Source organism: Leifsonia sp. 21MFCrub1.1, assembly GCF_900107895.1.
GTDB lineage: Bacteria > Actinomycetota > Actinomycetes > Actinomycetales > Microbacteriaceae > Leifsonia > Leifsonia soli.
The window spans coordinates 3051896-3167238 of the sequence record NZ_LT629867.1 but is presented as its reverse complement, the minus strand read 5'-3'; the positions used below and the strand labels follow the sequence as shown (position 1 = coordinate 3167238).

100 protein-coding genes and 1 pseudogene (2 of these 101 running past the window's edge) are annotated in these 115343 nt (G+C 70.6%); 59 read left to right on the top strand and 42 right to left on the bottom strand.

The features are described 5' to 3' along the window. The 3 genes in view from BLW09_RS14970 to BLW09_RS14960 are tightly spaced (at most 17 nt apart) and all read left to right on the top strand, a layout consistent with a single transcriptional unit that may run on beyond the window. Positions 1–482 carry the end of a polysaccharide lyase family 8 super-sandwich domain-containing protein gene (locus BLW09_RS14970; protein ID WP_089914417.1) on the top strand. The gene continues 4105 nt to the left of window position 1, outside the view, so 482 of the gene's 4587 nt are visible here — the last part of the coding sequence; the start codon falls outside the window, past its left edge; it ends in the stop codon at positions 480–482. 17 nt (positions 483–499) lie between these two features. Next, positions 500–1552, top strand: coding sequence for a LacI family DNA-binding transcriptional regulator (locus BLW09_RS14965; protein WP_089916953.1), 1053 nt, complete (start codon positions 500–502; stop codon positions 1550–1552). Continuing rightward, positions 1552–2295: an HAD-IIB family hydrolase gene (locus BLW09_RS14960; RefSeq protein WP_089914412.1), complete on the top strand. Its 744-nt coding sequence runs from the start codon at positions 1552–1554 to the stop codon at positions 2293–2295. Before BLW09_RS14965 ends, BLW09_RS14960 begins: the two co-directional genes overlap by 1 nt. Before the next feature lie 333 nt (positions 2296–2628). On the opposite strand, the gene BLW09_RS14950 is transcribed toward BLW09_RS14960, so the two are convergent. Continuing rightward, positions 2629–3168: a hypothetical protein gene (locus tag BLW09_RS14950; RefSeq protein WP_089914406.1), complete on the bottom strand. Its 540-nt coding sequence runs from the start codon at positions 3166–3168 to the stop codon at positions 2629–2631. Positions 3169–3581: 413 nt separating this feature from the next. Between BLW09_RS14950 and BLW09_RS14945 the strand changes: the two genes are divergently transcribed. After that, positions 3582–4013, top strand: coding sequence for a VOC family protein (locus BLW09_RS14945; RefSeq protein WP_089914401.1), 432 nt, complete (start codon positions 3582–3584; stop codon positions 4011–4013). A gap of 40 nt (positions 4014–4053) precedes the next feature. Here BLW09_RS14945 and BLW09_RS14940 read toward each other — a convergent pair whose 3' ends face one another. From BLW09_RS14940 to BLW09_RS14930, 3 genes are all read right to left on the bottom strand, one after another. After that, complete coding sequence (locus BLW09_RS14940) at positions 4054–4449, bottom strand: RidA family protein (RefSeq protein ID WP_089914398.1); 396 nt, start codon at positions 4447–4449, stop codon at positions 4054–4056. Positions 4450–4542: 93 nt separating this feature from the next. After that, entirely contained in the window at positions 4543–6432 is a 1890-nt protein-coding gene (locus tag BLW09_RS14935) for an amidase family protein (protein ID WP_231946886.1), read from the bottom strand. Continuing rightward, complete coding sequence (locus tag BLW09_RS14930; RefSeq protein WP_089914395.1) at positions 6429–7151, bottom strand: cohesin domain-containing protein; 723 nt, start codon at positions 7149–7151, stop codon at positions 6429–6431. Before BLW09_RS14930 ends, BLW09_RS14935 begins: the two co-directional genes overlap by 4 nt. A gap of 502 nt (positions 7152–7653) precedes the next feature. Between BLW09_RS14930 and secA2 the strand changes: the two genes are divergently transcribed. Then, positions 7654–9828, top strand: coding sequence for an accessory Sec system translocase SecA2 (secA2, locus tag BLW09_RS14925; RefSeq protein ID WP_197682023.1), 2175 nt, complete (start codon positions 7654–7656; stop codon positions 9826–9828). Positions 9829–10131: 303 nt separating this feature from the next. On the opposite strand, the gene BLW09_RS14920 is transcribed toward secA2, so the two are convergent. Next, complete coding sequence (locus tag BLW09_RS14920) at positions 10132–16857, bottom strand: DUF7507 domain-containing protein (RefSeq protein WP_089914392.1); 6726 nt, start codon at positions 16855–16857, stop codon at positions 10132–10134. A 167-nt stretch (positions 16858–17024) separates the two neighbouring features. On the opposite strand from BLW09_RS14920, the gene BLW09_RS14915 reads away from it, so the two are divergent. Together BLW09_RS14915 and BLW09_RS14910 are read left to right on the top strand one after the other, a co-directional pair. Continuing rightward, entirely contained in the window at positions 17025–17531 is a 507-nt protein-coding gene (locus BLW09_RS14915; protein WP_157696947.1) for a DUF6153 family protein, read from the top strand. Positions 17532–17624: 93 nt separating this feature from the next. Then, positions 17625–18218: a DUF305 domain-containing protein gene (locus BLW09_RS14910; protein ID WP_089914384.1), complete on the top strand. Its 594-nt coding sequence runs from the start codon at positions 17625–17627 to the stop codon at positions 18216–18218. A gap of 257 nt (positions 18219–18475) precedes the next feature. Here the strand turns inward: BLW09_RS14910 and BLW09_RS14905 are convergent, their stop codons facing one another. The 6 genes from BLW09_RS14905 to BLW09_RS14880 all read right to left on the bottom strand — a co-directional run bounded on the left by BLW09_RS14905 (position 18476) and on the right by BLW09_RS14880 (position 25707). Continuing rightward, positions 18476–18994 carry a hypothetical protein gene (locus tag BLW09_RS14905; protein WP_089914380.1) on the bottom strand — a complete coding sequence of 173 codons (519 nt, stop codon included), beginning with the start codon at positions 18992–18994 and terminating at the stop codon, positions 18476–18478. Between the two features lie 73 nt (positions 18995–19067). Further along, positions 19068–21182 carry an RICIN domain-containing protein gene (locus BLW09_RS14900; protein WP_231946885.1) on the bottom strand — a complete coding sequence of 705 codons (2115 nt, stop codon included), beginning with the start codon at positions 21180–21182 and terminating at the stop codon, positions 19068–19070. A 123-nt stretch (positions 21183–21305) separates the two neighbouring features. Further along, positions 21306–22565: a family 1 glycosylhydrolase gene (locus BLW09_RS14895; RefSeq protein ID WP_089914377.1), complete on the bottom strand. Its 1260-nt coding sequence runs from the start codon at positions 22563–22565 to the stop codon at positions 21306–21308. Then, the gene (locus tag BLW09_RS14890) at positions 22562–23446 is read right to left on the bottom strand and encodes a carbohydrate ABC transporter permease (protein ID WP_089914374.1); all 885 of its coding nucleotides are present in this window, start codon (positions 23444–23446) and stop codon (positions 22562–22564) included. The genes BLW09_RS14895 and BLW09_RS14890 overlap by 4 nt, the downstream gene beginning before the upstream one ends. After that, positions 23443–24393 carry a carbohydrate ABC transporter permease gene (locus tag BLW09_RS14885; RefSeq protein ID WP_231946883.1) on the bottom strand — a complete coding sequence of 317 codons (951 nt, stop codon included), beginning with the start codon at positions 24391–24393 and terminating at the stop codon, positions 23443–23445. Before BLW09_RS14885 ends, BLW09_RS14890 begins: the two co-directional genes overlap by 4 nt. A 54-nt stretch (positions 24394–24447) precedes the next feature. Next, on the bottom strand, positions 24448–25707 hold the full coding sequence (locus tag BLW09_RS14880) for an ABC transporter substrate-binding protein (RefSeq protein ID WP_089914369.1): 1260 nt from the start codon (positions 25705–25707) through the stop codon (positions 24448–24450). Between the two features lie 250 nt (positions 25708–25957). Here BLW09_RS14880 and BLW09_RS14875 point away from each other — a divergent pair, with 250 nt between their 5' ends. Then, positions 25958–27172 (top strand): ice-binding family protein, encoded by a 1215-nt coding sequence (locus BLW09_RS14875; RefSeq protein ID WP_172824218.1) that lies wholly within the window; start codon positions 25958–25960, stop codon positions 27170–27172. A 19-nt stretch (positions 27173–27191) separates the two neighbouring features. On the opposite strand, the gene BLW09_RS14870 is transcribed toward BLW09_RS14875, so the two are convergent. The 5 genes from BLW09_RS14870 to BLW09_RS14850 form a co-directional block, all read right to left on the bottom strand. Then, positions 27192–27656: an SRPBCC domain-containing protein gene (locus BLW09_RS14870; RefSeq protein WP_089914363.1), complete on the bottom strand. Its 465-nt coding sequence runs from the start codon at positions 27654–27656 to the stop codon at positions 27192–27194. Positions 27657–27665: 9 nt separating this feature from the next. Further along, complete coding sequence (locus BLW09_RS14865) at positions 27666–28310, bottom strand: dihydrofolate reductase family protein (protein ID WP_089914361.1); 645 nt, start codon at positions 28308–28310, stop codon at positions 27666–27668. 1 nt (position 28311) lies between these two features. Beyond that, positions 28312–28662: an ArsR/SmtB family transcription factor gene (locus tag BLW09_RS14860; protein WP_089914359.1), complete on the bottom strand. Its 351-nt coding sequence runs from the start codon at positions 28660–28662 to the stop codon at positions 28312–28314. A gap of 44 nt (positions 28663–28706) precedes the next feature. Then, the gene (locus tag BLW09_RS14855) at positions 28707–29453 is read right to left on the bottom strand and encodes a hypothetical protein (RefSeq protein WP_089914356.1); all 747 of its coding nucleotides are present in this window, start codon (positions 29451–29453) and stop codon (positions 28707–28709) included. Positions 29454–29640: 187 nt separating this feature from the next. Further along, positions 29641–29937, bottom strand: coding sequence for a DUF2277 domain-containing protein (locus BLW09_RS14850; RefSeq protein WP_089914354.1), 297 nt, complete (start codon positions 29935–29937; stop codon positions 29641–29643). 120 nt (positions 29938–30057) lie between these two features. On the opposite strand from BLW09_RS14850, the gene BLW09_RS14845 reads away from it, so the two are divergent. Further along, positions 30058–30846: a thioesterase family protein gene (locus tag BLW09_RS14845; protein ID WP_089914351.1), complete on the top strand. Its 789-nt coding sequence runs from the start codon at positions 30058–30060 to the stop codon at positions 30844–30846. A gap of 7 nt (positions 30847–30853) precedes the next feature. Here BLW09_RS14845 and BLW09_RS14840 read toward each other — a convergent pair whose 3' ends face one another. Genes BLW09_RS14840 through BLW09_RS14830 form a run of 3 tightly spaced genes read right to left on the bottom strand, consistent with a single transcriptional unit; the run spans position 30854 to position 33051 of the window. After that, complete coding sequence (locus tag BLW09_RS14840) at positions 30854–31258, bottom strand: RidA family protein (RefSeq protein ID WP_089914347.1); 405 nt, start codon at positions 31256–31258, stop codon at positions 30854–30856. Between the two features lie 33 nt (positions 31259–31291). Beyond that, positions 31292–32038 carry an IclR family transcriptional regulator gene (locus BLW09_RS14835; protein WP_172824217.1) on the bottom strand — a complete coding sequence of 249 codons (747 nt, stop codon included), beginning with the start codon at positions 32036–32038 and terminating at the stop codon, positions 31292–31294. After that, entirely contained in the window at positions 32035–33051 is a 1017-nt protein-coding gene (locus BLW09_RS14830) for a sugar kinase (RefSeq protein ID WP_089914341.1), read from the bottom strand. The genes BLW09_RS14835 and BLW09_RS14830 overlap by 4 nt, the downstream gene beginning before the upstream one ends. Before the next feature lie 95 nt (positions 33052–33146). Between BLW09_RS14830 and BLW09_RS14825 the strand changes: the two genes are divergently transcribed. The 6 genes from BLW09_RS14825 (at position 33147) to BLW09_RS14800 (ending at position 38539) form a co-directional block, all read left to right on the top strand. Next, positions 33147–34397, top strand: a complete 1251-nt coding sequence (locus tag BLW09_RS14825; RefSeq protein ID WP_089914338.1) for an alanine racemase — start codon at positions 33147–33149, stop codon at positions 34395–34397. Between the two features lie 8 nt (positions 34398–34405). Further along, positions 34406–35029, top strand: coding sequence for a bifunctional 4-hydroxy-2-oxoglutarate aldolase/2-dehydro-3-deoxy-phosphogluconate aldolase (locus BLW09_RS14820; protein WP_089914335.1), 624 nt, complete (start codon positions 34406–34408; stop codon positions 35027–35029). Further along, positions 35026–36627, top strand: a complete 1602-nt coding sequence (locus BLW09_RS14815) for an N-acyl-D-amino-acid deacylase family protein (protein ID WP_089914331.1) — start codon at positions 35026–35028, stop codon at positions 36625–36627. Before BLW09_RS14820 ends, BLW09_RS14815 begins: the two co-directional genes overlap by 4 nt. A gap of 89 nt (positions 36628–36716) precedes the next feature. Beyond that, positions 36717–37229 carry a hypothetical protein gene (locus tag BLW09_RS14810; protein WP_089914328.1) on the top strand — a complete coding sequence of 171 codons (513 nt, stop codon included), beginning with the start codon at positions 36717–36719 and terminating at the stop codon, positions 37227–37229. A 100-nt stretch (positions 37230–37329) separates the two neighbouring features. Next, positions 37330–38025, top strand: a complete 696-nt coding sequence (locus tag BLW09_RS14805) for a helix-turn-helix transcriptional regulator (protein WP_089914325.1) — start codon at positions 37330–37332, stop codon at positions 38023–38025. Positions 38026–38161: 136 nt separating this feature from the next. Further along, positions 38162–38539, top strand: a complete 378-nt coding sequence (locus BLW09_RS14800; RefSeq protein WP_089914322.1) for a VOC family protein — start codon at positions 38162–38164, stop codon at positions 38537–38539. Positions 38540–38564: 25 nt separating this feature from the next. Here BLW09_RS14800 and BLW09_RS14795 read toward each other — a convergent pair whose 3' ends face one another. From BLW09_RS14795 to BLW09_RS14780, 4 genes are all read right to left on the bottom strand, one after another. Continuing rightward, the gene (locus BLW09_RS14795; protein ID WP_089914319.1) at positions 38565–39494 is read right to left on the bottom strand and encodes an NADP-dependent oxidoreductase; all 930 of its coding nucleotides are present in this window, start codon (positions 39492–39494) and stop codon (positions 38565–38567) included. 74 nt (positions 39495–39568) lie between these two features. Further along, on the bottom strand, positions 39569–40144 hold the full coding sequence (locus BLW09_RS14790; protein ID WP_089914317.1) for a TetR/AcrR family transcriptional regulator: 576 nt from the start codon (positions 40142–40144) through the stop codon (positions 39569–39571). 92 nt (positions 40145–40236) lie between these two features. After that, positions 40237–42387 carry a phosphocholine-specific phospholipase C gene (locus tag BLW09_RS14785; RefSeq protein WP_089914314.1) on the bottom strand — a complete coding sequence of 717 codons (2151 nt, stop codon included), beginning with the start codon at positions 42385–42387 and terminating at the stop codon, positions 40237–40239. After that, positions 42384–44867 (bottom strand): hypothetical protein, encoded by a 2484-nt coding sequence (locus tag BLW09_RS14780; RefSeq protein ID WP_089914311.1) that lies wholly within the window; start codon positions 44865–44867, stop codon positions 42384–42386. The genes BLW09_RS14785 and BLW09_RS14780 overlap by 4 nt, the downstream gene beginning before the upstream one ends. Before the next feature lie 292 nt (positions 44868–45159). On the opposite strand from BLW09_RS14780, the gene BLW09_RS14775 reads away from it, so the two are divergent. From BLW09_RS14775 to BLW09_RS14715, 13 genes are all read left to right on the top strand, one after another. Then, positions 45160–45897, top strand: coding sequence for a GntR family transcriptional regulator (locus BLW09_RS14775; RefSeq protein WP_089914308.1), 738 nt, complete (start codon positions 45160–45162; stop codon positions 45895–45897). A gap of 179 nt (positions 45898–46076) precedes the next feature. Next, entirely contained in the window at positions 46077–46820 is a 744-nt protein-coding gene (locus BLW09_RS14770) for an alpha/beta hydrolase (protein WP_089914305.1), read from the top strand. A gap of 117 nt (positions 46821–46937) precedes the next feature. Beyond that, positions 46938–47378: an MSMEG_6728 family protein gene (locus BLW09_RS14765; protein ID WP_231946881.1), complete on the top strand. Its 441-nt coding sequence runs from the start codon at positions 46938–46940 to the stop codon at positions 47376–47378. Positions 47379–47382: 4 nt separating this feature from the next. After that, positions 47383–47610 carry a hypothetical protein gene (locus BLW09_RS14760; RefSeq protein WP_089914299.1) on the top strand — a complete coding sequence of 76 codons (228 nt, stop codon included), beginning with the start codon at positions 47383–47385 and terminating at the stop codon, positions 47608–47610. A gap of 99 nt (positions 47611–47709) precedes the next feature. Continuing rightward, positions 47710–48726, top strand: a complete 1017-nt coding sequence (locus BLW09_RS14755; protein ID WP_089914296.1) for a LacI family DNA-binding transcriptional regulator — start codon at positions 47710–47712, stop codon at positions 48724–48726. 357 nt (positions 48727–49083) lie between these two features. Further along, on the top strand, positions 49084–50091 hold the full coding sequence (locus BLW09_RS14750) for a LacI family DNA-binding transcriptional regulator (RefSeq protein ID WP_089914293.1): 1008 nt from the start codon (positions 49084–49086) through the stop codon (positions 50089–50091). Positions 50092–50161: 70 nt separating this feature from the next. Next, entirely contained in the window at positions 50162–51412 is a 1251-nt protein-coding gene (locus BLW09_RS14745) for a sugar ABC transporter substrate-binding protein (RefSeq protein ID WP_089914291.1), read from the top strand. A 37-nt stretch (positions 51413–51449) separates the two neighbouring features. Beyond that, the gene (locus tag BLW09_RS14740; protein WP_089914289.1) at positions 51450–52421 is read left to right on the top strand and encodes a carbohydrate ABC transporter permease; all 972 of its coding nucleotides are present in this window, start codon (positions 51450–51452) and stop codon (positions 52419–52421) included. Continuing rightward, positions 52418–53236, top strand: coding sequence for a carbohydrate ABC transporter permease (locus tag BLW09_RS14735; RefSeq protein ID WP_089914286.1), 819 nt, complete (start codon positions 52418–52420; stop codon positions 53234–53236). The genes BLW09_RS14740 and BLW09_RS14735 overlap by 4 nt, the downstream gene beginning before the upstream one ends. Before the next feature lie 2 nt (positions 53237–53238). Further along, on the top strand, positions 53239–54954 hold the full coding sequence (locus BLW09_RS14730; RefSeq protein ID WP_089914283.1) for an amylo-alpha-1,6-glucosidase: 1716 nt from the start codon (positions 53239–53241) through the stop codon (positions 54952–54954). Beyond that, on the top strand, positions 54951–56882 hold the full coding sequence (locus tag BLW09_RS14725; protein ID WP_089914280.1) for a glycoside hydrolase family 127 protein: 1932 nt from the start codon (positions 54951–54953) through the stop codon (positions 56880–56882). Before BLW09_RS14730 ends, BLW09_RS14725 begins: the two co-directional genes overlap by 4 nt. 197 nt (positions 56883–57079) lie before the next feature. Further along, positions 57080–57604 (top strand): beta-class carbonic anhydrase, encoded by a 525-nt coding sequence (locus tag BLW09_RS14720; RefSeq protein WP_089914277.1) that lies wholly within the window; start codon positions 57080–57082, stop codon positions 57602–57604. An 8-nt stretch (positions 57605–57612) separates the two neighbouring features. Then, positions 57613–58542, top strand: a complete 930-nt coding sequence (locus tag BLW09_RS14715; protein WP_089914275.1) for an alpha/beta hydrolase — start codon at positions 57613–57615, stop codon at positions 58540–58542. 33 nt (positions 58543–58575) lie between these two features. Here BLW09_RS14715 and BLW09_RS14710 read toward each other — a convergent pair whose 3' ends face one another. Further along, a complete protein-coding gene (locus BLW09_RS14710; protein ID WP_089914272.1) occupies positions 58576–58842 on the bottom strand; it encodes a DUF1049 domain-containing protein in 267 nt (88 codons plus the stop codon). Between the two features lie 57 nt (positions 58843–58899). Here BLW09_RS14710 and BLW09_RS14705 point away from each other — a divergent pair, with 57 nt between their 5' ends. Continuing rightward, positions 58900–59682, top strand: a complete 783-nt coding sequence (locus BLW09_RS14705) for a phosphotransferase (RefSeq protein WP_089914270.1) — start codon at positions 58900–58902, stop codon at positions 59680–59682. Here the strand turns inward: BLW09_RS14705 and BLW09_RS14700 are convergent. Beyond that, complete coding sequence (locus BLW09_RS14700) at positions 59679–60530, bottom strand: helix-turn-helix transcriptional regulator (RefSeq protein WP_089914267.1); 852 nt, start codon at positions 60528–60530, stop codon at positions 59679–59681. The two genes, BLW09_RS14705 and BLW09_RS14700, sit on opposite strands and share 4 nt — an antisense overlap. A gap of 102 nt (positions 60531–60632) precedes the next feature. On the opposite strand from BLW09_RS14700, the gene BLW09_RS14695 reads away from it, so the two are divergent. The 8 genes from BLW09_RS14695 (at position 60633) to BLW09_RS14660 (ending at position 71112) form a co-directional block, all read left to right on the top strand. After that, positions 60633–61316: an SDR family NAD(P)-dependent oxidoreductase gene (locus BLW09_RS14695; RefSeq protein WP_089914264.1), complete on the top strand. Its 684-nt coding sequence runs from the start codon at positions 60633–60635 to the stop codon at positions 61314–61316. A 41-nt stretch (positions 61317–61357) separates the two neighbouring features. Next, a complete protein-coding gene (locus BLW09_RS14690) occupies positions 61358–62356 on the top strand; it encodes a LacI family DNA-binding transcriptional regulator (protein ID WP_089914262.1) in 999 nt (332 codons plus the stop codon). A gap of 131 nt (positions 62357–62487) precedes the next feature. After that, positions 62488–64590 (top strand): beta-galactosidase, encoded by a 2103-nt coding sequence (locus BLW09_RS14685; RefSeq protein ID WP_089914259.1) that lies wholly within the window; start codon positions 62488–62490, stop codon positions 64588–64590. A 28-nt stretch (positions 64591–64618) separates the two neighbouring features. Continuing rightward, positions 64619–65977, top strand: coding sequence for an ABC transporter substrate-binding protein (locus BLW09_RS14680; protein ID WP_231946880.1), 1359 nt, complete (start codon positions 64619–64621; stop codon positions 65975–65977). Positions 65978–66048: 71 nt separating this feature from the next. Beyond that, positions 66049–67002, top strand: a complete 954-nt coding sequence (locus BLW09_RS14675) for a carbohydrate ABC transporter permease (protein WP_089914253.1) — start codon at positions 66049–66051, stop codon at positions 67000–67002. Beyond that, entirely contained in the window at positions 66995–67933 is a 939-nt protein-coding gene (locus BLW09_RS14670; RefSeq protein ID WP_089914250.1) for a carbohydrate ABC transporter permease, read from the top strand. The genes BLW09_RS14675 and BLW09_RS14670 overlap by 8 nt, the downstream gene beginning before the upstream one ends. Beyond that, complete coding sequence (locus BLW09_RS14665) at positions 67930–69927, top strand: beta-galactosidase (RefSeq protein ID WP_089914246.1); 1998 nt, start codon at positions 67930–67932, stop codon at positions 69925–69927. The genes BLW09_RS14670 and BLW09_RS14665 overlap by 4 nt, the downstream gene beginning before the upstream one ends. Positions 69928–70011: 84 nt before the next feature. Continuing rightward, positions 70012–71112: a LacI family DNA-binding transcriptional regulator gene (locus tag BLW09_RS14660; protein ID WP_231946879.1), complete on the top strand. Its 1101-nt coding sequence runs from the start codon at positions 70012–70014 to the stop codon at positions 71110–71112. A gap of 12 nt (positions 71113–71124) precedes the next feature. On the opposite strand, the gene BLW09_RS14655 is transcribed toward BLW09_RS14660, so the two are convergent. Continuing rightward, on the bottom strand, positions 71125–72111 hold the full coding sequence (locus BLW09_RS14655) for an aldo/keto reductase (RefSeq protein ID WP_089914243.1): 987 nt from the start codon (positions 72109–72111) through the stop codon (positions 71125–71127). A 57-nt stretch (positions 72112–72168) separates the two neighbouring features. Continuing rightward, positions 72169–73149: an amidohydrolase family protein gene (locus BLW09_RS14650; protein ID WP_089914240.1), complete on the bottom strand. Its 981-nt coding sequence runs from the start codon at positions 73147–73149 to the stop codon at positions 72169–72171. Positions 73150–73234: 85 nt separating this feature from the next. On the opposite strand from BLW09_RS14650, the gene BLW09_RS14645 reads away from it, so the two are divergent. Both BLW09_RS14645 and BLW09_RS19285 read left to right on the top strand, forming a co-directional pair. Beyond that, on the top strand, positions 73235–73771 hold the full coding sequence (locus BLW09_RS14645; protein WP_089914237.1) for a TetR/AcrR family transcriptional regulator: 537 nt from the start codon (positions 73235–73237) through the stop codon (positions 73769–73771). 124 nt (positions 73772–73895) lie between these two features. Then, positions 73896–74030 carry a hypothetical protein gene (locus BLW09_RS19285; protein ID WP_269457895.1) on the top strand — a complete coding sequence of 45 codons (135 nt, stop codon included), beginning with the start codon at positions 73896–73898 and terminating at the stop codon, positions 74028–74030. A gap of 12 nt (positions 74031–74042) precedes the next feature. Here the strand turns inward: BLW09_RS19285 and BLW09_RS14635 are convergent, their stop codons facing one another. After that, positions 74043–74438: a winged helix-turn-helix transcriptional regulator gene (locus BLW09_RS14635; protein ID WP_089914231.1), complete on the bottom strand. Its 396-nt coding sequence runs from the start codon at positions 74436–74438 to the stop codon at positions 74043–74045. A gap of 95 nt (positions 74439–74533) precedes the next feature. Between BLW09_RS14635 and BLW09_RS14630 the strand changes: the two genes are divergently transcribed. Both BLW09_RS14630 and BLW09_RS14625 read left to right on the top strand, forming a co-directional pair. Further along, positions 74534–75403, top strand: a complete 870-nt coding sequence (locus BLW09_RS14630; protein ID WP_089914228.1) for an SDR family oxidoreductase — start codon at positions 74534–74536, stop codon at positions 75401–75403. Between the two features lie 241 nt (positions 75404–75644). After that, complete coding sequence (locus tag BLW09_RS14625) at positions 75645–75881, top strand: hypothetical protein (protein ID WP_089914225.1); 237 nt, start codon at positions 75645–75647, stop codon at positions 75879–75881. Between the two features lie 18 nt (positions 75882–75899). Here the strand turns inward: BLW09_RS14625 and BLW09_RS14620 are convergent, their stop codons facing one another. Next, a complete protein-coding gene (locus BLW09_RS14620) occupies positions 75900–77846 on the bottom strand; it encodes a potassium transporter Kup (protein WP_089914221.1) in 1947 nt (648 codons plus the stop codon). Positions 77847–77871: 25 nt separating this feature from the next. Next, positions 77872–78906 carry a LacI family DNA-binding transcriptional regulator gene (locus BLW09_RS14615; protein WP_089914218.1) on the bottom strand — a complete coding sequence of 345 codons (1035 nt, stop codon included), beginning with the start codon at positions 78904–78906 and terminating at the stop codon, positions 77872–77874. A gap of 319 nt (positions 78907–79225) precedes the next feature. Here BLW09_RS14615 and chvE point away from each other — a divergent pair, with 319 nt between their 5' ends. From chvE to BLW09_RS14595, 4 genes are all read left to right on the top strand, one after another. Beyond that, a complete protein-coding gene (chvE, locus tag BLW09_RS14610; RefSeq protein WP_089914215.1) occupies positions 79226–80347 on the top strand; it encodes a multiple monosaccharide ABC transporter substrate-binding protein in 1122 nt (373 codons plus the stop codon). A 74-nt stretch (positions 80348–80421) separates the two neighbouring features. Continuing rightward, on the top strand, positions 80422–81966 hold the full coding sequence (gene mmsA / locus BLW09_RS14605; RefSeq protein WP_089914213.1) for a multiple monosaccharide ABC transporter ATP-binding protein: 1545 nt from the start codon (positions 80422–80424) through the stop codon (positions 81964–81966). Then, positions 81963–83138, top strand: a complete 1176-nt coding sequence (gene mmsB / locus BLW09_RS14600; RefSeq protein WP_089914211.1) for a multiple monosaccharide ABC transporter permease — start codon at positions 81963–81965, stop codon at positions 83136–83138. The genes mmsA and mmsB overlap by 4 nt, the downstream gene beginning before the upstream one ends. Before the next feature lie 223 nt (positions 83139–83361). Beyond that, complete coding sequence (locus tag BLW09_RS14595) at positions 83362–84135, top strand: isocitrate lyase/PEP mutase family protein (protein ID WP_089914209.1); 774 nt, start codon at positions 83362–83364, stop codon at positions 84133–84135. A 201-nt stretch (positions 84136–84336) separates the two neighbouring features. Here BLW09_RS14595 and BLW09_RS14590 read toward each other — a convergent pair whose 3' ends face one another. Together BLW09_RS14590 and BLW09_RS14585 are read right to left on the bottom strand one after the other, a co-directional pair. Further along, positions 84337–85260, bottom strand: coding sequence for an aldose 1-epimerase family protein (locus BLW09_RS14590; protein WP_089914207.1), 924 nt, complete (start codon positions 85258–85260; stop codon positions 84337–84339). Between the two features lie 116 nt (positions 85261–85376). Then, entirely contained in the window at positions 85377–86828 is a 1452-nt protein-coding gene (locus tag BLW09_RS14585; protein WP_089914204.1) for a PucR family transcriptional regulator, read from the bottom strand. A gap of 91 nt (positions 86829–86919) precedes the next feature. Between BLW09_RS14585 and gabT the strand changes: the two genes are divergently transcribed. Then, complete coding sequence (gabT, locus tag BLW09_RS14580) at positions 86920–88281, top strand: 4-aminobutyrate--2-oxoglutarate transaminase (RefSeq protein ID WP_089914202.1); 1362 nt, start codon at positions 86920–86922, stop codon at positions 88279–88281. After that, positions 88278–89762, top strand: coding sequence for an NAD-dependent succinate-semialdehyde dehydrogenase (locus tag BLW09_RS14575; protein ID WP_089914200.1), 1485 nt, complete (start codon positions 88278–88280; stop codon positions 89760–89762). Before gabT ends, BLW09_RS14575 begins: the two co-directional genes overlap by 4 nt. Before the next feature lie 27 nt (positions 89763–89789). Here BLW09_RS14575 and BLW09_RS14570 read toward each other — a convergent pair whose 3' ends face one another. Further along, entirely contained in the window at positions 89790–90014 is a 225-nt protein-coding gene (locus BLW09_RS14570; protein WP_089914198.1) for a three-helix bundle dimerization domain-containing protein, read from the bottom strand. Positions 90015–90072: 58 nt separating this feature from the next. Between BLW09_RS14570 and BLW09_RS14565 the strand changes: the two genes are divergently transcribed. Then, the gene (locus tag BLW09_RS14565) at positions 90073–90765 is read left to right on the top strand and encodes a PhzF family phenazine biosynthesis protein (protein ID WP_089914195.1); all 693 of its coding nucleotides are present in this window, start codon (positions 90073–90075) and stop codon (positions 90763–90765) included. Positions 90766–90860: 95 nt separating this feature from the next. On the opposite strand, the gene BLW09_RS14560 is transcribed toward BLW09_RS14565, so the two are convergent. The 5 genes from BLW09_RS14560 to BLW09_RS14540 form a co-directional block, all read right to left on the bottom strand. Then, positions 90861–92354 carry a catalase gene (locus BLW09_RS14560; protein ID WP_089914192.1) on the bottom strand — a complete coding sequence of 498 codons (1494 nt, stop codon included), beginning with the start codon at positions 92352–92354 and terminating at the stop codon, positions 90861–90863. A 40-nt stretch (positions 92355–92394) separates the two neighbouring features. Next, the gene (locus BLW09_RS14555) at positions 92395–92835 is read right to left on the bottom strand and encodes a Fur family transcriptional regulator (protein WP_089914189.1); all 441 of its coding nucleotides are present in this window, start codon (positions 92833–92835) and stop codon (positions 92395–92397) included. Between the two features lie 30 nt (positions 92836–92865). Further along, entirely contained in the window at positions 92866–93060 is a 195-nt protein-coding gene (locus BLW09_RS14550) for a hypothetical protein (RefSeq protein ID WP_089914186.1), read from the bottom strand. A 112-nt stretch (positions 93061–93172) separates the two neighbouring features. Beyond that, positions 93173–94900, bottom strand: coding sequence for a cation:proton antiporter (locus tag BLW09_RS14545; RefSeq protein ID WP_089914183.1), 1728 nt, complete (start codon positions 94898–94900; stop codon positions 93173–93175). Positions 94901–94955: 55 nt separating this feature from the next. After that, positions 94956–95522, bottom strand: coding sequence for a TetR/AcrR family transcriptional regulator (locus BLW09_RS14540; protein ID WP_089914180.1), 567 nt, complete (start codon positions 95520–95522; stop codon positions 94956–94958). A gap of 152 nt (positions 95523–95674) precedes the next feature. Here BLW09_RS14540 and BLW09_RS14535 point away from each other — a divergent pair, with 152 nt between their 5' ends. Further along, a complete protein-coding gene (locus tag BLW09_RS14535) occupies positions 95675–97255 on the top strand; it encodes an MFS transporter (RefSeq protein ID WP_089914177.1) in 1581 nt (526 codons plus the stop codon). Positions 97256–97322: 67 nt separating this feature from the next. Here BLW09_RS14535 and BLW09_RS14530 read toward each other — a convergent pair whose 3' ends face one another. Next, complete coding sequence (locus tag BLW09_RS14530; RefSeq protein ID WP_089914174.1) at positions 97323–97871, bottom strand: GIY-YIG nuclease family protein; 549 nt, start codon at positions 97869–97871, stop codon at positions 97323–97325. Between the two features lie 62 nt (positions 97872–97933). Beyond that, positions 97934–98929, bottom strand: coding sequence for a class I mannose-6-phosphate isomerase (locus BLW09_RS14525; RefSeq protein ID WP_231946877.1), 996 nt, complete (start codon positions 98927–98929; stop codon positions 97934–97936). Between the two features lie 65 nt (positions 98930–98994). On the opposite strand from BLW09_RS14525, the gene BLW09_RS14520 reads away from it, so the two are divergent. From BLW09_RS14520 to BLW09_RS19310, 4 genes and pseudogenes are all read left to right on the top strand, one after another. Continuing rightward, positions 98995–102060, top strand: a complete 3066-nt coding sequence (locus tag BLW09_RS14520) for an FtsX-like permease family protein (protein WP_089914171.1) — start codon at positions 98995–98997, stop codon at positions 102058–102060. Beyond that, the gene (locus tag BLW09_RS14515) at positions 102057–104756 is read left to right on the top strand and encodes an ABC transporter permease (RefSeq protein WP_089914168.1); all 2700 of its coding nucleotides are present in this window, start codon (positions 102057–102059) and stop codon (positions 104754–104756) included. Before BLW09_RS14520 ends, BLW09_RS14515 begins: the two co-directional genes overlap by 4 nt. Then, complete coding sequence (locus BLW09_RS14510; RefSeq protein ID WP_089914165.1) at positions 104753–105670, top strand: ABC transporter ATP-binding protein; 918 nt, start codon at positions 104753–104755, stop codon at positions 105668–105670. The genes BLW09_RS14515 and BLW09_RS14510 overlap by 4 nt, the downstream gene beginning before the upstream one ends. After that, a pseudogene (locus BLW09_RS19310) lies at positions 105667–106485 on the top strand (ABC transporter ATP-binding protein); the annotation flags it as partial. The gene BLW09_RS14510 and the pseudogene BLW09_RS19310, both read left to right, overlap by 4 nt. Here the strand turns inward: BLW09_RS19310 and BLW09_RS14500 are convergent. Continuing rightward, entirely contained in the window at positions 106390–107091 is a 702-nt protein-coding gene (locus BLW09_RS14500; RefSeq protein WP_089914162.1) for a YoaK family protein, read from the bottom strand. The pseudogene BLW09_RS19310 and the gene BLW09_RS14500 overlap by 96 nt on opposite strands. A 170-nt stretch (positions 107092–107261) precedes the next feature. Here BLW09_RS14500 and BLW09_RS14495 point away from each other — a divergent pair, with 170 nt between their 5' ends. From BLW09_RS14495 to BLW09_RS14475, 5 genes are all read left to right on the top strand, one after another. Next, entirely contained in the window at positions 107262–108299 is a 1038-nt protein-coding gene (locus BLW09_RS14495) for a LacI family DNA-binding transcriptional regulator (protein ID WP_089914160.1), read from the top strand. Between the two features lie 145 nt (positions 108300–108444). Beyond that, complete coding sequence (locus BLW09_RS14490) at positions 108445–109779, top strand: ABC transporter substrate-binding protein (RefSeq protein WP_089914157.1); 1335 nt, start codon at positions 108445–108447, stop codon at positions 109777–109779. A gap of 147 nt (positions 109780–109926) precedes the next feature. Continuing rightward, positions 109927–110784, top strand: a complete 858-nt coding sequence (locus tag BLW09_RS14485) for a carbohydrate ABC transporter permease (protein ID WP_089916937.1) — start codon at positions 109927–109929, stop codon at positions 110782–110784. Then, the gene (locus BLW09_RS14480) at positions 110781–111692 is read left to right on the top strand and encodes a carbohydrate ABC transporter permease (RefSeq protein WP_089914154.1); all 912 of its coding nucleotides are present in this window, start codon (positions 110781–110783) and stop codon (positions 111690–111692) included. Before BLW09_RS14485 ends, BLW09_RS14480 begins: the two co-directional genes overlap by 4 nt. Before the next feature lie 39 nt (positions 111693–111731). Beyond that, the gene (locus BLW09_RS14475) at positions 111732–112829 is read left to right on the top strand and encodes a glycoside hydrolase family 172 protein (RefSeq protein WP_089914151.1); all 1098 of its coding nucleotides are present in this window, start codon (positions 111732–111734) and stop codon (positions 112827–112829) included. A gap of 78 nt (positions 112830–112907) precedes the next feature. Here BLW09_RS14475 and BLW09_RS14470 read toward each other — a convergent pair whose 3' ends face one another. Next, positions 112908–113930, bottom strand: coding sequence for a LacI family DNA-binding transcriptional regulator (locus BLW09_RS14470; protein ID WP_089914148.1), 1023 nt, complete (start codon positions 113928–113930; stop codon positions 112908–112910). Between the two features lie 157 nt (positions 113931–114087). Between BLW09_RS14470 and BLW09_RS14465 the strand changes: the two genes are divergently transcribed. Next, a protein-coding gene (locus BLW09_RS14465) for an ABC transporter substrate-binding protein (RefSeq protein WP_218857118.1) crosses the window boundary here: on the top strand, positions 114088–115343 show its 5' portion. Its footprint extends 97 nt past the window's final position; only the first 1256 of its 1353 coding nucleotides appear in the window; the start codon lies at positions 114088–114090; the stop codon falls past the right edge of the window.

Here is a 115343-nt window from a genome sequence, read left to right as displayed (position 1 = left end):
TGGCCGGCGCCGACACGACGGTGACCGTTACGGTGGTGCTCCCAGCCGCCTGGAGCAAGACGACGTCCTACAAGACGGGCGACATCGTCAGCTACAAGGGTTCCGTCTACAAGGCGGGCTGGTCCACGAAGGGCGAGCAGCCCGGGCTCAGCAACACCGGAGCCTGGCAGGAACTGGCGATGACCGAGAGCGGTGCCGCCGTGTGGACCCCGTCCCGTGTCTTCGCTGCGGGCGACACCGTCGTCTCCCAGGGCAAGACCTTCCTGGCCGGCTGGTACAGCCGCGGCGATGTCCCCGGGTCGGTGACGGGACCGTGGCAGGAGATGGCCACCGCACCTGACGGCACCGCGTTGTGGACGCCGTCGCGCATCTTCACCGCGGGCGACCGGGCGAGCTACAACGGCGTCGTCTATGTCGCGAAGTGGTGGACCCGCAACCAGGCTCCGGGCGACGTCAACGGCCCGTGGGCCGTGGCGCGGTAGCGGACGGAGGCACCGAGGTGGGAACCGGTTCGGGTCCGGATCCCGCCTCCGGTGCCGCCCGGGAGCCGGGGGAGCGGCGCATCACCATCGCCGATGTCGCGGCGCGCGCCGGCGTCTCCAAGAGCGCGGTGTCCTTCGTGTTCAACGGGCGCCGGGGGCTCAGCGAGGGGACGACGGACCGCATCGTCCGGGCCGCACGAGACCTCGGCTGGCGCCCGAGCTCCCGCGCCAGGGCGCTCTCCGGGCAGCGACCGCGGACCGCGGGCCTCGTGCTCCGCCGGGACGCGGCGGCCGCGAGCTCGGATCTCGTCGGTTTCCTCCACGGGATCGGGTCCGCGCTCGCCGCGACCGGCGCTGTCCTCGTCGTGCGCGTCGTCGCGACCGATGCCGACGAGCGGGAAGCCTACTCGGCCTTCGCCCGGGAGGCGCAGGTGGACGTGGTGCTGCTCGCGGGCCTGCGGGTCGCCGACGACCGCCCGGCCGCTCTGGCGCGGCTCGGCCTGCCGTTCGTCTCCGCGGACAGCGTCGGCGCGCCCGACCAGGGCGAGCGGATGCGGCAGGCGATCCGTCACCTCGCCGGCATCGGCCATCGTCGGATCGCGCTGGTCGCGGACGGGTCGCTCGCACGGTCGGCCCGGTGGAGCACGGAGTTCGCGCGGGAGTCTCGCCTGCTGGGGCTCGATGCCCGGGTGGCATGGGTGTCCCCATCCATCCCGATTACCGTGAGGGACGCCACCGCCGGCCTGCTCGACCGTGCCGAGCCTCCCACCGGGATCGTCTACGAGAGCGATCTGCTCGCGGCGGCCGGCATGCAAGCCGCCCTTCGCCGTGGCCTGGAGGTTCCGGACGAACTCTCGGTGATCGCACTCGACGACGGCCCGGTCGCCCTCGTGACGAATCCTGCTCTCTCGGTCGTGCGGCGCGACGCCGAAGCGTGGGGCCGGGCCTGCGGTCGCCTCCTGGCGAACAGCGGCGGCGGTTCCCCGGGGGATGCGTTTCCTCCGGCCGAGCTCATCGTGCGCGGCAGCACCGCGCCGCCATCCCCCTCCAACCAGGAAAGGTCCCGCTGATGCCCCGTCTCGTCGCCTTCGATCTCGACGACACCCTCGCCCCGTCGAAGTCTCCCGTCGACGCGCGGACGGCCGAGTCGCTCGGACGTCTCCTCGAGGTGATGGAGGTCTGCGTGATCTCGGGCGGCCGGTTCGAGCAGTTCCGCGACCAGCTGCTCTCCCGTCTGCCCGCGTCGGCGCCGCTGGAACGCCTCCACCTCATGCCGACCTGCGGGACGCGCTACCTGAACTGGGACGGAGCCCGCTGGCGCCTGCGGTACGCCGAGAACCTGAGCGACGCCGAGCGGGAGGAGGCGCTCGCCGTGGTCGAGGAGGAGGCGTCACGCTTGGGGCTGTGGGAGGCGGGGACGTGGGGGCCGGTCATGGAGGACCGCGGCTCGCAGATCACGTTCTCAGCGCTGGGCCAGTTCGCCCCTGTCGCCGAGAAGTCCGCCTGGGATCCGGCCGGAACGCGGCGCAGCAGCCTGCGGACGGCGGTGCAGTCCCGGCTGCCCCGGCTGGAGGTGCGTGCGGGCGGGTCGACCAGCATCGACATCACGCGTCGTGGCGTGGACAAGGCCTACGGGATGAGGAGGCTCGCGTCGATCACGCACATCCCCTTCTCGGACATGCTCTTCGTCGGGGACCGTCTCGACCCGGACGGCAACGACTACCCGGTGATCGCGCTCGGTATCCCGACACATCCCGTGCGGGACTGGACGGAGACGGCGTCGCTCATCGACGAGCTGATCGCCGCGGCGTGATGTGCTTCGCTGGTGGTCGCGATCCTCGCAGCTGCTGTACAACGTCCTCGGCCAGCTTCCCGCCTTGGATTGCCGCGCGAAGTGGGGCACCACCACCACGATCCTCCCGAAGGCTCGTGTGCGGCTCGAGCCTCTTGCTCATCTCCGTGATTGGGTTTCCGACCAGGAGCGGATCGGGGCGACGACCTCCCCCTACCCGACAAGTCAGGTGGCGTCGTTGCGGTGCCGGACTGCGACCGTGTAGCGCATGTCGTGCTTGTGCAAAAGTGGACCGACCTTGCTCTCGGTGCATATGACACCGCGCCGGTCTACTTACATATTAGCTGTTATGGGTCATCGCCTCAGCAGCGTACCCATGATTGTGATGAGTGCACCTGCGGCAGCGGTGATCGCTGAGATCACTGGACGACGTCGCGCTAGAAGGGAAAGCAGTGCCGAGGCGAGCGATGCGGCCAACGCATATGCGCCGATGAGCGCGTTCAGCAGGGGGAACATTCCGGCGGCCTGGATGGGCTCAGACCAGGCGAACGATACGGCCGATGCAGCAATGCCTGTAATCGTGGATGCAGCGAGGATAGCAATTCCAGTGCGGGCGCCAGCTTTGCGGAAGGGAACGGTCGCGAGGCTTGCCAGCGCGGCCACAACGGCGGTGGCGGGGAAGACGATTGCGAACAGCGAGCTGAACCGGAGGGCGGTGTTTGTGGCGAGATCGGTGGAGTATTGGCCTGCTGCTTGTGCGGAGAAGAACAGCACAAACCACGCAACGACGATCGCCGATACCACCGCTGCGGCCGCGAGCAGCGCGATCGCGTGGGTGATCGAGTTTCGACGCAGTGTGGCCGGCAGGTGCATTTTGGAGATCGCTGTGGCCATGGTTTCTCTCAGATCGTCCTTAGCGGCGGAGGGATGTGTTGACGGTTTTGTATCCGCGTGCTCCGACAAGGCACTGGAAGCCCTCGTTGCTGTACTTGAACATGTTGTTCCAGTCGTAGGTGCCATCCCATCGGACCCAGCCCTCGTGGTTAGGGACGGGGTAGCGGTGTCCGACGACCTCGACGAGACCGCTGCGGTATAGGCGTACGACCACGTTATAGGCCCGCACGTCTGCTTGTCTTGCAAGAGCATGTTGTTCCCGCCGGTGCGCGTGAATGAGGACGGCCCTGCGATGACAGTCCTTGATCCCAAGGAAGTAATCCGTCTGGCTCATGGAAAAGTCGGCCTCCCGATGATGCGGTGGCAGAGGTCGCCGGCCACGCCGCCCCTCCGGCGGTCGCTATCCTCGACGCATGACCGCCCGGATTGCGAACGTGACGTTCTTCGCCGAGAATCCCACCGAGCTGGCGCGCTTCTGGAGCGCCGTGATGGGCTACCCGGAACCCACTGGCTGGGACCCGGAGGACGTCGCAGAGCTCAGAGCCTCCGGAATGACCGACGAGGAGATCGCGGATCGCGCCGAAGCCTGGGATCAGAATCCGGCGCATCAACGGTTCTACTTCAGCCGGTACCGGCACGAGCGACGGCAGCGCAACCGCGTGCACCTCGACATCACGCCGTTCGACGACCGCCGCGCCTCGCGCGAGGAGCTCGAAGCGGAGCGCGACCGCCTGATCGCCCTCGGTGCCACCGAGGAGAAGACCCTCCTGGGGTACTGGGGCCCCTACGAGGAGTTCGTGATCATGATGCGCGACCCGGAGGGCAACGAGTTCTGCCTGCAATAGCTCCGTATCGAGTGGGAGCGAACAGCAAACCTCGCTAACGTCAGGAGTCACTCCGACCTTCGCCGACATACGCGGTCATGCGGATGGAGATCAGCACGTCGGGGATCACGGCGCCGAGTTTCGCCGCATACCGAGCGGGCGGATCGCTCGGGAACCACGATCGGTACTCCTCGTTCATGCCGGCGAAGTCGGCCGGGTCGCTGAGGAGGATTCCGACTTCGACGACGTCGTCCAAGGTGGCATCCGCCGCCGCGAGAACAGCGCGACAGTTCGCGAGCGCCTGCCGCGTCTGCTCCTGGATCGTGGGACCGGCGGGTCTCCCGGTGTTGACGTCGACCCCCACCAGTCCCGAGATGTGGATGAAGCCTCCCGACTTCACGCCTTGGCTGTAGAAGGGGGAGCTCGGCGCATCCGGGGTGCTGATCACTTCGCGCATGCGCTCAATATGGCTGCTGGCGGCCGTGGTGGCCAGGGGGAGACGAGCGCCCCGGCGCGAAGCCGGGGCGCTCGTCTCGGTCGGGCGGTCGCTCTACTTGAGCGGACCGTAGAGCGGCGCGGTCGCCCGCGCGTGCGTCGCCTGCTCGAATGCGTACGCCAGGCCGATGATGCCGCTCTCGTCGTAGTCGCGCCCGAGGAACTCGAGGTTGACGTTGGCGCCGACCAGGGGGTTCGTGCCGTCGGACGCGATGGCCTGGCCCATAGGCACCGTGATGGCGGGCATCCCGGTGTTGGGGCTGAGGCGCATGTTGGTCCCGATGGTGCTGTACGGCGAACCGCTCGGGTACACCAGGGAGTCCAGAGCGTTGTCGTTCAGCAGCTGCGTCACGGTCGCGTTGCCGGTGGCGATGGCGGCGGTGTGCGTGCCCGAGGGGCCCGCCCACGCCTGGTACTGCGCGTCCGTCACGTTGTTGCGCGACGTATAGATGCTGTTGCGCGTTGTGACGTTGCGACCGCTGGCCAGGATGTCGTCGATCGAGCGAGCGGTCACGTTCGGCGCCAGGTGATTCTGGATGTAGATGTTCAGGTCGTGCTTGAACTCGTTCGTGCTGCCGCTTCCTTCGTTCAGCGTTGCCGTGAACGCGGCAGGCACGCTCGTGATCTCCACGACCGTCGCCCCCTGCGCCTCGAGCGTCGCCTTCGCAGCCGCCCACAGCCGGGTGACCGTCGCGTTGCTGCCCAGCATGGAGGTGACGATGCCGATCCTCTTGCCCTTCAGCGCGGTCGGGTCGAGCGCTGCTGTGTATGAGGCCGGGACATGGCCCTGCTGCTCCGCCGTGATCGGGTCGGCCGCATCCACACCGGTGACAGCGTCGAGCGCGACCGCGGCGTCGGTGACGCTGCGGGCGATCGGGCCGCCCGTGTCCTGGCTGAGGGCGAGCGGGATGATGCCGTCGCGGCTGGTGAGGCCGACGGTGGGGCGGATGCCGACCAACGAGTTGTACGTCGACGGCACGCGGATCGAGCCTCCGGTGTCGGTGCCGAATCCGATGCCCGCCAGGTTCGCGGCGATGGCCGCACCCGTGCCGCCGCTGGACCCGCCCGCGGTCTTGGTGGTGTTCAGCGGGCTGGCGACGAGAAGCGTCTTGCCCGGGTCCTGGAACGAGGAGAACTCGGAAGCGAAGCCGTACGCGAACTCGTCCAGGCTGGCCTTGGCGAGGATGACGGCGCCCGCTGCGCGGAGGTTCTTCACCATGGTCGCGTCGTCGCTCGTCTGGTTGCCGTCCCAGCAGCCGCAGCCGCCCGTGGTGGGCATGTCGACGGTGTCGTAGTTGTCCTTGACCGCGATCGGGACCCCGAGCAGCATGCTCGTCATCCCCTTCTGCGCACGGGTGGCGTCCGCCTGGGCAGCGATCGTCAGAGCCTGCGCGTTCGTCGAGATGATCGAGTTGAGGGCGCGTCCGCCGGCCCCGGTGTCGACGACGGAGCGGTCGAGGGCGGCGATCCGGTCGAGGTACTCCTGGGTGATCTTCACGGAGGTGGTGACGCCGGCGTTCATCGCGGCCTGCATGTCCAGGGCGGAGGCCTCCACCAGCTGGAACGGCCCGTCGTCGTAGATCATCCGCTGCGAAAGGGTGACGACATCCTTCACGGTGATGACGCCATCCGTGTCGGTGTCCGCCGCGGCGACGGTCGACCAGTCCGCCGAGGCGGTGGTGGCGCCGAGATGGTGGGTCAAGACGTCGAGGTCGGCCGTTGTCACCTGCTTGTCGCCGGTCAGGTCGAGGGCGGTGTAGTACGGCGCGAGGAACGCCTCGGAGCCGCTCGGGACCGGTGCGGCCGCGGCCGGGGCGACGATGGCGCCCGTCGCAGCGAGTGCGGCGAGAGCAGCGAGCGCGCCGGCGGTTGTCGTGACGCGGCGGGCGGCGGTTCGGGTGTGCATGGCGGTGGTGCTCCTCGTGATCGATCGGCGGGCGGTCATCGGGCTTCTCCTGCACGTCGGCGGCGGACCGCGATCAGGACGGCGGCTGCACCGAGCACGACGAGGAGCCCACCCGCGATGACGTACGGGAGGACATCCGAGCCGGTCGAGGCCAGATCGTCGGCGGTGGATGCGTTGGACGTCGTCGATGTCGCGGAGCCCGACCCGGAGCCGGTCGCCGGCGTCGTCCCCGCCGGAGGTGCGGTGACCGAGCCCGGTGCGACCGCGACGGCCGGGCTCACCGCGGCGTTCGAGAGCGGGGTCACAGCCGACGCGGGGTCGACCAGCGAGAGCGAGCGCAGGGTGAACGCTGTCGATCCCGCAGCCTTCGCCGTGAACTTCAGGGTGTACGAGATGGTGCCTGACAGAGCCGGGGAGGTGCCAAGCCGCGTGTAGACGAGGTCGACCGTGCCGGAGGCGGTGCCGACGGCGTCGTAGCCTCCGGCGGTGACGACCGCGCTGCCGTCGACGTACGCGACGATCGCCGGGTCGAAGGCCAGGACGGCCTCGTAGCCGAAGACGTCGGTCGCGCCGGTCAGTGTCACCGTCACGTCGAAGGAGTCTCCGGCGGTGACCGCCGACGGCGCGGAGACCGTGACAGCGGCCACCGCGGGAGCCGCGACGGCGGGCGCCGCAGCGCCGACCGCGAGGCCGAGACCGGCGAGAGCGGCCGCCGCGGCGGCCAGAAGGCGCGCGAAGCGCCTGGGGGTGTGATGCATCGGGTGGTGCCTTCCTGTGGAGCGGGCGAGAGGGGGTCGCCGATGCGTCCGCCGTCAGCGGCAGGAAGGGAAGACTCGCGTCGTCGAGGAGCACGATCTGCGAACGGTCCAGAGCCGGCCCCGGGGGGTGGGCCAGCGGCTGAGGAAGCGGCTCCATCGACAGGCTCGACGCTAGAGGCCCGCTGTTTCGCGCAGCGGGCGATCGTGTTTCTGAACGATTACACAGATTGGGACGCGTCCCGCCCGGTGACGAGCCCGGACGGGGAGGCGTCGAACGTGGGGTCGGTTCGGGCCGACCGGCTGCGGCGAGCTCGTTTGCGCGTCGGAGCCCGGTCGGAGACGATAGCGAGTCTGGTGTCAGGGGGTGGTTGTGGGTCTGCGTGATGGTGTCAGGCGGTACTTCGGTGTGGATGGCACGGTCCGGTTCCGTCGTCATCGTGCGCTGGTGGGCGATCTCCGTTCGCTCGTGGCGCCGTCCTCTCCGGATGAGGTGGATGCTTCCGTGAGTCGGCTGCGCTCGTGTTCCGGCGAGTGGGGGAGGGCGGAGCAGCGGGAGTTCTGCCGGGTGGCGCGGGCTGTCGCACGGGCCGCTCTGGGGATCGACCTGTTCGACAGCCAGCTGGTGGGGGCGTTGGCGCTTCTGGATGGGCACGTGGTGCAGATGGGGACCGGCGAAGGGAAGACGGTGACCGGGGCGGTCGCGGCTGCCGGTTACGCGCTGCAGGGGCGGTCGGTGCAGCTGTTCTCTGTCAATGACTATCTGGCCCGTCGGGATGCCGAGTGGATGTCGCCGTTCTACCGGGGGTTCGGGGTCGGCGTCGGTTGGATCGGGGAGGGCGAGGGGCGGGAGCAGCGCCGGGCCGCGTACGCCGCGGACGTGACGTATGTGCCGGTCACCGAGGCGGGCTTCGATGTGCTGCGGGACCGGTTTCGCACAGAACCGGAAGATGTGGAGCTGTTCGTCCCCGATGTGGTGATCGTCGATGAGGCTGACGCGGTCCTGATCGATGAGGCCTCGACGCCGTTGGTCCTCGCCGGCGGGGGGACCGCGGGTGTTTCGCAACGAGAGGCGGCGCAACTCGTACGCACCCTCGTGGCTGGAGTCGACTATGAAGTGGATGCGGATGGCCGGAATGTGGCCTTGACCGACCGGGGTGTGGATGGGGTCGAGGCTGCTCTCGGCGAGGTCAATCTGTTCGACGCCGCTGGGCATGACCACCTCACGACGATCAACGTCGCGTTGCACGCGCAGGCGCTGCTGCACCGTGATGTGGACTACATCGTCCGCGATGGGCTGATCCAGCTGGTCAATGCCTCTCGGGGGAGGATCGCCCGGTTGCAGCGGTGGCCGGACGGACTGCACGCGGCCGTTGAGGCGAAGGAAGATCTGGAGAGCTCGACTGTCAGCGAGATCCTCGACTCGATCACGATCCAGGCGCTCGTCGGCCGGTACCGGACGGTGTGCGGCATGTCCGGGACGGCGCTGCCCGTTGCCGAGCAGCTGGCTGACCGGTACGGAGTTCGCACCGGCGAGGTCGGTCCGCACCGGCCGGTGATCCGGGAGGACCTCCCGGATCGGGCGCACCCCGACGCTCCGTCGCAGCTGCGGGCGGCGCTCGAGTACATCGTCGCCGAGCATCGGTCCGGGCGTCCGCTCCTGGTCGGCACCGGCAGTGTCGCCGAGTCGGAGCAGGTCGCTGAGGAGCTGGAACGGTGCGGACTCGACGCGGTGGTGCTCAACGCGAAGAACGACGCGGACGAGGCGGCGATCATCGCCCGCGCCGGCGAACACGGGAGGATCACGATCTCCACCCAGATGGCCGGACGGGGGACCGACATCAGGCTCGGCGGAGCCGATGGAAGCGACGCGGAACGCGTCATCGCCGCCGGCGGGCTCTGCGTCATCGGGATCGGCCGCTACGACAGCCGCCGACTCGATGACCAGCTGCGGGGCCGTGCCGGTCGACAGGGCGACCCCGGAACGAGCGTCTTCTTCACCAGCCTCGACGACGACCTGGTGCGCCGCCACCTGCCGGGATTCTCACCGTCCCTGCGGAAGGCCTACGGCTCCCCGTTCACCACCGACATGGCCACGGAACTCGTCGACCATGCCCAGCGTCTCGCGGAAGGGCTCCAGCATCGATCGCACCGGAACACCCTCGCGTTCTCCGAAGTTCCCACCGAGCAACGGCACGCCGTCCTCCGGCTCCGCACCGAGGTGCTGTCCGCTGAGCGAGACGATCTCCTCCTGAACGGCGAGGCACGAACCGCCGTCGACGCCCTGCTCGGCCGGTTCGACCGCCATCGCATCCACGCTGCCGTCCGGGAGATCAGCCTGCACCACCTCGACCAGTACTGGATCGAGCACCTCGACATGCTCACCGCGGCCCGCGAGGGGATCCATCTGCGCTCCCTGGCCCGCGACAACCCGCTCGACGAGTACAACAGGATCGCCTACCGGTCATTCGAGGGTTTCGCCGGCCGCGTCACGGACGCCATCGCAGCGACCCTCGCCCACGCTGCCGCTCGGGGAACCCTCGACCCCGAACCCCTCGGCCTGCGCAGACCGTCCACCACCTGGACCTACATGGTCATCGAGGACCCGTTCGGCTCCCCGGAGCAACGCTTCGGGAACCTCCTCCTCAACGCCCTCCGCCTAGCCGGCCCCGAAAGCTGACGCCCGCAGCATGCCCGACGAGAGCGCTTCACCCACCACCGCCGGGGTGCGCTGCCGTACTCGGCGTCGACGTCGCACAGCGCCTCCAGGAGTCCATCCAGCGCTGGCCCGAACGGGACGCGTAACAGCAGCCCCGCGCCGTCTAAGCCCACCACGGCGAAACTATTCATGAGGCCCTCGACCGCCTCGAGAAGATCATCGTCGACGCCAAGCAGCTGCCTGCAGGCGAGTAGCAGCAGGCAGGGGCGGCCGCGGGTTCCCCGGTTCGCCGATACCGTGTCGGAGGGCAGCGCTCCCGCTCTGTCAGCTGGTCCGCCGGCGGCGTCGGCGCCCTCCGATGATGGCCCGGGCTCCGAGAAGGAGGAGCAGGGCGCTGCCGAGAAGCAGGCCGGTCTGGTCTCCGGCGCCGGTGTCGGGCAGCGCGTCCGGACCCGGGGCAGCCGGCGCAGCCGGGGCGGCAGGCGGGCCCGGCGGGATCACCGGCGGGATCGGCGTGGTTCCCTCGTCCGTGATCTCGCCCAGGTAGTGCGATGGGTCGGTGTCGGATACCTGCATTCCGGGGGTGGTCGCCCCGTCGGCATCCACCACCTCGGGGCCTATCGCGGTGACGGTGCCCGTGTTGACGTAGGCACCGGCGACCGCCGTGCCGGTGGCGACACAGTCGAAAGCGTCGCCGGGGTCGAGCGGCCCGGGGATGACGTTGCTTCCCGTTCCGCCGCAGTCGATGCGGGAGGCGTCGACCCGGTCGTCCGTCACGGTGACCTCGGTCACGGGAGCGTTCCCGGTGTTCGTCACCGTGTAGGTCCACCGCACCGGGGCGCCTTCGGCGATCGCGGGTCCTGGCGCGTCGTCCGCGTCGAGGCCGTTGGTCGCCTTCTCGATATCGATCGCCGGGGCGACGCCGAGGTAGTGCGACAGGTCCTCATCGGACGCGTCCGCACCAGGCACCGGGTTCCCGTCCACGTTCGTCGTCGCGGGTCCGGTTCCGGTCACGCTGCCGGTGTTCTCGTACTGGCCGAGGGTGGCCGTGCCGTTCGCGACACAGCTGAACGTCGCGTCGGGCGCGAGCGGTCCGGGGATGACGTTGCTTCCCGTGCCGTCGCAGTCGATCCCCGAAGCCGGTACCCGATCGTCGGTGACGGTCACATCGGTGAGCGGCACGGTTCCGGTGTTGGTCACGACATAGGTCCAGCGCACGGGGTCTCCTGTGGCGATGGCCGGGCCGGGGGCGGTGTCCGCATCCTGGGTGTTCGTGGCCTTCTCGATGTCGACCTGCGGCTGGATGCCGAGATAGTGGGAGAGGTCCTCGTCCGTCACCTCAGCGCCCGGGACCGGGAGCCCGTCGACGTCGGTGGTGGGCGGCGCGGTGCCGGTCACACGGCCGGTGTTCTCGTATTGCCCGAGGACGGCCGTTCCCGTGGCGACGCAGGTGAATGAATCATCGGGGGCGAGCGGTCCGGGGATGACGTTGCTCCCCGTGCCGTCGCAGTTGATGCCCGACGCGGGAACGTGGTCGTCGGTCACCGTCACGTTCGTCAAGGGTGCGTTTCCCGTATTCCTCACGACATAGGTCCAGCGGACGGCGCCGCCGGCGGCGACGGTCGGGCCCGGCGCAGCGTCGACATCCAGGGTGTTCGTGGCCTTCTCGATGTCGACCTGCGGCTCGACGCCGTCGTACTGCGACAGGTCCTCGTGGGTCACCTGCTCCATCGCCGGGTCGAGCGCGCTGACCATCCCGAGGTTGACGTATCTGCCCTCCGTCGCGGTGCCGTCCGCGACGCAGGTGAACGACGCTCCCGGCGGAAGGGGCCCTGGGACGACATTCGAACCCGTGCCGCCGCAGTCGATGGCGGCAGCGTCCATCCGGTTGTCCGTGACGGTGACGTCCGTGAGGTCCACGGCGCCGGTGTTGGTCACCACGTACGTCCACCGCACGGGGCCGCCAACCGCCACAGTCGGGCCCGGGGGATCGTCCGCATCCTGGCCGTTCGTCGACTTCTTGATTTCGATGCCGGGTGCGGGCATCAGCGCGAGGTCGATGGTGTAGTTGCTGAACTCGTCGGGGATGAGCGGGTTCGCGAGGCCGAGGACGTCATCGCCGATCGCCCCGTTGGCGCCGACGAGGAAGCCCCGGCCGTCGCGGACGTAGGAGAGCGTCACCTGAGAACTGGTCAGGCCTGTCCAGCTGGGGACCGGCGTCTCGGTGTTGTTGTTGTCGCCGCGCTCGTTGATCGCGTTGGCAGCGCTGGAACCGGCCGTGCGCACCACCACGCCGGCGAGCGGTTCCCCCGGGTCGAACATGGCGGCCGGGATGTGCACCGTGTACGTTCCCGCCGGCAGCGCCTTCGACACCCAGCGGCCCACCGCATCGGTCGTCGCGGTCGAGACGACGTCCCCGGCCTCGTCGAGCACCTGGACGGTCACGCCGGGGATGCCCTGGTCGCCGCTGTCGAAGCGCCCGTCGCCGTTGCGGTCGAGCCACACCAGGTCGCCGACCGTGAAGCCCGGCATGATGACGTACGGCTCGTTGGAGAGCAGGGGCTGGTTCGGGAAGGTGCCCGAGTAGATCTCGGCGCGGTTCACGTACACGTTGTCGAGTTGGTCGCTCGTCGAGACCATCGGGATCTGGGCGCGCACACGCGTGCCGACACCGAGGGGACCGCTTGAGACGAAACGCACCGCCGTCACCGCACCGATGTCGGAGACCTCTCCGGCGGCCAGCCACAGGCCTCCGGGTGCTGCCGGGTCGGCGTTCGCGGGATCGCGGGGGTCCTGGCTGATGGTCGAGGGGTCCGCCGTCGAGTAGTACCAGAAGCCGCCCACGTTCCCCGTGGCACCGCGGACGTACGTCGGCGCGGCCAGCAGCCCGGTCAGCCGCGAGAGTCCGACGTAGTCCGAGGCGTACTGTCCGCGCGCCGAGCCGGACGCTGGATCGCCGTCGCCGTTCCAGGGCAGGACGTCGATCAGGTCCGTGGGCAGGAAGGAGATGACCGTGGAGGTGTTCGCCCAGTCCAGCGACCAGGTGTAGGTCTCGCCGCTCGCCACGAACGACTTGTCGACGTTCTTGACCAGGCCCAGCTGCCCGGAGCCGGTGGCCGTGGTGGTCGCGGTCGCCGTCGGGGCGTTCTCGGAGTTGTCCGCCCTCGCCTGCACCGAGTTGACGTAGGAGTCGCCGGGTTGCGCGACCGTCTCGAGCGTCGCACACAGCTGCAGAGCGGTCGCGCCCGTGCGGATCCAGTAGTTGGCGGCGGTGGCGGTGACATCCCCCAGAATGAAGGTCACCTCCCGCGTCGCCGCGTTGTAGTTCACCGTGACGCCTGCGGGCAGGCGCGCGTGCGTGCAGGCCGAGTTGTAGGTGAGGCCCTGCGGGATGGTGTCGACGAGCCGGATGTTCTGCATCACCGCGCCGACTTCGGCGTCGTTGATCCCGACGCTGAGGTTCCAGATCGCGTCCTGACCGGGCAGGTAGGTCGCCTGCCCGGCGGACTTGGCGACGATCAGGCGCATCCCCTGGTAGCGCACCTCTTTCTGCATGGTGGTCCATTGGTCTCCGCGGGGGCCGGTCGACCATCCGCCGACGTTGGAGAGCCGGACGCCGGTGGGCACCGGCTGACCCGCATCCGGTCCGCCGTTGTACACGCCGCGCGCTTTGAGCATCGTGCGCAGAGTCAGGGCGAACGCGGCGTGCTGGACGTAGTCGGTGGCACGGGGACGCATCCGCACCATGTTCACGGTGTCGCGCCAGTTCGGTCCGAACTGCGCGGGGTCGGTGACCCAGGGGCCGGCGTACTCGCGGCAGGAGGTGGCGTCCGCGACGAGCGATGTGCGGTCCACCGGGTACAGCCCGCCGGTCGGTGCCCCCGCCTGCGTGTCGACGGCATTGGAGCCGACGGCGTACTCGATGACGTAGTCGCTCGGCGTGATGCCCGTCGACGTCGACCATCCCAGCCGGTCCAGCTGGAACACCGACACGTCGAAGGCGTCGCACACCGTGGGGTTGTCGACCGGGAACCCGAGGCTGTCCGGTGCGCCGGGCGCCTGGACGCCGTTGGGCGGTCCGGATACCGCCCCGAGCTGGGGGAGGTCGGCGTACAGCCCGACGATCGATTGCACCTTGGTCCCGGAGGCGACCGTCGTGTTGTCCGCCCAGGCGTTGCCGGCCTCGGTGGCGTAGGACTTGTTCCCGCTGAGCGGCAGGTTGGCCGCGAGCTGCCGCGAGACATCCCGCCAGACCTGGGCTCCGTTCGCGTCGATCGCGGGCCAGGCGCCGGTGTTGTTCAGCAGGACGCCCTGCGGGATGTCCTCACCCGCGTTCGGGCCGCCGTTGTACCGCCAGCGCGACTGGAGCGGGAGGTACAGGCCGAGCGTGAACGGGCCGACTTCGACGTGCCCGGCGGTCACCGGCCGCACTCTGACCATGTTGACTTCGTCGCGCCAGTCGGCGCCGAATGCGGCCGCTGGGTCGCTGGACCACGGTCCGGGGGCGTCCCGGCACTGCCGCGCGTCGACGACGTTCGCCGTGTTGTCGAGACCGTTGCCCGTGCCGGTCTGGGTATCGACGGAGTTCGCCCCGACCGCGTACTCGATGACGTAGTCGTTGCGGTCGAAGCCCGGATTGGCCGGGTTGGCCTGGAGGTGCGGGTTGGGGTCGGCGCCGGTCACCGGCGCGAGCGGGTTGCCCGAGACGCGCCACACGGAGACGTCGAACACGTCGCACACCATCGGGTCGGTCACCGAGACCCGGTTCGTGCTGGCCGTCGTCCAGACGTGCGAGTTCACCACGTCGCCCAGCGAGAACTGGTTCCAGGCGGTCAGACCGCCGGCGATCCCTTCGTACTGCTTGTCGCCGTTCAGGGTGCCGCAGTCGCTGACCGTGCTGCGCACGCTGAACGTTCGAGTCGCGACATTGTTGCCCGACGCGGTCGTGCCGTCCCAGCCGGGCTCGAACCCCGTGTTGTTGATCAGCCACCCGTCCGCCCTCCAGTCTCCGCTGGGGTGCGCCTCGTTGCGCACGGTGAACGTCTCGTTCACGTTCGTGCGGCACGGATCGGGGATGGTCGGGGTGGGGATGAAGAACGTTCCGGTCCAGGTGTTCGTCCTCGTGTTGTTGCCGTTCGCGTTCGCGGTGAAGCTCATGTTCCATCCGCCGACCGGCTGGGCACCGGTCTGGCAGGTGGGCGTGCCGGTGTTGAAGTTGCCCGCACTTCCGGCGCAGGAGAGGAGCACCGCATCCGGGTACTCGGGCATCACGTCTTTCAGCGCGATGTTGTCGACGTTGACGCTGATGGGGTTGCCGTTGGACTCGTTGACCTGGAAGAAGAACTGCACAGAGAATCCCGGTGTCGGAGCCGTCGCCGGATCGTTGTCGAGATCCCGCGTCTGGAAGGCCGGTGTCCCGGTGTTGCTCTTGATCAGATCCCAGCGCGGCTCGGTCGTGGCGAAGGTGCGGTCCACCACGTTGTCGCCGCTGGCCGTGGTGCCGTCCCACCCGGGCTCATAGCCGGGCCCCGCGCTGTTCGGGGGATCGTTGAGCTGCCCGCCCACCAAGTGCCAGCCGTTGGTGTCCCGGATCTGGTTCTGCCACGCCACCGTTCCGGCCGGCGGCGCGTCCCCCGGCTGCCAGCCGGGATCGACGGACCGATAGGCGTCGGCGTTCGGAACGAAGACGCCGACCAGGATGCGCGTGTTCTCCTGGCGGGAATTCACGGGCTTCGACGCCGTCATGTTCCAGCCGGTCGTTCCGGCCGCCTGGTTGACCGGGCAGGTGACGGACCAGTCGGAGACGGCCGCGTCGTTCCCGGGGATCCGGGGCGAGCAGCTGAAGAGCACGGCGTTGGGGAACTTCGTCATGCGGTCGGTGAACGAGATCGGCCACTGCAGATCGGAGCCTCCGATCGCGCCCTTCACGTTGATGAGGTCGATCCAGTAGTACTGATCGAACCCGTGGGTGACGACACCGCCGATCGTGCGCGTCGCCCGGAGCGGGCCGTTCTGGGGGAACTTCTTCGCTTCCCACTGCGCCGTGCCGGTCACCTGCACCACGGGCCCGGACACGGTGTTCGAGGGCGCCGCGTCGTCCTGCCCGGTGTACGCGGATGCCGTCACCGATGCGAAGCCCGGAATCGGCGTGTCGTCGGCGAACCGGTAGACGAGCTGCACCGTGCTGACGTTCGACGACATCGATCCCAGGTTGCAGACCACGGTGATCGACCCGTTCGCGTTCGTCGTCGCCGACGACGGCGGGTTCGCCCCGTTGGCCGCGGCGAGGCACCCGGCCGGGAGCCCGTTCGTTCCCGGGCCGGCCAGCTGGAGCGTCGCATCGGCGGCATCGGAGGGGTCGTCCGGGTTCGACACCGGGGAGATGGTCAGCTCGATCACGACGTTCGGCACGGTCACCCCGGTCGGCAGCCCCGTCAGCGACACCGAATAGTTCTGACGCACCGTGTCGCCGACGCGCACGACGCAGTTGCCCGGACCCGTGTCGAGCCCGGGGCCGTCGGTGGCGTCCCACGGGGGCGTGCCGGTGGACGCGTACGTCTCGCAAGAGTCCGGAATCTGCAACCGGTCGGTCTCGAGCGTCGCGATCGGCTGCATCCCGGCATCCAGGTTGGCGACCTGCGTCGCCCCCGCGATCGTGAACGGCGCCGTCACACCGCGCTCCGGACTGCCGGTCGCCGGAACTTCGCTGCGGCGGAAGTCGTTCTGGCCGGTGGCGACGTCGGGGAACCGGAAGGCGCCGGGAGCGATCGCCCGCGCGAAATAGCTGCCGTCCGCGGCGTTGGCGAACGAGTACGTGCCGTTCGTCGCCGATGTCGTCGTCGCGACGACGTTTCCGGTCGTCGCAGAGACCAGCTGGATGGGTACTCCCGCCTTCACGCTCTCGTCCGGTGTGCGGACGCCGTCGCGGTTGACGTCCGCCCAGACCAGGCCGCTGACGAGGCTCCCCGCGGCCGCGGTGGCCGCGACGGGGGTCACGACGCCGGCGAGCAGGACGACGACGGCCACCGTCACGCACAGACGCTTGATCATGATCCCCCCGTCCGTTCCGGCCGGATGGCCGCCTACGGATCAGATGCGGGGGTAGGTTATGCCTCCGCCTAGGGCGCCCGACAGCAAGCTGTTTCGCCGGTGGACCGTGAGGAGGGAAACGCACAATGTCTTATGGTTTGAGGGTCCACCCAGCAGCGCACGCTAGCGTGGCGTCCGAGTTCCGGAGGGGAGGCAGCACAGTGATCGGACGGCATGCAACGCCGAGCTCGGTGTGGCCTCCGCTTCTTCTGCTGCTCGCGGTCGTCGGTGTGATCGTCGGGATTCTGGGGATGCACACGCTTGTCTCGGGTCCCGCTGATTCGATGTCTCCTCACGCCGCTCTCCACTCGGCTCTGGAAAGCGATCACCCCGGGGAGGAGTCCACGAAGGGCACCGATGCCGGCCGCGGCATGGCGATGGGATCGAGCACGGATCCGGGCATGGATGCGCACGCGCACTGCGCGGCGGGTGGATGCGGTCCCGGGCATGACATGTCGGCGATGCTGTGTTTCCTGGCGTTGCTCGCTACCGTTCTGCTCCTTCTCGCGCCGATCCTCATGCGCTCGCGCTGGGCGTTCTTCGCGGCCATCGCAGCACGGGCTCGTGAGGTCCCGCGGATCATCGCGCCCGCGTCTCCTCCGTCTCTTCACGTCCTCTCGATCAGTCGCACCTGAGTGCTGCCGCAGCGCTCCGGCCCCGGCCGGTGGCGCTGCTTCCGCATGCGCGGAAGCCCAGCCATCACTCCATTGCGAACGAAAGAGAAACTCATGAACACCAAGCTCATCGCTGCCGCCTGCGGCGCATTCCTCACCGTTGCCGTCCTTGCCGGTTGCAGCACTCCCTCCGGCGGCGCCCGTCAGGTGCCCGGGGCGGATGATGGCGGCGGATCGTCGTCTGCCACGTCGAGCACCCACAACGCGGCGGATGTCGCGTTCGCCATGAACATGGTCATGCACCATCAGCAGGCGATCGAGATGTCCGACATGCTTCTGGCGAAGCAGGGCGTCGATCCGCGAGTGGCGGAGCTCGCTTCGAAGATCAAGGACGCGCAAGGTCCGGAGATCGACACGATGAACAGCTGGCTTTCCGGATGGGGCCAGTCGTCGGACATGAGCGGCATGCACCACGGCGACGGCATGATGTCGCAGGCCGACATGACCGCGCTGCAGAACGCGACCGGTGCGGAGGCGGGATCGCTGTTCCTCACGCAGATGGTCGAACACCACGAGGGGGCCATCGACATGGCGAAGGCTGAGGTGCAGAACGGCAGGAACCCGGACGCCGTGGCGCTGGCGCATCGGATCGTGACCGACCAGACCGCGGAGATCGCCACCATGCAGAGCATGCTCGCCGGCGGCTGACCTCTCCGCCACCCATCAGCGCGGACACCGCCACGACCCCTACGCCGGGCCCGTCGTGGCGGTGTCCGCCCGAACTGCGCCCACCCGACGGCGGAAAACTGATGTCTATGCTCTTCGCCCCGGGGTGAGTCAAGGTGTGCGTGTCGGGCCTCGAATCTCGCTGCGTCGCCCGATCGTGTGGCCGGGTGACAACTGTCCTTCCCCCAGAGGGCGACCGGCCACACCCCACCTCTCGACAGACCCGGGACCGACCGAGGTCAGAGGATGCCGTCGAGCACCCGCATCGCCGTCTCCCGGGGCGTGAGGCGGCTCGTGTCCACGACGGGACCCGGGATGCGTGCCGCGTCGAGCACCGCATCCAGCTCTCCGAAGCGGTGGAGATGCCAGGCCGACGCCGCCTCGTCACCCCGATGCCGGGCGCGCAGCCGGGCCTCGCCGAGCGTCGGGTCGACGGTGAGGCGGACGACGGTGAGGGGGAGGCCGCCCAGGGCGTCGCGGTAGCGCGGCACCTCCGCGGCGTCCTCGATGACGCCGGGAATCACCAGGATCCGGGCGCCCGCAGCGCGATGGTTCGCGGCGACCGGCCGAAGGTTCGCGAGCTCCAGCGCGGAGTTGAACGGGTCGCCGTCCGGAGCGGGCCAGCCGGCCCGGAGCGCATCGAGGTCGATGATCGCGTGCGGGATGACGCGCTCGATCAGGAGCGCACTGACCGCATCCGCCGTCGTGCTCTTGCCGACGCCGACGGTGCCGTTGAGGAACAGGGCGTGGTCGCGCATGCCCTCAGTCAACCGCACGTGCGACCCGGAAGGGGCGACGGCGGCCCGATCGCCGTCGCCCCGGTCGGATGGACTACTGGATGCCCTCGCGCACCAGCCGCCACTGCTGCGTCGCGCTGCCGTCGGCGGTGCGCTGCTGCGCGAAGGCGCCGTCGGCCGTGGACGATCCGGCGATCTCGAGCGGCTTGCCGCTGTTGGCGTTGGTCAGCGTCCACCAGCCGCCCGAGGTGGCGGGGGACCACACCTGCGTGGCGTTGCCGGTCGGACCCCACTGGGCCGCTCGCACGCCGTCCGCTGTCTGGGCCCCGGGGATCTCGAGCAACTTTCCGCTGTTCGCGTTGAACAGCTGGAGGCCGTTCGACACCGGGTGCACGTTCCACACCTGGCAGGCGTTGCCCGTGTCGCCCCACTGGCCGGCGCCCGCGCCGTCCGCGAGCGAGGCGCTCGCGATCTCCAGGTACTTGCCGCTGTTGCGGTTCACGATGCGGAACTGCGGGTCGAGCGCGGTGCTCGGCTGGTAGAGCTGGATGGCGTCCAGCTCGGCGAACGAGGTCCCCTTCGTGAAGGCGATCGTGTTCGCGCCCGCGTTGAGCGTGACCGTCTTCTGCACCCAGCCGTAGCGTCCCCAGTTCACCGTCGCCGGGTAGCTGAGGGCGGATGCGGTGCCGCCGTTGACGCTGACGTTGTGCGTCGACGCCGCGCCCGTTCCGTTGTCGTAGCGGACGTTCATCGTGTAGCTGCCGGCCGCGGGGACGCGCACGGTGAACGTCACCGAGCTGGTCGTGTTGTTGATGTTGCCGACCTTGCTTCCGTTGGATGCATCCGGGTCCGTGACGAGCGAGGTGTCCGACGTGCGGGCGGCCTTCTCGGCCTCGTACTGCTGGGCGTCCAGCGGGATGGAGCCCACACGGATGTCGTTGTACGTGGTCGTTAGGTTCTCGACGTTGGTCGCCTGGTACAGCGTGCGGCCGTCCACCGAGTAGTCGATGCTCTGGGCGAACCCGCTGAAGGTTCCGCCCTCGGCATCCGGGCCGTCGTAGGTGACCGCCATCGGCAGCCGCTCCCACGGCCCGTCGCCCAGGTTGTAGTTGACGTAGAAGTTCTGACCGCCGTCGATGGTGCCCGCGGCATCCAGCGACCACTTCGACGCGACGACGACCATGCCCTTCGGGCCGCCGCCCGGTACCCACTTCACGTACGGCGACGAGCCGATGCCGCGACCGTTCGCGAGGGTGATCGGCGTCCCGATGCTGGTCGTCGGCGACCAGTTCAAGCCGTCGGGCGAGGTCTTGAAGTACACCGGGGCGGTGTTGTTGCTCTGCGACGGCCGGTTGACCACCTCGAACGTGGCGAGGTACCGCCCGTCCGGGAGCTTGGTGACGGTGATCATGCCGGGCCGGTCGGACTGGTTGTTCGGGGCCGACACGTTCGACTCGGCGCCCCAGGTGGCACCGCCGTCGGTGGACCGGCGGTACGACACCGCCTGCAGGACGCCGCTCGCCTTCTGCCGCTCATCGGAGAAGTACGCGACCAGTCCGCCCTGCCCGTCGATGGCGAGCGACGGCTCCCAGACGGTCGAGGTGGTGGAGGTCGGGCTGGGGTCGTAGACGGCCGGGCCGCCCGTGTCGATGGTGCTCAGATACGACCACGACGTGCCCTGGTTCGTGCTCTTGTAGACGACAAGGCGGCTGCTCGAGCGGTCCTCCGGCATGATCATGCCGGCCAGCAGGATGGTGCCGGCGGCCAGCCCGCCCGTCGCCTGCGAGACCTCGAACAGGAAGGGCTGCGAGGTGCGGGTCAGCGTCGGGAAGGTCGCGCTCGGCACCACGTCGGTGACGTGCGTCCAGCTCGACCCGTCGTTCGTGCTGCGGTAGATCGGGTAGACCTGCACGCCGTTCACGAGCACGAGCTGGTCGTAGGTGACGAGCTGGGTGCCGTTCGACGCCCCGCTGTTCTTCAGGACGATGTTCTTCGCGTAGGTGGTGCCCGCCGCGCGTCCGCCCTCCGGGTTGAAGGACGTGCCGGCCGCCGGCGAGTAGACGAGCGAGCCGTTGCCGGTCGTCACGGCGGAGGCGGGAGCGGCCGTCAGCGTCGCCGCGACGAGGGCGCCGGCGACGGCGCCGGCCGCGACGATGGCCCGGAGCCGTCGCCGCGGCGACGAGCCCGATGTGGTGCGTGATGGAAACATGTCGGTTCCTTCTCTCACTGGAGACCCGTCCGCGGGCGCGGGCGGGCCGTCACGACGTCGGGCTCGTCGTCACGTGTCGGTCAGCTCAGCAGGTCGTCACCCCGAGTCCCTTCCTGTGCCCGATCACGGCGCCGTGACCAGGCGGGAGGCGTACGCGCGGAAGCGGTCGGCGACCGGGTTCGCAGAACGCAGCAGCCCCTCGGGGGACTCGACGAGGTCGTGGAGCCCCATCGTGAGCAGGTGGTCGGCGCGCGGCCGGTCGCTGTGGCGCCACGTCCACTCGTACATGTCGAACAGCGGCCACCAGACGTAGCCGACGACCGGGGCGCCCTCGGACCGCATGCTCTCCACCAGTGCGATGGACGCGTCCAGCCAGTGGATGCGCTCATCGACGGTTCCCGTCACGCACGTCTCGGTGACCATCACCGGTGCGCCGTACCTGGCTGCGAACCGCTCGAGCGCCTCGCGGAGGCCCTGCGTGCCGCGGTCGACGCTCGGCCGGGGGTCGGCGAAGCCGCCGCCGTGCCGGACTCCCGGCTCGAACAGCTCGGTGGAGTGCCGCGGGTAGTAGTTGACGCCCATGATGTCGGGGTGGACGGCATGGGCGGCGAACCAGTCCAGCTCGGCGTCCGTCACCGCGGGGGCCAGCCGGTCGCGCAGCGCGTGCGCGTCGTCGACCCGGCCGGTGACGAGGTCTTCGACCAGGTGCACCTGGTGGCGCAGCCGCTCGGCCTCCTCGCGGTGCTCCGGCGCGCTCTCGTCCCCGACGTAGCTGATGGCGGCATCGACGTGCACGAATGTCGCGCGGTCGCCGATGCGGGCGGCCAGCGCCTCCTGGCTGAGCACGAAGCCGCGCGCCAGGTTCGCTGCGATGGCGGCGAAGCCCTCTGCGCCGGTCCGGTAGGGCGGCCAGTAGCCGTACTCTCCCGAGAACAGCGCGTGGATGACCGGCTCGTTCACCGGCGTGTAGTCCACGACGCGGTCCCCGTAGCGCTCGCCGAAGCGATCGGCGAACTCGGCGACGTGCTGCGGGTAGTCCGCGGAGGCGAACTGCTCGGCCAGCCAGGTGGGGGTGCCGTAGTGCAGCAGATCGATGATGGGCCGCAATCCCGCGTCGAGCAGCGCATCCACCGCCCGGTCGGTCCAGTTCCAGTCCCAGCGGCCGGGTTCCGGCGCGATCCGGTACCAGGGGACGCCCCAGCGCAGCACCTCGGCGCCCACCCCCGCCGCCAGGGCGAAGTCCTCGCGGTACCGCGTGTAGTGCTCGGTGAGCTCGTACTCATCGATCGCGCGCTCGCCCGGCCGCTCCTGAGGCACGAAGGTGTCCTCGATCCCGAGCCCCAGGTGCAGGCGGCCGTCCTCGAACCAGCGCGGGGCTGTCACTTGAGCCCCGTGGTGGCGACGCTCTCGATGAAGCGTCGCTGCATGATCAGGAACATGACGGCGAGCGGCAGGACCGCGATCAGCGACCCGGCCATCATCGTGCCGTAGGGGATGATGCCGCTCGGGCCGGTGAGCAGCGTCAGCCCCGAGGTGATGGTGCCCATGTCGGGGGAGGTCGTGAAGACGAGCGGCCAGAGCAGGTCGTTCCAGTTGTTCACGAAGGTGAAGATGGCCAGCGTGAGCAGCGCGGGGACCGCATTCGGGAGCACGATGCTCCGGAAGATGCGGAACTCCCCGGCGCCGTCGATCCGCGCCGCGTTGTCCAGGTCGCGGGGGAGGGCGATGAAGAACTGCCGGAGGAAGAAGATGCCGAATGCGTCCGCCGCACGGGGGATGATCAGGCCGGCGAACGTGTTGACCCAGCCGAGCTGCGCCACCAGCTGGTAGACGGGGATGAGCGTCGCCTGGAACGGGATCATCAGGCTGGCCACGATCACGATCAGCACGATGCGGTTGCCGCGGAAGTCGATCCGGGCGAGAGCGTAGGCCGCCAGCGAGTCGAACACCAGCGCGAAGACCGTGACTCCGCCCGCGAAGACCAGGCTGTTGAGGAAGAGCCGGCCGAACGGGAGGTCGCTGAAGATCTTCGCGAAGTTGTCCAGCGTCCACGTGCCGGGGAGCAGCGTCGGCGGGTACGCGTTGATCTCCGCGGCGGGCTTGAACGCGGTGAGGACGATCACGATCACCGGGAGCAGCACGATGGCGGTCAGCACCAGGGCGGCGGCGAAGAGGAGCCAGCGCTCCGTCGTCCGTCCGACGCGCCTCCCGCGCGGGGCCGACGCGGACCGGCGGGTGGCGGCCGGACTGAGGGTGGCGGTCATGCGAGGTCCTTCTCACGGCGTCCGAAGAAGCGGAACTGGATGAGGCTGAGGAGGAGCGTCGCGGCCAGCAGCACGTAGGAGAGCGCGGTCGCGAGCCCGAGGTCGAGCTTCTTGAAGCCCTCCTGGTAGATCTCCATGACGACGGTCTGCGTCGAGCGGTAGGGACCGCCTCCGGTCATGACGTAGATCTGGTCGAAAGCCTGCAGCGCGGCGATCATCGCGAACACGACGACGAACGCGAGGGTGTTGCTGAGCTGGGGGAGGGTGATGCTGACGAACCGGCGCCAGGCTCCGGCTCCATCGATCTTCGCCGCCTCGTAGAGCGACTCCGGGATCTCCTGCAGGCCGGCGATGAAGATCACCATGTAGAAGCCGAAGCTCTTCCAGATGGCCACCAGGACGACGGTCGGCATCGCGAGCGCCGGGTCCTGCAGCACATTGCCGAGCTGGATGCCGACGCTGCGCAGCCAGAAGTTGAGCAGGCCCACCTGCGGGTCGAGCAGGTACGTCCATGCGAATGCCGCGACCGCGAGCGAGACGATGAACGGCAGGAACAGCGCGGTGCGGAAGAAGCCGCGCCCGAGCAGCCGCCGGTTGGTGAGGAGGAGGGCGAGCAGCAGGGCGGCGATCAGCGCGGTGGGGGTGAAGAGCACCGTGTAGAGGGCGATATTGCCGAGGGTGGCGAGGACGCGCGGGTCGGTGAACACCTGCACGTAGTTGTCGAAGCCGACCCACTCCTCCAGGCCGAAGCCGCTCGCGTTCGTGAACGAGAGGCGCAGGGCCGACAGCATCGGCCAGCCCACGAAGGCGATCAGGATGACGATCGCCGGGAGCATGAAGAGCAGAGCCATCGGTCCGCGGCGGCGTGCCGAGCGGGGCCGGCCGCCGAGCGGGGCCGGCGGACGGTACGGCCGGCGGCCCGTGCGGGAGCGGGTGAGAGTGGTCATGATCGCTTTCGGAAGAGGTGGTGGACCGCCGCGGAACGGCGGTCCACCGGGGGATCACTTGCCGAGGGCCTGCTGCACCTGGCTGGATGCGGACTTCAGCAGCGCGGCCGGGTCGCCGCCGGCGAGGGCCTTCTGCGTCGCCTCGTCGACCGCGGAGAGCACATCCGTGCTGTTGGCCACGCCGGGGAGCAGCGGACGCGCGTCGCCGACGAGGTCGGTGAGTGTAGCCACGACCGGGTTGGACGATACGTCGGACGACGGGATGTCGGTGCGCAGGGGCGGCCAGCCGGAGCCGAGCGACCACTTCGTCGCGACCTTCTTGGTGAAGAAGTAGGCGAAGAACTTCTCCGCCGCGGCCTTCTTGGCCGAGTCGGCCTGCGCGGTGACCGCGGCGGAGATGCCGATCGCCGACGCTGCCGCACCCTTCGGTCCGGCGGGGATGCCGGCGATGCCGTAGTCGATCTTGTTCTCGGTGGCGACACCGGCCATCCAGGGTCCGCCGATCTCCATCGCGGCCTTGCCCGAGGAGAACAGCTTGTCGGAGGCGACCCCGTCGAGGCCGGTCGGCGAGATCTTGTCGGCGGTGACGGCCTTCGCCCAGTACGACAGCGTCTCGGCGTTCTCGGAGGAGTCGAGCGCCGACTTCGAGCCGTCGACGATCTTCCCGCCGTTGCCGTAGAACAGGCTGGCCCAGACGCCGTTGCCCACGGTCGCGTGGTCCGGGAGGGCGAGGCCGTACTGCTCGGGGGTTCCGTCGCCGTTCTCGTCGACGGTGAGCTTCTTGGCGTCGGCCACCCACTCGTCCCAGGTCTTCGGGAACTCGGTGATCCCGGCCTTCTCGAACAGGGCCTTGTTGTAGATGACGGAGAGCGGGACGAAGCCGGTCGGGACGCCGTACGCGGAGCCGTCGACCTTCTCCATCTCGACAGCGGCGGGTCGCAGCGATGCGCTCTTCATCTCGCTGCTCGCGTAGAAGTCGTCGAGTTTGGCGAACGCGCCCTTCGACGCGTACACCGGGAGGGTCTCGGCCGGCATCGCGACGATGTCCGGGCCCTTCTTGGCGGAGAGGGCGGGGAGAAGGGTGTCTCCGATGACGGCCCACGTCTTCGTCGTGGTCTTGATGGTGATCTTGTCCTGCGACTTGTTGAAGTCGTCGACGATCGCGTCGAGCACCTTGCCGTCGGCCTCGGTGTAGCCGTGCCAGAAGGTGAGGGTGACAGGGCCGGAGTCGCCGGAGCCGGAGGAGGTGGAGCAGCCGGCCAGCGCGAGAGAAGCGCCGGCCGCGACGGCCAGCGCCGCAAGCAGTTTCTTCATTGAATGCCTCTCATGGGACCGACCGCTCATCGTCGATCGGATCGGGTTTACAACGATGTAATCAACGTTGTAAATGGGAGTATAGGCAGGGCGCGGATCGGGCGTCAAGCCGTGTTCGGTGACCGAACGCGCTCACCCCCTGTTCGGCCGGATCCGGCACGAGGCCCCATTCCGTGAGAGACTTCGCACAAGGGGTGTGGAAGACGAATCTCGTCGTACGCCAGGACCCCCCGATCGGGCGGGGGCCTTCGTGGCCGATTCGACATCCTCTTTCTCCTTTTCTTCTGTCATCCGGCGGATCGGCCTCGGGGCCACAGCGGCGGCGCTTCTCGCACTGCTCGGGCTGACCTTCGGCCCGGCTTCGGCGCGGGCGGACACCACCCTCGACGGGCCGGTGGACATCGGGACGGCCGCGCCCTTCGGCGTGCTCGGGTCGAGCGCCGTGACGAACACCGGACCGACGGTCGTCGACGGTGACGTGGGGGTGTCCCCCGGATCGTCGATCACCGGTTTCGGCGGCCCTCCGGAGGGCACGCTCACCGGAACCCTCCATCAGACCGACGCCGTCGCGGCGCAGGCGCAGAGCGATGTGACGACCGCCTTCAACACGGCGAGCGGGCTGACCCCGACGACCTCCGGGGTCGGCGAGCTCAACGGCCTGTCGCTGACACCCGGCGTCTACTCCGGCGGCGCGTTGTCTCTCGCGGACAACGGAGCCCTGACGCTCGCCGGGAGTGCGACGTCGGTCTGGGTCTTCCAGGCCGCAAGCACCCTCACGATCGGATCGGCGACCCACATCACGATGACCGGTGGCGCGACGGCGTGCAACGTCTTCTGGAGGGTCGGCTCGTCGGCGACGCTCGGCACTGCGGCGCAGTTCGTCGGCACCGTGCTGGCCGACCAGTCCATCACCGCGACGACCGGCGCGACCATCGCGGGCCGCCTGCTGGCGAGCAACGCGGCGGTCACCCTCGACACGAGCACCGTGACGGTGCCGACCGGATGCCCGCCACCGGGCACACCGGTCACGACGTCCAGCCCGGCCATCACGTCGGGGACGCCGACCGGCGCGGTCGTCGGGACTCCGTACTCCTTCACGGTGACGGCATCCGGCACGCCGGCGCCCACCTACGCGGTGACCGCCGGAACACTCCCCGTGGGACTCACGCTCAACCCAACCACCGGCGTGATCTCCGGGACGCCGACGACACCGGGTTCGTCGACCGTCACCATCACGGCGTCCAACGGGCAGAGCCCGGACGCTTCTGCGGTCTACACCTTCGCGACGGCGCCGGCCGCCGTGCCCGTCGGAGCCGCCGGGGGAGGAGCGATCGATTCGACCGCCCTGCTCGCGCAGAGCGGAAGCGATACGACGCTGCCGTTCGCCGCCGCACTGCTCGTGCTCGCCCTCGGTCTCGGTCTGAGCGGCTTCGCCGCGCACCGCTCCACGCGGCGACCGGGCTGATCCGCCGCCGCGCGAAGGGCTAACGCGCGAGGTAGGCACCCAGGGCGTCGAGGAGGCCCCGGGTGCCGCTCTCGCGCCCGGGACCGTCGGCCCAGAACCGGTCGAAGAAGACGCCGTGCTCGATGTGCGTGAAGCGGGTGCCCTCGTCGATCGGATCGAACTCGAGGGAGGCGACGGAGGTCGACATGTGCACGCCGTCGATCCACATGTCGTACGTGGTGACGATCCGGACGTGCTCGACGATGTCGGTGTACGTGGCCTCGTACCGCGACACCGGGCCGTCGTGGAACGTGCCCTCTGCCACATCCCGCCCGCCGACCCGGAAGTCGAAGGACCATTCGCCCGGCTCGATGGCGTCTCCAGCTCCCCACCAGCTCCGCTTCTGCTCCTCGTCGGCGAAGGCGTCCCAGACGCGTTCGGGCGGGGCGGGGTAGTCGCGGGTGAGGGTGAATCCGGCGCGGGCGAGGCGGCGTTCGATCGTCATGGCTGCGTCCTAGCGGGTCAGGGTGACGTGGATGGTGCCGCTCTCGGCGACCTCGGACGTCACGGTGTGCGTCTGGTCCATTCCGGTCAGGTCGTCGAACAGCCGGTGCCCGCGGCCCAGGAAGATCGGGGCGATCATGAGATGCAGATCGTCGACGAGGCCGGCCCGGAGGAAGGCGCGGGCGGTGCGATAGCCGCCGCCCACCCGGACATCCTGTCCGCCTGCGGCCTCGGTCGCCTCGGCGAGCACCTCCTCCACGGGAGTGTTGCGGAAGTGGAAGGTCGTGCCGCCGTTCATCTCGATCGGGGAGCGCGGCGCGGTGCTGGTGAGCACGAAGACCGGGGTGCCGAACGGCGGGGTGTCTCCCCACCATCCCTTCCACTCGGCGTCGTCGGGGAAGGAGTGCAGGCCGAACATGCCGGCGCCCATGATCTCGGCGCCGATCCCCTCGAAGAACTCGCGGCCGAACCGGTCGTCGACGCCGGTCGTGCCGGCCCCGCTCGTGTCGCCGAAGATGCGCTCGCGGAACGTCCGGGTCGATGCCCAGGCGGCCGTGAGGCGGCCCCAGTCCTCGCCCATCGGGGTGTCGGGCGACGCATCGGACGGCGTGTAGCCGTCGAGGGAGGCGAAAAGGTCCATGCGAACGCGGGTCATGTCAGGTGTCCTTCGGGGTCGGCGCCGCGGCGACGCGGGCGAGGTGGATGCCGAGGCGGTCGGCCTGGTGCTCGGCGGGAGTGCGTTGCTCCCCGAGCCAGAGGTGCAGGATGTCGAGCGCGCCCGGCCGCAGGCTCACCGTGCGGACGCGTCCGTGCTTCTCGGAGGTGATCACTCCCGCGTTCTCGAGCACGCTCAGGTGCTGCATGAACGACGGCAGCGCCATAGGAAATGGGGCCGCGAGCTCGGTCACCACCGCTGGTGATGTCGCCAGCCGCTCCACGACGGCTCGCCGCGTGGGATCCGCGAGAGCGCGGAGCACAGCGTCCAGTTCGTCGTGATACTTAGGCACATACCTAAGTGTGCCGAGCGTTGGCGCTCTTCGTCAACCCTTCGTCAGGGTTTGGCGCCGTTGCTGAACGAGCCGTGCAGGGTGGTGTCGGCGAACGCCGTGGTGCCGATGACCGCGCGGACCGCATCCAGCGTCGCCGCATCCCCGCCGTCGACGAGCACCGTCAGCGACCCGTAGTCGACGCGCATCGTGTACGGGATGGACGCCTCGATCGAGGTGACGTGCGGCGTCGCCGCCAGCCGCGCGAGGCCCTCGGCCACGTCCGTGGAGGTCTCGATCGGGATGGTCTGGTCGAAGGTCCCGCTGTAGTGGACTGTCGTCTCGATGTGCCCGGGTCCGGCCGGCACCGTGAGGGCGAGGCTCACCCCGGTCCACGCGAGGTGCTGTGCCATCGTCGTCGGGACTGCTGCCGCCTGGGCGGGTGTCGCCGCCGCCTCCATCACGACGTCGACCTGGCTCGAGAAGTGGTTGGAGACGACCCGGCAGTCCGGGCGGTCCGGATCGTCGGAGGCGGTTCGCGAGTCCGACATGCTCTCGCGCACCGTGTCGACGCCCGCGAGCTTCCGGACGGCGGCTACGGCGTCCCGGACCTCTCCGGCGACATGGGGATCGAGCGTCGGAGCCGGCGTCGGAGACGGGTCCGGCTCGGCGCCGCGCGGCAGGCAGGCCTCCGCGGGCTCAGCCGAGCCGCGGCCGGTCGCATCCCGAGCCAGCTGCTCGATCGTCGAGCACCCGGTGAGGAGGGCGGCGGCGCACAGGAGCGCGAGGACGGTCGTGGCCCGGCGAAGCATAGGGTCGAGGCTAACGCGGCGTCCGGCTGCCCGCGTCAGCCTCCGGGATGAGCTGCCGGCGACCATCGTCGCAGGCGGTGCGGCGGGCCGATCGATTCGGACCGCGGAAGTCGGGTGCCGCGGCGGGGCGGTCGATCAGGCTGGGTGTCGAAGGAGGCATCGGCTGCCGGTGGAGCGGATCTGACCGTCACGCCGACGCCGTCCGGATCCTCACCTCGCGCTCCATGCGCTTCTCGTGCCGTTGTCGGCCCTTCGCCGCCTCGAGCTCCCGGCTCTTCGGCGGGGCGCTCGTGACCAGCTGGTCCAGCATCCGTCTGGTCGCCTCGGCGATCTCGTCGATGGCCTGCTCGAACGCGGGGGTGTTTGCGCGCGAGGGATGCGTCGAGCCGCTGACCTTCCGGACGAACTGGAGCGCGGCCTCCCGCACCTCATCGTCGGTCGTGGGCGGTTCGAAGTTGTGAAGGCAACGGATGTTCCGGCACATGCCGAGACGATATACCGCCCGCCGTCGAGTCCGCATTCTTTGCACGCTCAGGGTGGGGAAAGCGGTAAGTCTGTGCGGACTCGACGGTGGCGGCGACGGCCGGGGCGAAATAATCGGGGGATGGACTCCTACTTCCAGCGCATCGACGACACCCGCTACCGCCCGACCGTGGATGCCGGAGGAGCCTGGAAGGACGGCGAGATCCACTTCAGCCCGCTCGGCGGTCTCATCGTGCACGCGATGGATCGCCATCGCGCCGAGCGCGGCGCCGGTCCGCTCTCGCTCGCGCGGGTGAGCTTCGACATCCTCGGCTTCCTCGCCGCGGAGGTGTGCGAGATCACCGTGGAGACCATCCGCCCCGGCCGGACGATCGAGCTGGTGGAGGCGACCGTCGTCATCGCCGGCCGTGCCGCCGTGCTCGCGCGTGCCTGGTACACGGTCGACGGCGACACCAGCGAGGTCACGGGCGGCGAACCGGACAGGCTCGCCCTCCCGGGCCCCGAGCGGCGCTGGCCGATGACGGAGACCTGGCCGGGCGGTTACGTCGCATCGCTCGAGATGCGGGCTGCCGAGGACCCGCGCCCCGGCCGCGCGACGGCCTGGCTGCGCACCGACCGCGTCCTCGTCGCCGGCGAGGAGTCCAGCCCGCACGCCGCCTTCATCGCGCTGGTCGACACGGCGAACGGCATCGCGGTGCGCCGGTTGCCGACCGAGTGGATGTTCCCCAACCTCGACCTGACCATCCACCTGTACGCGCAGCCGGCGGGGGAGTGGGTCGGCCTCGACACGACGGTCACCTTCGGGTCGACGGGCCGGGGCCTCACCAGCACCGCTCTCCACGACCTCTCGGGCCCGGTGGGCAGGGCGGAGCAGATCCTCACCGTCCGGCCGCTCCCCGGGCGGGCGTAGCTCCGCCTCAGTCGAGCACGGCGAGGGCGTCGATCTCCACCAGCATCTCCGCGCGGGGGAGGCCGGTGAACACCGTGGTGCGCGCCGGAAGCACGCCCGATCGGACGCGCGACGACAGGAACTCGCCGTAGGCCTCGTTCATGGCAGCGAAGTCGTCGCGGGTGGTCAGGTAGACACGGAGCATCATCACGTCGTCGAAGGTCGCCCCTCCGGCGGTGAGGATGGCCTCGACATTCTGGAGCGTCCGGAGCGTCTGCGCTTTCACGTCACCCTCGTGGACGTACGAGTTGCTCGCCGGGTCGACGGGTCCCTGTCCCGACACCTGGAGGAAGGGGCCGCGCCTCACCCCCTGCGAGAAGACGTGAGCGGGAGCGGGGGCCTCCGTGGTGAAGACGGCGGTGCGTTCGGACATGGCTTCCTTTCGGGGTGCTGCGGATGGCGGTGGTCAGACCTCTCGGGCGCCGAGCTCTGCGGAGACGCGCCCCGCCGCCGCCAGGAGCGACGGAAGGAGCTCGAGCACGCCCTCATACGGGAGGACGACGTTCGGAACGGAGATCGAGATGGCGGCGGCGACGCGGCCGTCGGGTCCGTGGACGGGGGCGCCGATGCAGTTCATGAAGGTCTCGTGCTCCTCGTGGTCCTCCGCCCACCCTCGTCGCACGCTGCGCTCGACGTCGGCGAGCAGATCGTCGGGCGTCGTGATCGTCCGGTCGGTGAAGCGTTCGAACTCGAGACCGGTGACGACCGCGCGGCGCTCTGCGTCATCCAGCCCGCCCAGCAGCACTTTGCCGACCGCGGTCGCGTGGAGGGCGGCGGGAAGGCCGATCCGCGAGTACATGCGGAGCGGTTGCCGCGACTCGACCTTGTCGACGTACGTCGCGACGCCGTCGTCGTAGGTGGCGAGGTGCACGGTCTGGCCGGTCTCGGCCGCGAGCGCACGCAGTTCCTGGGCAGCAGCGGCGCGCACATCCAGCGCATCCAGCGCGCCGGAGGCCAGGGCCAGCACGGCAGGGCCGATGCGGTACCGGTGGTTGCTGTCGCGGCCGACGAACCCGTGCTGCTCCATCGTCTGGAGCAGTCGCAGGACCGTCGTCTTGTGAACGCCGAGTTCTGCCGCGAGCGGGTCGAGAGTCGTGATGCCGCGCGCGAGGAGGCCGAGGAGATCGAGCGCCCGGCCGAGCGACTGGCTCACGACGACCTCCTCCAGGGGGATGCGCCCGGGCGGACCGCCCAGCTCGCCCACTCCTCGTCGGAGGCGCCGGCGATCCTCTCGCGGTCCATCTCGTCCGGCACGCTGAGCGGACGGTCGCCGGCGCTGGTCAGTGCCAGAGCGGCCAGCGCGTGTCCGAGGCGGAGGCAGGCCGCATCGTCGCGTCGCTCCGCGAGCCCGCAGAGGAAGCCTGCCGCGAAAGCGTCCCCGGCTCCGATCGGCTCCACGACGTCGACGCTGAGGCAGCGGACGTGGACCTCCGCGCCGCCGCGGCGGTGGACGGAGGCGCGGTGGGCGTCCTCCTTCACGACGATGGTGTCGAGCAGGGGATGCGCGTCGAAGAGCCGGCGGGCGTCGCCGTGCCCGAAACAGGCCTCGGCCTCGTCGCGGCCGAGGAAGAGCAGGTCGGCTTGGGCTACCAGACCCGTCAGTGCGGAGGTGTCGCCGTCGCCCCACAGCTGCGGACGATAGTTGAGGTCGACGCTGAGCCGGGTGTCCGGGCCCAGCACGGCCCGCAGGCCCGTGACGGCCTCGGCCGCTGTGGGAGACAGGGCCGCCGTGATGCCCGACGTGTGCACGAGCTCGGCAGAGGTCAGAAGCGCTGCGGCTGCCGGGGAGGCCAGCGTGGCGGACGACAGGGCGGAGGCTGCGGATCCGCTGCGGTGGTAGTGCATCCGGGTGCTCACATCCCCGGCCGTGCGGGTCGTCTCCTTGACGTAGAGCCCGGTCGGCCGGGAGGGGTCGAGTTCGACCGCGGACGTGTCGACACCCGACTCGCCGGCGACCCGGCGGATGCGTGCACCGAACCCGTCTGTTCCGAGCCGGGACACCCAGGACGTGGGAAGACCCAGGCGCGCGAGGCTGGTTGCGACGTTGAACTCCGCCCCGCCGACATCCGAACCGAACCTGTCCGCCTCTGCCAACGGCCGCTGGTCTTCCGGGTAGAGGACCACCATCGCCTCACCGATCGTCACCTGGAGGCCGGCGCTTCGCATGCGGTGCCCTTCCTGGATCGACTGTGGCCATGCTAGACAAGGTTGCACAGAAGGCGCAATCAGCGTTGCGTCATGTGCAACCACGAAGGAGGCTCATGGCCGAGTACAAGGCGATGCCTCTCGGCGAGCCGCCGCTCACGGTCGACGCGCCCGCCGCTGAGCCCCGAACGCTGGCCGACTTCCCGACACCGCTGGTCACCCTCAGCGAGAAGGCGCTCGCCCACAACCTCCGGACGATGTCGGCATGGTGCGCGTCGGCCGGAGTCGGGCTCGCCCCGCATGGCAAGACCACGATGAGCAGGACCCTCTGGCAACGGCAGCTGGATGCGGGCGCCTGGGGGATCACCGTCGCAACACCGTGGCAGGCGACCGTTGCCCTGGACTGGGGCGTCCCGCGGATCCTGCTGGCGAACGAGCTGGTGCAGCCGGCGGCGATCCGGGCGCTCGCCCCGCACGCGGCCCGGTTGACGGTGTGGGCCGACTCGATCCGTGCCGTGGAGCTGCTTGCCGATGGGCTGGGCGACGCCGGAGCGACGGTTCCGCTGGCGGTGCTCGTCGAGCTCGGCGGTGCCGGGGGCCGCACAGGGGCACGGGGCGTCCCGGCCGCCCTCGAGGTGGCGCGCGCCATCGCCTCCGCACCCGCCCTCCGTCTGGCCGGGGTGGGCGGATATGAGGGGGCGCTGGCACACGACGCATCGACCGCGTCCCTCGAGCGGGTCAGGGCCTACCTCGCCGAGATGGTGCGGTTGCACCGCGAACTGGATGCGCAGGGCCTCTACCCGGCGGAGGGGGAGGTGCTGCTCACCGCCGGCGGAAGCGCGTACTTCGACGACGTCGCGGCGATCCTGGCCCCGCTCCGCGACCCCGAGGGGGCACGCGGCCGCCCCGTCGATGTGCTGCTCCGCTCCGGCGCGTACATCACGCATGACGACGGCTTCTACCGCGGGATCACTCCGTTCTCGCGCGGCGGCTCCGGCGAGGGGCTCCGCGCGGCGATCCACGGCTGGGCGACCGTCCTGTCGCGGCCGGAACCGGAGCTGGTCCTGGTGGATGCGGGCAAGCGCGATCTGCCGTACGACGAGGGCCTCCCCGAGGTTCAGGCGGTCCGGTCGCTGCGCGGTGGGCCCGCAATGCCGTTCGCCGGCGCGGCGGTGACCGGCATCAACGACCAGCACGCGTTCATCCGTGTTCCCGCCGACGCCGTGATCGAGGTCGGCGACGTCGTCCGGCTGGGCCTGTCGCATCCCTGCACCGCGTTCGACAAATGGCGTGCGCTCCCGCTCGTGGACGATGCGCTGGCCGACGACCCCCGGGTCATCGGCGTGATCGAGACCTGCTTCGGGTAGGCGGCCGGATGCTCATCCCCGCACTGGAACAGGACCGCACGCTCGCCGTCGTCCGCGCGCCTCGCATCGACGACCCCATCGCCCTCTGCCGGGCGCTGGCGGCGGGCGGGATCCGGACGGTCGAGTTCACCTTCACGACACCGGGAGTCGAAGCGGTCATCGCGGAAGCGGTTCGCGGCGCGGACGGCGTGATCATCGGGGCCGGGACCGTGACGGATGCCCGCTCGGCGGAGGCGGCTCTCGCGGCGGGCGCGCAGTTCCTCGTCACGCCCGGCATCAGCGAGGGGGCCGCGGGCGTCGCGCGGGACGCCGGTGTCCCCATCCTGCTCGGCGCACTGACTCCGTCGGAGGTGATGCGCGCGGTGGCGCTCGGCGCCGCGGCGGTCAAGATCTTCCCCGCAGGCCTCGTCGGGCCGGCGTACCTCGCCGATCTGCGCGGCCCCTTCCCCGACGTTCGCGTCGTGCCGTCCGGAGGCCTCGACGCCGGCAACGCCGCCGAGTGGATGCGGGCGGGAGCCCTCGCGGTGACGGCCGGCACCAGCGTGGTCGGCGCCGCTCGGATCCAGGCGGGGGACTGGGCGGACGTGACCGAGCGTGCGCGCGAGTTCTCGGCCGCGGCCCTGAGCGCATGACGGCGGTCCTGCTCCGCGGCGGCCTGATCCTGGACGGCTCCGGGCGCCCCGGTGTCATCGGCGACGTACTGGTCGAGGACGGACGGATCGCGAGGGCGGGAGGCCGCATCGTCGCGCCGCGCACCCGGGTCGTCCCCGCGGAGGGTCTGGCCGTCGCTCCCGGGTTCATCGACATGCACGCCCACTCCGACCTGGCAGTCCTCACCGACCCGGACCATCGGGCGAAAGCGACGCAGGGAGTCACCACCGAGGTGCTCGGGCAGGACGGCCTCTCCTACGCCCCCGTCACCGACCGGACGCTGCCGGTCGTTCGCGAGCAGATCGCCGGCTGGAACGGCATCCCGGAGACCGTCGGCTTCTCGTGGCGGAGCGTCGCCGGGTATCTGGAGGAGCTGGACGCGCATCCGCTCGCCGTGAATGCCGCCTACCTGCTGCCCCACGGCACCATCCGGATGAACGTCGTCGGACTGGAGGATCGGCCGCCGACGGCCGACGAGCTCGAGCGGATGCGCGCCGAGGTGGACCGCGGGATGCGCGAGGGAGCCTTCGGCCTGTCGGCGGGGCTGTCGTACGTGCCCGGGATGTTCGCCGGCACCGACGAACTCGTCGAGCTCTGCACGGTCGTCGCCCGCCACGGCGGGTTCTTCGCCCCGCATCAGCGGTCGTACGGGGCGGGGGCGCTGGACGGGTACGCCGAGATGATCGACGTCGCCGCGCGGTCCGGCTGCGCCCTGCATCTCACCCACGCCACGATGAACTTCGACGTGAACCGGGGCCGCGCCGGCGAGTTGCTCGGCCTGGTCGATCGGGCCGTGGCCGGTGGCGTCGACGTGAGCCTCGACAGCTACCCCTACCTCCCCGGCTCGACCACCCTCTCCGCGCTCCTCCCGAGCTGGGTGCAGGCCGGTGGACCGGAGTCGACTCTGGAGCGGCTCCGCGACCGGGACGTGCGCCTCCGTGTCGCGCGCGAGCTCGCCACGACGGGAAGCGACGGAAGCCACGGCGTCGCGGTGGACTGGGCCGTCGTCCAGGTCGCCGGTGTCCGCGACGCGTCGCTCGCCGCCCTGGTCGGCCGCACCATCGCCGATCTCGCACGCAGCGAGGGGCGCCCGCCCGAGGAGCTGTACTTCGACCTGCTCGTGCGCGACCGTCTGGGAACGACGATCCTGCATCATGTCGGCGACGAGGACAACGTGCGTGCCGTCATGCGCCATCACCGCCATACCGCAGGCAGTGACGGGATCCTGGTCGGGGAGCGGCCGCATCCGCGAGCGTGGGGCACGTTCCCCCGGTACCTGGGCCGATACGTGCGGGAGGAGCAGGTTCTGACCCTCGAGGAGGCGATCGTCCACCTCTCCGCACGACCGGCCCGTCGGCTCGGACTCCGTGACAGAGGCCGCGTCGCGTCCGGCTTCGTCGCCGACCTCGTGCTGTTCGACCCGGAACGCGTCGCCGACACCGCGACCTTCGACGATCCCCGGCGTCCCGCCGAGGGGATTCCGTGGGTGTTCGTCGCCGGGGAGCCGGTGATCGAGGGCGGAGAGCGGACGCCCCTGAGCCCCGGACGCGCGCTCCGTCATGACGCCCGGCATTGCTAACGCCGCCGTGAAGGGATAACGTGAGCGGCGCTCAAATGCAATGGCCCAGCGGGCCGTTCGCAACCACCAGCTTCAGAAGGAGACCCACCGTGAGTGATTCCAACCTGCCCCCGAGTTACCCCGCCGCGTCGTCGCCGGCCCCCGCCGGAGGCGCGCCGGTCGCACCTCCGCAGCAGGTGAACATCGCGTTCTGGCTGTACATCGTCGGTGCGGCGCTCAGCCTCATCTCGCTGATCATCTCGCTGGCCACGATCGGTTCGCTCAAGGGCGACCTGCAGCGTCAGCTCGCCGCGCAGGGCCAGCAGATCTCCGACAGCGCGCTGAACGCCACGGTGACGGCGTCGGTGACGGTCGCCATCGTCTTCGGCATCCTCTACATCGCCGCCTACGTGCTGTTCGCGGTGTTCATGCGCCGTGGAGCCAACTGGGCGCGCATCGTCCTGCTGATCGTGACCGTGCTGTCGCTGTTCGGCATCCTCGGCGGGTTCGGCCTCGGCGCCGCCCGTGTCGTGGTCGGTGTCATCGCCACGATCCTGATCTTCCTGAAGCCGGCGAACGAGTACTTCAGCGCGGTCAAGGCGAGCAAGCGTCCGCGGGCCTGACGGCCGCTGCTCCACGGGGCTCAGCGGGCGGCGTCCATACGCTCCCGCTGGGCCCCGTCGTCGTTCCTCCCGTCCGGATCGCCGTCGGTAGAGTCGACGGATGAACCGCACCGACCGGCTGTACGCGATCGTGGAGGCACTCCGCGCGGTGGCGCCGCGACCGGTGAGCGCTCGACGGCTGGCCGAGCGGTTCGAGGTCAGCACGCGCACCATCGAGCGCGATCTGTCGTCCCTGCAGCAGTCCGGCGTCCCCATCTGGGCCGAGCCCGGCCGGACCGGCGGCTACTGCCTCGACCCGGCGCACACCCTCCTTCCGCTCGGGCTGACCGTCGAGGAGGCGCTCGCCGTCACGATCGGGCTCGGCATGCTCGCCTCCACCCCGTTCGGAACAGAGGCCGCGGCGGCGCTGGCCAAGGTGCTCGCGGTGATGGACGCGAGCCGGGTGGAGGAGACGCGGGCCCTGGCGGCGCGCGTGCACCTGCTCCAGGGCGGTCCGCCGGCTCCGGCTCCCGCCGGGTTCTCGGACGCCCTGCGAGCCGGGACGGTGCTCCGGCTCCGGTACCGCGATCGAGCGGGAGTCGAGACGGAGCGCGAGGTGGAGCCGCAGGGATACGTCGGCCGGGACGGGACGTGGTACCTGATCGCCTGGTGCCGCTCCCGCGACGCGATCCGGGCGTTCCGCGGCGACCGCATCGTCGCGGTCGAGCCGACCGGGGAGCGGCCGCCGGGGCGCCGGCTCACGGCGGCCGATCTCGACATCCCCTTCGGGGATCTGCGTCCGGTGCTGGAGGCGTGATCGCCGCGGCCCCGGACTGCTGAAGGCGCCGGGCGCCCGGAGCAACAGAACGCCGATAAACACCGACAGGACGGTGTCGCCGGCGTCGGCGAGTCTGGTCGTGTGCGGGCCGGACGGCCCGGCGGAGAGGCTTCCCATGGCATTCAGCTCGATCAGGATCATCACCGACGACGTCGACCGGCTCGTGCGGTTCTACGAACTCGTCACCGGGACGGTGGCGTCGCGTCCCGCCCCGGTGTTCGCCGAGTTCCGGGAGGGGGCCGTGGCCCTCGCCATCGCCGACGCGGCGACGGTCGCCATGCTCGGCGACGACGCTCCCCGGCCGTCCCGCGGCGGCCCGGCCATCATCGAGTTCGCCGTGGACGACGTCGACGGCGAGTTCGACCGTCTGCGCGACGTCCTGACCGATGTCGTGCTGGAGCCGACGACCATGCCGTGGGGCAACCGGTCCACCCTGTTCCGCGACCCCGATGGCACCCTGGTGAACCTGTTCTCGCGACCGGCCGGGTCGTAGAGTCCGTCCCGCACATCGGCCGCGCCTACGGGAGGACGACCACCTTCCCGCGCAGGGTGCCGGCGGCGGCGCGCTCGTGGATGCTGCGGAGCTCGGCGAGCGGCACCCGCTCGGCCACATCCACCCGCAGCTCGCCGCTGTCGACGAGCGAGACGAGTTCCGCGAGCTCTGCGGCGTCGCTGCGCACGAAGACGACGACGCTGCGGACGTCGCGCTCCGTGTCGTCGGGGGCGGCCATCCAGGCGGTCGTGCTGACCACGATGCCGCCGTCGCGGACGCGCGCGACCAGGGCGGCGAACTCCTCCGGCTCCAGCGGGGCCAGGTTGAGGAGCACGTCGACCGGCTCGGTGACCGCGTCGAGCACCGATCGGGCGGTGTGGTCGACGACCTCATCCGCTCCCGCCGTGGCGACCGCGTCCCTGCTGCGCGGGCTCGCGGTGGCGATGACGTACGCGCCGGCGCGCTTGGCGAGCTGGACCGCGTAGCCGCCGACCGTGCCACCCGCTCCGGTGATCAGGATGCGCTGGCCGGACGCGAGACCGGCCTCGTCGAACAGTGCCTGCCATGCGGTCAGGGCGACGGACGGCAGAGCCGCAGCGTCGGAAAGAGGGACGGATCGCGGGGCTCGGACGAGCACCTCCGCCGGCGCGATGGCGTACTCGGCTGCCGCGCCGTCCCCGGTCATCGGCAGGAATCCGATCACATCGTCACCGGGGGCGAAGCCGTCCACGCCGGCCCCCACCGCGTCGACCGTGCCCGAGACGTCGTAGCCCGGGATGTGCGGCAGCGTGATCGGGATGGGCAGGCTGCCCGCGCGGATGCCGTTGTCGGCCGGGTTGAACGCCGAGCCGGCCACGCGGAGCCGCACTTCGCCGTCGCCGGGGACGGGCAGGTCAGCATCCTCGTAGTGGAGCACCTCGGGTCCGCCGGTCTCGTGGAATCGAATCGCCTTCATGGTCGTGCCTTCCTCCTCGGGTGTCGACGCCCATCGCCGGCATCACACCCCATGAAGCGGAGGAAATCGTCCGTTTATTCCCCGGCGTCCGGAGAGATCCCGCGAAGGAAGACGACGCGCTGCTCCTCGGCCGCCCGCGGCCAGTCGGGCACGTTCGGCATGGGCTGCGCGAGCATCGCCCCGAAGCGGACGACGGTGCCGCCGTCGACATCCCGGCGGACGGTGCCGTCGGCGTGACCGCGCGCGACGATGGCGGACATCGTCCGCTGCATCCGTCCTCGCAGCTCGGCGGACTCGGTCCCTTCGGTCATCGGGCCGCCGTGCAGGGGCAGCACCAGCTGGTCGCGGTGCTCGAACGACTGGCGCAGGAAGCGCGCGATCGCATCCCGTCCGCTCTCGCCGGACGCGAGCGCGTCCTCCGCCTCGGCGAGGATCAGCCGGTAGGCGCGCACGGCCATCGCCTCCAGGAGCGCCTCCCGGTTGGGGTAGCGGCGGTACAGGGTGCCGATGCCGACCCCCGCGTCGGCGGCGATCTTCTCGAGAGGTACGAACCGGCCCTCGGCGAGGCCGGAGCGGATGGCGGCGGCGAGGAGGCGGTCGGCGTTCTCCGCCGCATCCCTCCTCAGCTTCTTCGGCTCGCTGCCCGCCATGCCCTGCCCTCGGATCCACTCGACGTCGTCGCCCCACGATAGTTGCTCGGGAGCCGTCGGGTGGCGCGGACGGCGCTCCGGCCTGCGCGGGCTCAGACCCGGCCGGCGAACCGGTAGCGGAAGCCCGTCCCGGTTCCCGCGGTCACGACCACGTCGTAGTAGCCCCACTCGTCGACCGGCCAGTCGACCGTGCGCGAACCGCGCGGCGGCACGGTCGCCTGCTCGGAGTGGTCGGTGAAGTCGTTCCCGGCCAGCCGGAAGCGCACCGCCGCGCCCCCGTCGTTCGTGAGCGTGAGCCGGAGGCTGCGCGATCCGACCGCGCCGACGGCGGCCGTCGCGTGGGGGACGCCGATGTCGCGGCGGTCTCCGCGGACGACGGTCCCGGCGAACCGGCGCAGGAAGCGGTCCGGGCCGTACACGCTGAGGTCGTACAGGCCGTCGGTGGCCGCGGCATCCCACACCCAGTCCGCCGTCGCGCCTGCCGCCAGAGTGTGGGGGTCGGCCTGGAACGGCAGCGCGACATTCGGGAACACCTGGTGGTTGACGCCGACGGTGCCCTGATTGCGCATCGTGAGGGTGACCCGGCCGGTGGTGCGGTCCACCGCCACGTCGGCGCTCTGCCGGTACGGGAGCGTCCGGTGCCGAGGCGTTCCGGCGTCCTGTCCCGGCATCGACTGCGCGCCCACCGCGGGCACGGCGACGGCCGGCTTGCTCCGGTCGGCGTCCGCGGCGGCGACCAGCTGCTGCGTCTGCGCGAGGCCAGGAACGACATCGGCGCCCGGGATGCTGACGTCGGGATGCGCGAAGTCGAAGCAGCTCAGCAGGTCGCCCGACACGGTGCGCCGCCACTGCGAGATGTTCGGCTCGGTCACGCCGGTGATCACCTCGAGGAACCGGATGACCGACGTGTGGTCCGACGTCTGCGAGTTGACCCATCCACCGCGCGACCATGGCGAGACGACCGTGAGCGGCACGCGCGCGCCGAACCCGATCGGCTGGCCGTTCACGAACTCGTCGGCCGTTCCGGCCTCGGGGAACGGCGGGAGCACGTGGTCGAAGTAGCCGTCGTTCTCGTCGTAGTTGATGAGCAGGACGGTCGACGCCCAGGTCTCCGGGTTGCTGAAGAGCGCCTGCACGACGGCGTTCGTGTAGTGCGCTCCGTAGTCGGGGCTCGCGGACGGGTGCTCGCACCAGCCGTACGGGGCGACGACGTAGGAGACGGTCGGGAGCGAGTTGGTCGCGCAGTCCCGCCCGAAGTCGGACAGCAGGAAGCTGACGTCGAGGCCGCGGCCGGAATCGGCCTTCCAGCCGTCGTTCAGCCCGCCGTTCAGGGCGAGCTGGCGCTTCGCCGGGTCGGAGGAGGCCAGCGCGTCGTGGTACTGCTGGAACAGCCAGAGGGGGTTGTCGCCGTAGTCGCCGACGTAGGGGTGGCTTCCGCTGTCGCCGACCTCGTCGTTGGCGTACGTCTTCCAGCTCACCCCGGCCGCCTGCAGCCGTTCGGCGTAGGTGCCCCAGCGGTACACCGGGTTGTAGTCGGCGGGGTTGTCGATGGCCGGTCCGCCCTGTCGGCCCGCCGGGTCGATCATCCCGGACCACTGGTACAGCCGGTTGGGCGTCGTCGGCCCGTTGAGCGAGCAGTGGTAGTCGTCGCACACGGTGAAGGCGCTGGCGAGGGCGTGCTGGTAGGGGATGTCGTCACGGGTGAAGTAGCCCATGGTCTGCTCGCCCTTCGCCGCGACCCAGCGGTTCCAGGCGCCCTTGTTCCAGGCGGTGTGGCCGCCGCCCCAGCTGTGGTCGAGACCCCCGGCGTTCTGCGAGTTGTACTTCGTCGAGTCCATCCGGAACGGCAGCATCACCTGACCGTCGGCGCGGGACGCATCCGGCTGGTGGAAGATGTCGCCGCCGCCGGGGTACTCGAGGATCTGCTTGTCGGCGAAGCCGCGCACGCCGGGAAGCGTGCCGTAGTAGTGGTCGAACGACCGGTTCTCCTGCATGAGGACGACGACGTGCTTGACGTCCGCGACGGTCCCGGTGAGCTTCGCGGCCGCGGCGGCGGGGAGGGCCGCACGTCCCGCGGTCCCGTAGGCGACCCCGGCCATGATCGCGGCGGCGCCGCCGAGCAGAAGCGTCCGGCGGCTCAGGCCGCGCGGAACCGAGCTGACGTACGCGGCGCTCTCGTCGAGCGGCGGCGCTGCGGTGAAGGTGACATCGGGCGCGTGGCGCTCCGGCTTGGATCGGCTCATCGGTTCGCTTCCTCCGGGTGTGCGGTCGGTTCTGCTTCGGGGGTGCCGGACGGGGTGGATGCGTCCCGCCGCCGGCGGATCAGGATCGTCAGGCCGCCGATCACGACGGCTGCGACGGCGATTCCGGCCAGGACCAGTCCGAGCACGTCGCCGGTGCGCGCGAGCGCCCCCGGCAGTCCGGAGTGCCCGGCGGCGGCGCCCGTCCCCGGGTCCGCGGTGCCGCCTCCTCCGCCGGACCCGCCCCCGCCGGCAGCGGGGGCCGCGAGCACGATCGTCGCCTCGACGGCGGCGCGGTCCGACACCCAGCGGTTGGCGTTCGAGGGCGACGCCTGCGGGAATCCGTCGACGACGAGGTTGGCGTCCTGGACGGTCAGCGGTCCGGCGACGTACACGTAGTCGAGACGGTCGAGAAGTGCGGGCCGCGCGGCCGCCGCATTCACCGTCCCGCCGAGGATTCCGGCTGTCGCGCCGGGGTCGGCGGCGATGTCGGTGCGGGCGGTGCGGAACGCGTCCGCCAGCCCTGCCGCCTGGAGTTCGGAGGTGACCGGCCAGGCGACGGGACCCGCGCCGCAGTTCGCCGCGGACGGCGCACCGGTCCAGTCGAGGTTCGACGGCGATCCCAGTGCTCCGAGGAGCAGCAGCCGGCCGCCCGGCGTCGCGGTCCGGGCCGCGTTCACGGCCTGGGCGACGGTGTGGGCCTGCGCGTACCGGGTGCTGCCCTTCTCGGCGGCGACGGCGGCAGCGGCCCCGTCCGTGCACACGGATGCGCGATCGGGTCCGCCGCCGTCGAGCGCGGTGTTCCACACGGGGAGGTCGGTTCCGGCGACGGCGGCCGACACCGCGAAGACGGCGGGCGCCGGCGCGGGGAGCGCGGTCAGCGGATAGGGCGCGATCACGGCCAGGCCCGCCGCATCCTCGATCGCGTTCCAGCCGAGTCGCTGAGCCACCGCCGTGGCGTTCCCGCCGGTCGCCTGCAGCGCGACCAGGTCGAAGCGGTTGACGAGGATGGAGCGCGCCAGCTTGTCGACGGCGTCGTCGACGTGGGTTCCGCCGTCCCACATCGTGAGCGTCGCGGCGTGGACGGTCGGCGGTGCGCCGGGCTCGGTCAGCGGGAGCTCGACGGTCAGCGTCCCGGTCAGTCCGCTCGCCTCGGTGGCCAGCACGGTCAGCAGCGGCGTCTGGGCCGGGATGGATGCCGGGGTCGTCCCGGTCACGGTGCCGTCGGGGGCGACCGCGAGCCAGTCCGGGCCGGCCTGCGCGGTGAACGTGGCCGCGGCGGGAGCCGCGCCGCGGACGCCCGCCCACATCCCGGCGACGGAGAACCGCACCGCCGTCGACGGACCGACGGCCGGCCGCACGATGTCGTCGGTGAGGAAGTGGTCGACCGTCGGCTCCGTCGAGCCGGTGAGCGGCGGCTCGGCCTTCAGGGTGAACGTGATCGGCGGTGCGAGGTTCACGTAGCCGTCGTCGTAGAGGAGCACCGCCGCGACGGCGTGACCACCGGTGAGCGCGCCGGAGGGGATCGTGACCGTGCCCGAGGTGGCGTTCGGGACGTACTCCCAGGTCGTCGATGCGCCGTGCGACGCCCCACCGCTCGGCGCCGTGCTGGGATCGTCGTAGACGCCGATCCAGTTCTTCGCGTTGGGGGTGGCGGTGGTGAACGAGAAGGTCAGCGGCTTCCCGGCCATCGGATCCTGGGTGAGCAGCGTCAGCGTCCCGCCGGCGGTCGGTCCGGACGCCGCCGCCGCGAGCCGGAAGACGACGGGCTGGGCGAGCCAGGTGTAGCCGTCGTCGGCGAGCAGGTAGGCGATGACGTCGTGCCCGGAGGTCAGTGCGCCAGCGGGGATGGTGACGGTGCCGGACGTGCCGGAGACGTACGACCACGCCGTCGAGCCTGACCCCGGGTAGGTCTGGTTCAGCGGGGACTTCTTCGGGTCGTCGTAGACGGCGATCCAGTCGGTGCCCGAGGCGTTCGCGTCGCCGGTGCGGTACGAGAAGGTGAGGTCGCCGCCCGCACGCGGGGTGGTCGTCGTGAGGGCCAGCGAGCCGCTGGTCGTGTAGCCCACGTGGAAGGTGACCGGCTGCGCGAGCCAGGTGTAGCCGTCGGCGTACAGGAAGTAGGCGACGAGGTCGTGCCCGGGGGTCAGCCCCGTGCTCGCGACGGTGACCGTGCCGCTGGAGGATGCCGTCGTGGAGTCGACGTACGCCCAGTCGGTGGAGGAGCCGTGGCTCTTCTGGTCGGTCGGTCCGGTGGCCGGGTCGTTGTAGACGGCGACCCAGTTCTTCGTGTTCGGCTTGTCCGTCGTGTACGAGAACGTGAGCGGATCGCCGGGCGCGGGTGTCGTGCTGGTGAGGGTCAGAGTCCCGTTCGGCGTCGGTGCCGCGGCGGCCGGCTGCGCGACGACGCCGAGCGCGGCCGTCGCGGCGACGACGGCGCCGATGAGGGCCGCGACGACGGCCGACCGGGTGATCCTGCGCACGGGTGCTCCTTCGGGTGAGGCCGCGGGGCGGTGCGGGATCCCGAACTCGCACCGCGCCCGTCGGCACAGGTCCTCACCCAACCGACCGCACTCGTCGCGCACCCTGCCTGCGCGCGACCTGCGGGTGAACGGCCGTCGAACCGGAGCGGTCCACTTGGCACCGCCTGCGCACTGACGGCGCGCAAACGATCGCGAGGATGCGCGGCGAAGCTCGGCGATCGGAGAGACTGCCGTGTACATGTCGTTGCGACCGGGCGACGTCGTGCGCGCAGGATGAGTGGAAGGACCGGACATGCCGACGCTGTATCGAGAGATCGCAGAAGACCTGGGTGCGCGCATCCTCCAGGGCGAGTTCCGAGCCGGCACCTCGATGCCGTCGGAGAACCGGATGGCGGAGACCTACGGCGTCGCCCGAGGCACCGTGCGCCGAGCGCTCGCGCTGCTCCGAGCGCGGGGCGATCTGACCTCCCGGCAGGGATCGTCGTGGGTGGTCGCGGCCGCTCGTCAGGGGCAGGAGTTCGACGAGCTGCGCTCGTTCGCCCAGTGGGCGCGGAGCAGGGGGATGACACCGGGCGGGCAGGTGGTCTCGCTCCAGACGGCGCCGGCCCGGGTCGCCGAACGCCGTCGCCTGCACCTCGACGAGGGCGACGAGGTGCTGCGGGTCGTCCGCGTCCGCACGCTCGACGGCCGGCGGGTGATGCTCGAGCGCACCACGTACGTCACCTGGATGATCCCGATCATCCAGTCGCTCTCGCCGCGCGAGGCGTCCGTCGTGCAGGTGCTCTTCGACCGGTTCGGGATCGTGACGGGCCAGGCCGACAACACGTTGGATGCGACGGCCGCGACCAGCGAGGACGCCCAGCTGCTCGGCGTTCGCCGGTCGTCGCCGCTGCTCCGGCTCCGCCGCGAGAGCTCGGACGCGGGTGGCCGGCCGATCGAGTACGGCGAGGACCGCTACGTGCCGGGAACGGTCGCCTTCCAGGTGCACACCCGGCTGACCGCCGCCGCGATGCGCAGGATGGGCGGCTGAGCCATCCGCCCCGTGCCGTGACTGCGCGGCGAAGCCGGTGCTATGCTTCCCCGGTCCGTGCAGCAGATCGAGGAGGTGATACCCATGAGCGAAACGACGTGGGTGCTCCTCTCTGAGGACACGGTCGGGCGATAGGTCGTCCGGGAGCGCCCTTCAGGCACTCCACGAAAGGCACGACCATGCACCTCGAATTCACTTCTGAACACCACCAGAGCGACGGCGTCATCGAGCGTCGCTTCACCCTCGACGGCATCCCGGGCATCCTCTGGACGCCCGCGACCGCCTCGCCCTCCGCACCCGTCCCGCTGATCCTCCTCGGGCACCCCGGGGGCATCGAGCAGATGCACCCGCGCCTCGCTGGACGGGCCGTCCGGGCCGCAGCGGACGGCTTCGCCTCGCTCACCATCGAACTGCCGGGAACGGGAGACCGCCCGCCGGTGCCGGTGACGGAGGAGGCGCGCGCCGACCTCCGCCGCACCCTCGCGGCCGGCGATCCGGTCGGTCCGGACCTCGTCGACCGGCTCGTCCTCCCGCTCGTCGGCGGGGCCGTCCCGGAATGGCGGTCGGCGGTGGATGCGGCGCTCGCGCTCCCCGAGATCGGCGGCCCCGTGGCGTACTCGGGCGGCTTCATCTCGATCGGCGTCCGGCTCGCGCTCGCCGAACCACGGGTGGTCGCCGCCGGGCTCTTCGCCGGCAGTTACATCCCGGCGGTCATCCTGGAGGAGGCGCGGCGAGTCACCATCCCGCTGCACGTCCTCCTGCAGTGGGACGACGAGGGCAACGACCGGCAGGCCGCCCTCGACCTGTTCGACGCCTTCGGCTCGGCGGAGAAGACGTTGCAGGCGAACCTCGGCGGCCACCGCGGCGTCCCCGCGTTCGCCGGCGAGGACGCCGCCCGGTTCTTCGCCCGGCACCTGCGCTGACGACGCCGGGCCGCCCGCTGGAGGGCGGGCGGCCCGGTGCGCCCCGGCGCGTTGCTCGTCGTGGCCGCCTGCGCAACGGGGGATGCGGGTGGCACGGCCGCGGGTACCGTGGCAGCCGTGCAGACCTTCCTGCCCTATCCCTCGTTCGCCCGGAGCGTCCGCGTGCTCGACCGTGCCCGGATGGGCAAGCAGCGCGTCGAGGCGCTGCAGGTGCTCCGCGCGATCACCGTGCCCGGCTACGGGTGGCGCCACCATCCCGTCGCGAAGATGTGGCGCGGCTACCTGCCCGCTCTCACCAAGTACGCGCTCGAGTCGGCCGACGCGTGGATCGAGCTCGGCCACGCCGACACGGTCCGCCCGCAGGTGCTGGCGTTCGCGCCGGAGGTCGACGCACTGGCGCAGGAGGAGCTCGAACTGCCGCCGTGGATCGGCGACCCGGCGTTCCATCTGAGCCATCAGTCCAACCTGGTCCGCAAGGATCCCGCGTTCTATCGGCCGCTCTTCCCGGACGTGCCCGACGACCTGCCCTACGTCTGGCCGGTGCCGTCGGTAGCATGACCGCATGACAGACCCGACACAGGAGCAGCTCGAGGCGTCCGACAAGGTCGAGAAGCGCACGGTGGGCGACGAGATCCGCTACTACGTGAAGAACATCCGCGAGCACTGGCCCGTCGTCGTGGAGAACGATCCGGATGCGGCCGGGCACGAGGCCTGGTGGACGGCGGACGGCAAATTCCACGCAACGCACGCGCAGCTGCGCCGGGATGCGATGGTCGGCGGGATCGTCTAGCGCTTCCGGCTCCAGCGCGCCCGATTCGCGCTCGGTGATCGAATCGGTTCGATGCCCGTAATCGTGTGAGAATTGACGAGGCGAACGGCTGGAGGGGCGATGGCGGCGACGATCCGGGATGTGGCGCGGGTCGCGGGGGTGACCCCGAGCACCGTGTCGTACGCGCTGTCGGGCAAACGGGCCATCTCCGAGGAGACGCGGGAGCGCATCCAGCGGGCAATCGCCGAGCTCGACTTCACGCCCAATGCCGGCGCCCGCGCCCTGGCGCTCTCGCAGACGAACGTGCTCGGCCTGTTCCTCCAGTTCCAGGAGGACGAGTTCGCCCCCGCCATGCTGCAATACGTGCTGCCGGTGTCGACGACGGCCCGCAATCACGGTTTCGACCTGCTGATGGTGACCGATCCGGATGTGGATGCGGCCATCCGCCGCACGACCTCCTCGGCGATGGTGGACGGCGTCGTGCTCCTCGACGTGACGTATGACGACCCGCGGCTGGAGCCGCTCCGGCAGACGCGCCAGCCGGTCGCGCTCATCGGCTACGCGAAGAACGCCGAGGGGTTCGACGCGGTCGACCTCGACTTCGGCGAGGCGGCGCGCAACGCTCTCGATCACCTGGCCGGCCTCGGCCATCGGGAGGTCGTGCTGGTCACGCCGCCGCGGCACGTCTTCGAGCGCGGCGGCTCCTACGCCTGGCGGTTCAGCGACGCGGCAGCCGAGCGGGCGGCTCGCCACGGAATGCAGCTGCACATCGTGGAGGGGGAGTCGCGGCAGCCCGCGCTCGGCCAGGCGGTGACGGCGGCGCTCGACCGCTATCCGTCCGCGACCGCGCTCGTCGTGCACAACGACGCCACGATCGCCGCGCTCCCGTCGCTCCTGCACGACCGCGGGATCTCGGTGCCGGACGACCTCTCCGTCGTCGGCATGTTCTCGGCGGAGTTCGGGACAGCCTTCTCGCTACCGTACACGTCGGTCGACACGCGCCCGGAGCTCCTGGGCGAGTGGGCCGTCTCCCGGCTCGTGGAGCGCATCGCGGATCCCGATGGCGCGGAGCCGCCCCAGGTCCGGCTGATCGAGCCCGGCTTCGTCGACCGCGGCAGCACCCGCGCCGTCGGCTGACCCCCGCGCGCGCTCCCTGCCCCTCCCCGCCACCCCTTCGCAACATTTGCGCCAAATCTGCGTTATCCCGCGCCCTTTCCCGACATTTGCGCCAAATCTGCGGGGGCCTCGTTGCCGCGATTCGTGCCGAATGTGCGTTGTGAGGAGGCTGTCGAAGCGGTTCGGGTGTGGGGCGGATCGAGCCGGGGTGAGGGGTCCGCTGGGGCGTTCGGGGACCTATTTTGCGCAAGCGGAGGCTGAATCGGGGGACAGCGAAGCGGTTCGACTTGTGCGGCGCGTACGAGCGCGCTATCTTCATCGAAGCGGTTCGACGATGGTCGAGCCGGACACTTCCCGATGGAGCGAAGGAGGGGCGCGATGGCCGTCACCATCACCGACGTGGCTCGAGCCGCCGGCGTCTCCACGAGCACCGTCTCGTACGCCCTCTCCGGCAAGCGCTCGATCTCCCCGGACACCCGCCGTCGCATCGACGAGGCGATCACGTCCCTCGGCTTCATCGTCAACGCGGGCGCCCGTGCTCTCGCCACGTCGCAGACGATGGTCATCGGCCTGCTCACCCAGTTCCACGCCGACGAGTTCGCCCCCGCCATGCTCGAGTACATCCTCCCCGTGTCCGACACGGCCCGGGAGCTCGGCTACGACATCCTGCTGGTCACCGAGCTCGACAGCGACGCCGCGCTGCGCCGCGTCACCAGCTCCGGGATGGTCGACGGCGTCGTCCTGCTCGACGTCGTCCACGAGGACCCGCGGCTCGCCACTCTCCGCGACGCCGTGCAGCCCGGAGCCCTCGTCGGGCTGCCCAAGCACACCGAGGGCCTCGACGTCTTCGACCTGGACTTCGGGGAGTCCGCCCGCCTGCTGGTCGATCACCTGTACGCGCGCGGCCACCGCGAGATCATCGTCGTGTCGCCCCCGCTGCACGTCTTCGAGCGCGGAGGCGCATACGGCTGGCGGTTCCGGGATGCCGCCCTCGAGCGTGCAGCCCGCTACGGCCTGCAGATGCACCCGTACTACGGCGAGTCGCGTCAGCCCGAGATCGGCCGCAGCATCAACGCGATTCTCGACGCCCGGCCGACCGCCACCGCGCTGATCGTCCACAATGACGCCACGATCGCCGCGCTGCCCTCGGTGCTCACCGCGCGCGGCGTCAGCACCCCGGACGACCTCTCGGTCGTCAGCCTCTATGCGAAGGACTTCGGGCGAGCGTTCTCCCTGCCGTACACGGCGGTCGAGAGCTCGCCCGACGAGCTGGGCCGCTCGGCGGTCCGGCAGCTCGTCCGGCGGATCACCTCCCCCGATCTCGCCGGCCCGGCGGTGACGAGATTCGTCGCCCCCGAAATAACCGACCGCGGGAGCACCCGATGAACCGCCAAACGCAGCATGCTCAGCGCCCCCGGCCGGACTCGACCAAGTGCACGATTCAAGGAGGAATACTGTGATCACCAAGAAGACCTCGCGCCTGCTCGGCGCAGCGGTCGTCGCCGCGGCGGTCGTCGCCGGCGTCGCCGCCTGCTCGGGCTCGGGCTCCGGCTCGAGCGGAAGCGCCGGAGGCACCTACACGTTCTGGGACCCGTACCCGCAGTTCGACGCATCGGCCGACTGGACGAAGCTCGTCGAGCAGTGCGGGACGGACGCCGGAGTGACCGTGAAGCGCACCGGCTACGACACCAGCGACCTGACCAACAAGGCGCTGCTCGCGGGCCAGCAGGGCAGCTCGCCCGATCTGCTGCTCGTCGACAACCCGGTCGTCTCGACGCTGGCCGAGGCCGGCATCCTGACCACCACGTCGGAGAACAAGCTCGACACGTCCGACATCCAGAAGAACATCCTGGCCGCGGGTCAGCTGGACGGGAAGACGTACGGCGTCCCGATCGGGGCCAACACCCTGGCGCTCTACTACAACAAGGCCGTCCTGTCGGCCGCCGGTGTCGATGCGAACTCGATCACGGACTGGTCGACGCTCACCGACGCGCTGGGCAAGGTGACCGCAGCGGGCAAGAAGGGCATCACGTTCTCGGCCATCGGCACCGAAGAGGGCAGCTTCCAGTTCCTGCCGTGGTTCTGGGGCTCCGGCGCCAACCTGACCAAGCTGGACTCGGACAAGGCCGAGAAGGCGCTGACGCTGTGGACGGACTGGCTCAAGAAGGGCTACGCCCCGAACTCGGTCATCAACAACACGCAGACCACCTCGTGGCAGGAGTTCGCCACCGGCGACTATGCGTTCGGCGAGAACGGCACCTGGCAGCTGGGCAACGTGAAGAAGGCCGGCATCGACTACGGCATCCTCAGCATCCCGGCGATGGATGGGGGAGCGGCTCCCGCTCCGACCGGCGGCGAGTTCATGACGATCCCCGTCCAGAAGGACACCGCCCGGTACGCCACCTCGAAGAAGATCGCGGAGTGCCTCACCAGCACCAAGAGCTTCGTGAAGACCGACACCACCCTCTCCTACATCGCCCCCACCCAGGCGGCGCAGAAGGAGCAGGTCGCCGCGAACCCGGAGCTGAAGCCGTGGGTCGACGCCGTGGCCGCCGCGAAGGGCCGCACCAGCGACGACCTCGGGACGAAGTACCCGAAGATCTCCAAGGAGCTGTGGACCGCCGTCCAGAACGCCCTGAGCGGATCGCAGTCGCCGGCGGACGCCTTGAAGGCGGCCCAGACGGCAGCGGCCGCCGCCACGAAGTAACCAGAGCACGACCAGCACGCAACTGAGGGAAACACCGATGACGACAACTCAGACAGCGTCGAGCGGCACGGCCAGGGACGCGGGTGGGACGGTGCAGGTCGCCGCCCCGCCCGCGCCCCGGCGCCGGCGTCGCCGTGGCGCGTGGACGGCGTGGGCGTTCCTCGCCCCCGTCGCGATCTACCTGGTCGTGTTCTACGCCTACCCGCTCTACCGCAACGTCGAGCTCAGCGTCCGCGACTACACCGTCCGGTCGTTCGTGATGGGCGATGCCCCGTTCGTCGGGCTCGACAACTACGTCAAGGTGCTGCAGGACCCGACCTTCGGGCCCGCGTTCTGGCACACCGCCGTCTTCACCCTCGTCTCGATCGCGTTCCAGTTCACGATCGGGCTGGCGCTCGCGGTGTTCTTCCACCAGAACTTCCGGCTGTCGGCGACGCTGCGCGCCCTCTTCCTGGTGCCGTGGCTGCTGCCGTTGATCGTGTCGGCGTCCACCTGGTCGTGGATGCTGAACAGCGACTCCGGCGTCGTCAACGCGGCGCTCGAGGCGTTCGGCCTCCCCGGCATCAACTGGCTGACCTCGCCGGATTGGGCGCTGACCAGCGTCATCATCGCGAACATCTGGATCGGCATCCCCTTCAATCTCGTCATCCTGTACTCGGGGCTCCAGAACATCCCGCAGGAGCTCTACGAGGCGGCGTCGATCGACGGCGCCAACGGGTGGCAGCGCTTCTGGCGGGTGACCTTCCCGCTGCTGCGGCCCGTGTCGGCGATCACCCTGCTGCTCGGCCTGATTTACACGCTCAAGGTGTTCGACATCATCTGGATCATGACGCGCGGCGGGCCCGGGACGGCGTCCACCACGTTCGCGACCTGGTCGTACCAGCTCGGGTTCGCCTCGACACTGCCGGACTTCAGCCCGGCGGCCGCGGTCGGCAACCTGCTGATCATCCTCGCGCTCGTCTTCGGCTTCGTGTACATCCGCACCCAGAGGAAGCAGGACCTCGCATGAACGGCAAGCGACCCTGGTGGAAGACCGTCGTCGGCGTCGCGCTGACGCTGGTGATGCTCTTCCCCGTCTACTGGATGATCAACGTCTCGCTGACCCCGACGAGTCTGATGCGGAAGAGCCCGCCGGACCTGTTCCCGATCCACGCGACGTTCGAGGGATACCAGGCGGTTCTCGACCAGCAGCTGCCCTACCTCGGCACCAGCCTGCTGGTCGGCCTCGGGACCGTGATCCTGACTGTCGCGATCTCGGCCCCCGCCGCGTACTCGCTGGCGAAGCTGCGCCCGCGCGGCCGGGGCGTCCTCAACTTCGTGCTCCTCATCGCGCAGATGATCCCCGGGATCATCATGGCGATGGGGTTCTACGCGATCTACCTCAACCTCGGCATCCTGAACACGCTGTGGGGGCTGATCATCGCGGACTCGACGCTGGCCGTGCCGTTCGGGGTGCTGATCTTCAGCGCGTTCATGTCCGGCATCCCGGATGAGCTGATGAACGCCGCGAAGATCGACGGTGCGAGCACCTGGCGCACGTTCCGGTCGATCGTGCTGCCGGTGAGCCGCAACTCCATCGTCACCGTCTCGCTGTTCGCGTTCCTCTGGGCATGGTCGGACTTCGTCTTCTCGTCGACGCTCAACAGCGGCGGCGCGCTGCAGACCATCACCCTGGGCATCTACAAGTACATCGGCAACAACAACCAGGAGTGGAACGCGATCATGGCGACCGCCGTCGTCGCGTCGATCCCGGCCGCCGTGCTGCTGGTGCTCGCGCAGCGGTATGTCGCCGCCGGCGTCACCGCCGGCGCTGTGAAGGACTGACCGTGACCGACCTCAGCACCGTCACCTCGACCGACATCGCCTTCGACCTCGGCGAGATCCCCTTCTCCGTCCGCGGCAGCTGGCTCGACATCTCGCCGGTGGTCGGCACGCACCAGGTGTCCGACGCCCTCCATCTCGTCAGCCATGTCACCGGGATGCACGCCGTGGTCCGGCTCACACCGGTGGTGCCCGGCGCCGCCGCGGCCCGCGTCGACGCCACCGCGTCCCGGGTCGCCTGGACGGCGGGCGACGGCCGCGTCGAGGCCGTGTTCGAGCATCCCGGCGCCGTGCGCTTCCGCGGACGCGGGCTCGGGATGCGGTTCTCCGCCTCGGACGAGCTGACGCCGTTCACGGGCGGGTACCTGTTCACCGACCCCGTCGACGGCGCGATCACCCTGACCAGCTACGAGACCGGCCGGCGCTACCGCTTCACCGTTCTCGCCGGGGCGGCGGAGGTCGTGGGCGATGGGCTGCTCGGCAGTGGCGCACGTGAGGTGGCGTTCGGCGCGGACGACCCGTGGGAGCTCCGGGTCGAGCAGACCGAGGCGGGCGTCCGTCCACTCGGCGCCACCGCCTCCTTCGACGACCTGGTGCGGCACCGGCGAGCGGAGTTCGCGGCGTACTGCTCCGGGCTTCTCGCCGGGGCCGCCGCGACGCCGACCGCCGTGAAGGCCGCGTACGTGCTCTGGTCGGCCACCGTCGAGCCCGGCGGCTTCGTCGGCCGCGAGGCGGTGCTCATGTCCAAGCACTGGATGGACAAGGTCTGGTCGTGGGACCACTGCTTCAACGCCCTCGCCCTCGCGCCGCTCGACCCGGAGGCCGCACTGGACCAGTTCCTGCTGCCCTTCGACCACCAGGATGCCGGAGGAGCGCTGCCCGACTCGGTCACGCACTCCGAGGTGCTCTACAACTTCGTGAAGCCGCCCATCCACGGCTGGGCCTTCCGGCTGCTGCGGGAGCGCGTCTCCACACCCTTCGACGACGGCGCGCTGCGCCTGGTGTACCGCAGGCTCTCCGCCTGGACACGGTTCTGGCTCGACAGCCGCCGCGCACCCGGCCATGCCCTCCCGTACTACCAGCACGGCAACGACAGCGGGTGGGACAACGCCACCCTCTTCGACCGGGACCGGGTGGTGGAGTCGCCCGACCTCGCCGCGTTCCTCATCCTGCAACTGGACGAGCTGGCCCGCCTGGCGCTCGAGCTCGGAGAGTCCGCCGCCGAGTGGGAGGACGAGCGGATCGCGCTCGAGCGGGCGCTGTTCGAGCAGCTGTGGGCCGGCGACCGCTTCGTCGCCCGGTCGGTCGCCTCGGGCCGGCCGTCCAGCTCCACGAGCCTGCTCGGTGCCCTGCCCATCGTGCTCGGCGAGCGGCTTCCCGCCGACATCGCCGCGGCGCTCGCCGCCGTGGTGGAGTCGCATCTGACCCCGTGGGGGCCGGCCACCGAGCTGCCCGGGTCGCCGGAGTACACCGCGGACGGCTACTGGCGCGGGCCGGTGTGGGCGCCGAGCACGCACCTGATCGTCGACGGTCTGCGTCGTGCAGGTCACGCCGGGACGGCCGACCGGGTCGCCAGCGCCTTTCTCGCCGCCTGCGAGCGCTCGGGCTTCGCCGAGAACTTCGACGCGCTCACCGGCGACGGCCTGCGCGACCGTGCATACACCTGGACGGCCGCCGTCTACCTGCTGCTCGCCGCCCACCGACCTTCGGGAGAACGATGACCCTCACCACCACCGCCGTGCTCGCCGGGGGGCCGGTGGTCCCGTCCCGCAGCGTCCTCCGGCCGCTCGGACCGGACGAGGTCCGCATCTCGGGAGGGTTCTGGGCCGACACGCAGGAGCTGAACGCGACCGTCATCCTCGACCACTGCGAGACGTGGATGGAGCGGATCGGCTGGATCGGCAACTTCGACCGCGCCGCAGACGGAACGGTCGCCGAGCACCACGACGGCATCGAGTTCGTCGACTCGGAGGTCTACAAGCTGCTGGAGGCGATGGCCTGGGAGCTCGGCCGTCATCCGGATGCGGCGCTCGAGGCGCGCTACTCCGCTCTCGTCGACCGGGTGGCCGCGGCTCAGGAGCCGGACGGATATCTGCACACGGCGTTCGGCCGTCCCGGTCAGCGTCCGCGGTACAGCGATCTCGAGTGGGGTCACGAACTGTACTGCTTCGGCCACCTCATCCAGGCGGCCGTCGCCCGTGCCCGGAGCGGGCATCCCGACGACGTCCTGGTCCGCGTGGCACGCCGGCTCGCCGACCACGTCGACCGCGAGTTCGGCGAGGAGGGGCGGGATGCGATCTGCGGCCACCCGGAGATCGAGCCGGCCCTGGTGGAGCTGGGGCGCGCCCTCGGCGAGCCGCGCTACGTCGAGCTGGCGCGGATCTTCGTCGAGCGGCGCGGGCGTCGCACCCTCGCGACGACCCTGTTCCAGGGCAGCGACTACTTCCTCGACGACATGCCGGTGCGGGAGGCGACGGTGCTGCGCGGCCACGCCGTCCGCGCCGCCTACTTCACGGCGGGAGCCGCCGACGTCGCCGTCGAGACCGGCGACGACGGCCTGCTGGCCGCGGTGCAACGGCAGTGGCGGCGGACCGTCGCGCACCGCACGTATCTCACCGGCGGCATCGGCTCGCACCACCAGAACGAGGAGTTCGGCGCCGACGACGAGCTGCCTCCCGATCGCGCATACGCCGAGACCTGCGCGGCCATCGGCTCCGTGATGGTGAGCTGGCGGCTGCTCCTGCAGACCGCCGACCCGTCCCACGCGGATCTCATCGAGCGGACGCTCCTCAACGCGGTGCTGGTGTCGCCGCGCGCGGACGGCCGCGCCTTCTACTACGCGAACACGCTCCACCAGCGCGAGCTGGCGTCCGAAACGCACGACGACGAGCTGAGCGAGCGGGCCGAGGCGAACCTCCGCGCCCCCTGGTTCGAGGTGTCCTGCTGCCCGACGAACGTCGCCCGCACCCTGGCCAGCGTCGGCGCGTACTTCGCGACGGCCGACGACGACGGGGTGCAGCTCCACCAGTTCGCGGATCTGGAGGTGGACACGGCACTGCCGGACGGTCGTCGCGTCGCCCTCGCCGTCCGCACTGGCTACCCCTTCGACGGCCGCGTCGTCGTCTCGGTGACGGAGGCGTCCGAGTTCACGCTGTGCCTGCGCATCCCCGCCTGGTCCCGCGGCCGGGCGCGTGCGAGCCTCAACGGCGGAGCCCTGCCGGTGGACGGCGACACGCTGCGCGTCCGTCGCGCGTTCGCCGCAGGCGACGAGCTGGTGCTCGAGCTGGACACGTCCCCGCGGTTCACCGTCGCGCCCGACGGTGTCGACGCGGTCCGCGGGACGGTGGCCGTCGAGCGCGGACCGCTCGTGCTGTGCCTAGAGTCGGTGGACCTCCCGGAGGGTGTCGCCTTCGACCGGGTTCGGATCGATACGGCGACGGCTCCCGAATCCACCGCCACAGGTGCCTCCGTGCGCCTGATCGTGGACGATGGGCGCAACGACGCCCCCGACGACTGGCCGTACCGCCGCCTCGACGCCGCCGTGACCGCCCGGTCGGGCCGGGCGGTCACGGCGGACCTCATGCCGTACGCCCACTGGGCGAACCGCGGACCGAGCCTGATGCGGGTGTGGATCCCCGCCGCAGGCTGACGACGCTCGGCTGCCGGCGAGTCATCGGGGCCGGCAGCCGAGTCCTTCTCCGCCGCCCCGGCGTGAACCCCCACCATCTCGGCGGAGCGCGGGATGTTGGCGGAAACCCCGCACGCAGGACGCCTGCGGCGACCGTATCGTGGCCATGCGCCCGGGCCTCAGGACGTCGTCCCCGGGCGACAGAAGGAGCTGCGACCATGAGCATCACGGACGACGCGCTGCGCGCCAACGCGACCCTCGCCGAGGAGTACCGACCGACCGGAGGGCCGCCCGCGCCCACGATCGCAGTCGTCACCTGCGCGGATCCCCGCCTCAGCGGAATCGTACGGCTGATGGGGCTTCCGGACGCCGACGTCGATCTCATCCGCAATGTGGGGACGGTGATCGACGACGACACCATGCGGTCCCTGATCGTCTCGACGCGGATGCTCGGCACGAGCGAGATCCTCATCATCAATCACGACGACTGCGGTCTGTCCCGGTTCGCGGGCGACGACCTGGTCGAGCGGCTGCGCGCGGAGACGGGGAGCTACCCGATCGCTCCCGCACAGTTCTTCACCTTCACGGATGCGGAGCAGAACACGCGGGAGCAGGTGCGGAAGGTGCGCTCGCATCCCTGGATCTCCTCCGATATCCCCGTCCGCGGGTTCCTCTTCGGGGTGCAGACGGGGCGGCTGACCGAGGTGCTCGTCGAGGACGCCGCCGGCACCGCCGTGAGCTGACGGCCGCCGTGCTCAGCGAGCAGATGGAGGCCGCGCTGGCGGTCATGCGCGCCCGCCGGAGCACTGCCGCCGCGTCGGAGGCGGCAGGGAGGCCGGAGCCGACGCTGGAGCAGGCGCGGGAGGAGTTCGTGCCAGGGGATGTCCTGCACCCGGTGCCGGCCGACGTCGTGATCACCGCCGTCGATGCGGGCGGAGTCCCGGCGACGTGGCTCGATGCCCCCGGGGCGATGCCGGATCGCGTGCTGATCTTCCTGCACGGCGGCGGCTTCCAGTTCGGCTCCCTCCGGAGCGACGGCGAACTGGCCGCACGCCTGGGCCGGGCCGCGGGGATGCGGGTGCTGTTCGTGGACTACCGTCTCGCGCCCGAGCATCCCTTCCCCGCTGCGCTCGACGACGTCCGAACCGCCTGGCAGTGGCTCTGGCGAGACCGTGGATGCGACCCGTCGGCTGTCGCTGTCGCCGGCGACTCGGCGGGAGGGGGTCTGGCGGTCTCCCTCCTCGCCGCAGCGCGAGACGACGGAGAGCCGCTCCCGAGCGGTGTCGTGCTGATGTCGCCGACGGTCGACCTGACCGGGTCCGGTCGCTCGATGCGCGACCGCGTCGCGGAGGACCCGGTCTCGACGCCGCAGCTGCTCGCCCGGCTGGCGGCCGACTACCTCGCCGGTGCGGATCCCCGTCTGCCGGCGGCCTCTCCGCTGTTCGCGTCCCTCGCCGGCCTGCCTCCCATCCACGTCGAGGTGGGGACCGCCGACCTGCTGCTGAGCGATTCCGAACGCCTCGCGGAGACGGCGACCGCCGCCGGCGTCGAGGTGGAGGTGGTGGTCGGCGATGGACTGCCGCACGTCTTCCCGCTCCTGCTGGGAACCCCGGAGGCGGAGGCCGCCACGGAGCGGATCGCACACTTCCTCAGGAGCCGGACGGGGTCGCCGTCGCGATGACGCCTGCTGTCGTCGCGTTGCCGCCGGCCACCGTCAGCGCCGCGCGCGCCTAGCGGCGCGGTTGCGCGCGAGCACCCAGCCGACGATTCCGCCGATCAGGAAGACGAGCACCACGAGCAGCCACGTCGGCACCCGCACCTGCGTCCACAGCACGAAGATGGTCGCGCGGTCGTCCGCGACGAGGTTCTGCACGGCGACGACGACCAGCAGCAGGATGAGGACGATCGCCAGCCACTTGCGTTTCAGGAACCGCACCAGGCGGTTGCCCTCGTCTCGTCCCGATTCTCCGGTGCCGCCCATGCGGTCAGTATGACGGCGGGGCCGCCGGGCCGCCAGTGCCACCGTTAGCCTCTCCCTGTGGAAGAGGAGCAGTCGCTCGCTGGAGGCAACGCCGGCGGCACGGTCGTGCGCATCGGCCGCACGGTCCGGAAGCCGTGGACGGCGGCGACTCCGGCCGTCGTGTCGTTCGTCGAGCATCTGCGCGCAGCCGGCGTGGATGCGCCGGCCCCGCTGGGCCGCGATGAGGCGGGGCGCCGGATCCAGGAGTACGTGCCGGGCCGTCTGGCGATGGATGCCGGCCCGCTCTCCCCGGACCAGTTGCGCCGCGTCGGAGCGATGGTGCGGCGCATCCATGACGCCGGGGGCGACTTCGTCCCGCCGCCGGGCGCCGTGTGGGTGACGGCGATCCCCGCACCCGGCGACGAGCTGATCTGTCACAACGATCTCGCTCCCTGGAACCTGATCGTCGGCGACCGCTGGGTCTTCATCGACTGGGACGCGTCTGCGCCCAGCACCCGGCTGTGGGACCTGGCCTACGCCGCCCAGGCGTTCACGCTCAACGACGCCGGTCGCGCACCCGAGGACTCGGCGCGCGATCTGGCGGCGTTCGTCGACGGCTACGGCGCCGAACCTGAGCTGCGCCGCCGCCTCCCGGCGGAGATGGGCCGGAGGACCCGGGCGATGTACGACCTGCTCCACTCGTCCAGCCGCTCCGGCCGGGAGCCGTGGGCGACGATGTTCGCGACAGGTCACGGCGAGCACTGGCGAACCGTGACGCGCTACGTCACCGTGCACCGCGAGGTGTGGGCCCGCGCGCTGGGGGCGGGCGCGAGGGATGCTGACGCGGTGGGTCCGGCCTAGGTCGCCGGGGCTGCCGCCGGGGCGAACCGCTCGACCCCGGTGACCCGGAGCAGGTCGAGCTTGGCCGCGTCCTCGCTGCCGGGAACGGCGGTGTACACGACGATACGCAGGTCGCCGTCTGGCACGGTGAGCACGTCGCAGTCCACGGTGATCGGGCCGACCACGGTGTCGGTCATCGTCTTCCTGCTCGAACGGTGGGTGGCGACGCGCGCGACGGCCCAACGGCGATCGAAATCGGGGGAGGCGGCCCGCAGGCGGGAGATCAAGCGGTCGAGGTCCCGGTCTTCCGGGTAGCGGCCGTGCGCCTGGCGGAGGTCGGCGACGAGGTCGGCCGAGAACTCCTCGGCGTGGACATCGTCGAACTCGACGCCGGATTGGCCGTGGGTGAAGTGCCGCCAGACCAGGTTGCGATCGAGGCCCGCCGCCTCAGACGGGTCCTTGAACAGGGCCGTCCAGAGCGGATTCCAGACCAGGAAGTCCCAGGCCGCCGTGAAGACGCCGAGGGGCACATCCCCGATCCGGTCGAGGATGCGCTGAACGCCCGGCGTGAGGTGCCTCGGGATGCTGCCCGCCGGGGACGGCGCGGTTCCGGCGACGCGGAACAGGTGGTCCCGCTCCTCCCCGGAGAGGCGGAGCGCGCGGGCGAGCGCGCTGAGGAGCTGAGGCGACGGATTCGTCGCGCGCCCCTGCTCCAGACGCACGATGTAGTCGACGCTCACGCCCGCGAGGGCGGCGAGCTCCTCCCGCCGCAGCCCCGGCGTGCGCCGGCCCGCGCCGGCGGGCAGGCCGACCTCGATCGGGTCGACCCGGTCGCGCCACGACCGCAGCACCGCCGCGAACTCGCTCATGGGCTCATCGTACGTCCGGCCGCGCGGGTCACCCTGGTACTGCGGGTACCCCCGAAGAGCGGTGCCTGGGCATCTTCCCGGCCGGCGCGCAGGATCGAGGACATGACGACCACACTGATCACAGGAGCCAACCGCGGCCTCGGTCTCGAGACCGCCCGCCGCCTCATCGAGGCCGGACACACCGTCTACGCCGGGATGCGCGACACCGCGACGGGAGACGAGGCGCGCGCGCTCGGCGCCATCCCGATCGCCCTCGACGTCACCGACCAGGCGAGCGTGGATGCCGCGGTCGCCTCCCTGCCCGCGCTGGATGTGCTCGTCAACAACGCGGGCGTGCTCGGTCCGTCACGGCAGGGCGTCGACGACCTCGACGCCGCATCCCTGGTGCAGACGCTCGATACGAACGTCGTCGGCGTCGTCCGCGTCACCCAGGCGTGCCTGCCGCTGCTCCGCCGGTCGGCGGCGCCCGTCATCGTGAACGTCGCCTCGGGAGTGGGCTGGCCGCGCTGGCTGTCGACGCCGGGCCACGACGAGTACCCCGTGCTCGGCATCCCGTATGCGGCATCGAAGGCGGCGGTCATCGCGCTGACGGTGCAGTACGCGAAGAGCCTCCCGGGGTTCCGCGTCAACGCGAGCGATCCCGGCTACACCGCGACGGAGTTCAACGGGTACAGCGGGCACCAGACCATCCAGGAGGGGACCGACGCCACGGTGATGCTGGCCACCATCGGTGCGGACGGCCCGACGGGCGAGTTCCACAACCGCTCGGGCCGCATCGAGTACTGACCCGGGCGGTGTCGCCGCCCGGTGTGGCTACACTTCATCACATGAAACGCGCCACCATCTACGATGTGGCACGCCACGCGGGGGTCTCGCACCAGACGGTCACCCGGTTCCTCAACGGATTCGAGGGCATCCGCCCGGCGACGCGGGCGAAAGTCCAAGCCGCGATCGACGAACTGAACTACCGGCCCAACGGCGCCGCCCGCTGGCTGCGCTCGCGGCAATCCAACCGGATCGGCATCCTCGCCCACCGGATGGAGCTCTCCGGCCCCGGCCGCATCATCGCCGGTGCGACGACGGCGGCGCGGAGCCGCGGGTACGTCCTCGACATCGCGTCCATGGACGGAGAGGATGTGGACTCCGTCGACGCGGCGCTGGACGTGGTCATGGAGCACCAGATCGCCGGGGTGTTCGCGACGGCCCAGACGGACGCGGTGCGGGAGGCCGTCGCGAACCGCGGCCTCGACGTCCCGATCTCGATCGACTCGGGGGAGGGGCTGTCCTCATCCGGCGCGAACCCCCGCGCCCACCCCGGCCGGCTCGCGGCGGCGCACCTCGCCGACCTGGGGCATCGCCGCGTGGCGTTCGTGAACGGGCCGGCCGTCTGGATCGCCGCGGGGGAGCGGCGCAGCGGCTTCCTCGCGGTCGCCGCCGAGCGGGGGCTCGACGTGGTCTGGGAGTACGAGGGCGACTGGTCGGCCGAGGCCGGGTACCGCGCGGCGCAGCAGCTTCCGGACGAGGTGACCGCTGTCGCCCTCGCCAACGACAGCATGGCGATCGGTCTGATCTTCGGGCTGGCGGAGCGCGGTCGCCGTGTGCCGGACGACGTGAGCGTGATCGGGATGGACGACGCCCCGGAGTCGCGGTTCCACCTGCCGTCGCTCTCGACCATCCGGCTCGACTTCGAGGGGGAGGGCGCCTACCTGATGAACGTGCTCATCGCGAAGATCGAGGGCGGCGACGTGGCCGATGTCCCCGGATACCGCCTGCCGGAGCTGGTCCGTCGAGCCTCGACGGCGGAGGTTCCCGCGACCGGAAGATAACCATCCGGTCTCGGTGGTTGTGCCCCGCTGCTCGGTCTGTGTAGCATCACCAGCAACAAATGTTGTCGACAACATTGAGTGGTATGCGCCACGATGTTGTCGACAACACGCAACGATGCGGAAGGTCGACGATGACGCAGAACCCCCCGTTCCCCGGTGTGCTCTTCGGAGCCGCCTACTACGCCGAGTACCAGCAGGAGGGGACGCTCGATCGCGACCTCGACCTCATGAAGGAGGCGGGATTCACCGTCATCCGGGTCGGCGAGTCGGTGTGGTCCACCTGGGAGCCGCGGAACGGCGAGTTCGACCTCGACTGGCTGCAGCCGGTGCTCGACGGAGCCCACGCGCGCGGCATCGCCGTGATCCTCGGGACGCCGACCTACGCCATCCCGCCGTGGCTGCAGACGCTCCACCCGGAGATCGCCGCGGTCGACGGCGCCGGTCACGCCATCGGCTGGGGAGCCCGCCAGGAGATGGACCAGTCCTCCACCGTCTACCGGTGGTACGCCGAGCGGATCATCCGGAAGATGGTCGCCCGCTATGCGGACCACCCGGCGGTGATCGGCTACCAGGTCGACAACGAGCCGGGCAACAACCTCCCGCACAACGAGACGACGTTCCAGGCGTTCGTCGCCTGGCTGCGGAGGCGCTACGGCACGGTTGAGCGCCTCAACGAGGAGTGGGGGCTCGTCTACTGGTCGCACCGCATCGCGGAGTGGTCGGAGCTCTGGCGGCCGGGCGGCAACCTCATGCCCCAGTACCAGCTGGAGTGGCGCCGGTTCCAGGGCGAACAGGCCACCGGCCTCATCGCCTGGCAGGCGGACATCGTGCGCGAATACGCGCGGGAGGACCAGTTCGTCACCACCTGCATCTCGTACTCGCGTCCGCAGATCTCGGACGACGAGCTGGTCGCCTCCCTCGACATCACCGCGGGCAACCCCTACTACCTGATGCAGGACGGCCTCTCGGCCGACGTCGACCTGCCGCGCCGCGCGGAGTGGTGGCACACCGGCCCCTGGGCGCTGTTCCAGTGGGGAGACCGGGCGTTCTCCTCGGCGCAGGAGCGCTTCCTCGTCACCGAGACCAACGCGCAGTCGATCGGCGGCCCCTGGCAGAACCAGCCGCCCTTCCCCGGCCAGATCATGCAGGCGGCCTATGCGCTGATCAGCCGAGGTGCCCGGATGATCGAGTACTGGCACTGGCACACCCTCCACTTCGGGGTGGAGACGTACTGGGGCGGCGTCCTCCCGCACAGCCAGGTGCCCGGCCGCATCTACCGCGAGGTGGCCGAGCTGGGCGCGAGCCTGGGGCGTCTGGGCGATGCGCTCGACGGGTTCGTGCCGGATGCCGACGTGCTCATGCTGCACTCCACCGACACCAAGTGGTCGTTCGAGACGTATCCGCCGCTCGCGACGGACGATGGAGGACCGGACAGCGCGTCGTACGGCCGCATCGTCGACGCGTTCTACCGCGGCTTCAGCGAGGCCGGCGCGCAGGTGCGGGTGCAGCACACGCGGCAGTTCGTCCAGCGGTCGGCGGCCGAGCTGGCGGCCGAGCACCCCATCCTCGTCGCCGCCGCCGAGTACGTCGCCGACGATGCGACCCTCGACGCGCTCCGCGCCTACGCCGAAGCCGGTGGCCACCTGGTGCTGGGCATCCGCACGGGTTACGGGGATGAGCTCGCCCGGGCCCGCCGGGCCGTCGCGCCCGACCGCCTGCACGACGCCGCCGGCGTCTGGTACGACGAGTACAGCAACCTCGCGGAGCCGCTGCCGGTCAGCGCTGCCGACCCGGGATTCGAGCTCGAGCCGGGCGCGCAGGCGACGGCCTGGGCCGACATCCTGAACGTGGAGACGGCCACGACCCTGGTGTCGTACCGGCGCACCGAGCTCGGAGCGGATGCGGCGATCACCACGGCGCCGTACGGCGCGGGCCGCGTCACCTACGTCGGGACGGTCCCCAACCGGGAGCTCGCCCGCAGCCTCGCCCGCTGGCTCGTCCCCGACACGGCGGCCGGGCGCTGGCAGACGGCCTCGCCCGTCACGGTCAGCACGGGCCGCGCCGGCGACCACGGCGTCGCCTTCGTGCACAACTGGTCCGCGACGGAGCACGTCGTCACCGTGCCCGCGGACAGCATCCGCCTGGACACCGGCGAGCGGTTCGCCGCCGGGTCCCGTTTCACCCTCGAACCGCGCGGCGTCGCCGTGTTCGAGGTCGCCGGTTCACAGGCGTGACCGGAACACCAAGAGAAAGAGAACGCTCATGAGGAAGAAAGCACCGAGAACAGCAGTGGCGCTGGGCACCGGCCTCCTGGCCGTCGCCCTCGCGCTGGCCGGCTGCACCGGCGGCGGAGGCGGGACGGCCGACAACACCAAGCCGGTTTCGCAGTCCGACATCGACAAGGCGATGAAGACGCCGACCACCCTGACCTTCTGGACGTGGGTGCCCGACATCAAGAACGAGGTCGCCCTCTTCGAGAAGAAGTACCCGGCGATCAAGGTCAAGGTCGAGAACGTCGGCCAGGGCGCTCCGCACTACCAGAAGCTGCGCACGGCGCTGAAGGCGGGCAAGGGCGCCCCGGACGTCGCGCAGATCGAGTTCCAGTACATCTCGTCGTTCACCGTCACCGACAGCCTCCTGAACCTCACCCCGTACGGGGCGAACGACCTCGGCGACCAGTACGTGCCCTGGGTCTGGAACCAGGTGAAGCAGAACGACGGCGTCTACGCCATCCCGCAGGACTCCGGCCCGATGGGCAACCTGTACCGCAAGGACATCCTCGACAATGCCGGCGTCACCACGCCCCCGACCACGTGGGAGCAGTACGCGGCCGATGCAGCGACGGTCAAGGAGAAGACCGGCGTCTACATGTCGAACCTCGCCTCCAGCCAGGCCGGTCAGATGCTCGGCCTCCTCTGGCAGGCGGGCGTCAAGCCGTTCGGCTACGACGGGAAGAAGGGCGTGACGGTCGACGTCAACAGCGCGGAGGCGAAGAAGGTCGCCTCGTACTGGCAGGACCTCATCCAGAAGGGATACGTCTCCACCGATCCCGACTTCACCGACAGCTGGTACCAGGGTCTCGCCAACGGCAAGTACGCCGGCTGGCTGACCGCGGCGTGGGCTCCGGTGTTCCTGCAGGGGACGGCGGCGAAGACGTCCGGGCTGTGGCGCGCCGCCGAGCTTCCGCAGACACCGGGCACCAAGCCGGCCTCGGGCAACTGGGGCGGTTCGTCCGACGCGGTCCTGAAGACGACGAAGAACCCGATCGCGGCCTACGAGCTGGCGAAGTTCATCAACAACGACCCCGAGTCGACGCTGATGTTCGCGAACAAGCAGTTCCTGTTCCCGACGCTGAACTCCACCCTGAAGGACCCGGCGTTCGTCGACCAGAAGGCGGAGTTCTACGGCGGCCAGGAGGTCAACAAGCTGTTCGCCGGCATCTCCACCACCGTCGACACCAAGTTCGACTGGCTGCCCTACATGGACTACGCCTACTCGAGCTACACCGAGACGATGGGCAAAACGCTCTCGGCCAAGGGCGATCTCTCGGCCGGGCTCGACGCCTGGCAGAAGGCGCTGGTCAGCTACGGGACCCAGCAGGGCTTCTCGGTCAACAAGTAGGGATCAGGGCCGGCGGTGGATGCGCATCCGCCGCCGGCCCCGCACCCCGCGCTCGAACAAGGGAGTTCACCATGACCCAGTCCGTCGCACCCGGCCGGGTGCGCACGCGCGAGCACACGGAGAAGCAGAGACCGCGGAGGAACGCGAACCAACGCCGGCTGAACATCGCCGCCTACCTGTTCGTTGCGCCCTTCATGATCGTCTTCATCGTCATGCTGCTGCTGCCGCTGTTCTACTCCGGCTACCTCAGCCTGTTCACGACGCAGCTGATCGGCGGCCAGACCTTCGCCGGCTTCGCCAACTACGTCCGGGCGTTCACCGACCCGGACTTCCTCGCGGGTGTCGGGCGTATGGCGCTCTTCCTCGTCATCCAGGTGCCCATCATGCTGGCGCTCTCGCTGTTCTTCGCCCTCGCCCTCGACAGCGGGCGCGTGCGGGGATCGGTCGCCCTGCGGCTCCTGATCTTCCTGCCGTTCGCCGTGCCCGGCGTCGTCGCGACGCTGATGTGGGGCTACCTGTACGGCAACGACTTCGGGCCGATCGCCCAGGCGTTCCGCGCGGTCGGACTCGGTGCGCCTGACCTCCTGAGCGACCAGAACATGCTCGGCTCGATGATGAACATCGTCACCTGGGCCTTCGTCGGCTACAACATGATCATCATGTACGCGGCGCTCCGCTCGATCCCGACGGAGCTGTTCGAGGCCGCCGAGATCGACGGCGCGAGCCAGTGGCGGGTGGCGTGGAGCATCAAGATCCCCGGCATCCGGCCGGCGATCATCCTGACGGTGATCTTCTCGATCATCGGTACGTTCCAGCTCTTCAACGAGCCGAGCCTGCTGCACGCGCTCGCGCCGAACGTCATCGACAACGGGTACACGCCCAACTACTACGCGTACAACCTCGCGTTCACGAACCAGGACGTCAACTACGCCGCTGCCATCGCCTTCCTGCTCGGCCTGGTGATCGCGGTCGTGTCGTACGTCGTCCAGCTCTCCACCCAGCGGAAGGAGGCCCGCAATGACTGAGACCGCGACCGGGCGCCCCCTGACCGCCGTCGGCGACGCCTCCCCGCGCCGCCGGTCGCGGCGCGGCGCACGCGCCTACAACCGCGAGACGCAGCGCAGCACCCTGCTCACCGTCCTGCTCTGGATCTGCGCGCTGTACTTCGTGCTGCCGATCGTGTGGCTGTTCATCGCGTCCACGAAGAGCAACGCCGACCTGTTCACCACGTTCGGCTTCGCCTTCGGGCGCACCTTCGACCTGTTCGCCAACATCGGCGCCGTGTTCACGGCGCAGAACGGCATCTACCTGCACTGGGCGATCAACACGCTCGTCTACGCGCTCGTCAGCGCGGTCGGGGCGTCGCTGCTCGCGACGATGGCGGGGTACGCGTTCGCGAAGTACCGCTTCCCCGGGGCGGTCCTGATGTTCAGCGTCGTGCTCGGGGCGATCATGATCCCGCTGACGGCGCTGGCTCTGCCGACGTACCTGATGTTCAGCCAGATCGGCATCACGAACACCCCGGCCGCGGTCATCGTGCCGTCGCTGGTCAGCCCGTTCGGCGTCTTCCTGATGCGGGTCTACGCGGCGGACGCCATCCCCGACTCCATGATCGAGGCCGGCCGGGTGGATGGGGCGGGCGAGTTCCGCATCTTCTGGCAGGTCGGTCTGCGCCTCCTCGGGCCGGGCATCGTCACGGTGTTCCTGTTCGCGCTGGTGGGCACCTGGAACAACTACTTCCTGCCGCTGATCATGCTGAACAGCTCCGAGCTCTACCCGCTGACGGTCGGGCTCGCCCAGCAGCAGGCGACGAGCGCGGCCGGCGGGGGATCGCAGGCGCTGTTCTCCGTCGTCATCACGGGTTCGCTCGTGTCGATCATCCCCCTGGTCATCGCGTTCCTGTTCCTGCAGCGATACTGGACGACCGGACTAGCGAGCGGGAGTGTCAAAGAGTGAGTGGATTCTGGTACGGCGGCGACTACAACCCCGAGCAGTGGCCGGAGGAGGTGTGGCGCGAGGACGTGCGGCTGATGAACCGGGCGGGCGTGAACCTCGCGTCCGTCGGCATCTTCTCGTGGGCGCGCATCGAGCCCAGGGACGGCGAGTTCGACTTCGCCTGGCTGGACGAGGTGCTCGACCTGCTGCACGCGGGCGGAGTGCGCGTCGATCTGGCCACGGCGACCGCATCGCCGCCGCCGTGGCTGGCGTTGAAGCATCCCGAGATGCTGCCGGTGACCGTGGACGGCGTCACGCTCTCGTCGGGCAGCCGGCAGGCGTACTGCCCGAGCTCCCCGGTGTACCGGCGCTACGCCGCACGCCTGGTCGAGCGGATCGTCGAGCGCTACGCCGACCATCCCGCGCTCGCGCTGTGGCACGTCAACAATGAGTACGGCTGCCACGTCAGCCACTGCTACTGCGACGAGTCCGCGGCCGCCTTCCGCGCCTGGCTGGAGGCGAAGTACGGCACGATCGAAGCGCTCAACGACGCCTGGGGGACCGCCTTCTGGTCGCAGCACTACGCCGGCTTCGACGAGATCCTCCCGCCGCGGGCCGCGCCCACGTTCAAGAACCCGACGCAGGTGCTCGACTTCGACCGCTTCAGCTCCGACGAGCTGCTGGCCTGCTTCCAGGCCGAGGCGGCGATCATCCGCGCCCGGTCCGAGGTGCCGATCACGACCAACTTCATGGGCTTCTTCAAGCCGGTCGACTACTGGCGGTGGGCGCAGGAGGTCGACATCGTCTCCGACGACTCCTACCCCGATCCCGCCGACCCGCTCGCACCCGCGTACGGCGCCATGCAGCGCGACCTGATGCGCTCGCTCGGCGGCGGCGCGCCCTGGCTGCTGATGGAGCAGTCGCCCGGCGCGGTGAACTGGCGGGAGCGGAACGCGGCGAAGCTCCCCGGGCAGATGCGCGCCTGGTCGTACCAGAGCATCGGGCGCGGGGCCGACGGCATCCTGTTCTTCCAGTGGCGGCAGGCGGTCGCGGGCGCGGAGAAGTTCCACGCCGGGATGCTGCCCCACGGTGGGACGGACACCCGCGTCTTCCGCGAGGTCGAGCAGCTGGGCTCCGAACTCGCGACCCTGTCGTCCGTCGACGGCCTGCTGGGCGAGCCGGTGCCGACCGAGGTCGCCATCGTCTTCGACTGGGATTCCTGGTGGGCGATCGAGCAGAAGGCGTCGCCGACCGCCGTCTCGTACCTGGCCGACGTGCTGGGCTGGCACAGCGCTCTGACTTCGGCGGGCGTCACGGTCGACTTCGTCCAGGCGACGGGCGAGCTGTCCCGCTACCGGGCGGTGGTCGTGCCGTCGCTGTTCGTGGCGAGCGACGCACAGCTGGAGGCGCTCGACGCGTATGCGGCCGGGGGCGGATCGCTGGTCGTCGGCTACCTGACCGGCATCCTCGACCCCGACCTCCACGTGCGCACGGGCGGGTACCTCGGAGCGCTGCGCGAGACGCTCGGGCTCTGGGTGGAGGAGTTCGCCCCGCCCGCGGCACCGGACCTCGCCGCCCTCGGGGGCGGCGAGCCGCCCGCCGTCGGCGTCCGCGGCGAGCGCGTCGGCGGCCGGGCCTCCGCGTCGCTCTGGTCGGAGTACGTGCGCGTCGAGTCCGCCGAGGTGGAGGCCGTCTTCGATGGCGGAGCGCTGGACGGGCATCCCGCCGTGACCCGCCACCCCCGGGGGTCCGGGCGGGCCTGGTACGTCGCCACCCGGCTCGATCCCGAACCGCTCGGAGCGCTGCTCGACGCGATCCTGGCCGACGCCGGAGTGGAGCGCCTGCCGCGCGTGCCCGGGGTGGAGTTCGTCCGCCGCGGCGCGTTCCTCGTCGCGATCAACCACGGTCGGGAGGCGGTGACGCTCGACCTGCCCGGCACCGACATCCTCACCGGCGGATCGGCGGCCGGCCTCCGGCTCGACCCGCAGGGGGTGGCGCTCGTCGCGGACGCGTGACGGTCGGCGGGCGGCCTCGCGACGGCCATCGCCCTCCCGATATCCAACGTTGTACAGTGGGGTGGGAGCCCACCAGGAGGACGAATGGCAGCGACGCTGCACGACGTGAGCCGGCTTGCCGGGGTGTCGATCAAGACCGTCTCGAACGTGATCAACGACTACCCGTACGTCCGCGACAGCACGCGTCAGCGGGTCCTCGCCGCCATCGCCGAACTGGACTACACGCCCAACCTCTCGGCGCGGAGCCTCCGCTCCGGGCGGACCAACGTGATCAGCCTCCTCATCCCCGAGCTGCGCAACGCGTACTTCGCCGAGCTCGCCGACTCCGTGATGCGGGCGGCCCGGGAGCGCGGGCTCTCGGTGCTCATCGAGCAGTTCGGCAACGACCGCGCGAGCGAGCTGTCCGTGCTGCGCAACCGCAGCGGCCGGATGGTCGACGGCATCCTCTACAGCGTGCTCGGCCTCGACGAGTCGGACCGCGACACCATCGCCGAGGTGAGCACGCCGATGGTGCTCCTCGGCGAGCGCATCTTCAACGGTCCGAAGGATCACGTGACCATGCAGAACGTGGAGGGCTCCCGCGCCGCGACGGAGCTGGTGCTGGCCGGAGGCCGCCGCCGGGTGCTCGCGATCGGTGCGCACCCGGGCGAGGTCATCGGCTCCGCCGGGCTGCGGCTCGCAGGCTACCGGGAGGCGCTGGCCGCGGCCGGCGTCGCGTTCGACGAGCGCTTCGTCGTGCCCGCCGGCACATGGCATCGCGCCGACGGCGCGCGCGCCATGCGCGCGTTCCTGGAGACGGGCCTCGCGTTCGACGCCGTCGTCGCCTTCAACGACACCCTCGCACTCGGCGCCCTCCGCGTGCTCCAGGAGGCGGGATACCGGGTGCCGGAGGATGTCGCGCTGATCGGCTTCGACGACATCGACGAGACGCACTACTCGATGCCGACGCTGTCGACGATCGACCCCGGACGCGACGAGATCGCCCGTCGGGCCGTCGAACTGCTGGTGCGGCGGATCGACGACGACGACGCCGACACCAGGGAGCCGGAGGAGATCGCGGTGCCCTTCCGCGTCATCCAGCGGGAGTCGACGCCGCCGGTCTTCACCGGCGTTCCGGCTGATCGCGGCGCAGCGGGGGTCGGCGCAGCGGGGGTCGGCACAGCGCTCGTCGGCCCAGAGGCCTGAGCAGGAGGCGGATCAGGCCAGCGCCGCGTCGATCGCGGCGAGCACGTCGGGTGTCAGCTCCGGTCCGTCGATCGCGCCCAGGTTCTGCTCCAGCTGGTGCACGCTGCTCGCGCCGATGATCGCCGAGACGACCACCGGGTTCCGCAGCACCCACTGCAGGGCCAGCTGGGCGAGCGACTGGCCGCGCTCGGCGGCGATCGCGTTGAGCGCCCGGACGCGGGAGAGCACGTCCTCGGTGAGATCCGACTCGTGGAGGAACGCGCTGGTGACGGCGCGCGACCCCTCCGGGATGCCGCCCAGGTACCGGTCGGTCAGGAGTCCCTGCGCCAGCGGGGAGAAGACGACGGCCGCGGCGCCCGCCTGCTCCACCGCATCCAGGACGCCGTCCTCGGGCGAGCGGTCGAACAGGGAGTAGCGCGGCTGATGCAGCAGCAGCGGTGTTCCGGCCTCCGCCAGCAGGGCGGCCGCGGCCGCAGTGCGCTCGGCGCCGTAGTTGGAGATCGCGGGGTAGAGGGCCTTCCCGCGCTCGACGGCGGTGGTCAGGGCGCCCATCGACTCCTCGAGCGGAGTCTCCAGGTCGGGCCGGTGGTGGTAGAAGACGTCGACGTAGTCGAGCCCGAGGCGTGCGAGGCTCTGGTCGAGGGAGGACAGCAGGTACTTGCGCGACCCGTGGTCGCCGTACGGGCCCGGCCACATCAGGTAACCGGCTTTGGTGGAGACGACGATCTCGTCACGGTGGGCCTTCAGATCCGTGGCGAGGATGCGGCCGAACACCTCCTCGGCCGCGCCGGGGGGAGGCCCGTAGTTGTTCGCCAGGTCGAAGTGCGTGATCCCGGCGTCGAACGCCCGCAGCACGATCGCTCGCTGCGTCTCGAAGGCGCGCGTGCTCCCGAAGTTCTGCCACAGCCCGAGCGACAGCGGCGGCAGCAGCAGGCCGCTGCGTCCGGCACGCCGGTAGGGCATGGAATCGTAGCGGGCGGGATCGGCGACGAACGTCATGCGGCAGGCTCCTGATCGGCGGGGGTGCTGAGCTACGCTACCGCGGATGGGCCGGCGTCATCGGATGCCGGAGAGCGTCCGCGCGTTGCCGGAGGCGAACGCCTCCCGGGCGGCCTCGTCGGGGAAAGCGTCGAGGAACGCCGCGATCTGCTCCCGTGTCGGCGCCTGGAACGGGTAGTCGGTGGAGAACAGGATGCGGTCCGGCGTTGTCACGGCGAGCGCGTGGTGGAGCATGGCCGGATCGAGCATCCCGGAGGCCGTGATCCACACGTTCTGCTGCAGGTACTCGGTGATCGAGCGGTCGAGCCGGGCGACCCGGGCGAGCCCGTTCGCCCGCTGGTGCCAGAACAGCAGGAGCTCGCCCCAGTGGCCGAGCACGAGCTGAAGCTCGGGATGCCGGTCGAGCACTCCGCGCGTCATGAGGCGGAGGGCTGCGGTGCCCGCCTCGAGATGCCAGCCCCAGCCGAAGGTCGCGAGAGCCAGGTCGGCGGCCTCGCAGAAGCCGCTGTAGTTCGCCGCCCGCACCGAGGCCGACGGGATCTGCGGGTGGATGAAGACGGGCTGGCGCAGGCGGGCGGCGACCGCCCACAGGTCGTCGAACCGCGGGTCGTCGAGGAGGACGTCGCCGGCCCGGCCGTAGACCATCGTCCCGGCGAGGCCGAGGCCGGATGCCCGTTCGAGCTCCGCGGCGGCGCTCGCCGGGTCGGCCAGCGGAAGCGTCGCCATCGCCCGGAAGCGGCCGGGATACGCGCCGGCGAGTGCGGCCGCCGCGTCGTTGGCCTCGCGGGCGAGCACCGCGGCATCCGCCTCGGAGAGGCCCTGGGCTCCGGGCGGGGCCAACGACAGGACCTGCATCCCGACGCCCTGCGCATCCATCGTCGCGATTCTGCCGGGGCCGATGTCGGCCAGCCGCGAGGCGGTGTCGCCGTGGTCGTTGAGCGCGAGGCTCTCGTCGCGTGTGCCGGGCGGTTGCGCGCGGAGTGCTGCGTCGACGACCCCGAACGTCCAGTGCTCCTCGATGCCGATCAGGTCTCTCATCAGGTGTCCCTCCGGTCCCGCGCGGTTCGCTCATCGCGTGTTGAGTGACGATAGCACGTTCGCTCATCAGTTGTAGAGTGAGCGCATGGACGCATCCACCACGCGAGCCGAGCGCCGCGCCGCCACCGCGGCACGGATCCTGGAGGCCGCGCAGGCCGAGTTCGGCGCGCACGGGGAGGAGGGTGCGACCATCCGCGGCATCGCGCGGCGGGCAGGCGTCGACCCGTCGCTCGTCCTGCAGCACTACGGGTCGAAGCAGGGGCTGTTCGCGCTCGCCGTCCGGCCGGCACTCGACCTCACCGCCGACGGCGTCCCGGCGCACCTGGCGGAGGTGATCGAGTCGCGGCTGCGGGAGCTGTCGCCCGCGACCCGCGCGCTGATGCGCTCGATGCTCACCTCGCCCGAGGCGGCCGGCGTCATGAGGGACTACCTCCAGGAGCGCACCGAGAACCTGGCGCGGACGCTCCCCGGCGACGACCCCGAACTGCGCGCCGCGGCGATCGTCTCGAGCATCCTCGGCATCACCATCGCACGGCACTTCCTCGACCTCGCGCCGCTGAAGGAAGCGGACGAAGCGCGGATCGCCGCACTCACGACGGCCTGGCTCGCGCCCCTCGCGTAGTCAGGTCTCGCGATTGCTCCGCGGTGCGGCTAGCCGACCGGGAGTCCCACCCGATCCCGCTCCAGGGCGGCGCGCACAGCCGCGAGGACGGGGCCGATCGCCTCGACGCGACGCCGGTGTCGACGTGATCCTCGACATCGTCGCGGATGTTCCGCACGTGTTCCCGGCGTTCGTCGGGACCCTCGATGAGGCCTCCGAGGCGCTCGACCGCGCCGCACTGTTCATCGCGCAGCGACTCCGTACGGCCGTGTCCGCGTGAGTGGAGGGGGAGTCACGCCTCGCGACGCGTTGCGCCCTCTCCGTCACCCAGGATGTCGCCCGCGTTCGCGGCGATCCACGACATGAGGGGGAGCAGGTGCTCGGTCAGGTCGCGGCCGCGGGCGGTGAGGCTGTAGTCCACCCGCGGCGGGATGGTCGGCTGGGCCGTGCGGAGGACGAAGCCGTCCGCTTCGAGCGTGCGGAGCGTCTGGGCCAGCATCTTCTCGCTGATGCCCTGCACCGTCCGGCGCAGCTCGCCCCAGCGCAGGTCGCTCTGCGAGAGGGCGACGAGCACGAGCACGCCCCAGGTGCTGGTGACGTGGTTGAGCACGATGCGCGTCGGGCAGGCCGACGGCAGCACGCCGTCGGTGAAGCCGAAGCCGTCGAGTGCGCTGAGACTGGTGTCCACGTCAGTAACTTACCAAAAAGTGGGTACCTGCGATGGGGAAGTAATGAGCCAGGGGATGGGTTCTCCCCGATATCCGATCGAAAGGACACCCCTTCATGACCATCGTCGTCACCGGCGCCACCGGCCACCTCGGCCGCCTCACCGTCGACTCCCTGCTCGCCCGAGGCGTCGCGGCCTCCGACATCCGCGCGGCCGGCCGCTCCGCCGAGCGCCTCGCCCCGCTCGCCGCGCTGGGCGTCGAGACCGTCGTCATCGACTTCGAGAAGCCCGAGACGCTGCCGGACGCCTTCGCCGACGCGGATGCCGTGCTGCTCGTGTCCGGCTCCGAGGTGGGCAAGAGGGTGCCGCAGCACCGCAACGCCATCGCGGCCGCCGAGGCCGCCGGGGTCGGCCGCCTCGTCTACACCAGCGCACCGCACGCGACCGACGGAGCCCTGGTGCTCGCGCCGGAGCACAAGGCGACCGAGGAGATGCTGGCGGCGTCGTCGCTGCCGGTGACCATCCTCCGCAACAACTGGTACACCGAGAACTACACGGGGCTGATCGACCAGGCCGCCGCGACCGGCGAGATCGTGGGGAGCGCCGGGGACGGCCGCGTCGCCAGCGCATCCCGCAAGGACTACGCCGAGGCCGCCGCGGTCGTGCTGTCGACCCCCGGCCACGAGGGCGCGGTCTACGAGCTGAGCGGCGACACCGCCTGGAGCTTCGACGAGCTCGCCTCCACGATCGGCGAGCTGGTGGGACGCGAGGTCGTCTACCGGTCGGTCTCGCCGGAGGAGCACACGCGCATCCTGACCGAGGCGGGCCTGGACGAGGGAACGGCGGCCTTCCTCGTCGCGCTCGACGGCAACATCCGCGACGGCGAACTCGCCGACGCTCGGAGCACGCTCGCGGAGCTCATCGGACGCCCGACCACCCCGCTCGCGCAGGGTCTCGCCGAGTCGCGCGAGGAGTCGGCCGCCTAGTTGTAGTCTGCATCCTCGCGAGAGCCCGTATTCGTTCCGAATGCGGGCTCTCGTGCTTTCGTCGCGCCCACTGGTTAGCGTGCCCGCTCCCGTCACTCTCGATTCTCGGCGGCAATGGCATAAATAAGAAATGTATGCAAAACATTTCAAGTCCACCTTTTAGTGGACTGTGGTTGATCCACATCCCTGCAAGGCTGCGATGGCTTTCAGAGATGGCTTCATGCATGAAGGGAGACTGAGGATGTCGAGAAACGAGCAACGGCCGCCGGGCGATCCGTTCCGCGAGGTGGTCAGGAGTGGCCCGTTCGCGTGGATCTACTGGTCGCTGACCGTCGCGGCCATCGTGGCCGTGGTCGTCGGCGTCTTCGGCGATACGTCGCAACGCGTCATCACGGGGGTCGTCGTCTTCGTGGTGATCGTCGTGCTGGCGACGCTCCGCTTCATCCTCGCCGCGAGGCTTCGTCACCGGCGGCCGTAGTCGCCGGCCCGTGCCGGGTCAGATCTCGACGTCGCTGCCCATCGTCACGGTCCGGAGCGGAGGGAGCCCGAAACGGGCGGCGGGGTCGGCGGCGTTGTGGGCCAGCGCCACGAACAGCGACCGGCGCCACCGCACCATCCCCTTGGCGCGCGTCGTGCGGATCGCTCCGCGCGAGATGAAGTACGAGGCGCGCGGGAAGTCGGAGGGATCGAGGGGAAGCGCCCCGGCACGGCAGGCGGCGCGCAGGGCGCGGGGGATGTCGGGCTCGTCCGAGAAGCCGAAGCTGATGCTGAGGTGCTCGATGCCGTCGTCCGCGTAGGCCAGATCGTCGTAGACGAACGCCTCGGAGGTGGGCACGTGCGGCACCTGGGCGATGCTGATCGACACGATGATCACGTGCTCGTGCAGGACGTGGTTGTGCTTGACGTTGGCGCGCAACGCCAGCGGGGTGGTGTCCTTGTTGGGATGCGGGAAGACGGCGACGCCGGGCACGCGCGGGAGGTTCTGCTCGCGCAGGTTGTCGATGAACTCGGAGAGCGAACCCTCTTTGCGCTTGCGGTCCTGCTGAACCAGCTGGCGACCGCGCCGCCATGTCGTCATGACCAGGATGACGGCGGCGGCGATGAGCAGCGGCACCCAGCCGCCGTTGATGATCTTGGACAGGTTGCCGGCCAGGAACGCGAGCTCCAGCCCGCCGAACACCACGGCGGCGATCACGATCTTCCAGGGCGCCCAGTTCCACAGCGGCCGGGCGACGAGGAGCAGCAGCAGCGTGTCCACCACCAGGGCGCCCGTCACCGAGATGCCGTACGCGGTCGACAGCCGGTCGGACGACCCGAAGGCGAGCATGACGGCCATCACGCCGATGAACAGCAGGATGTTGACCGCCGGCAGGTAGATCTGGCCGCCCTCGCGCTCGGAGGTCTGCCGGATCGTGAGCGGCGGAAGCAGCCCCAGCTGCACCGCCTGCCTCGAGAGCGAGTATGCGCCGGAGATGACGGCCTGGCTCGCGATCACGGTCGCGGCCGTGGCCAGGATGACGACGGGCAGCCTGCTCCACTCGGGGAAGAGCAGGAAGAACGGGTTGCTGCGCGCCGCAGGGTCGTGCAGGATGAGCGCGGCCTGCCCCAGATAGTTGAGCGTCAGCGCCGGGAGGACCAGCACGAACCAGGCCCGGCGGATGGGGGAGCGGCCGAAGTGCCCCATGTCGGCGTACAGGGCTTCCGCACCCGTGATCACCAGCACCACCGCCCCCAGCGCGATGAACGAGATCACCGGGTGGGAGACGATGAAGACCACGGCGTAGGTCGGTGACAGGCCGAGGAGCACAGCCGGATACTGGACGACCATCACGACCCCGGCCACCGCCATGACGACGAACCACAGCACCATGACCGGTCCGAACAGCACGCCGACCTTGCCCGTCCCGAACCGCTGGACGGCGAACAGGCTGACGATGATCACCGCCGCGATCGGGATCACCAGGTGCGAGATCGCCGGGATCGTGACGTGCAGACCTTCGACGGCCGACAGGACGGAGATCGCCGGAGTGATGATCGAGTCGCCGTAGAACAGCGAGACGCCGACGATGCCGATGACGAGCAGGATTCCCGCCTTGCCGGCCCGGCTCGCATAGAGCCGCTGCGCCAGCGCGGCCAGCGCCATCACGCCGCCCTCGCCGTCGTTGTCCGCCCGCATCAGGATGCCCAGGTACTTGATCGAGACGATGATCGTGATGCTCCAGAACATCAGCGAGACCACACCGAACACGTCGTCTTGAGTGGGCCGCACCGCGCCGCCGTCGAGCAGGAAGACCGTCTTCAGTGCGTACAGCGGGCTGGTTCCGATGTCGCCGAATACCACGCCGAGCGCCGCGAGCGCAGCAGCAGCAAGCGCGCGCGGATGGTGGGGGGCGGCTGCGGGCGTGCCCGCGTCGGCCGTCGACGACGTCACGGATTGTCGCACCCCGCTCACGGTACGCCGATTCCGCTCAGCCGGGCACGCGCGGTGGAGCCGTGCTCTGCCGGACCACCAGCTGCGGGATCGGGTACTCCCCGGCGATCGCCGTCGCGTCCCCGCCCTCGATCTGCGTCACCAGCACGTCGATCGCGTGCGCGCCCAGCCAGGCGAAGTCCTGGCGGATCGTCGTCAGCGGCGGTGCGAAGTGCTTGGCCTCCGGGATGTCGTCGAACCCGACGATGCTCAGATCGCCCGGGATGGAGATGCCGAGCTCGGCCGCGGCGTGCATGAGTCCGAGCGCCATCTGGTCGTTGGAGGCGAACACCGCGGTGAAGTCGGGATGGTCGAGCAGCTTCAGCCCGACCTCGTAGCCCAGGTCGGAGGTCCAGTCGCCGAGCACCGGCGCGGTCGCGGGAAGGTCGTGGTCGGAGAGCTCGGCGAGGAAGCCGTTCATGCGGTCCTCGGCCTCGTTCCAGTCCTGTGGGCCGGCCAGATGCCGGATGCGGGTGTGGCCGAGCTCGATCAGATGCCGGGTCGCCAGCCGGGCCCCGGCCTCCTGGTCGAAGGCCGCGACGCGCCCGTCGCCGTCGTCCTTCCAGTGCATGCTCACGAACGGCACGCGCACCGCCACGCGCTGCAGGGCCTCGTGGGCCCGCTGCTGCGGCGCGATCACGACCACGCCGTCCACCCCCTGCGCCGAGAAGGCGTCGAGCGCCTCCGAGATGGCGGCGTCGTCCTCCCGGGCCAGGGTGGCCGAGAGGATGGCGTACCCGCGTGCGCGCGCCGCCTCGTCGATCGCCGCCGCCGCGCTGAACGGTCCGTAGTGCGACCGCGCGGAGACCAGCAGGCCGATGGTCTTGGAGCGGGAGGTGGCCAGGGCGCGGGCGGCGCTGTTCGGCCGCCAGGAGTGCTCTTCGATGACCTTCCGCACCTGCGCCTCGGTGGACGCCTTGATGTAGCGCTCGCCGTTGAGCACCCGGGACACGGTCTGGCGCGACACGCCGGCCAGCCGGGCGATGTCCCGGATGGAGAGCGCGCGCTCCTCGTCGGGTGGGTGCTTGTCCATGCATCCTGTCTCGTCGGCGAGAGCGGCAGCGCTGCCACGCTCGGTGAACGTCTTTCATCATATTTTTCCGCGGAGCACTTGACTGACGCCCGGCTCAGGTCATAACGTCTAACCCGTTCTGGGACCGGTCACATATATCGCGTACGGACCAGCATACGACGAGGGAGTCGCACATGACAGCAGCATTCGGATCGCACAGCAGCGACCGATCCTGCACCTCCCCGTCGCACGCTGCGACGGTGGCGCGTGACAGTTCCGAGCTCGGCGAGCCCGTGCGCAGTGGGCGTACGGGTCGCCCCATCGCTCGAAAGGAATCACAGTGAAGATCAGGAAAGTCGCACTCGCTGCGGCCGCGCTCGGCATCGCCGTCGCGCTCGCCGCGTGCACCGGGGGCCGTGGCGGCGGAACAGGGTCGACCACCGACAACAAGGGCGCGCTGGTCGGCGTCGCGATGCCGACGAAGGTGTCAGAGCGCTGGATCGCGGACGGCAATGCGGTCAAGTCGGATCTCGAGAAGAACGGCTACAAGGTCGATCTCGAGTACGCCAACAACGACATCCCCACCCAGGTGCAGCAGGTCAACACGATGATCACCAAGGGCGCGAAGGTGCTCATCATCGCCTCCATCGACGGTGGCTCGCTCACCGACCAGCTGGACGCCGCCGCCAAGGCGGGCATCAAGGTCATCTCGTACGACCGCCTGCTCACCGGCGACAAGAACGTCGACTACTACGTGTCGTTCGACAACTACAAGGTCGGCGTCTACCAGGCCAACTCGCTCCTCACCGGCCTCGGCGTCCTCGACGCCGACGGCAAGCCGACCGGCCAGAAGGGTCCGTTCAACATCGAGCTGTTCGCCGGGAGCCCCGACGACAACAACGCGACGTTCTTCTTCAACGGCGCGATGGACACGCTGAAGCCGTACATCGCGGACGGCACGCTGGTCGTCAAGAGCGGCCAGACCAACTTCAACCAGGTCGCCATCCTGCGCTGGGACCCGGCGACGGCCAAGGCCCGCATGCAGGACCTCGTCGCCAAGTCGTACTCGACCGGCACCGAGGTGCAGGGCGTGCTCTCGCCGTACGACGGCCTCTCGGACGGCATCCTCAGCGCGCTCGAGGGTGCGGGATACGGTTCGGGCGGCAAGAAGCTCCCGATCATCACCGGCCAGGACGCCGAGGTCGCCAGCGTGAAGCAGATCATCGCGGGGACGCAGTACTCGACCATCTACAAGGACACCAGGAAGCTGGCCAACGAGGCCGCGAAGATGGCCAACGACCTGCTCTCCGGCAAGAAGCCCGAGGTGAACGACACCAAGAGCTACGACAACAAGGTCAAGGTCGTCCCGAGCTACCTGTTCCAGCCGGTCGTCGTCACCAAGGACAACTACAAGGAGATCCTGGTCGACAGCGGCTACTACAAGGAGTCCGACCTTCAGTAGGTCCGGCCTGACGGTCCGGGCCGGTCGGTGAACATGCCGCCGGCCCGGGCCTCATTCGCCAAGCAAGGGAGACCATGGCCAACACGATTCTCGAGATGCGCGGCATCTCGAAGTCCTTCCCCGGCGTCAAGGCGCTGCAGGATGTCTCGATCAGCGTCGAGGAGGGATCCGTCCACGCGATCTGCGGCGAGAACGGCGCAGGCAAGTCGACGCTCATGAAGGTCCTCTCGGGGGTGTACCCGCACGGGACCTTCGAGGGCGAGATCGTCATGAACGGCGAACCGGTCGAGTTCCGCTCGATCAACGACTCCGAAGCGGCCGGCATCGTCATCATCCACCAGGAGCTGGCGCTGTCGCCCTACCTCTCGATCGCCGAGAATATCTACCTCGGCAACGAGCGGCAGAAGCACGGGTTCATCGACTGGAACGAGACCAACCTGGAGGCGGCGAAGCTGCTCGCCCGGGTGGGTCTCCACGACAACCCGATCACCAAGATCAAGGACATCGGCGTCGGAAAGCAGCAGCTGGTCGAGATCGCCAAGGCGCTGTCCAAGGAGGTGAAGATCCTCATCCTCGACGAGCCGACGGCGGCGCTGAACGACGAGGACTCCGCGCACCTCCTCGACCTGATCCGCCAGCTCCAGTCGCACGGGATCACGGCGATCATCATCAGCCACAAGCTCAACGAGATCAAGGCGATCGCCGACCGGGTGACCATCATCCGCGACGGACGCACGATCGAGACGCTCGAGATGGGCACGGAGGGCACCAGCGAGGAGCGCATCATCAAGGGGATGGTGGGCCGGGATGTGGCCAGCCGCTTCCCCGACCACGTCCCCCACATCGGCGAGGAGCTGCTCCGCGTCGAGGACTGGACCGTGCATCACCCGCTCGACCGCAACCGCGTCGTCGTGGACAACGTCAGCTTCAGCGTCCGTGCGGGCGAGATCGTCGGCATCGCCGGCCTCATGGGAGCGGGCCGCACCGAGCTCGCGATGAGCATCTTCGGCCGCAGCTACGGCGTCGGGATCAGTGGACGCGTGTACAAGCGCGGCCAGCAGATCTCGGTCAGCACGGTGTCGAAGGCGATCGCGAACGGCATCGCCTACTCGACGGAGGACCGCAAGCACTTCGGGCTCAACCTGATCGACAACATCCAGCGCAACATCTCGATCGCGGCGCTCGACAAGCTCGTCAACTGGTTCAAGTTCGTCAACGACCAGCGGGAGTCGCTGGTCGCGGAGGAGTACCGCCGGACGATGAACATCAAGACGCCCAACGTGCTGACGCTCACCGGGAAGCTCTCCGGCGGCAACCAGCAGAAGGTCGTCCTGTCGAAGTGGATGTACTCCGACCCGGATGTGCTCATCCTCGACGAGCCGACCCGCGGCATCGACGTCGGGGCGAAGTACGAGATCTACACGATCATCGACCGCCTCGCGGATCAGGGGAAGGGCATCATCGTCATCTCTTCGGAGCTGCCGGAGCTCCTCGGCATCTGCGACCGCATCTACACCCTGAGCGAGGGCCGCATCACCGCCGACGTCCCGCGCGAGAAGGCCACCGCCGAATACCTCATGCAATTCATGACCCAGGAACGCGAGAAGAACACCGCATGAAATCGCTCACGAAAGCCCTCACCTATCTGACCGGGCAGCTGCGTCAGATCGGGCTGTTCATCACCCTGATCGCCATCGTCGTCTTCTTCCAGATCGCGACGGGCGGCATCACCCTCGCGCCGATCAACGTGTCGAACCTGATCGTGCAGAACAGCTACATCCTCATCCTGGCGATCGGCATGGTCATGGTCATCATCGCCGGCCACATCGACCTGTCGGTGGGAAGCGTCGTGGCGTTCATCGGGGCGATGGCGGGTGTGTTCATCTCGAACTGGCATCTGCCGTGGCCGCTCGCCATCGTGTTCTGCCTGGTGCTCGGCGCCCTGGTGGGAGCCTGGCAGGGGTTCTGGATCGCGTACTTCGGCATCCCGGCCTTCATCGTCACCCTGGCCGGCATGCTCGCCTTCCGCGGGGCGGCGCAGATCGCGCTCGGCAACCAGCAGATCTCGTTCTTCCCGAAGGAGTTCCGGGCGATCGGCTCCGGCTTCCTTCCCGCGTTCGGGACCACCGGCTACGAGCCGCTGACGATGATCCTCGGTCTGCTCGCCAGCATCGCGATCCTCGTCTCGTCGCTCCGCCAGCGCGCTGTGCGCCGCAAGTACGACCTCGAGGACGAGCCGCTGTGGTGGTTCGTGGTGAAGCTGGTCTTCCTGGTGGCGCTGGTGCTCGTCATGACCGTCCTGCTCGCCAGCTACAACGGCACCCCGATCGTCCTGATCATCCTGGCCGTGCTGGTCGTCGGCTACTCGGCGATCATGAACCGCTCCGTGTTCGGCCGCCACATCTACGCGATCGGCGGCAACCTGGCCGCGGCCGCCCTCTCTGGCGTCAAGACCAAGCGGGTCACCTTCCTGCTGTTCGTCAACATGGGCGTGCTGTCCGCGGTGGCGGGTCTGGTGTTCACGGCCGGCCTGAACCTGGCGAGCCCCAGCGCGGGCAACGGGTTCGAGCTGGATGCGATCTCCGCCGTCTTCATCGGAGGCGCGGCGGTCACCGGCGGGATCGGAACGGTCACCGGCGCCATCATCGGTGGTCTGATCATCGGCGTGCTGAACAACGGCATGTCCATCCTCGGCATCGACAGCGACTACCAGCTGCTCATCAAGGGCCTGGTGCTGCTCGCCGCGGTGGCGTTCGACGTCTACAACAAGCGGCGGTCGGTCGGGCAGTAGCCTTCCGGCTCGCGCAGACCCTCCGCTCCCGTCCGTCCGACGCGCCGGGAACGGAGGGTCTGCGCGTCGTGCGTTCCCCGATCGCCTCCGTTTCTCGTCGGTTCGCGCATGCCGAGCCGCCATCTCCTCCCTTCGTGCCGCCGCGGGAGGAGGGGATCGCCTCCACGGCTCCCGCCGGGCTATCCTCGCCCGAGAAGGGCAGGAGCCCGCGAGGGGAGCAGGGATGACGTTCCACGAGCTGCATCACGGCGACCGGCCGCTCCTGCTGCCCAACGCCTGGGATGTGGGGTCTGCGATCGCCTTCGCCGCGGCGGGATTCCCCGCGGTCGGGACGACCAGCTTCGGCGTCAACGCCGCATCCGGCCGACCGGACGCGGAAGGCGCGAGCCGGGAGGCGACCATCGCCCTCGTCGAGCGCATCACCGCCCTCCCGGTGTACATCTCCGCCGACATCGAGGACGGCTTCAGCGACGACCCCGGCGAGGTCGCCGCCCTGGTCGCGAGCCTGGGCGTCGCCGGAGTGAACCTCGAAGACTCCGCCGGCGGTCGTCTCGTCGACCCGGCCATCCCCGCAGCGAAGATCGCGGCGATCAGGCGGAGCGCCCCCGACGTGTTCGTGAACGCCCGCGTCGACTCCTACTGGTTCCACGAGGAGGCGACCGTGCCGGCCGTCGCCGAGCGCGCGGCGAGGTACGCCGACGCCGGGGCCGACGGCATCTTCGTGCCGGGAGCCGCGGACGCGGCGACGATCGAGCAGCTGGCCGCGGCCATCCCGCTTCCGCTCAACGTGCTCGTCGTCCCGGGCCTGAGCCTCGATCGCCTCGGCGAGCTGGGGGTGCGCCGCGTGAGCACCGGGTCCCTGCCGTACCGGGTCGCGATCGACGCGGCGGTGGATGTCGCGACGGCCGTGCGCGACGGCCGCGAACCGCCGACCGCCACCTCGTACGCGGAGGCCCAGCAGCGCCTGGTCGACTTCGCGCGGCGGACGGATCGCTGACCGAAGATGACGCGCGCGCCTTCGCGTTGCTGTCAGTGTGAGCGCATCCGACGGGGTGTCGACGGTCGCGTGAGCTGCTCGACATCGCGTACAGCGCAGCGGGTGGATGGCGCGCCCTAGCATCGCAGTGCGCGCGGCCGGTCGTGGAAGGCCGCGCGCACCTCTTTCCCGTCGTGATCCGCGTCGTCGGGCGCGGTGCGGCTAGACGGCGCGGATGGTCCAGGAGGCCGCGGCCGAGGCTCCCGGCTCCAGCACGATGAGGTCGGTGCCGGAGTTGTAGGCGTCCGGCGGGCAGGTCATGGGCTCGACGGCGAGCCCGAGCCGGTTCAGCTCGGGCACGGGCTGGTCGGCGGTGTGGATCTGCACCCAGGGGCAGTCCTCGCCCCAGGCGAGTTCGACGCCGGTGCCCTCCGGGGCCGTGACGCGGACGACGGCATCGCCGTCCGCCGAGCGGGTGAGGCCGGTGAAGGCGTGGTCGATGAAGGTGTCGCCGATGGTCCGCGGCGTGCGGAAGTCCCAGTCGCCGTCCTGCTCGGTGGCGACGTCGGCGAGGCCGGTCGGGACCAGGCGGTCCTCGGTGACGGTGAGGACGAGGTCGGCAGGGAGGGACAGCGTCCAGTCGTCCACCCGTCCGTCGCCCGCGACGAGGTAGGGGTGCGGGCCGGTGCCCCACGGTGCGCGCGTCGGGCCGGTGTTCGTGCCGGTCACCGTCGTGTGCAGGCCCTCCTCGTCGAGCGAGAACGCCACCGTCACCTCCACCCGGTGCGGATAGCCGGCCTGCGCCTCGATGGTCGCGGCGAATGTCACGCTGTCCGCGGCTCGATCGACCGCGACGAAGTCGAGCCACGCCGCCAGCCCGTGCAGAGCGTGGCCGCGGGTGGGCTCGGTGAGCGCCAGCTGCTCCTCGACGCCGTCGAACCTGTATCGACCGTCGACGACCCGGTTCGGCCACGGTGCGAGGGTGGCGCCGCGGAAGGCGGGTCGCACCTCGTCGGCCTCGAACGGGACGACCAGGTCGCGTCCGTCGAACTGGAGCGTCCGCAGGGTGGCGCCGACCGACGCGATGGTCGCGTGGTAGTCGCCCGCCGTGAGGCCGAAGTGGGTTCCGGAGATGGGTGTGCTCATCCGCCCATTCTCTCCAACCCGTCCGCCCACCGTCGAGTCCGCAAACTATGCACGTTCGGGAGCCCGGAAACGTGCAAAGTTCGCGGACTCGACGGTGGGGGCTCGCGGGAGCAGGGTCAGGCGGAGGCGCGGAGGGCGGCGTAGAGGTCGGCGCGGGCGGCGAAGGAGGTGAGGTCGCGGCCCAGCAGGCGCTCGGCCTCCGCGACGCGCGCACGCAGCGTGTGGCGGTGGATGCCGAGCTTCCGGGCGGCGACGTCGTACACGCCGTCCGAGTCGAGCCAGGTGCGCAGAACGCCCGGCAGGGCCGGGTCGGCCGCGGTCAGCGGCCGGAGCGCGCTCCGGGCGACGGCACGGGCGTCCGGGGTGTGCAGCAGGGCCAGCATCCCGGCGCCCGCCACGTCCTCGAACGACGGGAGGGGATCGTCCGCCGTCGCTCGCCCGCGCGCGGCGTTCGCCTGCTCCACGGCCGCGAGGAGTGCATCCAGCTCGGCCTGTGCCGATAGGCCGCCGCGCAGGTCGAACCGCGTCGCGATGGCCGCGGCCGCCTCGTCGTCCCCGAGCACGACGAGATCGGAGCCCTCCCGTGCGAAGAAGCCGGATGCGTTGGTGTCGAGCCAGTCGAACGCCGCCGCGATCGCCGGGCCGCTCAGGACGGCGACGCGGAGAGGCGCCGCGGGCAGCGGTCCCAGCACCGGTTCTGCGACGGAGGCGGCGACGGCGAGGTCGCCGGCGACCAGAGCCCGCCACACCGCCGTCCGGAGGCGCTCGCGCGCCGCATCGGCCGCACGCGACTGCTCGAGCGCCAGCCCGGCGAGGGCGACGACGCCGGTGATCACCTGCTGGGCCGCAGCGTCCAGCGAGTCCGACCCGACCGCCAGCACGCCGCGCAGGCGCCCTGCGGCACCGAGGGTCTGCAGGGCGAACGGCCCGGCGTCCGTTCCGACCGTTCCCGCCGCACGACGGCCGCTCCGCAGCAGCGGGTCGGCGGCCTCCGCCAGCGCCCGCCGGGCCCGGGCGTCGATGGCGCCGGACGGATAGCTGCGCGCCACCGCCCCGTCGCCGCCGACGAGGGCGACCGGACGCTCGATCTGCCGCGACAGCTCGGAGAGGACGGCCCCGAGGGCGTCCGGCCGCAGCGCCGCGAGCGAGATCGCGCGCGAAGCGCGGAGCGCCCAGGTGCTGCGTGCGTACGCGTCCGCCGCCACGCGATCCGCCACGAAGCGCGCGACCGCGATGAACGGCGTGCGGTACGGCACCTCGAACAGCGGGAGCCCGTGCCGGGTGCAGGCCTCGACCAGCTCTGCCGGCGCTCCGTCGCGGACGACCTCCGTCCCGAAGCCGAGCGCCGCGATGCCGTGCTCGGCCAGCCGGCGGACGTACGGGTCGGCGTCCTCCGGCGGCTCTGTCACCAGCAGCACCTGGCCGCGCGACAGGAAGGGCGTCGGGTCGGGCAGGTCGGAGCTGTGCGCCCAGGCGAGGGGCGCATCCACGTCGCCGACTCCGGCCGGGGTGAGCAGGCGCAGTCCCAGCTCGCCGCGCGCGAGCAGCTGGGTGAGGGTCGCTGGCATGGGGCTCCATCTGCCAGGGTGTCTATCCCCGGCGCTGCGATTGTACGTCGCGTCCAGGTCGCTGTTCGCGCCGACTTCCTACATTCGAGACATGACCATCCTCGACACCGCCATCGACACCCCCGTCGGCGGACCCTCGCTCCCGCAGGAGCGCCGGCTCGTCACCCCGATCCCCGGCCCCGAGTCGCGCAAGCGCGCCGAGCGCAAGGCCCAGGCCGTCGCCGCCGGCGTCGGCACCACCATCCCCGTCTACACGGTCGCAGCGGGAGGCGGCGTGCTGGTGGATGTGGATGGCAACTCCCTCATCGACTTCGGCTCCGGCATCGCCGTGACCGGCGTGGGCAATGCGGCCCCGCGCGTCGTCGAGGCCGTCAGCGCGCAGGTCGCCGCCTTCACCCACACCTGCTTCACCGTGGCGCCCTACGACTCGTACGTCGACGTCGCGGAGGCCCTGAACCGGCTCACCCCCGGCGACTTCGCCAAGCGGAGCGCGCTGTTCAACTCGGGCGCCGAGGCCGTCGAGAACGCCGTCAAGATCGCCCGCCACTACACGGGCAAGCAGGCCGTCGTCGCGTTCGACCACGCCTACCACGGCCGCACGAACCTCACGATGGGCCTCACCGCCAAGAACCAGCCGTACAAGAACGGCTTCGGACCGTTCGCACCGGAGATCTACCGCGCACCGCTCAGCTACCCGCTGCGCGACGGCGGGCTCTCGGGCGCCGAGGCGGCGGCCCGGGCGATCAGCATGATCGAGAAGCAGATCGGCGCCTCCAACCTCGCTGCGCTCATCATCGAGCCGATCCAGGGCGAGGGCGGCTTCATCGTCCCGGCCGACGGCTTCCTCCCCGCCCTGCAGCAGTGGGCGAACGCGAACGGCGTGGTCTTCATCGCCGACGAGGTGCAGACCGGCTTCGCCCGCACCGGAACCATGTTCGCCTCCGAGCAGTTCGGCATCGTCCCCGACCTCATCGTCACGGCCAAGGGCATCGCCGGCGGCCTTCCGCTGTCGGCCGTCACCGGCCGCGCCGAGATCATGGACGCGCCGCAGGTCGGCGGCCTCGGCGGCACCTACGGCGGCAACCCGCTCGCCTGCGTCGCGGCGCTCGCCGCGATCGAGACCTACGAGCAGGAGGACCTGGCGGCGCGTGCCCGGCAGATCGGCGACATCCTGTTCGAGAAGCTCGGTGCCCTGCGCGACGCCGATGCCCGCGTCGCCGAGGTCCGCGGACGCGGCGCGATGGTCGCGATCGAGCTCGTCGACCCGGCAACCGGTGAGCCGGATGCCGCGCTCACGGCGAAGGTCGCCGCGGCGGCGCACGCCGCGGGCGTCGTGCTGCTCACCTGCGGCACCTACGGCAATGTGATCCGCTTCCTCCCGCCGCTGAGCATCCCGGACCACCTCCTCATCGAGGGCCTGGATGTCGTGGCCGAGGCGGTGGCGGGCGCATGACCATCGTCGACGCCACCGCCGAGCCGACCACGCGTGAGGCGGACCTGCTCGCCCGGGTGCCCGACGGCCTCTTCATCGGTGGACGATGGGAGCAGGGGACCCGCGACCCGATCGAGGTGCAGGACCCGGCGACCGGCCGCGTGATCAAGCGCATCGCCAACGCCGACCCGGCGGACGGCATCCGTGCGCTGGATGCGGCGGTCGCCGCCGCCGACGCGTGGGCCGCCACCGCACCCCGGGTCCGCGCCGAGATCCTGCGCCGGGCGTTCGACCTGCTGCAGGAGCGCCGCGACGACTTCGCCCTGCTCATGACCCTTGAGATGGGAAAGCCGCTCGCGGAGGCGAACGGCGAGGTCACCTACGGCGGCGAGTTCCTGCGCTGGTTCTCGGAGGAGGCGGTGCGCATCTCCGGCCGCTTCGGCCAGAACCCCGAGGGGACCGGCACGATGGTCGTCTCGCAGCGACCGGTCGGACCGTGCTACCTGATCACCCCGTGGAACTTCCCGCTGGCGATGGCCACCCGGAAGATCGCGCCGGCGCTCGCCGCGGGCTGCACGGTCGTCGTGAAGCCCGCCGAGCTGACCCCGCTGACCACGCTGTTCTTCGCGCAGCTGCTCGCCGACGCCGGGGTACCCGCCGGGGTCGTGAACGTCATCCCGACGAGCACGGCACGTACGGTGTCCGAGCCGATCATCGCCGACCCGCGCCTCCGCAAGCTGTCGTTCACCGGCTCGACCCCGGTCGGCCGCTCCCTGCTCGCCCAGGCCGGCCAGAACGTGCTCCGCACGTCGATGGAGCTGGGCGGAAACGCCCCGTTCGTCGTGTTCGGCGACGCCGACCTGGAGAAAGCGGTCGATGGCGCGATGCTGGCGAAGTTCCGGAACATCGGCCAGGCCTGCACCGCGGCCAACCGGTTCATCGTGCACGAGTCGGTCGCGGATGAGTTCGCCCGCCGGGTCACCGAGCGGGTGCAGGCCCTGCGGATCGGCTGCGGAACCGAGGAGGGCGTCACCATCGGCCCGCTGATCGACGACCGCGCCGTCGCATCCATGTCGGCCCTGGTCGAGGATGCGGTCGGCCGCGGCGCGCGCGTGCTCACCGGCGGCACCGCCCCGGAGGGCGACGGGTACTTCTTCGAGCCGACCGTGATCGTGGATGTGCAGCCCGGCAGCGAGATCCTCCGCGAGGAGATCTTCGGACCGATCCTCGCGATCACCACGTTCTCGACGGAGGACGAGGCCGTCGCGGCCGCGAACTCCACCGAGTACGGGCTGGTCGGCTACGTCTTCACACAGGATCTGGCCCGCGGTCAGCGGATGATCGACCGCGTCGACACCGGCATGATGGGCCTCAACACGGGCCTGGTCTCGAACGCGGCCGCGCCGTTCGGCGGCGTCAAGCAGTCCGGTCTCGGGCGCGAGGGGGGCCTGGAGGGCATCCACGAGTACCTCAGCACGAAGTACACGCTGATCCCGGCCTGACCGGGTGAGCCAGGAAGAGCGCGCCGATCAGTCGGCGCGCTTTTCCGCGTTCAGCTCCTGCTTGACGTCGTGCTCGATCAGCACGGGGACGAAGTCGCGGACCGGTGCGCCGTCGAACTCCTCGTGGTGCTTCTCGACCAGCTCGTCGATGCGCTCGCGAGGCACCTGCGGATAGCGCTCGGCGAGCCGCTCGGCGGCGTGCTCGACGGCGAGATCCTCTTCGCTGGCGTTCTGGCGGTCGTCGATCGTCATGGCGCGATTATGCACCAGCTGGGTTAACGAAGTGGAGGCCTTCTGCCAGGCTGATGGCATGGATGAGACCATCGAAGTAGTCGTCGTTCGCGTGTTCACGGATGAGAGCGGCCGCAACGGCAACGAGCTCGGCATCGTCACGAGCTCCCCGGCCACCGCGTCCCGCGAGCAGGACATCGCCAACGCGCTCGGCTTCAGCGAGACCGTGTTCGTGGATGAGGTGGACGAGCCCGGCCGCGCAGCGCGCATCCGCATCTTCACCCCGGCGAAGGAGCTGCCGTTCGCGGGGCACCCGAGCGTCGGGACGGCCTGGTGGCTGGCCGATCGCCGCATGCCGGTCGACGTGCTGCGGGAGCCGGCGGGGGACGTCGAGGTCGCCGTCGACGACGACACCGCGTGGATCACCGCTCGCGCGGAGTGGACGCCGGCCTTCGAGTGGCTCGAGCTGAAGTCGCCCGAGGACGTGGATGCGCTCGACCCGTTCGCCTTCACCTCCGGGCAGCACTTCGCCTACGCGTGGATCGACGAGGCGGCGGGCACCCTCCGCGCCCGGATGTTCGCGCCGGAGATGGGGATCATCGAGGACGAGGCGACGGGGGCCGCGGCGATCGCGCTGACCGCCCGGCTCGGGCGGCCGCTCAGCATCCTGCAGGGCGAGGGGTCGCAGCTCGCGACGGAGCCGCTCGGCGACGGGCGCATCCGCGTCGGGGGGACCACGGTCTACGACCGCACCATAGACGCGACCCTGTAGCCGGCCCCGTTCCTGGTCCCGGTCCGCACGACGATCTGACACGACACGCCGTCATCCCCGCGGGGATGACGGCGTGTCGTGTCAAGGAGGTGGGTCTACTCGGCGACGCCCACGTACTCCGCTGCCTCGTCCGGGGTCTGCGACGCCGAGTCGAGGCGGTCGCGGAGCGCGCGGCCGAGCGACGCATCCACGTTCGTCCAGTACTGGATGGCGCGCTCGCGGATGTCCTCCCGCTTCACGCCGCCGACGGCGCCGGCGATCGTGTCGAGGAAGCGGGCGCGGGCGGCGTCGTCGAACACCTCGCGGTACAGCGCGCCGGCCTGGCCGAAGTCGTCGTCCTCCGCGTGCAGCGTCGCCGCCGAGCGGACCAGCGCGCCGTCGGACTCCCAGGATCCTTCGCCCGCGCGCTCCGGCTGGGCGGACGGTCCGCCGAACGAGTTCGGCGCGTACACCGGAGCGTCCGCCGGCTTGAAGCCGTGGCGCGCCGCGCCGTCCTGCGAGTAGCTGTGCACCGGAGCCACCGGACGGTTCACCGGCAGCTCGTTGTAGTTGGTGCCGACGCGGTAGCGCTGGGCGTCCGGGTAGGAGAACACACGCGCCATCAGCATCTTGTCCGGGCTGATGTCGATGCCGGGGACGGTGTTGGCCGGCGAGAAGGCGGCCTGCTCGATCTCCGCGAAGAAGTTCTGCGGGTTCTCGTTGAGCGTGTGGATGCCGACCTCGATCAGCGGGTAGTCGCTGTGCGGCCACACCTTGGTCAGATCGAACGGGTTGAAGCGGTACGTCTTGGCGTCCTCGTACGGCATGACCTGGACCGACACGCGCCACGCCGGGAAGTCGCCGCGCTCGATCGCCTCGTACAGGTCGCGGCGGTAGTGGTCCGCGTCGGCGCCGGCCAGCTGCTCGGCCTCGACGCCGGTGATCTCCTCGTTGCCCTGCAGGGAGTGGAAGTGGTACTTCACCCAGAAGCGCTCGCCCGCCGCGTTGATCCACTGGTAGGTGTGCGATCCGTAGCCCGGCATGGTCCGCCAGGAGCGGGGGAGGCCGCGGTCGCCCATGAGATAGGTGACCTGGTGCGCCGACTCGGGCGACAGCGTCCAGAAGTCCCACTGCATGTCGGCGTCGCGGAGGCCGGAGCCGGGGAGGCGCTTCTGCGAGTGGATGAAGTCGGGGAACTTGATGCCGTCGCGGATGAAGAAGACGGGGGTGTTGTTGCCGACGATGTCGTAGTTGCCCTCGGTGGTGTAGAACTTCACCGAGAAGCCGCGGACATCGCGCCAGGTGTCGGGGGAGCCCTGCTCGCCGGCGACCGAGGAGAACCGCTGGAGGGTGCGGGTCGCGGTGCCGGGCTGGAAGACGGCGGCCTTCGTGTAGGCGGTCACATCGCCGGTCACGATGAACTCGCCGAACGCGCCGCCGCCCTTCGCGTGCACGATGCGCTCCGGGATGCGCTCACGGTTGAACTGGGCGAGCTTCTCGACGAGGTAGCGGTCGTGGAGCGCGGTGACGCCGTCGCGTCCTGCCGTCAGCGAGTGGGCGTCGCTGGCGACGGGGGTTCCGGTCTGGGTCGTGGTGTAGTCGTCCGTCATAGTTCTCCCGGTGTCGGTGAGCGCTCCGCGGTGGGGGCGCTCAGGATTGCTGAGCGCGCGCGGCGCGCTCCTGGCAGGACGGGCACAGGCCCCAGAAGGTGACTTCGGCCGTGTCGATCACGAAGCCGCCGGCATCCGACGGATGCAGGCAGGGTGCGTGACCGACGGCGCAGTCGATGTCGGCGACCGCGCCGCATCCGGTGCACACCACGTGGTGGTGGTTGTCGCCGATCCGCCGCTCGTAGAGCGCCGGGGAGCCCGCCGGTTCGATCCGGCGCAGCAGCCCAGCCGCGGTCAGGTCGCCCAGGACGTTGTGCACGTTCTGGATCGACGTGCCCGGAAGGGCCGGGATCAGCGTCCGGAAGACGGTCTCCGCGTCGACGTGCGGGTGGTCGGTCAGTGCTTCGAGCACCGCCACCCGCCCTCGCGTCGCTTTCAGGCCGGCGCCGCGTAGTGCGCTCTCGAGCCGTGCCGTGTCCATGGTGCGACTCTAGCCCGATGTTTTGAATAACTAAAAATACGTGGCGACCCGGGCGCGTCGTTCGGCGAGGGTGGCACGCTGCCGGCGGATCGGCATCCTCTCGCGAGCGATGGTGACCGGGCCGATCGCCTTGGTGATCGCGCGCAGAGCATCGTCCTCCGTCTTGGCCTCGACGGCGACGACCATGCGACGTCGGTCGCGGCTGCGAATCACAGTGAGTTCCATGACTCCCCTCTCCTCCCGCCCACGGCGGGTCTCATCCACTTGAGACGAGGAGACCGGTCGGTGGTGACGAGGAGAGGCGCAGTTCGCAGGAGCCTGCCAGGAACGCCCGGCGTTAGCGCGAGCGCGAGCGGAGGCGGGTCTCCTCGAGATCGAGCAGCGCCTGCGCCTCGGTGAGCACGCGCGACGGGTACGACCCGCGGGAGCGTTCGAGCAGGAGGCGCTCGCGCTCGGCGTCGACGACGGCGAGCCGCAGCGTCCGGTAGACATGGTGCGGCCGGCTGTCCTGCGGGGTGTCGCTCAGCAGCGCGCGCTCCCACGCCGACTCCGCCCGCAGATACGAGGACTGCCGGACGCGCTCGACGACCTCCGGGTCGACCGGCGACGACGCCCGTGCCGCGGTCTCCGGATCGTCCAGCACCGCGAGGCCCGCCTCGCTCAGGTCGTCGAGGAGCTGCGCGAGCAGCCGCCTGTCCTCCCGGGCGTCCGCGCCCTGCAGGCCGAGCGTCCGGATCAGCCAGGGGAGCGTCCCGCCCTGCACCACCAGGCTGACGAACGCGACGGTGAACGCGATCAGGATGAGCTGCGGGCGGTACGGGATGTCGCTGGGCAGCGACTGCGCGGCCGCCAGGGTGACGACGCCGCGCATCCCCGCCCAGCCGAGGACGACGCCGCCCTTCCAGTCGATCGCCTCCTGGCGGTACTCCTCCAGGTCGGTGCGATGTCGCTCGTAGCGCTGCTCGGCCCGTTGCTTCCTGAGCGCCTGCCAGCGATAGCGGACGGGATGGTCGCGGAAGTAGCTGATCATCAGCCATTCCCGCAGCACGGAGCGTTCGGCGAGCTCCGCGCGTCTTCGGAGCCCGAAGATGAGGGGCACGATGAGCACGAAGCGGATGACGATGAGCGAGAGCACGGCGATGAGCCCGAGCCCGACCGCGTTCCACACGCTCAGCACCTCGGGGTTCTCGACGTCGCTGACGAGCGTCCGCAGTTCGAGCCCGATCAGCAGGAAGACGCCGTTCTCGAGGAGGAACTGGATGGTGCGCCAGTTGATCTGGTCGCTGATCCTCGCCTGCGCGCTGAACTGACGCGGCGCCGCGTGCCCGGTGTAGAGGCCGGCGATGACGACGGCCAGGACTCCGGAGCCGTGCAGCGCCTCGGTCGGTGCGAACGCGGCGAACGGGACCACGACCGACAGCGCCGTGTCGAGGACCGGGTCGTTCAGCTTGGAACGTACCCAGACCGAGACGAAGCCGACGACGAGCCCGACGACGAGTGCGATCAGCACCGCCGACAGGAAGTCGACGACGCCGGCCCAGGGCGTCGCCAGGGTGCCGAGGGCGGCGGCCAGAGCCGTCCGGAGGAGCACGAGGGCGGTCGCGTCGTTGACCAGTCCCTCGCCCTCCAGCACCGTCAGCAGGCGCGGCGGGAGGCCGAGCTTGCGGCCGATCGAGGTCGCGGCGACCGCGTCGGGAGGGCTGATGATCGCACCGAGGGCGATCGCCGCGGCGAGGTTGAGATCCGGAAGCATCGTGAACAGCACGAAGCCGGAGGCGAAGGCCGTGATGACCACCAGCACGACCGAGAGCCCGGCGATCGGGGCCAGGTTGCGCCGGAAGTCGGTGAGGGGGACGCTGATGGCCGCCGCGTAGAGGATCGGCGGGAGCAGCCCGTCGAGGATGATCTCGGGCGGGACCTCGATGTCGGGGACGCCGGGAAGGAACGACAGTGTCACGCCGACGATGACGAGGATGATCGGAGCCGCGATGCCGAGCTTGCGCGAGAACGCGGCCACGCCGACGATGACCGCCACAGCGATCACCGCATAGACGCCCAGCTCCATCTTCTCAGCCTACGGGCCCAGTCGGCCTGCGGGCCTGCCGGGCGGGGCGTCCACGTCAGCGGGCGCGGAGGCCGTCGATGGCCATGGCCAGCACGCGGTCGCGCTGCTGGTCGTCCTCGAAGGCGACTCCGGCGATCCCGGAGACCATCCGGATCACGTCGCCGATCGTGGCGTCCGTGCGGAGCTCGCCGGCCTGCTGCGCCCGGCGAACCAGGGGCTCGCCGGCGTCGTAGAGGGAGGTGCGGCAGCTGAGCAGAACGGGGGAGTCCTTGTTGAGGCCCTCGACCAGCGCGCGCTTCGTGCCGACGTAGGCGATGAAGCGGCGGAGCCACGCCTGGACGGCCTCCCACGGCTCGAGCGATCCCGCGTCCTCCGCGGCCCGCACGACGGCGGCGACCTCGTCGATGTACACGGCCTCGACCAGCGCGTCGCGGGTGGGGAAGTTGCGATAGAGCGTCCCGATCCCGACCCCGGCGCGGCGTGCGATGTCTTCGAGCGAGGCGTTCGGACCGTGCTCGGCGAACGCGTCGCGCGCGGCGGCGAGCAGCGCGTCGAAATTGCGGCGGGCGTCCGCCCGCTGCGGTCGGGCGACGCTCGGTGCGGTGGTCACGGTGCCGGTCACGGCGGCGGTCCTTTCGGGGTCGAAAAGTCGGGGTTGCGAAGCGGAGGCAGCCTCCGGTAATGTCTTCCTCGTAACCGGAGGGACCCTCCGAACGGAGCCTCCCTCCAATTCTACGCCTTTCGGCACCCCTCGAGAAACGGAAAACCCGGACAATGTCTCGATCCCATCCCGGACTGACCTTCGCCATCCTGGCGCTGAGCGTCGGTTCCTTCGCGACGCTCCAGTCGCTCGTCGTCCCCGTCCTCCCCGTCATCCAGTCCGACCTGCACACCACGACCGCAGGCGTCACCTGGACCATGACCGCGTGGCTCATCGCCGCCGCGGTCGCAACACCCCTGCTCGGTCGCGTCGGCGACCTCGTCGGCAAGCGCCGCATCCTCGTCCTCGCGCTCCTGGCCGTCGCGCTCGGCAGCGTCGTGGCCGCCGTCGCGCCGTCGATCGGCGTCGTCATCGCCGGCCGTGTCATCCAGGGCCTCGGCGGGGCGATGTTCCCGCTCGCCTTCGGCATCATCCGCGACGAGTTCCCCGCGCGGCGCCTCCCGTCCGCGATCGGCGCCATCGCCTCCATCATCGCCATCGGCAGCGGACTCGGGACGGTGCTCGCCGGGCCGCTCGCCTCCGCACTCAGCTGGCGCGGACTGTTCCTGCTCCCCGTCGCCCTGACGGTGACCGCCGCCGTCCTCGCACTCATCGTCATCCCCGAGTCGCCGACGCGGGCGACCGGCGGGGTCAACCCGTGGGCCGCCGTGCTGCTCTCGGGCTGGCTCGTCGCGCTCCTGCTGCCGCTGAGCACCGGCGCACAGTGGGGCTGGTCGTCGCCCGGCGTGATCGGCCTGTTCGTCGCGGCTGCGGTGCTCCTCGCCGCGTGGGTGCTCGTCGAGCTCCGCTCGCGGCATCCCCTCGTCGACATGCGCCTCATGCGCGAGCCCGGCGTCTGGTCGATGAACGCGGCGGCCGTCTTCATCGGCGCCGCGATGTTCGCGATCTTCGCGTTCTTCCCACGGTTCGTGCAGACGCCGACCTCGACCGGGTACGGTCTGGGCGCCTCGGTGGCGGAGTCCGGGATGCTGATGCTCCCGATGCTGGTGACCATGGCCGTCACCGGGTTCCTGAGCGGACCCCTCGCCCGCTGGGTCGGCTTCCGCGCGCAGATCGTCGTCTCGGCGGCGCTCATGGGCGCCGCGGCCCTCTCGCTCGCCTACCTCCACGGTTCGCTGTTCGCCGTCGCCGCCGCCTCCGGCGTGTTCGGCATCGGGCTCGGCCTGATCTACGCGGCGATCACGAGCGTGGTCGTGCAGAGCGTCCCGGCCACCCAGACCGGGATCGCGAGCGGGATGAACGCCAACCTGCGCACGGTCGGCTCGGCGGTCGGGGCGGCCGTGATGACGGCCCTCGTGACCGGGGCGATCGCGCCGGACGGGCTCCCCGCGGAGTCCGGCTACACCGAGGGGTTCACGACCGCCGGTGTGCTGGCGTTCGCCGCCGGTGCGGTGACCGTGGTGGCGACGTTCCTGATGCGGGCGGCGCGCCGGGCCGAGCAAGCCCGGGCCGAAGAGCTCGTGGTGAGCGCGGTCGTGGAGACCGTCGAGCCCGCGACCGCCGTGGTGGACATCGCCATTGTCTCCTCCGCGGAGGCGGAGGCGGCCGAGATGGCGCGCCTCGCCGCGAAGGTCGACGGCGAGCTGTCGGTCGCCCTCCGCGACGGCCGTCGCGAGAGCCTCGAGGTCGCCTGACCTCTCCCCGTCCCGCGAAGGCCCGGACCCGAACGGATCCGGGCCTTCCGTCGGTGATCTGCCGGTGTTAGACGCGGAGCGCCGCGGCTTCGCTGCGCCAGCGCGCGAGCAGCGCCCACGGGTCGTCGCCGCCGCCCGCCGAGCGGACGCGGTCGACGTGGGCGAGCAGGTTCGGGTCGGTCTCGAACCACTCCGTGCCCGGGATGCGCAGGTGCGCGAACCGCTCGTGGCGGCGATGTTCCACGGTCCGGTCGCCGCGTTCGAACGCGAGGACCTCGTCGTGGGGCAGGGCGGCGAAGCGCTGCGCCGGGTTCGCCGTCGTGCCGATCTTGATGCGGTCGCGGAAGCGCAGGTAGTAGACGACATCCACCCGGGAGGCGGCCTGACCCTCGGGCGGCGGTTCGCCCACCCGCCACTCGCACACCGCGCACAGCCAGCCCGACGGGTACCGGACGCCCAGCCGCGACCCGCAGAACGCGCACGGCGACGGCAGCGCATCGGTCACGCCGAACTCCGCGTCGACCAGGTCGTGCGCCTCCAGCAGGTGGGTCAGGCACAGCCGGATGGACGCGCCGGGATGCGCAGGGCTGTCGCAGAGCGCGCAGGTGGTGTCCATGAGGCGAGGGTAGCCGCGCCCGCCGACAGCACCGGTGGCGTCGAGCTCCCTCCCGGCGCGGCTCAGCGCGGCGGCCGGCAGCGGATCAGATCCAGCTCTCCGCTCAGCCCGATCGGCCCGTCGGCGTGGGCGGTGAGCACCGTCGCGCCGCGGTGCAGCGGAAGCGCCGCGCCGTCGGACGCCTCGAGCGTGCCCTCCCCACCGAGCACCACGAGCACCGAGAACCCCGGCGCGAGCTCCCGCGACCCGGAGACGTGGATGCGCTCCGCCGAGAAGAACGGATCGGCGTCACCCGGGAACAGCGTCTCGGCACCGCGTCCCTGCCGCAGGGCCGCGATCCGCTCGGCGGACGTGACCTCCCGTGTCAGCCCGTCGATCGCCGTCTCGAGCTCGAGGCCGAGCAGCGCGTCGCGCTCGGTGAGCATCCGTCGTTCCAGCAGGATCGAGAGGTCGGTCGGCTGCTGCAGCTCGACGAGGGTCACGCTTGGCCCGATCGCGTGGGCCAGTCCGGCCGGGACCAGCAGTGTGTCGCCGGCCGCGAGCGGGACGGCGTTCATCGCATCCACCATCGCATCGGCGTCCTGCCCGGACCACCAGGCGCGCACCTCGTCCACGCCGACCGGCCGGCGGAAGCCGAGGAACGCCGCGGCGCCGGGCTCCGCCTCGATGACCGCCCACGCCTCCGTCTTTCCGAGCGGGCTGTTCAGGTGACGCGCGGCGAAGGCGTCGTCCGGGTGGTAGTGCACGAACAGCCGCTCGGCGGTGTCGAGCAGCTTGACAAGCAGCATGGTGCGGGGGCCGAAGCGGGCGACATGCTCCTCGCCGAGGTAGGCGATCGGGTCGGCCGCGACCGCGTCCCGCAGCCTGCGGCCGTCGGGCAGCACGGTGAGACCGACGCCACCGCCCGCGAAGACCTCCGTGGTGGATGCGACGAAGTCTTCGGGGGTGAACGGACTCGGCTGCGGTGTGCCGCGGAAGCGGGCGATGCCCGCGCCACCCCGATACGGCCGGTCGAGAGGCTGGTTCGGGGCGAGCAGCAGCGGCGTCGCAGTGGTCACCGACACACAGTAGTACCGCGTGCGCAGTACCGGGACGGGCACCTGGCTCGCGCTACGTTGGGACAATGCGTGCAGGGGACGGGCAGCTCGGTCGAGTTCGCCCGTTCTGGCTGCTGCGGAGCCGTGCACAGCGCGGAACGCTCGTGTCCACCGGCCTCGTCGTCGTGGTGATCGCCTTCCTGGCGTCCGTCATGACCGGCCTGGCGCTCCGGTCTCCGGATGCGGCGGTGCGGGCCACCCTGGAGCATGAGCCGGCTGCGGCGACCTCGCTCGCGCTGCAGGCGTCGCAGGGATCCGACCCGGAGGTTCAGGACGCCGCGGTCCGGTCGGTCGTGGCGCGCCAGTTCCGTGGCATCCCGCTGCGGATCGCGCAGACCGCATTCGTGCCGGAGGTCGCCGTGGCGGGCGGCGGCAGCGCGACATTGCTGGTCGCCTCCGATGCCCTGGAGGAGCGAGCGCGGCTGATCTCGGGACGCTGGCCCGCATCCACCTCCGGCCCGGGCGCGGGCGAGGCGGCGGTCGACACCGACTTCGCCCGCACGCACCGGCTCGGTCTCGGCGATACGGCCGTCCTCTCCGGCCCGGACGCCCCGGTCACCGTCACGGTGGTCGGCATCTGGCATCCGATCGCGCCGGCGTCGGCGGCGTGGCTGGGCCTCACCAGCGGTGCCGGCGCAACCGACGGTCGCGCGATCGTCTCGGAAGCGCTGGCGGGTCGAGCGGGCGACGGCACATCGGTGCAGTGGGTCCTCACCCCGGACGCCGACCGCGTCACCGCCGTACAGCTACCTGCTCTGCAGACCGGCCTGGCCGGCATCGCGGACGCGCTGAGCGACGACTCGACCGCAGCGGCCAGCCCGTTCTCGTCGAGTGGCCAGGCGCTCGCGACGACGGCGGCCATGGGCCGTTCGGTCGTCGCCGTGCGCGCCGTCATCCCGATCCCGCTGAGTGTCCTTGCAGTGTGCGCGGTGATCGCTCTCGTGCTGCTCGGCCGTCTGCTCGCCGACGCGCGCCTGGTCGAGACGCGACTGCTCCGGTCGCGCGGCGTGACCCTTCCCTGGCTCGCGCGTGCGACGGCTGCGGAGTCCGGCGCCGTCGCGCTGCTCGCTGTGACCGTGGGAACAGCCGCCGCCCAGGTCGTCCTCCTGCCGCTCACCGGCGGGCCTGCTGTCGGGCTCCCCGGAGCGGTGGATGTGCTGCTCCCACCCCTCGCCGCTCTCGTCGCCGCCGTGGCCGCCGCCACGCTGACGACCGTGCTGTCGGCGCGGTCGCTCACCGATGCACCGGGAGTCGTCGAGGCGGGCAGGGGCCGAACCGCCGTCTCGGCCGGTCTCGCGGTGCTGGCGATCATCGCGGCCGCAGTGGCCCTGTGGCGGTTCGTCGTCTTCAGCTCATCGACGGCCTCGGGAGACGGGGGAGGGATCGATCCGGCCGGTGTCGTCGCCCCGGCCGCGGTGCTCAGCGCCATCGCGCTCCTCGGGCTGTCGCTCTTCGGCCCGGCGGCCGGTGCCGTCGAGCGGCTCGCCGGCCGCGCGCGCGGCGTCGCCGGCGTCCTCCCCGCGCGTCAGGTCGGGCGCGGGATCGCGCTGTTCTCCGGTCCCGTCGCCCTCATCGTCCTCACGGTCGGCGCGCTGACGTTCGCGGCGGGATATGCGGGCACGTTCTCCGGTTTCCTCCGCGACTCCACCGTGCTCACCACCGGAGGGACGGTCCGCGCCGATCTCGGTGCCGGCGGCAGCCCGGACGACGGCAGCGACCTGTCCGGTGCTGATCGCCTCGAGAGGGAGGGGGTCACAGCGTCCCCGGCCATCGTCGACGACGCCACCATCGGCGACACGGACGCTTCCGTGATCGTCATGGACACCCGCCGCCTCCCCGCCCTGGTTCCCGTCGGTGGATACCTGCTCGACACCGGCGCGCTCGCCGCCTCCCTCCCCGGCACTGCCGGGCTGCCCGGAGCGGACCTGCCCGCCGGCACCCGGTCGGTGGCGCTGCGTGCGACGGCGGCGTCGGCCTCCGGTGCGGCGGCGCCGACGCAGATGACGGTGTGGATGGCGACGACCGCGGGCGAGGCGGTCCCGATCAGCGCGCGGCCGGCGGCCTCCGGTGACGTCGTGATCGCGTTGCCCGAGAGCGTCGGGCGTCGGCTCGTCGCCGTGGATGTGACGACCGAGTCCGCGGGCGCGACCGACGTGACCGTCACGGTAACCGGACTTCCTGTCGCCTCGAAGCCCGCCGGGGCGTGGTCGCTCGCGCCGACCGCTTTCGGGGCGGAGACGTCGTTCCGCGCCGCCGGGACCGGTCGAGCCTCCGCAGCTCTGCTCGCGGGGAGGGTGACCACGCGTTTCCTGCCGGACGCCGAGCCGACGCTGCGGGTCGCCGTCACGACGGCTCTCGCCGCGGACGACTCGCTCCGGGTGGGTCAGCAGATCGACGTGAACAGCCCCGTCGGCGGGCTGACCGCGACCGTCGATCGCATCGTGCCCGCGTTGCCCGGGACGACCGCGGAGCGCGCCGTCCTCGCGGACTACTCCGCGGTCACCGCACAGCTGCTCCGGACGACGCCCTCGGTGGCGCGCGCGACCTCGATCTGGGCCGCCGGCGCCGACACAGCGGCTCTGGAGCGCGCCGTCTCCCGCATCGCCGGAGCGGATGCGGTGGTCACGACCGCGGAGGGCGACTTCGTCTCGCGCTTCCTCGGCGGCGCCGTGCTGAGCATCTGGCTGGGCGCGGCCGGTTGCGCGCTGCTGGCGGTCGCCGCCGTGGCCGCCGCGATCTCCTCCGCGCTGCGCCTTCGCCGCGGCGAGGTCGTCGTGCTCCGTGCGGTCGGCCTGTCCGCGAAGCAGCAGGCCTGGACGCGACGGGCCGAGGTCATCGGCGTCTCAGCGGCCGCAGCCCTGTTCGGTCTGGCCGGTGGTGTGGTCGTGGTGCTGCTCGTCGGCAACACGCTTGCGCGGCTCTCGGTCGTCACGGCGCCGTCGACGCTGTCGGTGCAGGGGCGCGTGGACCCGCTCGGGATGGCTGCGGGCCTTCTCGCTCTGCTCGCCGCTCTCGCGGTCGCCGTCTGGGCCTACGGGCGGTCCGTGCGGCGTCAGGCGCACGACACGGCCCACCGGGAGGAGACCCGGTGAGCGCGCGTCCCGTCTCGGACCTCCGACTGTTCCTCCGCTCGCTCCGGGCGTTCGGAGGCGGACTCGCGCTGCTCGGTCTGGTCGCCCTCGTGACCGCGACGGCGCTGGCCGCCTGGCCGCGGGTGAGCAGTGAGATCCTCGGCGGTGAATTGCGCCAGGAGCTCAAGCAGGCCGGAGCGGGGGGCCGTGACCTCACCACAGCGATCCGCACCGGCGTGGTGTCGAACGGACCGGCCGTCGATCCGGTCCGGCTGTGGAACGGCCTGCCGGGGATCGCGGGGGAGGTGCGCGACCGGATGGCGCCGGCGCTCCGTGCGGTGACCGCGCCGGGCGACACCGCGGCGCGGAGCGACGAGCTCCCGACCTCCGCTCCGGCGGGCGCGGCGAGCAACAGCCGCTACTCGATCACCGTCGAGGCCTACCGCGGCCTGCGGAAGACGGCGCGGCTCGTGGACGGGGCGTGGCCCACGTCCGCCGGCGTGTCGGCGGCCGCGCCCATCCCGGTGGTGCTTACGGCCGGCACCGCCCGGCTGCTCGACTGGCGCATCGGCGAGGACCGGCAGTCCACCGCCGTGCCCGGGGAGGACCTCTCGTTCCGGTTGACGGGCACGATCGCGCCCCGGGACAGCTCCGCCGACTTCTGGGATCTCGACGTCAGCCGGGCGCGCGGCCGCGTCGTCGACGGCGGCGACTCCGGCAAGGATTTCGGAGGGGTCGCGTGGGTGGATCCCGGAATCTGGACGGATCTCGCACCGCGTCTCGACGCCACCTTCGCCTCGATCTGGTTCCCCGTCCAGCCGCAGCGGTTCACCACAGAGGACCTTCCCGCTGTGCGCAGCGCGCTGGGTGGGTTCCTGGCCTCCCCACTGTCGGTCACAGTGGGTGACGCGACCGTTCCGCTCGCGGTCGCCACGGCGGTGCAGGGACCGCTCGACGAGTTCGCCGCCAGGGCGCAGCCAGCCCAGACCCTGTTCGCGATCCTCGTCAGCGGCCCCCTGGTGGTCGCGTTCACCGTTCTGGCGCAGGGGGCGCGCCTGGTTGTGGACCGCCGGCGAACCGCGCTCGCGCTGATGACCGCGCGCGGCGCATCCCCGGCCCGTCTCCGCATCGAGCTGGCCGTGCAGGGTCTGCTCGTCTCGGTTCCCGCCGCGGCTCTCGGGCTGGTCGCGGCGGTGGGACTGACCTCGGGCGGCGTGCCCCTGGCGCTGCCCGTCGCCCTCGCCGCCTTCTGCGCGGTGCTGCCCCCGATCGCGCTGGTGACGGCGGCCGGAGCGCTGTCTCCCTCGGCCGGGCAGCGCGGACGCTCACGCTGGACCTGGGTCGCCGAGACGGTGGTCATCGGCCTGGCCGCGCTGAGCGTCGTGCTGCTCACCCGGCGCGGTCTCGCGTCGCCGGCCGCCGGCCTGGACGTCGACCCGCTCACCGCCGCAACCCCGGTCCTCGTGGCGCTCGCCGCCTGCGTGGTCGTCGTCCGGCTGACCCGGTACCCGATCGGCTGGCTCGCGGCTGCCTTCCGGCGCGGCCGCGGACCGGTGGCGTTCCTCGGCGCCTCGGCGGCTGGGCGATCACGCTCCGGACTGCTCTGGCCCGTGTTCACCCTCGTCGCCGGCGTGAGCATCGCGCTCTTCTCGGTCAGCATGCTGGCAACGGCGACAGCCGGTGTGGCGGAGGGTGCGCGCATCCGGGTCGGAGCCGATCTGTCGCTCACCGCCGCATCCACCCTCAGCCAGCGGCAGGTGGATGCGGTCGGCGACCTCGCGGGCGTCCAGCGCACGGCCACGGTCGAGTGGGCCGGCGGCCTGCGCCTCACCGCCGGCGGAGTGTCGTCGGACGTCTCCGGCTACCTCGTGGACCCCCGGCGGCTCGACGCGGTGCAGGCCGACCTTCCGCCTGCGGCGCGGCTCTCCTCCGCCCTGAGGGGCGGGATTCCGGGGCGCACCGCCGCAGCACTCGGCGGCTGGTCGAGCCAGATCCCGATCACCAGCGCGCTCGTGGTCACCGGCGGCACCAACGTGCACCTCGCGGTGAAGGAGCTCGATTTCGTACCCGGCATCTACGTGCGGGATGCCGAATGGGTCTACCTGGACAGCACCGCGCTCCCGGCGTCGAGCGACATCTCGGGCCGCCCGCAGACCGTGCTGGTGAAGCTCGCTCCGGGCGCGGACGCGGCGCGAGTCCACGCCGAGCTCACCCGGATCGGTGGAGAGGGGGCTGTGGTCGGTGACGCGTTCGCCGAACGCGACGCCCTGAGGTCGTCCCCGTTGGTGGCAGGCACCGAGCTGGTGGCCGTGCTGTCGATCGGGCTGACCGTCCTGCTGTGCGTGGCGGCGCTGCTTCTCACGCTGGTCATCAACACGTCCGCCCGGGTGCGTCTCGTGGCGACACTGCGGACCATCGGATACAGCTCGCGCCAGACCGCCGGAGTGCTCGCCTGGGAGCTCGGGCCCGTGCTGGTCGTCGGCATCCTCGCCGGAGCCGTCGTCGGGATGGTGCTGCCCGCCCTCGTGCTGGAGCCGCTCGACCTGCGCGGCTTCACCGGCAGTCCCGTCCAGCCACCCGTCGTGCAGGACCCGCTGCTCGTCGCCGCGGCGTTGGCCGGATTCGTCGTCGTCGCCGTCGTGGCGACGCTCGTCGCCCTTGCCACGGCACGTCGTCGTTCGGCGGCGGCGGTGCTGAGGATCGGAGGAGGAGAATGACCACCGTGACCGCCCCTGCCGACGCAGCCATCGACTGCACCGACCTGGTCCGCATCTTCACGGCCGACGGCATCGAGGTGCAGGCGCTCCAGGGACTCACCCTGCGCGTCGAGACCGGCGGCTTGGTCGCCATCGTCGGGGCGTCCGGTTCGGGCAAGTCGACGCTCCTCGGCATCCTCTCCGGACTCGACAAACCGACCGCCGGGTCGGTCACCGTGGCCGGCCGCGACCTGCTCGCGCTGCGCAGCCGCGAGCGCGTGGACTACCGGCGCCGGACGGTCGGATTCGTCTGGCAGCAGACCTCGCGCAACCTCCTCGGGTACCTGACCGCGCGCGAGAACCTGGCCCTCGCGATGTCCGTCGCCGGAACCGGCGACCGCGATCGGCGCGCGACCGAGCTGCTGGAGCTGCTCGAGGTCGGGCACTGCGCCGACCGCCGCCCGACCGAGATGTCCGGCGGCGAGCAGCAGCGCGTCGCGATCGCGGTCGCCCTGGCCAACGAACCGCGCGTGCTGCTCGCCGACGAGCCGACGGGCGAATTGGATGAGGCCACCAGTGCCGAGGTGCTGGAGGCCATGCGCGGGGTCAACCGCGAGCTGGGCGTCACCACGCTGATCGTCACGCACGACCCCACCGTCTCGGAGCATGTGGCGCGCACGGTCCAGATCCGCGACGGACGCACGGCGACCGAGGTACTGCGGCGTACGGGCGTCAACGACGAGGGCAACGAGCACACCGTCGCCGAGGAGTTCGCCGTCCTCGACCGGGTGGGGCGGCTGCAGCTGCCGCAGGAGTACCTCACCACTCTCGGGATGCGCGACCGGGTCCGTTTGGCGCTGGAGCAGGACCACGTCGGCGTCTGGCCGCACGTCGCGGACGAGCAGCACGCAGCACACGAGGAGGACGCCCCGTGACGATCGCAGAGACTCGATCGGGCGGTCGCGACGAGCAGCGGGCCGTCCCGCTGCTCGTGGCCGAGGGGGTGACCCGTACCTTCGACACGGCGGCGGGCACGGTGACAGCGCTCGCCGAGGCGAGTCTGACGGTCCGTCCCGGTGAGCTGGTCGTGGTGAGGGGCCCGTCGGGTTCCGGCAAGACGACCCTCCTGAACGTGCTGAGCGGCCTCGATCGGGCCAGCGGCGGTCGCATCGTGCTCGACGGCGTGGACCTGTCGACCGCGTCGGAGGCGCAGCTGGTGGAGCTGCGGCGCCGCAGCACCGGGTTCGTCTTCCAATCGTTCGGGCTGGTGCCCGTGCTGTCCGCGGCGGAGAACGTCGAGCTGCCGCTCCGCCTGCTCGGCGTCGCCCCGGCGGAGCGCGATGCCCGGGTGGATGCGTTACTGGACAGTGTCGGACTCGGCGGACATGCGCGGCAGCGGCCGACGGAGCTCTCCGGCGGTCAGCAGCAGCGCGTCGGCATCGCGCGGGCGTTGGCGGGCGAGCCGCGCATCCTGTTCGCCGATGAGCCGACCGGGCAGCTGGACAGCATGACCGGCCGCGCGATCATGGACCTGCTGGTCGCCCTCGTCCACGGCCAGGGGATCGCCGCGGTCGTGACCACGCACGATCCACTCCTGATGGCGCGCGCCGACCGGGTGCTCGAACTGCACGACGGACGGCTGGACGCCGGGACGTCACGCCCGCGCGGCCGCCACGCGGCGCCCCTCGTGGGCGGCGAAGTGCCCGACCACGGCGGCACCCGCGGTCACCACCGTGGCGAGTCCGAGCGGGAGGGCGATCCCGAACCGCAGCAGCAGGGCGCCGACCAGGGCGCCCAGTGCGATGAGCACGACCGCGCCGGCGCGGCGGCGCCACGGCTGGCCGGATCCGCCGGCGAGCAGTGAGTCGGCGGCAAGGCCGGTGATGGTCGAGGTGACGACGACCGTCGTCACATCCTTCACGGCCAGATGCCGCGCGACGGCCGCCTGAAACCCCATCGCGGCGGCGAGCAGGACCGTGATGCCCAGCTCCCAGGGCTTCGGGGGGACGCCGCCCGTCGCGATCGTGACGCCGGTGAGCACGGCGAGGGCTGCGGCGACCGCGGTGAAGGACCAGCTCGTCCGCGTGTTCCAGCCGATGGTCTCGCGCCGCAGCGTCCGGCCGCCGATCACGGCTCCGGCCATGAATGAGGCCAGCGCGACCAGGGGCCCCACCCAGGGCAGGCCCTCGGCGCCGACGATGGCCATCCCGAGGATGACGACGTTGCCGGTCATGTTGCCGGCGAACACCTTGTCGAGCCCGAGATAGCCGACCGCGTCGACGATCCCGGTGGAGAAGGTGAGCGCGAGCATGAGCACCAGGGTCATCTCGCTCTGCCGTTTGCTGTCGTCGGTCATCTGGCCTCCTTCTGCCGCAGACAGGATCGCATGACGTCGGCGGGACCCCCGCATCGGAGAGCACGCATAACGAGTTCGTAACGGCCGTTTGCGTCAACGCGTTTGACGCTCATAGCGTGACGTCAATCGATTGAAGTCAACCGATTGACGCACAGAGCGAAGGAGCGCCGATGCTGACGATGAAGGACATCGCCTCGCACGTCGGCGTCTCCGTGTCCAGCGTCAGCCTGGTGCTCAGCGGCCGGGGCGAGGGCCGTGTCAACGCGTCGGTCGCCCAGCGCATCAAGCAGGTCGCCGACGAGCTCGGCTATGTGCCCAACCAGCTGGCGCGGTCGCTCAAGACCAAGCAGAGCCGGACGATCGGGATGGTGTCCGACCAGGTCGCGACGGTGCCGTTCTCCGGCCACATGCTCGCCGGAGCGCAGCAGGCGGCCTGGGACAGCGGCTTCATGCTGATGCTCATCGACACCTACGGCAACGACGAGGTGCAGACGCCCGCCGTCCAGTCCCTTCTGCAGCGCAACATCGAAGGCCTGATCGTCGCGACCAACTTCCACAAGCTGGTCGACCTGCCGCTTGTGCCGCCGACGATGCCGGTCGTCATCCTCGACGGCCGCCCCTCCGACGACGACGCCCACCCGACGGTCGACTACGTCGTCCCCGACGAGGAGCTGGGGGCGTACACCTCGACCCGCCTGCTCATCGAAGCCGGCCACACCCGGATCGGCTTCTGCGACGTCCGGGCGTACCCGATCGCGTCGCGGCTGCGCGCCCGAGGCCATGAGCGGGCACTGGCGGAGGCGGGGCTGCGCCGGGACGAGAGCCTGACCGTCGTGGCAGAGGACGCGGCCACGCGGTTCGCGGTCGAACCGGCCCGGCGGCTCCTCGACCGCGACGACCGCCCCACAGCGGTGTTCTGCTTCAGCGATCAGACCGCCATGGGCTTCTACCAGGTGGCCAGGCACCTCGGGCTGGAGATCCCCCGCGACCTGTCGATCGCCGGGTTCGACAATCAGGAGTTCGTCGCGGAAGCGCTCGACCCCGGTCTCACCACCGTCCAGCTGCCCCACCGCGACATGGGCGAATGGGCGGTGCGCCGCGTCGTCGGACGGCTGGACGGATCCCTCGACGGGGCAGAACGCGAAGGGTTCCTGATGCCCTGCGCTCCCGTCCTCCGACAGTCCATCGGGCCGCCGTCCGGCAGCTGACCGCCCCGCGCCCGAATCCACCCGCACCACCCACCGGAGGCACCGGTGGCGTGAGCCTGCCCTCCTGCCCGGCCGCCCCACCGAATCCACCCGCCACCGAATCCACCCGCACCACCCCGAACACCCGATGCAAAGGAGCAACGCAATGACAACACCCCGGAAACCGGGCGGCCGCACCGTCGCCCGCCTCGCCGCCGCAGCGGCGGCGGTCGCCGTGGCCGCCGCCGGCCTCGTCGGCTGCAGCAGCGGCAACGGCGGTGACGCCGGCACGACGTTCACGATCCTTCAGTACGAGGACCCGAAGACGGCGCAGGGCCAGGGCTGGCAGCTCGCCCTCGAGATGTTCAAGAAGAAGCACCCCGGCGTGAAGGTCGACTTCCAGACCACCAGCTTCGACGCCGTCCGCAAGAACGCCAAGCTCACCCTCGGCGGCAACAAGGTGCCCGACGTCGTCGAGTTCAACAAGGGCAACGCCGACGGCGGCCAGCTCGCCAGCCAGGGGCTGCTCTCGCCGCTGGACGACCAGGTGAAGAAGTACGGCTGGGACAAGAAGGTCACCGGCGGCATGCAGTCCTTCGCCAAGTACGACGAGCAGGGCAGAGCCGGATCCGGTGAGTGGTACGGCATCCCGAACATCGGCGAGTACGTCACCTTCTACTACAACAAGGACCTGTTCGCGAAGGCCGGCATCGCCGCAGAGCCGAAGACGATGGACGAGTTCGTCGCCGCGATGCAGAAGCTCCAGGCCGCCGGGATCACGCCGGTGTCGTCCTCGGCCTCGACCAACCAGGGCTTCAACCAGATGTGGGTCTGGTATTCCCTCGTCTCGGCGTACGCCGACCGCTCGCAGATCGACGACTTCATGTTCCTGAAGGGCAAGGTCGACTTCTCCGCCGACCCATGGAAGAAGGGCACGGAGCAGTTCCAGGAGTGGATCGACAAGGGCTACCTCGGCACCGACCTCGCCGGCCTCACGTACGAGCAGGCGAACGTCAACTTCCTGAGCGGGAAGACCGGGATGCTGATCTGGAACAACGGAGTGTTCTCGCGGGTCAAGGACCAGAAGGACTTCGCCTGGGGCTACTTCACCCTCCCCGGCGCGAACATGTCGATGGGATCGTCCGGCCACCTGTGGGGCGTGCCCGCGAAGGCGAAGAACAAGGACCTCGCCTACGACTGGATCGACACGACGCTGAGCCCGGAGGTCCAGAACAAGATCGGCGAGCTCGGCGGCCTGCCGCTCGCGGGCGACTCCTCGAAGATCAGTGATCCGGTGACCCGCGCGTACACCGAGCGCTTCGACGAGATCGTCAAGGCGGACACCCTGACCTTCTACCCGGACTACCCGGTCCCCGGCTTCCTGGACTTCATCCAGACCAACATGGCCGCGATGTCCAACAAGAACGAGACGGCGGACGAGTACATCCAGAAGCTGCAGAAGTTCTACGACGACGGCAAGAAGGCGACAGACCAGGGCTGAGCGGAGGGGCGGAGCCGCCGACCGCGGCTCCGCCCCTCCCTCCGATCCGGAGAGCATGACATGACGACAGCGACACCAGCCGCGGCGCCCCCGCTACGGCGCCGACGGGCCGGACGACGCGCCGGGTACTGGATGTACCTCCTCCCGATGATCATCGGGACGGCGGTGATCGTCCTCCTCCCGTTCGCGATGAACGTGTTCATCAGCCTCTTCCGCTGGAAGGGCGGCATCGCCCCGATGCGCTGGAACGGGCTGCAGAACTACATCGACCTGCTGCACGACTCCCAGTTCTGGCTGGCGTTCACGAACACGATCTTCATGATCGTCGGCATCGTCATCGTCCCCACCCTGCTCGGCCTGCTGCTGGCGGCGATGCTCTTCGACTACATCGGCCGGGAGTTCGGGGGCAGGACGGCCGCATTCCTCCGGGCGACCTACTATCTGCCGCAGATCCTCCCCATCGCGGTCGCCGGCTTCATCTGGAGCTGGGTGCTCGCCACCCAGAACGGCCTGTTGAACAGCGTGATCGAAGCGCTGGGCGTGAAGAGCCCGCCCGACTGGCTCGGCGACCCGAGCATCGCGATCTACGCCGTGATGCTCATGCTGATCTGGCTGCAGCTCGGCTACCCGGTGGTCATCTTCATGGCCGCCCTGCAGCGGGTCGACCCCGAGCTGTACGAAGCAGCCTCCCTCGACGGCGCCGGCTGGTGGCGGCGGTTCCGCGCCATCACGGTCCCGCAGATCCGGCCGGAGGTGTTCGTCGTGGTGATCACCGCGACCGTGGGGGCGCTCAAGGTGTTCGCGCCCATCCTCATCCTGACCGGGGGCGGTCCGGAAGGCTCGACCGTCGTGCCGTCCTACTACTCGTACCGGAACTTCCTCGAGCTCTCCAAGGTCGGCTACGGCTCGGCCATCGCCACCGCCATGTCCATCGTCATCTTCCTCGTCGCCGGCGTCATGCTCTGGCTCCAGCGGCGGGGCGCCCGAGAGGAGGCCGCCGGATGATCACGACGACCGCACCCACCGACTCCCGTCCGCGTGGGACGGAGGCGCCGCAGCGGACCGTCCACGCGGGCAGCCGCCGACGCAGGCCGCGCCGGCCGCTCCGCTGGCTCATCCTCGCGGCGGCCGTGCTGATCGCGCTGGTCATGCTCGCGCCGCTGGTGCTCCTCGTCCTCAACGCGTTCAAGACCGGCACCGACTACTCGGCCCACGGCCCGCTCGCGCTTCCGACGAGCTGGAGCCTGCAGTCGTTCCAGGACTACCTCGACCGCGTCGACTTCCTCCGCGCCCTGTGGAACTCGGTGGTCATCTCGACGCTCGTCGCCCTGCTCGGCACGCTCGTCTCCCTGCTGAGCGCCTACGCGATCGGAGTCGGCCGGGTGCGCGGGAGCACCGCGCTGCTCGCGGTCTTCCTGCTGGCGACCATGCTGCCGCAGGAGGCGCTGATCTACCCGCTGTTCTACGGAGCGCAGGCGACCGGCACCTTCAACACGGTGTGGAGCGTCATCATCGTCTTCACCGTGCTGCAGGCGGCCTTCGGCACCTACCTGCTGTCGAGCGTGATGTCGACGCTGCCGCCCTCGCTGCTCGAGGCCGCCGCGCTCGACGGTGCCGGGCGCTGGCGCATCCTCTGGTCGGTGGTCTACCCGGTCATGCGGCCGACGCTGTCGGTGCTGATGGTGTTCTTCTTCGTCTGGACCTGGAACGAGTTCTACATCCCGCTCATCCTGCTCTCGGACCAGTCGGTGCAGACCGTGCCGATCGCGCTGGCGACCCTCCAGGGGCAGAACTCCATCGACATCACCTCGCTGAATGCGGGGTCGCTGCTCTCGCTGCTGCCGACCCTGGTGTTCTTCATCATCTTCCAGCGCACCCTGAGCCGCGGCGTGACCGTCGGCTCGGTCAAGTAGCCATCCGACCCGATCCATCGAACCGACCTGAGGAGAACCGTGCTTCCCACCCTGTCCGACCTGCTCGCCGCCGACGGCGTGCGCTCCCGCTCCATCAACGCGGAGAACCCGACCGGCGCGCCCGGCGCCGCCGCGGCGGCGAGCTCGCACCTCGGCCCCGGCCGGAAGGGGAGCGCGTACGCGGCCCTGCCCGCCGGCGGCAGCCTGACGCTTGCCGACATCGAGGGCCCCGGCGTCATCCGCCACATCTGGATCACCGTGCCGGACCGCACGGACGGCGGCCCGTTCGTGCTGCGCGACCTGGTGCTGCGGATGTACTGGGACGACGAGGAGCAGCCCGCGGTCGAAGCCCCGCTCGGCGACTTCTTCTGCAACGGCTTCGCCGCGCGGGCGCTGGTCACCTCCGAGCCGATCGTGGTCGCGCCGACCGGGGGGATGAACTCGTACATCCCGATGCCGTTCCGGCGGCGCGCGCGCATCGTCCTGGACAGCGACCACGCAGCCTCGATCGACCATGTGTTCTTCCAGGTCGACTACACGGTCGGCGACGACATCCCCGAGGGGACGCCGCTCTTCCACGCGCAGTGGCGCCGCTCCAACGCGACGACGGCGCCGGGGGAGGACCATGTCATCCTCGACGGCGTCACCGGCCGCGGCCGCTATCTCGGCACCTACATCGGCGTCGCCTCGCTCTCGCGGTACTGGTGGGGCGAGGGCGAGGTGAAGTTCTTCGTCGACGGCGACACCGACCTCCCGACGCTGTGCAGCACCGGCCTCGAGGACTACGCGGGCGGCGCCTGGGCGTTCCAGGACGAGCTGCGTCACGACCCGGAGCCGGTCCCGCTGACCTTCAGCGCACCGTACTGCGGCTATCCGTTCTTCAGCACGCGCGACGAGACGCGCGGCGGCACCTTCATCACCTCCACCGCGCCGATGCACGCGCTGTATCGGTGGCACCTGCCCGATCCGGTCTTCTTCGAGAGCGACGTCCGCGTGACCGTGCAGCAGATCGGCGTGTGGGACAAGGGCCTCTTCGAGCGCACCGACGACGTGTTCTCCGTCGCCTACTGGTACCAGAGCGGCCCGCGTCCGGAGGCTCCGGCCTTCCCGGACGCCGCGGCCCGCATCCCGCGCTGAAGCCCGCCGCCGAGTTGCGACATCATGTCGCAACTCGGCCCGAATAGGCGCAACGACTCACACCTCGGCGGGGCTGGGTCAGTGCCGGGCGGCGACCGACGCCCGCTCGATCACCGGCATCGGGATGAGCTCCTCGCCCGCGGGGCCGGGGTGCAGCAGCAGCTCGACCGATCGGGCGCCCATCGCCTCGTGCGGGAGCGCGACGGTCGTGAGCCCGGGCCGCAGGTACGCGGCGAGCTCGTCGTTGTCGAACGAGACGATGGAGAGGTCGTCCGGGATGCGCAGGCCCGCCTCGCTCGCCGCCTGGTAGGCGCCGAAGGCGAGCCGGTCGTTCATGGCGACGATGGCCTGCGGGCGGTCCTTCCGGCGGAGCAGCTTCCTGGTCGCCTCGTAGCCCTCGTCGGGCTCCCACAGCCACACCGACGTCTCCGACACGAAGTCGAGATCGAGCTCCGCCATCGTGTCGCGGATGCCGGCGACGCGCTGTGCGACGGTCGCCGACCGGAACAGCCCCTTCTCCTTCGCGTCGCTCTGACCCAGCAGGGCGATCCCCTCGCGGAAGCCGGCGTCCGCCAGCACGTGCACGGCCGACCGGCCGCCGCCGTACTCGTCCGGCAGCACAGCGTGCGGGAAGCGCGCGTTGGTGGCGTTCAGCATGACCACCGGGGTCTCGATCCGCATGTCGGGCAGGAACAGCTCCCGTGCGCGCATGGTGGCGAACACGATCCCGTCGACCTGCCGGTCGAGCGCCGCGCCGATCGCCTCGGTCTCGCGTTTCGGCTCGCCGTCCGTCTCGAGCACCATCATCACGTGACCGGCCGTCTCCGCCGCATTCAGCGCGCCCTTGATGAGGCCGGAGGCGAAGCGGGTGGTGGCGACCACGTCCGAGATGAACGCGATGGTGTGCGTCTTGTCGGTCTTGAGCCCGCGGGCGGCCACGTTGGGCCGGTAGCCGAGTTCGGCGGCGGCCGCGTGGACGCGGTCGTGGGCGTCCTGCGAGAGGCGGGTGTCCGGGCGGCCGTTGAGGATCATGGACGCGGCGGAGACGGAGAGGCCCGCCTTCCTGGCGACGTCGGCCAGGGTCACGCGCTTGCTCAGCATCGAGACGTCCTCCTCCTGCTTCGGGATGGTAGCCGCTGGGCGTGCCGATCGCGGAACGCAGTTGACAATGTGCGCGACGTATCTCAGTATAGGGCCTGCTGAAAGCATTTAGCACTGGGATCGGTATCGACCCATCCTGTCGACGAAGGAGTCCTGCATGTCCACAACCTCTCGCGGGCGGAGGGTGCGCGGCGCAGCAGCCGCCGGCCTCATCGCCTCGCTCACCGCACTCGTCTTCACCGGATGCGCCCCCGGATCGTCCACTTCCGGGGCGACCACCGCGACCGACGTCAGCACCAAGCTCACCACGGACAAGGTCCAGCTGACGATCGCCGACGAGACCGGGTTCCCGCTGACGGACGACCTCACCAAGGAGTTCACGAAGCAGCACCCGAACATCACGTTCAAGATCACCCGCGACACGTTCCAGAACCTCACGGCCAACGCGCCCAAGCTGCTCGCCAGCTCGACGCCGCCCGACCTCATCCGCCTCCCCACCCTCGGCGACACGGTCAAGGACGGCCTGGTCGCCAACCTCGACCCCTTCTTCACGGCCTACGGCTGGGACAAGTGGTCGCCGGCCCAGCTCGCTCCGCTGCGCATGACCAAGGACGGCGTGCGCGGCAGCGGCTCCCTGTACCAGCTGGGTCTCGGCTACAGCGTCACGGGCATCTTCATGAACACCAAGCTCGCCGAGCAGGCCGGGATCACCGCGCCGCCGGAGACGCTGGGTGAGCTCGAGGCCGACTTCGCGAAGGCCAAGGCGGCCGGGATCGCGCCGCTGATCGAGGGCGACAAGGACGGCGTGGTGAACTTCACCGTCCAGGCGGCGATGAACCAGTACGCCGACAAGGCGAAGTTCCTCGACTGGATGTTCAACAAGCCGGGTGCGACGTACAACACCCCGGGCAACGTGAAGGGCGCCGAGCTCATCCGGAAGTGGGCGGACGCCGGCTACTTCCCGTCGGACATCAACGCGCTCGACTACTTCACGTTCGTCAGCCGCTTCCAGGACGGCGGTGGCGTCTTCACCTTCAACGGCAACTGGGAGGCCGCCAACTACGCCAAGAAGCTCGGCAAGGACGTCACCTTCTTCTTGGTCCCGCCGGCGGAGAAGGGCGGAGACCACGTCGCGATGGGTGCGGCGAACTCCTTCTCGGCCGCGGCCAAATCGAAGCACCTCAACGAGGTCGCCTACTTCCTGAACTGGGTGCACACGAACGACAAGGCGCGTCAGATCGTCGTCGACGTGACCGGCGCTGCGCCGGGCGGCGACCCGGCCCAGGCCCAGCCGAAGGTCGAGAAGGGCTCCATCACGGAGCAGGTGCTCGCGGCGGCGGCGCAGATCGCCAAGGAGGACGGCCAGGTCGACTTCATGGCGAACACGACGGCGGGCATCTACGCCGGCGCGAT

What these genes read in the sequence shown, in the direction of transcription:
- BLW09_RS14555 (WP_089914189.1), bottom strand. Translation starts at nt 92,835, where the DNA reads ATGGACACGGCACGGCTCGAGAGCGCACTACGCGGCGCCGGCCTGAAA.
- BLW09_RS14815 (WP_089914331.1), top strand. Translation starts at nt 35,026, where the DNA reads ATGACGGCGGTCCTGCTCCGCGGCGGCCTGATCCTGGACGGCTCCGGG.
- BLW09_RS14655 (WP_089914243.1), bottom strand. Translation starts at nt 72,111, where the DNA reads ATGACGTTCGTCGCCGATCCCGCCCGCTACGATTCCATGCCCTACCGG.
- BLW09_RS14595 (WP_089914209.1), top strand. Translation starts at nt 83,362, where the DNA reads ATGACGTTCCACGAGCTGCATCACGGCGACCGGCCGCTCCTGCTGCCC.
- mmsA (WP_089914213.1), top strand. Translation starts at nt 80,422, where the DNA reads ATGGCCAACACGATTCTCGAGATGCGCGGCATCTCGAAGTCCTTCCCC.
- BLW09_RS14865 (WP_089914361.1), bottom strand. Translation starts at nt 28,310, where the DNA reads ATGACCCGCGTTCGCATGGACCTTTTCGCCTCCCTCGACGGCTACACG.
- BLW09_RS14845 (WP_089914351.1), top strand. Translation starts at nt 30,058, where the DNA reads ATGGACTCCTACTTCCAGCGCATCGACGACACCCGCTACCGCCCGACC.
- BLW09_RS14830 (WP_089914341.1), bottom strand. Translation starts at nt 33,051, where the DNA reads ATGCGAAGCGCCGGCCTCCAGGTGACGATCGGTGAGGCGATGGTGGTC.
- BLW09_RS14725 (WP_089914280.1), top strand. Translation starts at nt 54,951, where the DNA reads ATGACCCTCACCACCACCGCCGTGCTCGCCGGGGGGCCGGTGGTCCCG.
- BLW09_RS14840 (WP_089914347.1), bottom strand. Translation starts at nt 31,258, where the DNA reads ATGTCCGAACGCACCGCCGTCTTCACCACGGAGGCCCCCGCTCCCGCT.
- BLW09_RS14870 (WP_089914363.1), bottom strand. Translation starts at nt 27,656, where the DNA reads ATGACGATCGAACGCCGCCTCGCCCGCGCCGGATTCACCCTCACCCGC.
- BLW09_RS14535 (WP_089914177.1), top strand. Translation starts at nt 95,675, where the DNA reads ATGTCTCGATCCCATCCCGGACTGACCTTCGCCATCCTGGCGCTGAGC.
- BLW09_RS14495 (WP_089914160.1), top strand. Translation starts at nt 107,262, where the DNA reads ATGCTGACGATGAAGGACATCGCCTCGCACGTCGGCGTCTCCGTGTCC.
- BLW09_RS14670 (WP_089914250.1), top strand. Translation starts at nt 66,995, where the DNA reads ATGACTGAGACCGCGACCGGGCGCCCCCTGACCGCCGTCGGCGACGCC.
- BLW09_RS14800 (WP_089914322.1), top strand. Translation starts at nt 38,162, where the DNA reads ATGGCATTCAGCTCGATCAGGATCATCACCGACGACGTCGACCGGCTC.
- BLW09_RS14710 (WP_089914272.1), bottom strand. Translation starts at nt 58,842, where the DNA reads ATGGGCGGCACCGGAGAATCGGGACGAGACGAGGGCAACCGCCTGGTG.
- BLW09_RS14880 (WP_089914369.1), bottom strand. Translation starts at nt 25,707, where the DNA reads ATGAAGAAACTGCTTGCGGCGCTGGCCGTCGCGGCCGGCGCTTCTCTC.
- BLW09_RS14805 (WP_089914325.1), top strand. Translation starts at nt 37,330, where the DNA reads ATGAACCGCACCGACCGGCTGTACGCGATCGTGGAGGCACTCCGCGCG.
- BLW09_RS14735 (WP_089914286.1), top strand. Translation starts at nt 52,418, where the DNA reads ATGAACGGCAAGCGACCCTGGTGGAAGACCGTCGTCGGCGTCGCGCTG.
- mmsB (WP_089914211.1), top strand. Translation starts at nt 81,963, where the DNA reads ATGAAATCGCTCACGAAAGCCCTCACCTATCTGACCGGGCAGCTGCGT.
- BLW09_RS14850 (WP_089914354.1), bottom strand. Translation starts at nt 29,937, where the DNA reads ATGTGCCGGAACATCCGTTGCCTTCACAACTTCGAACCGCCCACGACC.
- BLW09_RS14910 (WP_089914384.1), top strand. Translation starts at nt 17,625, where the DNA reads ATGAACACCAAGCTCATCGCTGCCGCCTGCGGCGCATTCCTCACCGTT.
- BLW09_RS14585 (WP_089914204.1), bottom strand. Translation starts at nt 86,828, where the DNA reads ATGCCAGCGACCCTCACCCAGCTGCTCGCGCGCGGCGAGCTGGGACTG.
- BLW09_RS14500 (WP_089914162.1), bottom strand. Translation starts at nt 107,091, where the DNA reads ATGACCGACGACAGCAAACGGCAGAGCGAGATGACCCTGGTGCTCATG.
- BLW09_RS14945 (WP_089914401.1), top strand. Translation starts at nt 3,582, where the DNA reads ATGACCGCCCGGATTGCGAACGTGACGTTCTTCGCCGAGAATCCCACC.
- BLW09_RS14760 (WP_089914299.1), top strand. Translation starts at nt 47,383, where the DNA reads ATGACAGACCCGACACAGGAGCAGCTCGAGGCGTCCGACAAGGTCGAG.
- BLW09_RS14950 (WP_089914406.1), bottom strand. Translation starts at nt 3,168, where the DNA reads ATGGCCACAGCGATCTCCAAAATGCACCTGCCGGCCACACTGCGTCGA.
- BLW09_RS14770 (WP_089914305.1), top strand. Translation starts at nt 46,077, where the DNA reads ATGCACCTCGAATTCACTTCTGAACACCACCAGAGCGACGGCGTCATC.
- BLW09_RS14485 (WP_089916937.1), top strand. Translation starts at nt 109,927, where the DNA reads ATGATCATCGGGACGGCGGTGATCGTCCTCCTCCCGTTCGCGATGAAC.
- BLW09_RS14575 (WP_089914200.1), top strand. Translation starts at nt 88,278, where the DNA reads ATGACCATCGTCGACGCCACCGCCGAGCCGACCACGCGTGAGGCGGAC.
- BLW09_RS14660 (WP_231946879.1), top strand. Translation starts at nt 70,012, where the DNA reads ATGGCAGCGACGCTGCACGACGTGAGCCGGCTTGCCGGGGTGTCGATC.
- BLW09_RS14625 (WP_089914225.1), top strand. Translation starts at nt 75,645, where the DNA reads ATGTCGAGAAACGAGCAACGGCCGCCGGGCGATCCGTTCCGCGAGGTG.
- BLW09_RS14890 (WP_089914374.1), bottom strand. Translation starts at nt 23,446, where the DNA reads ATGACCGCCACCCTCAGTCCGGCCGCCACCCGCCGGTCCGCGTCGGCC.
- BLW09_RS14750 (WP_089914293.1), top strand. Translation starts at nt 49,084, where the DNA reads ATGGCCGTCACCATCACCGACGTGGCTCGAGCCGCCGGCGTCTCCACG.
- BLW09_RS14615 (WP_089914218.1), bottom strand. Translation starts at nt 78,906, where the DNA reads ATGGACAAGCACCCACCCGACGAGGAGCGCGCGCTCTCCATCCGGGAC.
- BLW09_RS14530 (WP_089914174.1), bottom strand. Translation starts at nt 97,871, where the DNA reads ATGGACACCACCTGCGCGCTCTGCGACAGCCCTGCGCATCCCGGCGCG.
- BLW09_RS14685 (WP_089914259.1), top strand. Translation starts at nt 62,488, where the DNA reads ATGACGCAGAACCCCCCGTTCCCCGGTGTGCTCTTCGGAGCCGCCTAC.
- BLW09_RS14935 (WP_231946886.1), bottom strand. Translation starts at nt 6,432, where the DNA reads ATGACCGCCCGCCGATCGATCACGAGGAGCACCACCGCCATGCACACC.
- BLW09_RS14550 (WP_089914186.1), bottom strand. Translation starts at nt 93,060, where the DNA reads ATGGAACTCACTGTGATTCGCAGCCGCGACCGACGTCGCATGGTCGTC.
- BLW09_RS14795 (WP_089914319.1), bottom strand. Translation starts at nt 39,494, where the DNA reads ATGAAGGCGATTCGATTCCACGAGACCGGCGGACCCGAGGTGCTCCAC.
- BLW09_RS14630 (WP_089914228.1), top strand. Translation starts at nt 74,534, where the DNA reads ATGACCATCGTCGTCACCGGCGCCACCGGCCACCTCGGCCGCCTCACC.
- gabT (WP_089914202.1), top strand. Translation starts at nt 86,920, where the DNA reads ATGACCATCCTCGACACCGCCATCGACACCCCCGTCGGCGGACCCTCG.
- BLW09_RS14490 (WP_089914157.1), top strand. Translation starts at nt 108,445, where the DNA reads ATGACAACACCCCGGAAACCGGGCGGCCGCACCGTCGCCCGCCTCGCC.
- BLW09_RS14885 (WP_231946883.1), bottom strand. Translation starts at nt 24,393, where the DNA reads ATGACCACTCTCACCCGCTCCCGCACGGGCCGCCGGCCGTACCGTCCG.
- BLW09_RS14790 (WP_089914317.1), bottom strand. Translation starts at nt 40,144, where the DNA reads ATGGCGGGCAGCGAGCCGAAGAAGCTGAGGAGGGATGCGGCGGAGAAC.
- BLW09_RS14520 (WP_089914171.1), top strand. Translation starts at nt 98,995, where the DNA reads ATGCGTGCAGGGGACGGGCAGCTCGGTCGAGTTCGCCCGTTCTGGCTG.
- BLW09_RS14700 (WP_089914267.1), bottom strand. Translation starts at nt 60,530, where the DNA reads ATGAGCGAGTTCGCGGCGGTGCTGCGGTCGTGGCGCGACCGGGTCGAC.
- BLW09_RS14675 (WP_089914253.1), top strand. Translation starts at nt 66,049, where the DNA reads ATGACCCAGTCCGTCGCACCCGGCCGGGTGCGCACGCGCGAGCACACG.
- BLW09_RS14940 (WP_089914398.1), bottom strand. Translation starts at nt 4,449, where the DNA reads ATGCGCGAAGTGATCAGCACCCCGGATGCGCCGAGCTCCCCCTTCTAC.
- BLW09_RS14570 (WP_089914198.1), bottom strand. Translation starts at nt 90,014, where the DNA reads ATGACGATCGACGACCGCCAGAACGCCAGCGAAGAGGATCTCGCCGTC.
- BLW09_RS14820 (WP_089914335.1), top strand. Translation starts at nt 34,406, where the DNA reads ATGCTCATCCCCGCACTGGAACAGGACCGCACGCTCGCCGTCGTCCGC.
- BLW09_RS14650 (WP_089914240.1), bottom strand. Translation starts at nt 73,149, where the DNA reads ATGAGAGACCTGATCGGCATCGAGGAGCACTGGACGTTCGGGGTCGTC.
- BLW09_RS14755 (WP_089914296.1), top strand. Translation starts at nt 47,710, where the DNA reads ATGGCGGCGACGATCCGGGATGTGGCGCGGGTCGCGGGGGTGACCCCG.
- BLW09_RS14920 (WP_089914392.1), bottom strand. Translation starts at nt 16,857, where the DNA reads ATGATCAAGCGTCTGTGCGTGACGGTGGCCGTCGTCGTCCTGCTCGCC.
- BLW09_RS14740 (WP_089914289.1), top strand. Translation starts at nt 51,450, where the DNA reads ATGACGACAACTCAGACAGCGTCGAGCGGCACGGCCAGGGACGCGGGT.
- BLW09_RS14785 (WP_089914314.1), bottom strand. Translation starts at nt 42,387, where the DNA reads ATGAGCCGATCCAAGCCGGAGCGCCACGCGCCCGATGTCACCTTCACC.
- BLW09_RS14960 (WP_089914412.1), top strand. Translation starts at nt 1,552, where the DNA reads ATGCCCCGTCTCGTCGCCTTCGATCTCGACGACACCCTCGCCCCGTCG.
- BLW09_RS14855 (WP_089914356.1), bottom strand. Translation starts at nt 29,453, where the DNA reads ATGCTTCGCCGGGCCACGACCGTCCTCGCGCTCCTGTGCGCCGCCGCC.
- BLW09_RS14695 (WP_089914264.1), top strand. Translation starts at nt 60,633, where the DNA reads ATGACGACCACACTGATCACAGGAGCCAACCGCGGCCTCGGTCTCGAG.
- BLW09_RS14470 (WP_089914148.1), bottom strand. Translation starts at nt 113,930, where the DNA reads ATGCTGAGCAAGCGCGTGACCCTGGCCGACGTCGCCAGGAAGGCGGGC.
- BLW09_RS14930 (WP_089914395.1), bottom strand. Translation starts at nt 7,151, where the DNA reads ATGCATCACACCCCCAGGCGCTTCGCGCGCCTTCTGGCCGCCGCGGCG.
- BLW09_RS14590 (WP_089914207.1), bottom strand. Translation starts at nt 85,260, where the DNA reads ATGAGCACACCCATCTCCGGAACCCACTTCGGCCTCACGGCGGGCGAC.
- BLW09_RS14900 (WP_231946885.1), bottom strand. Translation starts at nt 21,182, where the DNA reads ATGTTTCCATCACGCACCACATCGGGCTCGTCGCCGCGGCGACGGCTC.
- BLW09_RS14480 (WP_089914154.1), top strand. Translation starts at nt 110,781, where the DNA reads ATGATCACGACGACCGCACCCACCGACTCCCGTCCGCGTGGGACGGAG.
- BLW09_RS14690 (WP_089914262.1), top strand. Translation starts at nt 61,358, where the DNA reads ATGAAACGCGCCACCATCTACGATGTGGCACGCCACGCGGGGGTCTCG.
- BLW09_RS14510 (WP_089914165.1), top strand. Translation starts at nt 104,753, where the DNA reads ATGACCACCGTGACCGCCCCTGCCGACGCAGCCATCGACTGCACCGAC.
- BLW09_RS14545 (WP_089914183.1), bottom strand. Translation starts at nt 94,900, where the DNA reads ATGGAGCTGGGCGTCTATGCGGTGATCGCTGTGGCGGTCATCGTCGGC.
- BLW09_RS14775 (WP_089914308.1), top strand. Translation starts at nt 45,160, where the DNA reads ATGCCGACGCTGTATCGAGAGATCGCAGAAGACCTGGGTGCGCGCATC.
- BLW09_RS14645 (WP_089914237.1), top strand. Translation starts at nt 73,235, where the DNA reads ATGGACGCATCCACCACGCGAGCCGAGCGCCGCGCCGCCACCGCGGCA.
- BLW09_RS14720 (WP_089914277.1), top strand. Translation starts at nt 57,080, where the DNA reads ATGAGCATCACGGACGACGCGCTGCGCGCCAACGCGACCCTCGCCGAG.
- BLW09_RS14565 (WP_089914195.1), top strand. Translation starts at nt 90,073, where the DNA reads ATGGATGAGACCATCGAAGTAGTCGTCGTTCGCGTGTTCACGGATGAG.
- BLW09_RS14560 (WP_089914192.1), bottom strand. Translation starts at nt 92,354, where the DNA reads ATGACGGACGACTACACCACGACCCAGACCGGAACCCCCGTCGCCAGC.
- BLW09_RS14825 (WP_089914338.1), top strand. Translation starts at nt 33,147, where the DNA reads ATGGCCGAGTACAAGGCGATGCCTCTCGGCGAGCCGCCGCTCACGGTC.
- BLW09_RS14905 (WP_089914380.1), bottom strand. Translation starts at nt 18,994, where the DNA reads ATGCGCGACCACGCCCTGTTCCTCAACGGCACCGTCGGCGTCGGCAAG.
- BLW09_RS14680 (WP_231946880.1), top strand. Translation starts at nt 64,619, where the DNA reads ATGAGGAAGAAAGCACCGAGAACAGCAGTGGCGCTGGGCACCGGCCTC.